82 protein-coding genes and 1 riboswitch (1 of these 83 cut by a window edge) are annotated in these 102,630 nt (G+C 57.1%); of the genes, 47 read left to right on the forward strand and 35 right to left on the reverse strand.

Translation table 11 applies throughout. The features are described 5' to 3' along the window. Both yidC and J4D97_RS14800 read left to right on the forward strand, forming a co-directional pair. Positions 1-712 carry the end of a membrane protein insertase YidC gene (yidC, locus tag J4D97_RS14795; protein ID WP_208308215.1) on the forward strand. It extends 1,115 nt beyond the left edge of the window, so the window shows 712 of its 1,827 coding nt (coding positions 1,116-1,827); the start codon falls outside the window, past its left edge; it ends in the stop codon at positions 710-712. A 124-nt stretch (positions 713-836) separates the two neighbouring features. Further along, on the forward strand, positions 837-1,424 hold the full coding sequence (locus tag J4D97_RS14800) for a DUF6438 domain-containing protein (RefSeq protein ID WP_208308216.1): 588 nt from the start codon (positions 837-839) through the stop codon (positions 1,422-1,424). A 29-nt stretch (positions 1,425-1,453) separates the two neighbouring features. On the opposite strand, the gene J4D97_RS14805 is transcribed toward J4D97_RS14800, so the two are convergent. The 5 genes from J4D97_RS14805 to J4D97_RS14825 form a co-directional block, all read right to left on the reverse strand. Next, positions 1,454-2,077 carry a TIGR04282 family arsenosugar biosynthesis glycosyltransferase gene (locus J4D97_RS14805; protein ID WP_208308217.1) on the reverse strand — a complete coding sequence of 208 codons (624 nt, stop codon included), beginning with the start codon at positions 2,075-2,077 and terminating at the stop codon, positions 1,454-1,456. A 22-nt stretch (positions 2,078-2,099) separates the two neighbouring features. Then, positions 2,100-2,834 (reverse strand): TIGR04283 family arsenosugar biosynthesis glycosyltransferase, encoded by a 735-nt coding sequence (locus tag J4D97_RS14810; protein WP_208308218.1) that lies wholly within the window; start codon positions 2,832-2,834, stop codon positions 2,100-2,102. 6 nt (positions 2,835-2,840) lie between these two features. Continuing rightward, positions 2,841-3,884, reverse strand: coding sequence for a methyltransferase domain-containing protein (locus tag J4D97_RS14815; protein ID WP_208308219.1), 1,044 nt, complete (start codon positions 3,882-3,884; stop codon positions 2,841-2,843). 16 nt (positions 3,885-3,900) lie between these two features. Next, positions 3,901-4,950 (reverse strand): arsenosugar biosynthesis radical SAM (seleno)protein ArsS, encoded by a 1,050-nt coding sequence (gene arsS / locus J4D97_RS14820; protein ID WP_208308220.1) that lies wholly within the window; start codon positions 4,948-4,950, stop codon positions 3,901-3,903. A 115-nt stretch (positions 4,951-5,065) separates the two neighbouring features. Beyond that, entirely contained in the window at positions 5,066-6,733 is a 1,668-nt protein-coding gene (locus tag J4D97_RS14825) for an ABC transporter substrate-binding protein (protein WP_208308221.1), read from the reverse strand. Positions 6,734-6,970: 237 nt separating this feature from the next. Between J4D97_RS14825 and J4D97_RS14830 the strand changes: the two genes are divergently transcribed. The 6 genes from J4D97_RS14830 (at position 6,971) to lepB (ending at position 12,714) form a co-directional block, all read left to right on the forward strand. Beyond that, entirely contained in the window at positions 6,971-7,651 is a 681-nt protein-coding gene (locus J4D97_RS14830) for a metal-dependent hydrolase (protein ID WP_185280857.1), read from the forward strand. 102 nt (positions 7,652-7,753) lie between these two features. Then, positions 7,754-8,578 (forward strand): ParA family protein, encoded by an 825-nt coding sequence (locus J4D97_RS14835; protein ID WP_185280858.1) that lies wholly within the window; start codon positions 7,754-7,756, stop codon positions 8,576-8,578. A 242-nt stretch (positions 8,579-8,820) separates the two neighbouring features. Beyond that, complete coding sequence (locus tag J4D97_RS14840; RefSeq protein ID WP_185280859.1) at positions 8,821-9,774, forward strand: ParB/RepB/Spo0J family partition protein; 954 nt, start codon at positions 8,821-8,823, stop codon at positions 9,772-9,774. A gap of 98 nt (positions 9,775-9,872) precedes the next feature. Further along, the gene (locus J4D97_RS14845; RefSeq protein ID WP_208308222.1) at positions 9,873-10,568 is read left to right on the forward strand and encodes a DUF5683 domain-containing protein; all 696 of its coding nucleotides are present in this window, start codon (positions 9,873-9,875) and stop codon (positions 10,566-10,568) included. Continuing rightward, positions 10,565-11,284 carry a 4-hydroxy-tetrahydrodipicolinate reductase gene (gene dapB, locus J4D97_RS14850; RefSeq protein WP_208308223.1) on the forward strand — a complete coding sequence of 240 codons (720 nt, stop codon included), beginning with the start codon at positions 10,565-10,567 and terminating at the stop codon, positions 11,282-11,284. Before J4D97_RS14845 ends, dapB begins: the two co-directional genes overlap by 4 nt. Before the next feature lie 212 nt (positions 11,285-11,496). Further along, positions 11,497-12,714 carry a signal peptidase I gene (gene lepB / locus J4D97_RS14855; RefSeq protein ID WP_208308224.1) on the forward strand — a complete coding sequence of 406 codons (1,218 nt, stop codon included), beginning with the start codon at positions 11,497-11,499 and terminating at the stop codon, positions 12,712-12,714. A 162-nt stretch (positions 12,715-12,876) separates the two neighbouring features. Here lepB and J4D97_RS14860 read toward each other — a convergent pair whose 3' ends face one another. Beyond that, a complete protein-coding gene (locus J4D97_RS14860) occupies positions 12,877-13,542 on the reverse strand; it encodes a uracil-DNA glycosylase (RefSeq protein ID WP_208308225.1) in 666 nt (221 codons plus the stop codon). 110 nt (positions 13,543-13,652) lie between these two features. Between J4D97_RS14860 and apaG the strand changes: the two genes are divergently transcribed. Beyond that, complete coding sequence (apaG, locus tag J4D97_RS14865) at positions 13,653-14,039, forward strand: Co2+/Mg2+ efflux protein ApaG (RefSeq protein WP_185280864.1); 387 nt, start codon at positions 13,653-13,655, stop codon at positions 14,037-14,039. A gap of 82 nt (positions 14,040-14,121) precedes the next feature. Beyond that, positions 14,122-14,952, forward strand: a complete 831-nt coding sequence (locus tag J4D97_RS14870) for an O-methyltransferase (protein ID WP_243900331.1) — start codon at positions 14,122-14,124, stop codon at positions 14,950-14,952. Positions 14,953-15,123: 171 nt separating this feature from the next. On the opposite strand, the gene J4D97_RS14875 is transcribed toward J4D97_RS14870, so the two are convergent. Then, complete coding sequence (locus J4D97_RS14875) at positions 15,124-16,452, reverse strand: replication-associated recombination protein A (RefSeq protein WP_208308227.1); 1,329 nt, start codon at positions 16,450-16,452, stop codon at positions 15,124-15,126. 37 nt (positions 16,453-16,489) lie between these two features. On the opposite strand from J4D97_RS14875, the gene J4D97_RS14880 reads away from it, so the two are divergent. Further along, positions 16,490-17,413 carry a DMT family transporter gene (locus J4D97_RS14880; RefSeq protein WP_208308228.1) on the forward strand — a complete coding sequence of 308 codons (924 nt, stop codon included), beginning with the start codon at positions 16,490-16,492 and terminating at the stop codon, positions 17,411-17,413. Between the two features lie 114 nt (positions 17,414-17,527). On the opposite strand, the gene J4D97_RS14885 is transcribed toward J4D97_RS14880, so the two are convergent. From J4D97_RS14885 to lpdA, 4 genes are all read right to left on the reverse strand, one after another. After that, on the reverse strand, positions 17,528-17,725 hold the full coding sequence (locus J4D97_RS14885; protein ID WP_185280868.1) for a GldL-related protein: 198 nt from the start codon (positions 17,723-17,725) through the stop codon (positions 17,528-17,530). Between the two features lie 19 nt (positions 17,726-17,744). Further along, on the reverse strand, positions 17,745-18,155 hold the full coding sequence (locus J4D97_RS14890) for a response regulator (protein ID WP_185280869.1): 411 nt from the start codon (positions 18,153-18,155) through the stop codon (positions 17,745-17,747). A 43-nt stretch (positions 18,156-18,198) separates the two neighbouring features. Next, a complete protein-coding gene (locus J4D97_RS14895; RefSeq protein ID WP_208308229.1) occupies positions 18,199-21,228 on the reverse strand; it encodes a PAS domain-containing protein in 3,030 nt (1,009 codons plus the stop codon). A 190-nt stretch (positions 21,229-21,418) separates the two neighbouring features. Next, positions 21,419-22,813: a dihydrolipoyl dehydrogenase gene (lpdA, locus tag J4D97_RS14900; protein WP_185280871.1), complete on the reverse strand. Its 1,395-nt coding sequence runs from the start codon at positions 22,811-22,813 to the stop codon at positions 21,419-21,421. A 232-nt stretch (positions 22,814-23,045) separates the two neighbouring features. Here lpdA and J4D97_RS14905 point away from each other — a divergent pair, with 232 nt between their 5' ends. Then, on the forward strand, positions 23,046-23,771 hold the full coding sequence (locus tag J4D97_RS14905; RefSeq protein WP_208308230.1) for a tetratricopeptide repeat protein: 726 nt from the start codon (positions 23,046-23,048) through the stop codon (positions 23,769-23,771). A 12-nt stretch (positions 23,772-23,783) separates the two neighbouring features. Here J4D97_RS14905 and J4D97_RS14910 read toward each other — a convergent pair whose 3' ends face one another. Both J4D97_RS14910 and J4D97_RS14915 read right to left on the reverse strand, forming a co-directional pair. Next, positions 23,784-24,773, reverse strand: a complete 990-nt coding sequence (locus tag J4D97_RS14910) for a CgeB family protein (protein WP_185280873.1) — start codon at positions 24,771-24,773, stop codon at positions 23,784-23,786. Positions 24,774-24,888: 115 nt separating this feature from the next. Next, on the reverse strand, positions 24,889-26,121 hold the full coding sequence (locus J4D97_RS14915; protein WP_208308231.1) for an NAD(P)/FAD-dependent oxidoreductase: 1,233 nt from the start codon (positions 26,119-26,121) through the stop codon (positions 24,889-24,891). Positions 26,122-26,316: 195 nt separating this feature from the next. Between J4D97_RS14915 and fabG the strand changes: the two genes are divergently transcribed. The 4 genes from fabG (at position 26,317) to J4D97_RS14935 (ending at position 31,293) form a co-directional block, all read left to right on the forward strand. Then, positions 26,317-27,066, forward strand: a complete 750-nt coding sequence (gene fabG / locus J4D97_RS14920) for a 3-oxoacyl-[acyl-carrier-protein] reductase (protein ID WP_185280875.1) — start codon at positions 26,317-26,319, stop codon at positions 27,064-27,066. Positions 27,067-27,276: 210 nt separating this feature from the next. Continuing rightward, on the forward strand, positions 27,277-29,412 hold the full coding sequence (locus J4D97_RS14925; protein WP_208308232.1) for an alpha-L-arabinofuranosidase C-terminal domain-containing protein: 2,136 nt from the start codon (positions 27,277-27,279) through the stop codon (positions 29,410-29,412). Between the two features lie 302 nt (positions 29,413-29,714). Then, on the forward strand, positions 29,715-29,957 hold the full coding sequence (locus tag J4D97_RS14930; RefSeq protein WP_279592442.1) for a winged helix-turn-helix domain-containing protein: 243 nt from the start codon (positions 29,715-29,717) through the stop codon (positions 29,955-29,957). 160 nt (positions 29,958-30,117) lie between these two features. Then, complete coding sequence (locus J4D97_RS14935; protein WP_208308234.1) at positions 30,118-31,293, forward strand: MFS transporter; 1,176 nt, start codon at positions 30,118-30,120, stop codon at positions 31,291-31,293. 58 nt (positions 31,294-31,351) lie between these two features. Here the strand turns inward: J4D97_RS14935 and J4D97_RS14940 are convergent, their stop codons facing one another. Then, entirely contained in the window at positions 31,352-32,608 is a 1,257-nt protein-coding gene (locus J4D97_RS14940; RefSeq protein WP_208308235.1) for an energy transducer TonB, read from the reverse strand. A gap of 179 nt (positions 32,609-32,787) precedes the next feature. Between J4D97_RS14940 and J4D97_RS14945 the strand changes: the two genes are divergently transcribed. From J4D97_RS14945 to dnaK, 6 genes are all read left to right on the forward strand, one after another. Beyond that, on the forward strand, positions 32,788-34,866 hold the full coding sequence (locus tag J4D97_RS14945; RefSeq protein ID WP_243900332.1) for a VWA domain-containing protein: 2,079 nt from the start codon (positions 32,788-32,790) through the stop codon (positions 34,864-34,866). 89 nt (positions 34,867-34,955) lie between these two features. After that, positions 34,956-35,390: a hypothetical protein gene (locus J4D97_RS14950; protein ID WP_208308236.1), complete on the forward strand. Its 435-nt coding sequence runs from the start codon at positions 34,956-34,958 to the stop codon at positions 35,388-35,390. Positions 35,391-35,447: 57 nt separating this feature from the next. Beyond that, positions 35,448-36,272 (forward strand): pseudouridine synthase, encoded by an 825-nt coding sequence (locus J4D97_RS14955; RefSeq protein ID WP_208308237.1) that lies wholly within the window; start codon positions 35,448-35,450, stop codon positions 36,270-36,272. A gap of 47 nt (positions 36,273-36,319) precedes the next feature. Next, positions 36,320-37,213, forward strand: coding sequence for an alpha/beta hydrolase (locus tag J4D97_RS14960; RefSeq protein WP_208308238.1), 894 nt, complete (start codon positions 36,320-36,322; stop codon positions 37,211-37,213). Positions 37,214-37,450: 237 nt separating this feature from the next. Further along, on the forward strand, positions 37,451-39,721 hold the full coding sequence (locus J4D97_RS14965; protein ID WP_208308239.1) for a GH92 family glycosyl hydrolase: 2,271 nt from the start codon (positions 37,451-37,453) through the stop codon (positions 39,719-39,721). A 248-nt stretch (positions 39,722-39,969) separates the two neighbouring features. Further along, positions 39,970-41,907, forward strand: a complete 1,938-nt coding sequence (gene dnaK / locus J4D97_RS14970) for a molecular chaperone DnaK (RefSeq protein ID WP_208308240.1) — start codon at positions 39,970-39,972, stop codon at positions 41,905-41,907. Between the two features lie 221 nt (positions 41,908-42,128). Here dnaK and J4D97_RS14975 read toward each other — a convergent pair whose 3' ends face one another. Further along, complete coding sequence (locus tag J4D97_RS14975) at positions 42,129-42,284, reverse strand: hypothetical protein (protein ID WP_185280887.1); 156 nt, start codon at positions 42,282-42,284, stop codon at positions 42,129-42,131. A 372-nt stretch (positions 42,285-42,656) separates the two neighbouring features. Here J4D97_RS14975 and J4D97_RS14980 point away from each other — a divergent pair, with 372 nt between their 5' ends. The 5 genes from J4D97_RS14980 to J4D97_RS15000 all read left to right on the forward strand — a co-directional run bounded on the left by J4D97_RS14980 (position 42,657) and on the right by J4D97_RS15000 (position 47,559). Further along, positions 42,657-43,343 (forward strand): 3-keto-disaccharide hydrolase, encoded by a 687-nt coding sequence (locus J4D97_RS14980; protein WP_185280888.1) that lies wholly within the window; start codon positions 42,657-42,659, stop codon positions 43,341-43,343. A gap of 78 nt (positions 43,344-43,421) precedes the next feature. After that, positions 43,422-45,164 (forward strand): GMC family oxidoreductase, encoded by a 1,743-nt coding sequence (locus J4D97_RS14985; protein WP_185280890.1) that lies wholly within the window; start codon positions 43,422-43,424, stop codon positions 45,162-45,164. A 24-nt stretch (positions 45,165-45,188) separates the two neighbouring features. Next, positions 45,189-45,827 carry a gluconate 2-dehydrogenase subunit 3 family protein gene (locus J4D97_RS14990; protein WP_185280891.1) on the forward strand — a complete coding sequence of 213 codons (639 nt, stop codon included), beginning with the start codon at positions 45,189-45,191 and terminating at the stop codon, positions 45,825-45,827. A 175-nt stretch (positions 45,828-46,002) separates the two neighbouring features. Then, positions 46,003-46,230: a hypothetical protein gene (locus J4D97_RS14995; protein WP_208308241.1), complete on the forward strand. Its 228-nt coding sequence runs from the start codon at positions 46,003-46,005 to the stop codon at positions 46,228-46,230. A 180-nt stretch (positions 46,231-46,410) separates the two neighbouring features. Next, positions 46,411-47,559, forward strand: coding sequence for an FAD-dependent monooxygenase (locus tag J4D97_RS15000; RefSeq protein ID WP_208308242.1), 1,149 nt, complete (start codon positions 46,411-46,413; stop codon positions 47,557-47,559). Positions 47,560-47,729: 170 nt separating this feature from the next. Here the strand turns inward: J4D97_RS15000 and J4D97_RS15005 are convergent, their stop codons facing one another. Further along, positions 47,730-48,875, reverse strand: coding sequence for an endonuclease/exonuclease/phosphatase family protein (locus tag J4D97_RS15005; protein WP_208308243.1), 1,146 nt, complete (start codon positions 48,873-48,875; stop codon positions 47,730-47,732). Between the two features lie 150 nt (positions 48,876-49,025). On the opposite strand from J4D97_RS15005, the gene J4D97_RS15010 reads away from it, so the two are divergent. Next, a complete protein-coding gene (locus J4D97_RS15010; protein WP_243900333.1) occupies positions 49,026-49,652 on the forward strand; it encodes a MarC family protein in 627 nt (208 codons plus the stop codon). A 170-nt stretch (positions 49,653-49,822) separates the two neighbouring features. After that, positions 49,823-50,857 carry a uroporphyrinogen decarboxylase gene (gene hemE / locus J4D97_RS15015; RefSeq protein ID WP_185280894.1) on the forward strand — a complete coding sequence of 345 codons (1,035 nt, stop codon included), beginning with the start codon at positions 49,823-49,825 and terminating at the stop codon, positions 50,855-50,857. Positions 50,858-50,929: 72 nt separating this feature from the next. On the opposite strand, the gene J4D97_RS23870 is transcribed toward hemE, so the two are convergent. The 10 genes from J4D97_RS23870 to J4D97_RS15065 form a co-directional block, all read right to left on the reverse strand. Next, the gene (locus tag J4D97_RS23870) at positions 50,930-52,174 is read right to left on the reverse strand and encodes an OmpA family protein (protein ID WP_208308244.1); all 1,245 of its coding nucleotides are present in this window, start codon (positions 52,172-52,174) and stop codon (positions 50,930-50,932) included. 290 nt (positions 52,175-52,464) lie between these two features. Further along, positions 52,465-53,484, reverse strand: coding sequence for a bifunctional heptose 7-phosphate kinase/heptose 1-phosphate adenyltransferase (locus J4D97_RS15025; RefSeq protein ID WP_208308245.1), 1,020 nt, complete (start codon positions 53,482-53,484; stop codon positions 52,465-52,467). A gap of 227 nt (positions 53,485-53,711) precedes the next feature. Then, positions 53,712-54,932: a pyridoxal phosphate-dependent aminotransferase gene (locus J4D97_RS15030; protein WP_208308246.1), complete on the reverse strand. Its 1,221-nt coding sequence runs from the start codon at positions 54,930-54,932 to the stop codon at positions 53,712-53,714. A 94-nt stretch (positions 54,933-55,026) separates the two neighbouring features. Continuing rightward, the gene (locus J4D97_RS15035) at positions 55,027-56,724 is read right to left on the reverse strand and encodes a glycosyltransferase (protein WP_208308247.1); all 1,698 of its coding nucleotides are present in this window, start codon (positions 56,722-56,724) and stop codon (positions 55,027-55,029) included. 72 nt (positions 56,725-56,796) lie between these two features. Next, positions 56,797-58,185 carry an aspartate kinase gene (locus J4D97_RS15040; protein WP_185280898.1) on the reverse strand — a complete coding sequence of 463 codons (1,389 nt, stop codon included), beginning with the start codon at positions 58,183-58,185 and terminating at the stop codon, positions 56,797-56,799. A 125-nt stretch (positions 58,186-58,310) separates the two neighbouring features. Next, complete coding sequence (gene recR / locus J4D97_RS15045; RefSeq protein ID WP_185280899.1) at positions 58,311-58,925, reverse strand: recombination mediator RecR; 615 nt, start codon at positions 58,923-58,925, stop codon at positions 58,311-58,313. A gap of 145 nt (positions 58,926-59,070) precedes the next feature. Beyond that, positions 59,071-59,352 (reverse strand): ATP-dependent Clp protease adaptor ClpS, encoded by a 282-nt coding sequence (locus J4D97_RS15050; RefSeq protein WP_185280900.1) that lies wholly within the window; start codon positions 59,350-59,352, stop codon positions 59,071-59,073. An 88-nt stretch (positions 59,353-59,440) separates the two neighbouring features. Then, positions 59,441-61,168 carry a DUF4132 domain-containing protein gene (locus tag J4D97_RS15055; protein ID WP_208308248.1) on the reverse strand — a complete coding sequence of 576 codons (1,728 nt, stop codon included), beginning with the start codon at positions 61,166-61,168 and terminating at the stop codon, positions 59,441-59,443. Positions 61,169-61,204: 36 nt separating this feature from the next. Next, a complete protein-coding gene (locus J4D97_RS15060) occupies positions 61,205-61,987 on the reverse strand; it encodes a hypothetical protein (RefSeq protein WP_208308249.1) in 783 nt (260 codons plus the stop codon). 87 nt (positions 61,988-62,074) lie between these two features. After that, a complete protein-coding gene (locus J4D97_RS15065; protein WP_208308250.1) occupies positions 62,075-62,467 on the reverse strand; it encodes a hypothetical protein in 393 nt (130 codons plus the stop codon). Positions 62,468-62,600: 133 nt separating this feature from the next. Between J4D97_RS15065 and J4D97_RS15070 the strand changes: the two genes are divergently transcribed. Then, positions 62,601-63,158 carry a hypothetical protein gene (locus tag J4D97_RS15070; protein WP_208308251.1) on the forward strand — a complete coding sequence of 186 codons (558 nt, stop codon included), beginning with the start codon at positions 62,601-62,603 and terminating at the stop codon, positions 63,156-63,158. A gap of 127 nt (positions 63,159-63,285) precedes the next feature. Continuing rightward, complete coding sequence (locus J4D97_RS15075; protein ID WP_208308252.1) at positions 63,286-64,065, forward strand: hypothetical protein; 780 nt, start codon at positions 63,286-63,288, stop codon at positions 64,063-64,065. A 79-nt stretch (positions 64,066-64,144) separates the two neighbouring features. Here J4D97_RS15075 and J4D97_RS15080 read toward each other — a convergent pair whose 3' ends face one another. Together J4D97_RS15080 and J4D97_RS15085 are read right to left on the reverse strand one after the other, a co-directional pair. Next, a complete protein-coding gene (locus J4D97_RS15080; RefSeq protein ID WP_208308253.1) occupies positions 64,145-64,792 on the reverse strand; it encodes a YceI family protein in 648 nt (215 codons plus the stop codon). A 33-nt stretch (positions 64,793-64,825) separates the two neighbouring features. Continuing rightward, the gene (locus J4D97_RS15085; protein WP_347879350.1) at positions 64,826-65,284 is read right to left on the reverse strand and encodes a MarR family winged helix-turn-helix transcriptional regulator; all 459 of its coding nucleotides are present in this window, start codon (positions 65,282-65,284) and stop codon (positions 64,826-64,828) included. Positions 65,285-65,427: 143 nt separating this feature from the next. Here J4D97_RS15085 and J4D97_RS15090 point away from each other — a divergent pair, with 143 nt between their 5' ends. Beyond that, positions 65,428-66,021 carry a DUF6799 domain-containing protein gene (locus J4D97_RS15090; RefSeq protein WP_208308254.1) on the forward strand — a complete coding sequence of 198 codons (594 nt, stop codon included), beginning with the start codon at positions 65,428-65,430 and terminating at the stop codon, positions 66,019-66,021. 154 nt (positions 66,022-66,175) lie between these two features. Here the strand turns inward: J4D97_RS15090 and J4D97_RS15095 are convergent, their stop codons facing one another. Then, positions 66,176-67,192: an enolase C-terminal domain-like protein gene (locus J4D97_RS15095; protein ID WP_208308255.1), complete on the reverse strand. Its 1,017-nt coding sequence runs from the start codon at positions 67,190-67,192 to the stop codon at positions 66,176-66,178. A gap of 386 nt (positions 67,193-67,578) precedes the next feature. Between J4D97_RS15095 and J4D97_RS15100 the strand changes: the two genes are divergently transcribed. The 5 genes from J4D97_RS15100 (at position 67,579) to J4D97_RS15120 (ending at position 74,276) form a co-directional block, all read left to right on the forward strand. Continuing rightward, positions 67,579-68,661 (forward strand): PA14 domain-containing protein, encoded by a 1,083-nt coding sequence (locus tag J4D97_RS15100; RefSeq protein WP_185280909.1) that lies wholly within the window; start codon positions 67,579-67,581, stop codon positions 68,659-68,661. Positions 68,662-68,739: 78 nt separating this feature from the next. Next, positions 68,740-70,161, forward strand: coding sequence for a dicarboxylate/amino acid:cation symporter (locus tag J4D97_RS15105; RefSeq protein WP_208308256.1), 1,422 nt, complete (start codon positions 68,740-68,742; stop codon positions 70,159-70,161). 287 nt (positions 70,162-70,448) lie between these two features. After that, positions 70,449-71,090: a hypothetical protein gene (locus J4D97_RS15110; RefSeq protein ID WP_208308257.1), complete on the forward strand. Its 642-nt coding sequence runs from the start codon at positions 70,449-70,451 to the stop codon at positions 71,088-71,090. A gap of 189 nt (positions 71,091-71,279) precedes the next feature. After that, positions 71,280-71,849 (forward strand): hypothetical protein, encoded by a 570-nt coding sequence (locus J4D97_RS15115; RefSeq protein WP_208308258.1) that lies wholly within the window; start codon positions 71,280-71,282, stop codon positions 71,847-71,849. A 78-nt stretch (positions 71,850-71,927) separates the two neighbouring features. Next, positions 71,928-74,276 (forward strand): GAF domain-containing protein, encoded by a 2,349-nt coding sequence (locus J4D97_RS15120; RefSeq protein ID WP_208308259.1) that lies wholly within the window; start codon positions 71,928-71,930, stop codon positions 74,274-74,276. Between the two features lie 138 nt (positions 74,277-74,414). Here J4D97_RS15120 and J4D97_RS15125 read toward each other — a convergent pair whose 3' ends face one another. Continuing rightward, positions 74,415-75,650, reverse strand: a complete 1,236-nt coding sequence (locus J4D97_RS15125) for a carboxypeptidase-like regulatory domain-containing protein (RefSeq protein WP_208308260.1) — start codon at positions 75,648-75,650, stop codon at positions 74,415-74,417. A gap of 268 nt (positions 75,651-75,918) precedes the next feature. Beyond that, complete coding sequence (gene metE, locus J4D97_RS15130; RefSeq protein ID WP_208308261.1) at positions 75,919-78,222, reverse strand: 5-methyltetrahydropteroyltriglutamate--homocysteine S-methyltransferase; 2,304 nt, start codon at positions 78,220-78,222, stop codon at positions 75,919-75,921. A gap of 197 nt (positions 78,223-78,419) precedes the next feature. Then, positions 78,420-78,614, reverse strand: a riboswitch (cobalamin riboswitch). A gap of 257 nt (positions 78,615-78,871) precedes the next feature. Between metE and J4D97_RS15135 the strand changes: the two genes are divergently transcribed. The 3 genes from J4D97_RS15135 (at position 78,872) to J4D97_RS15145 (ending at position 83,334) form a co-directional block, all read left to right on the forward strand. After that, positions 78,872-79,588, forward strand: coding sequence for a 3-ketoacyl-ACP reductase (locus tag J4D97_RS15135; RefSeq protein ID WP_185280915.1), 717 nt, complete (start codon positions 78,872-78,874; stop codon positions 79,586-79,588). Between the two features lie 312 nt (positions 79,589-79,900). Further along, positions 79,901-83,005, forward strand: coding sequence for a glycoside hydrolase family 3 N-terminal domain-containing protein (locus tag J4D97_RS15140; protein ID WP_243900334.1), 3,105 nt, complete (start codon positions 79,901-79,903; stop codon positions 83,003-83,005). A gap of 101 nt (positions 83,006-83,106) precedes the next feature. Beyond that, positions 83,107-83,334, forward strand: a complete 228-nt coding sequence (locus J4D97_RS15145) for a DUF2905 family protein (RefSeq protein WP_208308263.1) — start codon at positions 83,107-83,109, stop codon at positions 83,332-83,334. Positions 83,335-83,345: 11 nt separating this feature from the next. On the opposite strand, the gene J4D97_RS15150 is transcribed toward J4D97_RS15145, so the two are convergent. Further along, entirely contained in the window at positions 83,346-83,798 is a 453-nt protein-coding gene (locus J4D97_RS15150) for an OsmC family peroxiredoxin (RefSeq protein WP_208308264.1), read from the reverse strand. Between the two features lie 121 nt (positions 83,799-83,919). After that, entirely contained in the window at positions 83,920-85,101 is a 1,182-nt protein-coding gene (locus J4D97_RS15155) for an acyltransferase family protein (RefSeq protein WP_208308265.1), read from the reverse strand. A 345-nt stretch (positions 85,102-85,446) separates the two neighbouring features. Between J4D97_RS15155 and J4D97_RS15160 the strand changes: the two genes are divergently transcribed. The 3 genes from J4D97_RS15160 to J4D97_RS15170 all read left to right on the forward strand — a co-directional run bounded on the left by J4D97_RS15160 (position 85,447) and on the right by J4D97_RS15170 (position 91,618). After that, complete coding sequence (locus tag J4D97_RS15160) at positions 85,447-88,560, forward strand: SusC/RagA family TonB-linked outer membrane protein (protein ID WP_208308266.1); 3,114 nt, start codon at positions 85,447-85,449, stop codon at positions 88,558-88,560. Between the two features lie 129 nt (positions 88,561-88,689). Further along, positions 88,690-90,240 (forward strand): SusD/RagB family nutrient-binding outer membrane lipoprotein, encoded by a 1,551-nt coding sequence (locus J4D97_RS15165; RefSeq protein ID WP_208308267.1) that lies wholly within the window; start codon positions 88,690-88,692, stop codon positions 90,238-90,240. A gap of 145 nt (positions 90,241-90,385) precedes the next feature. Next, on the forward strand, positions 90,386-91,618 hold the full coding sequence (locus J4D97_RS15170) for a hypothetical protein (RefSeq protein ID WP_208308268.1): 1,233 nt from the start codon (positions 90,386-90,388) through the stop codon (positions 91,616-91,618). A gap of 202 nt (positions 91,619-91,820) precedes the next feature. Here the strand turns inward: J4D97_RS15170 and J4D97_RS15175 are convergent, their stop codons facing one another. Both J4D97_RS15175 and J4D97_RS15180 read right to left on the reverse strand, forming a co-directional pair. After that, complete coding sequence (locus J4D97_RS15175; protein ID WP_208308269.1) at positions 91,821-93,572, reverse strand: glycoside hydrolase family 10 protein; 1,752 nt, start codon at positions 93,570-93,572, stop codon at positions 91,821-91,823. A gap of 162 nt (positions 93,573-93,734) precedes the next feature. Further along, entirely contained in the window at positions 93,735-95,633 is a 1,899-nt protein-coding gene (locus J4D97_RS15180) for a right-handed parallel beta-helix repeat-containing protein (protein ID WP_208308270.1), read from the reverse strand. 420 nt (positions 95,634-96,053) lie between these two features. Between J4D97_RS15180 and J4D97_RS15185 the strand changes: the two genes are divergently transcribed. The 4 genes from J4D97_RS15185 to J4D97_RS15200 all read left to right on the forward strand — a co-directional run bounded on the left by J4D97_RS15185 (position 96,054) and on the right by J4D97_RS15200 (position 102,475). Then, on the forward strand, positions 96,054-97,676 hold the full coding sequence (locus J4D97_RS15185) for a S8 family peptidase (protein WP_208308271.1): 1,623 nt from the start codon (positions 96,054-96,056) through the stop codon (positions 97,674-97,676). A 478-nt stretch (positions 97,677-98,154) separates the two neighbouring features. Next, the gene (locus tag J4D97_RS15190) at positions 98,155-100,455 is read left to right on the forward strand and encodes a T9SS type A sorting domain-containing protein (protein WP_208308272.1); all 2,301 of its coding nucleotides are present in this window, start codon (positions 98,155-98,157) and stop codon (positions 100,453-100,455) included. A 204-nt stretch (positions 100,456-100,659) separates the two neighbouring features. Further along, a complete protein-coding gene (locus J4D97_RS15195; protein ID WP_208308273.1) occupies positions 100,660-101,496 on the forward strand; it encodes an MOSC domain-containing protein in 837 nt (278 codons plus the stop codon). A 313-nt stretch (positions 101,497-101,809) separates the two neighbouring features. Beyond that, positions 101,810-102,475, forward strand: a complete 666-nt coding sequence (locus tag J4D97_RS15200; RefSeq protein ID WP_208308274.1) for a DUF2461 domain-containing protein — start codon at positions 101,810-101,812, stop codon at positions 102,473-102,475. Positions 102,476-102,630 lie beyond the last annotated feature (155 nt).

The raw sequence follows: 102,630 nt of genomic DNA on the forward strand, positions 1-102,630 counted from the left end.
CAAGCTAGTAACGTGGCCGCTGACGTACAAAACCTACGAGTCGCAGGCGCGCATGAAGGTGCTAAAACCCGAAATCGACGAGATTAAGGAGAAGTACCCCGACGACCAGGTGAAGCAGCAGCAGGAGACGATGAAGCTGTACCAGACCTTCGGGGTGAGCCCGTTGAGTGGCTGCGTGCCTACCCTGCTCACCATCCCGATTCTGTTTGCCATGTTCCAGTTCTTTCCCAACGCCATTGAGCTACGGCAACAGAGCTTCCTGTGGGCCAAGGACTTGAGTAGCTACGATGTATTCATCAAGCTGCCTTTCTATGTGAAGTGGTACGGCGACCACGTGAGCCTGTTCACGCTGCTCATGACGGCCTCTACCCTACTCATGACCTGGCAGAGCCAACAGATGAACACGGCCATGCAGGGCCCTATGAAGTTCTACAGCTACCTGATGCCGCTGGTGTTCATGTTCGTGCTGAACAGCTTTGCGGCGGGCCTTACGTGGTACTACTTCGTGTCGAACATGGTTACTTTTGCCCAGCAGGCCATCACGCGTAGCTTCGTGGATGACACGAAGATTCGGGCGAAGCTGGAGGCTAATCAAGTGAAAAACAAGGACAAGAAGCCAAGCGGCTTCCAGGCTCGTTTGGCCGAGGCTATGAAGGCCACCCAGGAGCGCGAGGCCGCCGCCAAGCGCCAAGGAGGTAAAAAACAAGGCTGATTTTCTGTCTGTTTGAAAAGACCTGCGCCTACCCGGCGTGGGTCTTTTTTATGCGTGACACGTTAGGGCACTATACTTGGGCCTGGTTTTTGGCCTACTATTTCTGCACATTCTCCTACTTCCTATGCGTCTTTCCCTGTTGCCTATACTTATTGTATGTGGTAGTATGGCGGCCTGTTCCACCAGTGCTCAGCAGCCTACCACCTCGCAAATGCCTGCCCCTATCCAGGGAAACATGCCTGTGCAGTATGACCCCGCAAAGGACCCAGCCATGAATCAGCAACAGGCCCCGCAAAGAGACCAGCCCGTAATAAAACCAGCCGCGCAAGACACTCCCGTTATGGTGTTTCGCAAGACGCGCTGCTTTGGCACTTGCCCCGCCTACACCGCCACCGTGTACGCCGACGGCCGCGTAGCCTACGAGGGCCTTGATTTTGTGACCCTCAAGGGCAAGCACGAGCTGCGCCTACCCACTGCGGTTATCAATCAGACTATACAGCAGGCCAACGCCTTGCATTTCAGCCAGCTACAAAGCCACTATTTGTCTGGCGTCAGCGACTTACCCTCTACCTACCTCACCCTTACCCTAGCCGATGGCACGCAAAAAACCGTGCAGGCTGAGCTTACCGACAACACGCCCGCCGAGTTGAAAGACCTGCTTACCTATGTTACAGAGCAAATGGAGAAGATAACGGCCGGTCTGGATAAGTAGACAAGAGCCGTCCTTTCAGCCTGTAGCCCCTACCCTGCCCGCCAGCGGGCGAGGTCGGCGGCAGAGTCTACGTCGTGGAGGGTAGGGAGCAGCGCCGTGCGCAAGCCCAGGCGTTGCGCGTCGGCGAGGGTATCGGCGAGGACGGTAGGCGTGCTCCAGGTTTTGTTTTCAAACAGCACCGGCTGCGGTTGGCGCAGGCCCAGCAGGTAGTAGCCACCGTCATCGGCGGGGCCAAGTACCACATCGTGGTCGGTTAAGAGTTGAAATGCCTGGGTGAGGTGCGCGGCTGTCAGGCCGGGGCAATCGGTGCCAATGATGGCGATGCGGGTAGCACCAGTGGCAAAAGCTTCGGCGAAGGCGTGTGCCATGCGTGCGCCCAACAAGTCGGCGGCGGGCTGCATCTGCCAGGGCAGGCCGGGCCACTCGGGTAATGCTTCGTTGGGAGCGAGTAGGCTGGTAGGCGCCTCAGCCAGCCACACCGTGGCGGGTAGCTGAGCCTCTATTACGGCCTGCGCTGTGTGGGCCAGTAGTTCCCGATACACGCTCAATGCTGCTTCCGCCCCGATACCAGCCGCCAGCCGAGTCTTGACGCGACCCAGCACCGGCTCGCGGGCAAAAATCAATAGGTGTATTGAGGTATCCGGTGCGGTCATATAGCAGGTTCTTCTTGTGTCTCTACAATTTGCCCTTGCGGATAAAAAATCGATAAAACCGCACCAGGTTCTCTTGCGAGACGCCTACCCAATAGAGCATTGCAATGCTGGTAAACAACCCTTGCAGACGATACACGCCGTTATCGAGGTACTTGCGGGCGGAGGTAGTGACGGTGCGCGGCACCACCCGGAACGGGCCTTGGGCTTTCAGCCGCACGATGATTTCCTGATCTTCCATCACCAATAAATCTTCCCGAAAGCCACCAATCTGCGCGAATAGCGCTCTCGACACAAACAGGCTTTGGTCGCCGAAGCGCACGACCGTCCACGGAAAGCGCGTGAACCACGCATTGGCACGCAGAAACCAGTGTGGGTGGTCGAACGCCAGGCGGTAGCAGCCGCTGCGGTATCCCTGCGCTAGTGCCTGCCGGATGTCGGCGAGGAAGCCCGCAGGCGGATAGGTATCGGCGTGCAGAAAGTACAGTATCTCGCCGGTAGCCATGTGGGCGCCATGGTTCATTTGGGCAGCACGCCCCTTGCGCGGACACACTACTACCCGCGCTCCGGCCGCTTGCGCCAGGGCCGCCGTAGCGTCTGGGCTTTGCCCATCGGCCACCAAAATTTCCACTTCATCGCCCACTGTAGCGGCGCGCAGGCAACGCACCAGTTCCGCAATGGAATCGGCTTCGTTGAAGGTAGGAATGATGATGCTGACGGATGGGGCAGCACTATTTCCTGAACTGCTAGACGACGGCATCAGAAACTAACAGCCGCAGGAAGAGTCCACTGCATCGGAATTAGCGGACGGAGACGGACCGCAGGGGAATAAGCCAAAGTGTTGGGTTTTGTCACCAGTCACGTTGAAATACGGGGCGTAGCGCGTTTGGCTGAGCATATCGGCGGTGTTGCCACACACCAGCACGGGCCGGCCGGTTTCAAAGTAATGGTGGTCGTCGAGGGTGAAGCCGTGGGGTGCATCGGGTAGGGAGCCCAGGTAGGTAGCCACTTGGCCGTAGTCCTCGCACTGGTCTTCCAGGTCAAGCTTGAAGGCCCGCACCGTGAGCGAGTAGAACTTGATATTGCCCACTTTCTGCTCGATTTCCGCATTTTCTATCGTCAGGCGGCGACGCTCGGTGAGGCGGTAGTCACTTATGCCCAACTCGTACAGCAGGCGCCGAAAATCCTGCTCATACAGCGCGCCGCTCAGGCACTCGCCATACAGTACAGGATCCTGGCGCAGGGCTTCGGGTATGCGCCGATCAGCAAAAACATCCGAGATAAACAACTCGCCCCCAGGCTTCAATACCCGAAATATTTCGCGGTAGGTAGCGGCTTTGTCGGTACTCAGGTTCAGCACGCAATTACTCACCACCACATCCACGCTGTTGTCAGCTATGTCGGCAGTGCGCAGGTCTTCAATGTAGCCCTTACGAAACTCCACATTGGGCTGGGTGTAGCCAAACCGCTCGGTGTGCGTGGCCACGTGCCGACGCGCCACGGCCAGCTGCTCGTCGGTCATATCCACGCCAATCACGTGGCCGTTTTCGCCCACCAGCTTCGAGAGTAGGAAAGCGTCGCGGCCGCTGCCGCTACCTAGGTCCAACACGGTGCAATCGGCCACGGCTGGCGGCACGCACACACCGCAGCCGTAATATTTATCTAATACTTCGGGTTCCAGCGTGGCCAGAATTCGGCGGTGCGCCGCCGGAATATCGGTGGTGCAGCAGGCGTTGGTTTTCAGGTCCTGGCTGGTTGTCAGCTGCGTGCCGTAGTAGTCGCGCACCTGGCTTTGAATAGTAGTCTCCATTGCTTTCAGTAAATAACTAGACCGTAGCGCCGCCGCAGCTGGAACCCGCACCAGCCGTGCAGCCGTAGCAGTGCTGATTTATAACCACGGTGCGGCCTTCCAACGCCATTTGGTCGAAATCCTGAATATGGCGCGGGGCCGATGCTTCTACCAGCAAATCGAGCTGTTGGTTGAAGTCGCAGTCGTAAAGCTGGCCGTCCCAGCCCACGGATAGCGTGCTGCGGCACATCACGTTGGCGGCGGCAGCCGGGTTGTAGGCTGTCACCAGCTTCTCCATATACAGCTCGTACCTGCCGCTTTCTAGCAAGAATTCCAGGAAGCGGTTGATGGGTAGATTGGTGATGGTGAGCAAGTTGTTGAACACAATGCCGTAGTCCTGCATCAGCTGGCGCTTATAGTCCACTTCTAGCGCCGCCTGCGGACCGGGTAGAGAAGCGCCGCCAGGATTGAACACCAAATCCAGCACCAGTCCTGTATCGGCCACGCCGTAGCCCACGGCATTCAGCATTTGCAAGGCCCGAATGGAACGCTCAAATACCCCGTCGCCACGCTGCTTGTCGGTGTTGGCGGCCGTGTAGCAGGGCAGCGACGACACCACGCGCACCCGGTGTCGGGCAAAGAACTCGGGCAGATCGTGGTATTTCTTGTTGGCCACAATGATGGTGAGGTTGCAGCGCACAATCACGCTGCGGCCCAGCGCCGAAATCTGCTCCACAAACCACCGGAAATCCGGGTTCATCTCCGGCGCACCGCCCGTAAGGTCTACCACCGGAATATCGGTCTGCGCCAGCGCATCGAGGCACTGCTGCATGGTAGCGCGGGTCATGATTTCCGTGCGGTCGGGGCCGGCGTCTACGTGGCAATGGTGGCAGGTCTGGTTGCACATTTTACCCACGTTAATCTGCATCACCGTGAGGCCCGTGGGACGCAGAGGCAGCAATCCGGTTTCGCGCAGCTTAGCAGCAAACGGCGGCAAGTGACTACCGGCAGCCTCCGCGTGGGTGAGCACGTTCAGCTGGTAGCGGAGGTCGGCGAGCGGATGTTGCTGGGTGTGGAGGGATTTCATACGGGGTAGGGATACGGATAAGGTAAGCAATACGACGTGTCATTTCGAACGCAGTGAGGAATCTGAGTATGGAAGCTTTAAACTCAGATTCCTCGCTGCGCTCGGAATGACATATTTACTCCTTCCGAACGCGCTCCAGCGTGAGCTGGTTCATGGGATTGGGCCGCAGGCCACGTACATTATTCTGCGTCAGGCGCACTACCTCGTCGTAGTAGAGGGGCACCACGGGCGCGTCAGCCATCATCAGGCGGTCCATCTGGCGATAGAGGTCGTAGCGCTTAGCGGTGTTCTGCTCGCCGTTAGCCTGCTGATAGAGACGGTCGTAGGTCGTGTTTTTATAGTGCGTTTTGTTGGGACCAGCGGGCGAGAAGTTGGGACTGTAGAATAAGGCCAGGTAGTTCTCGGCGTCAGGGTAGTCGCCCAGCCAGCTTTTGGTGAAGAAGGCGGCACGACCATTGTCGACCAGCTCCTGGTGGGCAGCGGCCTGGTTCACATCAATCTGAACCTGCGCGCCTACCTCAGCCCATTTTTTCTGCATGTACTCGCAGATTTCCTTGCGTTCCTGCACCGTGCTTAGCCGCAGCCGCAGCGGCCGTGCCGGTCCGAAACCAGCTTCCCGCAGCAGCGCCCGCGCCTTTTGCGGCTGGTAATCGTAGCCCGGTACCAGGGTAGCGCTGTACGAGGGCAGCGACGACGGCACGAAGCCCGATACGCCCGGCACGCCCACATTATTCAGAAAATACGCCACCATTTCGGGCTTGTTGAGGGCGTAGCTCAGGGCCTGACGCACGCGCCGGTCGCGCAGAGCGGGCGTGTCGTCGTCGGTAGGTAGGTTTTTGGGGTCGAGCTGAAAGCCCAGGTACTCCGTGTTGAGGTAGGGCACTTTCTCTACCCTGAATTTATTGCGAAATTCCTCGCGCACGGTGCCATCGGGGTGCATAATCAGGTCGCGCGAGCCTTCCCGAATACCCGACAGAAAATCCAGCTTACCCTGCTGAAACGTCAGAAACTCCGTCTTACGGTCCGTGATGAAGCTGATCTGCACCGCGTCAAGGTAGGGAAGCGCGTGGCCCTGGGCATCGCGGCGCCAGTAGGTAGGGTTGCGGTGGTAGATGATGGCGTTGCTCTCGTCCCACACCTTGAACCGAAACGGCCCCGTACCCACCGGATGCTCCCGGAAGTCCTTGCCGTAGCGTTGCACCGCTTCGCGCGGCACCACGTAGGCGTAGGGCATCGTCAGAATGCCCAGAAACGGGATAAACGGCTCCTTTAAATAAATGCGCAGGGTAGAGTCGTTGGCGGCCACAAAGGCCGTGTCGCTAATTTCGCCCTGACTGTTTTCCAGCACCTTCCCCCGAAAAATCCAGCCGCCGGGACTGGCCGTGGCGGGGTCGAACAGGCGCCGGAAGCTGTATACAAAGTCCTGCGCCGTGACGGCCCTACCCTTACCGCTGGCAAACACCTCCGAGTCGTGGAAGCGCACGCCGGAGCGTAGGGTGAAGGTGTACGTCTTACCATCGGGCGAGATTTGGTATCGGCGCGCAATGGCCGGGCCGGGCTTTAGGCTGTCGTCCAACTCTAGCAGGCCGTTGTAGAGCTGGGTCACTGCCCAGATATTCGCCTGCTTGTTGGCAAAGGCCGGGTCCAGCGAGGTCAGGGCCTCAGGCTGGTTGTAGCGAAACACGCGCCGGTCGTCGGTGGGCTGCGCCGGGCCGCCGCAGCCGCTCAGCAGCCCCGTGCAGACAAAGGAAAAACCGGCCAAACGACGCAAAAACGAACTCATGAGAAAGGCGAAACAGTGTATCTTTGTGCTAAACTAAGCTGTTCGCGGTTATTAGTTGTCAGTTGTCAATCAAATAAGACTGTCATCCTGAGCACAGCGAAGGACCTTTTCACGCCGGAACGAGTCGTTGTTAACGCTTGTCGTTCAATTGGCATGAGGTCGTTCGCAAGCTCGGGATAACCATCCTACACAACGGCAACTTGATAACCCGCAACTGACACACCTGCATTACTCTATATGAAACTGACCTACTTCGGCCACGCGTGCTTCCTTCTTGAAACCGGTGGGCAGAAAGTGCTTTTTGATCCGTTCATTCGCCCCAACCCTTTAGCTAAAGACGTGGAGGTAGAGAAGATTGAGGCGAACTACATTCTGCTCACGCACGGCCACGGCGACCATGTGGCTGATGTAGAAGAAATTGGCAACCGCACCGGCGCCGAGCTGGTGGCCATTGCCGAAATAGCTGGCTGGTTTGGGCAGAAAGGCCTGAAAGCCGCTTACCCCATGAACATTGGCGGCAAGGTAACCCTACCCTTCGGCACCGTAAAAATGGTAGCCGCCACGCATTCCAGCTCTCTCCCCGACGGCACCTACGGTGGCTTGGCGGCTGGGTTTATCGTGGAAGCGGAAGGCAAAACGTTCTACTTCGCCGGCGACACAGCCCTCACCTACGACATGAAAATCATTGGTGAGCAATACAAGCTGGACTTCGCTATCCTGCCGATTGGCGACAACTACACCATGGGCATTGATGATGCGCTGGTAGCGGCCAACTGGGTAGGCGCCACCAAGCTCATCGGCATGCACTACGACACGTTCCCGGCTATCAAAATCGACCAGGAAGCCGCCAAAAACAAAGCGCAGCAAGCCGGCAAAGAGCTGACGCTGTTGCAAATAGGCGAAACGATTGATCTGTAACAGAAGCTGCTGGCTGCTAGCCACATTCTTCTCTACAGCGCGAGTATACTTTATTAAGAAAAGCTAACAGCTAACAGCTAACAGCCAACAGCTTTAAAACACATGGGCAAAATCATTGCGGTAGCCAACCAGAAGGGCGGCGTAGGCAAAACCACCTCGGCCATTAACCTGGCAGCCAGCCTGGCGGCGCTGGAATATCGGACGCTGCTGGTCGATGCCGACCCGCAGGCCAATGCCACGTCGGGGGTAGGGTTCGACCCCAAGGATATCGAAAATAGCGTGTATGAGTGCATGGTGGACGGCGTGAGTGCCGAGGACACCATCCTGCAAACCAACATCCTTCCTCACCTCGACCTGATGCCTTCCCATATTGACCTGGTAGGCGCTGAGGTAGAGATGATTAACCTCCCCAACCGGGAGGAGAAGATGAAAGATGCGCTCCGCCCTTTGGCCGATCAGTACGACTTCATCATCATCGACTGCTCGCCTTCGCTAGGCCTGATTACGGTGAATGCCCTTACGGCGGCACACTCGGTTATCATTCCGGTGCAGTGCGAGTATTTTGCGCTGGAAGGCTTGGGCAAGCTGCTGAACACGGTGAAAATCATTCAGGGCCGCCTAAACGAGACGCTGGAAATCGAGGGCATTCTGCTTACGATGTACGACGTGCGCCTGCGCCTCTCCAACCAGGTAGTAGAGGAAGTGAAGCTGCACTTCCAGCAGTTGGTATTCGATACCATTATTCCGCGCAACGTGAAGCTATCGGAGTCGCCAAGCTTTGGTATTCCCGTGATTCTGCATGATGCTGAGAGCAAAGGCAGCATTAGCTACCTGAACTTGGCCCGCGAGATTGTGGAGAAGAACGTGGTAGCCGCTACCCCAGAAGCTGAAGCAGAGCAAGAAGAAGCCAGCGACGAGGCCGCATAACTATTAATCAAAAGCTTTGTCATCCTGAGCAGAGCGAAGTACCTTCTCGCCTAAGAACGATGCTCGTACCAACGACTCGTTTTTAGGTGAGAAGGTACTTCGCTCTGCTCAGGATGACAAAGCTTTTTAGTCGGAAGCAGTCCCCGGCTTCCCTACCCAACGAAATTTCCCTAACCTTCCCGGCGGTTTGTGTATTTTTGAATCCGGCTTTATCCGCTGATGAATAACAGCCGCTCGCAGGTATGTCAGAGAAAAACGAAGAGAAAAATATTCCGTCGCTCCCCAAGCGCAAAGTAGGCGGCCTGGGCCGTGGCCTGAACGCGCTGATTGAGGGTAGCTACGAAAAGAAAAGCGACCGGGTAGGCTCCACGGGCCTGGTGCCCCACCCCGTCAATTCCGTGGGGTTGATTCCGGTGGGTCACATTGAGGCCAACCCCTACCAGCCCCGCACGCACTTCGACCAGACTGCGTTGCAGGAACTGGCCGAATCGATCAAGATTCAGGGCATCATCCAGCCCGTAACGGTGCGCCAGATGGGCACCAACTCCTACCAGCTGATTTCGGGGGAGCGGCGTTTGCAAGCTTCGCGGCTGGCGGGTCTGGAGACTATTCCGGCCTACATCCGCAAGGCCGACGACCAGCAGATGCTGGAAATGGCGCTCATTGAGAACATCCAGCGCGAGAACCTCAACGCCATCGAAATTGCCCTCAGCTACCAGCGCTTGGTGAGCGAGTGCAACCTGAAGCAAGAAGAGCTAGGCGACCGGGTAGGCAAAAACCGCTCGACAGTCACCAACTACCTGCGCTTGCTCAAACTGCCGCCCGATATTCAGATCGGCCTGCGCGACAACGTGATTTCGATGGGCCACGCACGTGCGCTGGTCAATATCGACAGCGTAGAGCAGCAGTTGGCGTTGTTTCACCGCATCGTGGATGAGGAGCTATCAGTACGCAAGGTGGAGCAGTTGGTGCGCAACGGCCTCACGCCGCCCGCCAAAGCCGATGCTGCTACCTCGGAGCCTACCGAGCCACAGGTACCCGTAGCCGAGCTGCGCCGCACCGAGCGCCACCTCTCCGACCGTTTCGGCAGCCGCGTGCAGGTGAAGCCAGGCCCACAAGGCCGGGGCGAAATCAAGATTGCCTTTGATTCGGTGGAGGACATGCAGCGCATCCTGCATATTCTACAACCGGCATAGAGTAGAGTTAATAGGCCAACATACTACCGGCCAGCCGGATATCGTTGAGGCGCTATACAGCGCCCCAACGTGTGGCGGCATTTTTTTCTACCCTCTCTATGTCTACCTTGTTTCGTTACTGGTCGCTATCCTTATTATTGCTGACGTTCCTCGTCACTGCTCATCAAGCCCAAGCGCAAATAGCCGTTACGGCCGGGCCGGACTCGTCGCAGGTAGCAGAACCCCGGCAGGAAACCGTTGCCGACTCACTCCGCAAAACAGAAATGCTATTTGGCCGTCGCGTGACGCGCCCGACCAAAGCAGCAGTATGGGCGATTATTCCGGGTGGTGGACAGGCTTATAATCGGAAATACTGGAAGATTCCGCTGGCAGTAGGATTGATTGGGGGGGTAGTAGCTATGGAAGTCTATTCCCAAACCCAATTTCACCGTTATGTGGAGCAAAGAAAATATTTAGATAAAATAGGTGCGACTGGTAGCACGAAGATTACAGTAGCCCAGTTAAATGCTTCTCCTTATCCTAAACTAGTAAATGGTGCGACCTTCTACGGTACAGAGCGAAGCATTATCCGCTTTCGTCGCTACCGCGACCAATTTATTGCCTACTCAGCTGTTGCCTACGGCCTCACCGTGCTTGATGCTCTAGTAGACGCCCACCTCAAAGACTTTGATATCAGCGACGACCTCAGTCTGAATGTGGAACCCGCTATGCTGCGCACACCAATGGTAGCTGCGGCGCCGGGCGTATCGCTTACTTTTTCGCTTACCTCTACCCGCTCTTTTCCTCGAAAATGAAGTTGCTTCTTATTGGCTACGGCAAAATGGGCCAGGCCATTGCGGCCCAAGCCACGGCCCGCGGCCACCAGATTGCCGGCATTGTAGACCCTACCCATCCAGGCGTGCAAATCACTGATTTCACCCCCGAAACCGCCGATGTTGCTATCGAATTCACCCACCCCGACGCGGCTTTTGGCAACGTGCGGGCGTGCTTGCAGCAGGGCATTCCGGTGGTGTGCGGCTCTACGGGCTGGCTACATCATTTCCAGGAGGCGCAGGCGCTGAGTCAGGAAACCGGCACGCCGCTGTTCTATGCATCCAACTACAGCGTGGGGGTGAACTTGTTCTTCCACTTCAATGAGTACATCGCTGCCAAAATGCACCAGTTTGGCGGCTACGATGTGCAGGTACGCGAGATTCATCACACCCAGAAGGTAGACCAGCCCAGCGGTACGGCCCTTACGGCCGCCGAGGGTATCCTACGTCACTTTCCGGCCAAAACCACCTGGCGTAACGAAGCCACCGATGCGGCGAATGAGCTAGCGGTACTGTCGGAGCGCACGGGCGCGGTAGTGGGCACGCACATCGTCACGTATCATTCCACCGCCGATACCATTGAGTTGAAACACGAAGCCCACACCCGCGACGGGTTTGTGCAGGGCGCCCTACTGGCCGCAGAGTGGCTGCCCGGCCGCCAGGGGGTGTTTGGAATGAAAGATTTGTTGGGTTTGTAAGAGCCAGTCTATTCGGAAAAGGTCGTCATTTCGACCAGCGGGAGAAATCTCGCGTGCTCCGCTAATCCCTGACCATTGGATTAGCGTGGCACGCAAGATTTCTCCTGCTGGTCGAAACGATGGTACTAGCCTAGTAATCAAAATTTACCCGTTCTTTGGGTAGTGAGCCGGACGTTACTCCGGCGTTATTCTGCATCTCCGCCTTTCGTATCATGGCCGTACAATCCTGGGAAGACCGCCTTAAGGCGCAACAAGCCAAACCGAAACCGCCCCAACACAAAAAAGCCAAGAGCGTATGGCGGGAGTGGGGCGACGCGATTTTGTTTGCCGTGGTGGCCGCCACACTTATTCGCTGGGCCACGTTTGAGGCCTATACCATCCCTACCCCTTCTATGGAGCACTCCTTGCTGGTAGGCGACTATCTGTTTGTGAGTAAGCTGCACTACGGCCCGCGCACGCCGCAAACGCCCTTGCAGGTGCCACTCACGCACCAGACTATCTGGGGCACAAATCTGCCGAGCTATTCCGATGCCATTCAGCTGCCATCGTATCGCCTACCCGGCTTTTCGGAGGTGAAGCGCAACGACGTGGTGGTGTTTAATGTGCCGTTTGAAAGCCAGTTTCCGGCCGATTTGCGCACCAACTACATCAAGCGCTGCATCGGCACGCCCGGCGACGTACTAGAAATCAAGGATACGCAGGTGTACATTAACGGAAAGCCCATCCAGACGCCCGTGGAGTCGCAAAGCACCTACGACTTGGTGACCACCGCACCCGTACGCGACAAGTTTTTCCAGGAGCAGAGCGTACTTGATTATCAGATTGATGGCAGCGGCATGGCTGGTGGCAACGGCCTACCTTACCCCAGCGCCCAGACGCAAACCGGCGATTATGTGTACCAGAACCTGCACATGACCAACGCGGCCGTCAGCTACTTCCGCCAGCAGCCCTACGTGAAGAACCTGGTGCCAACCAAGGCCGCGCCCGGCGTGGCCAACCCCACCTTGTTCCCCAACCGCGTCGACTATCCCTCCCTGACCATGACCAGCGCCACCGAGCGCCCCTGGAACGTGGACAACTACGGTCCCCTACCCGTCCCAAAGGCAGGCCAGACCGTTACCCTGACGCCCGAAAACGCCGGTATCTACTACAAAATAGTGGCCCGCTACGAGCACAACGAGGGCATCACGTGGCAGAACGGCATGATTTACCAAAACGGTAAACCGCTCACCAGCTACACTATCAAGCAGAACTACTACTTCATGATGGGCGATAACCGCCACAACTCCGAAGACTCACGCTTCTGGGGTTTCGTGCCCGAAGACCACATTGTGGGCAAGGCCGTGCTCATCTGGATGTCGGTAGATCCTTATGCTGATTTCTTCCATAAAATCCGCTGGAGCCGTCTTTTCAACCTGATTAAGGATTAATGTCTGAACCACGGATTCGCTCGGATGTTGAGGATTTCGTGGATGATTTTCATAAGGCCGTAAAACCAAAAGAGCTTGCCGTTTGGCAAGCTCTTTTGGTTTGAATCAATTACGAAATCCGTTTAATCCTTAATATCCGAGCGAATCCGTGGTTCAGATAAGCTACCAGCTAATCGGCTGCTCGCCGTGCTGTTCTAGGTAGGCGTTAGTTTTGCTGAACGGGCGCGAGCCGAAAAAGCCGCGGTCGGCGGCGTAGGGCGAAGGATGCGCGGCCTTTAGCACCAAGTGCTTCTTCGCGTCGATGATTTCGCCTTTTTTCTGAGCGTAGGCGCCCCAGAGGATGAATACAACGTGTTCCTTTTGCTCCGATATTTTTTGGATAACGGCATCCGTGAACTGCTCCCAGCCCTTTTTTTGGTGCGAGCCGGGCGTGCTGGCTCGCACGGTTAGGGTAGCATTTAAGAGCAGCACGCCTTGCTCGGCCCAGCGGTCGAGGTTGCCATCGGGGGCGGGAGCGGTACCGGGAATATCGTCATACAGCTCCTTAAAAATATTTTGCAGCGAAGGGGGCGTGCGTACCCCGTGCGCCACCGAAAACGACAGGCCGTGCGCCTGACCTTTGCCGTGGTAGGGGTCTTGGCCCAGAATCACGACCTTCAGCTGATCGAACGGGCAGGCCTGAAACGCATGAAAAATCTGCGGGCCGGGCGGGTAAACGGCCGTGGTGGCGTACTCGCCACGCAAAAAGGTGGTCAGGTGCTGGAAGTAGGGTTTCTCGAATTCTTCGTGCAACACCTTGCGCCAACTCTCATCTATCTTTACATTCATGCGGAAATAGTTTATTTTGCGAAGTGGGTAAGCTCTAGATGATGCCAACTGCGTAGATAAACCAAATTCCGCAGACTAGCGTTAGTCCTATTCTACACAGCACAGCAGCCATGAATACTACCACTACGCAGGGAGTAACGGTGAGTGTTACGACCAACTACCTACCCGATTACTCAAGCCCCGGCCAAGAGCACTATGTGTTTGCCTATAAAATCGATATTCGGAACAACAGCGAGTACACGGTGAAGCTGTTGCGCCGCCACTGGCACATCTACGACGCCAACGGTGTAGTGCGCGAAGTGGAAGGCGACGGCGTGGTAGGCCAGCAACCTGTGCTGGAGCCTGGTGAGGCTCACCAGTACGTATCGGGCTGCAACCTGAAAACGGGTCTGGGCAAGATGCGCGGCACCTACCAGATGGAGCGCCTCGCCGATGGCCGCGAGTTCACTGTCGAAATTCCCGAATTCACCCTCATCGTGCCGTTCCGGCTGAATTAAAGCTCAGTTGCGAGCTATGAGTTACAGGTTGCCAGTATGCACTCACAACTCACAACTCACAACTCACAACTCACAATTTCTTTTGCTTCACCAAGCACTTAGTTACTTACGGTTTTTGGCCCGCTCGGGGAATGCACATGGGCTGCATTCCCCGTTTGTTTTTGGGTTGTATAATGATGTCATTCAACATACGGGTGCCTACCAGGCATTTGCCCCGATAGAAGAACGACGGCAGTTCTTGCGCGACAGCGAAGACCGTATCACGGTCACGGATTTTGGGGCTGGCTCGCATACGGGTGCGGGCCGGCAGCGCCGCCTGCGCGATGTGGCCCGCACGGCTGCCAAGCCGCCCGCGCTGGCGCAGTTGCTATTTCGGTTGGCGAACTGGCAGCAGCCGCGCACAGTGCTGGAACTGGGCACGTCGCTGGGGCTGACTACCGCCTACTTGGCCGCGGCCGATTCGCGTGCCCGCATTATCACGTTTGAGGGCTGCCCCGAAACCTCCCGCGTGGCCCGCGAAACCTTCGCGGCCTTGCACCTGCACAACGTGGAGCTGGTATCGGGCAACCTCGATGCGACCCTCACCCCTACCCTCCAACACCTGCAAGCCCCCCTCGACTTCGCCTTTTTCGACGGCAACCACCGCTACGAGCCTACCCTGCGCTACTTCGAGCAGTGCCTGGCCCACCGCACCGACCACAGCCTGTTTGTGCTCGATGATATTCATTGGTCGGCGGAGATGGAGCGCGCCTGGGCAGCCGTGCAGCAGCACCCCGCCGTATCGCTCACCATCGATTTATTTTATGTGGGCCTCGTCTTTTTCCGGCCCAATCAGCCCAAGCAACACTTCACCCTCCGCTTCGACCATCCGGTGGATAGGTTGCTGGAGCGGGCAGGGCGGTTGTCTGCGTGAGGAGATGTTGCGTTGTAAGTAGTGAGGGTTGAAAAAAGCGTTTGTCATCCTGAGTGGAGCGAAGGACCTTCTCACGCGTGGACGAGTCGTTGGTACGTCTTTCGTTCTGGCGTGAGAAGGTCCTTCGCTCCACTCAGGATGACAAACGCTTTTTCAACCCTCACTATTTACCTAATACCCATACTTCTCGCCCCATTGCTGGCGGAGCCGCTCGCGAATTTTGTGCTCGGCGGGGTTGTCGCCGGGGTGGTAGAAAGTGGTGCCGCTGAGTTGCTCGGGTAGGAACTCCTGGTACACGAAGTTGCCAGGGTAGTCGTGGGCGTATTGGTATTCCTGGCCGTAGCCGAGCTGCTTCATGAGCTTGGTAGGCGCGTTGCGTAGCGGAATAGGAATTGGTTGCACGCCCTGCTGGCGCACCAGTGCCCGTGCTTCGCGGATGGCCTTGTACGAGGCGTTGCTTTTGGGCGAGGTAGCAAGGTATACCACTGTCTGGCTCAGGATGATATCTGATTCGGGTAGGCCGATGACCGTGACAGCCTGGAAGCAGCTTTGGGCCAACAGCAGGGCATTGGGGTTGGCGTTTCCTACGTCTTCGGAAGCCAGGATGAGCAGGCGGCGGGCAATGAACTTCACGTCTTCGCCGCCTTCCAGCATCACGGCCAGGTAGTAGAGCGCCGCGTTGGGGTCGGAGCCACGGATGCTCTTAATGAAGGCCGAAATCACATCGTAGTGCATCTCACCGCCTTTGTCGTAGCGCGCGAGGTGCTGCTGGGCCAGCTGCTGCACCACGGCATCAGTAATGACGATTTCGCCGGTGACGGGCGCGGGCGAGGCCGCCTGTACCACAATTTCGAGCAGGTTGAGCAGCTTGCGCGCATCGCCGCCCGAGATGGTGAGCAGGGCATTGTATTCGTCTACCCGCACCTTTTTGCGTTTCAGTGCCTCATCTTCAGCCAAAGCGGTATCAACTAAACCAATGAGCACGTCTTTGTCCAAAGCCTCCAGCGTGTAGACTTGCGCCCGGCTCAGCAAGGCCGGAATCACCTCAAACGATGGATTTTCGGTGGTGGCGCCAATCAGCGTGACGGTGCCGTGCTCCACCGCGCCCAGCAACGCATCTTGCTGCGCCTTGCTAAAGCGGTGAATCTCATCAATAAACAACAGGGTGCCGGGCTGGCGCTTGGCACGCTCAATTACGTCGCGCACGTCTTTCACCCCCGCGTTGATGGCCGACAAGGCCGCAAACGGTCTACCTAGTTCCTGGGCCAGCAAGTGAGCCAGGGTAGTTTTGCCCACGCCGGGCGGCCCCCACAAAATGAGGGAGGGTAGGCGGCCGGCGTTGAGGTAGCGCCGCAGCACGCCCTCTGGCCCGATGAGGTGCTGCTGCCCGGCGTACTCGGCCAGCGTGCGCGGACGGCGGCGCTCCGGCAGGGGAGCATCGGGGCTCGTGGGGGTAGGGCGGGAAGGCGTTTCGGAATCGAAGAGGGAACCAGTAGACATGCTGCAAAGGTACGGAGGCTGCGTACCTTTGCCGGCCATGAAAAACCCCGTTTTGCTGCACGCCGCTCTGTTTCTGGTTGCGCTGATTTATGCGGCCAACTATAGCCTATCGAAAGACGTGATGCCGGTGTATGCCGGGCCGTTTGGGCTGGTAGTGTTGCGGACGCTGGGCGCGGCGCTGTTTTTTGGGGTACTGAGCCGCATAGTGAGCAAAGACCACATCACGGGCCGCGCCGATAACGTGCGCGCTATTTTAAGCGGGATTATCGGCATTGGAGCCAATCAGTTGCTGTTTTTCGGGGGCCTCAACCTGACCACGCCCATCAACGCCTCACTGGTGCAAACTGTGTCGCCGATTGTGGTGGTGCTGGCCTCGGCGGTGCTGCTGGGCGAGAAAATCCGGCCGATGCGCGTGGTGGGCATCCTGGTGGCCGGCATTGGCGCGGCGCTGATTGTGCTGGGGCGCGAGGTGCCCGGCGTGGCGCACGCCACCAATCCGGTGCTGGGCAATATTCTGATCTTGTGCAATGCCTCGGCCTTCGGCGTGTACCTGGTGATTGTGATGCCGCTCATGCGCAAGTACAACCCCTTCACGGTGCTGGCGCGCATCTTTCTGGTAGGAGCGTTGGCGGCCCTACCCTTCGGCTGGCGGCAGGCACTGGCCATCGACTTTGCCAGTCTGCCGGTGGTTATCTGGGCCGAGATTCTGTATATGGTCGTTTTCCTGACCATCGTGGCCTACTTGCTCAACAACTGGGCCTTGAAGTATGCCTCCCCTACCCTCACCGGCGTGTACCTCTATCTGCAACCCGTGCTGGCGGTACTCATTGCCGTGGCCCTAGGCAAAGACACCTTCACGGTGGAAAAAGCCCTGCAAGCCTCCCTCATTTTTGTAGGCGTATTCTTGGTGAGTAAGAAACCCAAGGCAACGCCCGTGCCCCTCACGCCCACCGCAGAGTAGAAAACGCTCTATTCTACTAATGACTCGGTTGAAAAGGTCTAGGCTGTGCTAACTACTCAAAAGCAGCCCCGGCTTTTCATAAAGGCACTACCAAAAGTAGCGTCATTATTCAGCCTACTCCTCCGGCTGCCTGCTCTTGGCAAACCGATAGACCAAGAGCATCCCGGCCACTGCCTGCACCGACAGCCCGGCGAGTATCAGCCAGCTGGCCGCTTGTGCGTGCTGTGTCTTCAGCAACGCGCCCAGCAAAACCAGGGCAATGCCCACCGCAAAAAACGAAAACAGACGGGGGTACGAAGGCAGTTGTTCCATCGCGCAGAAGTAGACGAATTTAATTGGGTAGGGTGCGCTGAAAATGCAGTTGCAGAATGGTAGCCAGCTTTTCCTGCGTGAGTGGCTTGCTGACCAGCCCGGCAATGGGCAAATCGTTGAGGCGGGCTAGGTCGCGGGCGTCCATGGTAGTCGTGAGCATGATCACCACGGTAGCGTGACGTTGCACGTCGGGCAGCCGCACGTAATTTTCCAGAAACTCGATGCCGTTCATGCCCGGCATGTTCACGTCCAGCAAAATCAGGTTGGGACCGTTCGATTCGTCGGGCTGTTGCAGCAGTTGCAGGGCCTCCGTACCGCTTTCGGCCACTAGCAGACGGTCAGTTATTTCCAGCTTCTTGAAAAGCAGCTCATTCAGAAAATTATTGGTTGCATCGTCGTCCACGAGCAAAACGCTGGCGAGCTTCTCCATTGAAAGTAGAAAGGGCGCCCCACAGGGCACAGTGAGCCGGTCGTTAGCCGGGTAAGTAAACCGTAAAGGTAGTACCTACGCCGGGCTGGCTCTCTACGGTAATCGTACCGCCAGCGTTTTCCACAATTTTCTTCACCATATAGAGCCCTACCCCCGAGCCCTCTACGTGGGAGTGCAGGCGCCGAAACATCCGGAACAGCTGCTCTTGCTGCGCTTGGGCCAGGCCCAAGCCATTGTCCCGCACAGTTAACACTATCTCCTCGTCTTTGCGTTGGCACCGAAGGTGCACCATGGCCGGCCGGTCGTAGGCGCGGTACTTTACGGCGTTGCTGAGCAGGTTGTACAGAATACTGCGCAGGTTTTTGGCCGAGAAATGCACAGTAGTGCAAGCATCCACATCGGCTGTGAATGTGGTGTTGGCGGCGGCCAGCAAGGGCTGCAAGTCGAGGTGCACGGCTTCTACCAGCGTCGGTAGGTCTACCAGCTCGGAACCAGCTTCATTGGGTTGAAGCTGCGACACATCGGTGAGGTGCACCAGCGTTTGCTGGAAGCGACTAACGGCGCCATCCATCATTTCCAGGAGCTGCGGCACCAAGTTGGCTTGCAGCGCTTCGACGGGCAGCTGCTCGCGCAGGGCTATCAGCAGGCCTTCGAGGTTGGCAATGGGGGCTTTCAAATCGTGTGAGGCCGTGTACACGAACGTATCCAGGTCGGTGTTGATGCGGGCGAGCCGCTGGTTGGTCTGGCCCAGCGTTTTGTTGGTCGTTTGCAGCTCGTTGTTCAGCTCCTGCACTTGCTGGCGGGCCAGCACCTGCTCGGTTACTTCTATCCCTACTGCTACTATCCCAGTGGTTTGCCGCTGGGCGTTGTAGAGTGGTTGAAAAACAAAATTGACGTAACTCGTTAGTACCTCTCTATTCTGCTGGCGGGGCAATTGCACGGGCGCTTCCGTAATCAAGAAAGGCTCCCCCGTTTGGAGCACGCCGGCCAGAATGTCCTCAAACCCCTGCCCGGCAGTTTCGGGCATGGCCTCAAAATAGGGCTGGCCTACCACCTCTGCCGGCGAGCGGCCCCAAATGTCGCCTACCGCAGAATTGGCCAGCTCTACCCGTAGCTCCGCACCACGCAGAATAGCAATAGCCATTGGGGCTTGTTCAAAAATACGCTGCAATTCAGCTTGTTGCGCATCACGCTGCTGACGAGCCAGCACTTGGCTGGTTACATCGTACGCAAACACGGAAATACCTACAGTCTGGCCGGCCTCGTAGTACGCTTGATAGGTGAAATTGAAATAAATCGTTTGAATTTCCTGGGTTTCCAGATCTTCAATGCTCAAGGGCACGGCATGCCCAAAGAAGGTTTCACCCGTTTGGTACACTTGGTCCAGCAACTCCACAAAACCCTGGGCTACGGCTTCGGGTTGCGTTTCGGCAATCGTACGACCGTGCATATTCCGACCTGGGAAAAGCTTTTGGTATGCTGAATTGAAGTATTCAAATCGATGCTCGGAACCGCGCAGCACGCAAATAACCGCTGGAGTTTGCTCAAAAATCTGATACAGATTTTCCCGCTCTCGCGCCCGTTGCTGGGCAGCAGCCAACATTTCAGCCTGTAGCGTATCCACCTGCTGGCGAGCCAGCACCCGGTCCGTAACGTCTAGAATAAAGGCCAGCACACCCTGCACACGATGCTGCGCGTCAAAAAGAGGCTGGTAAATAAAATCAATATACCGCTGCTCTGGCTGGCCGGTGGTAGGATCGTGGAGCGAGACAGCCGTTTCGGTGCCCGCAAAGGCCTCGCCCATAGCAAATACACCATCCAGCAGGTCGATAAAGCCTTGGTCTACCACCTCTGGCAGTACCTGGGCCACTGGCAGTCCTATCTGGGCCCTACCTGCGGAAAGTATCCGGTACTGGTCATTGAAGAAGGAATAACGGTGCTCCGGTCCGTTGAGCGTGGCAATGGCGGCGGGCACCTGACCCATAATCTGTTGCAGCAGACTTTGCTGCACTTGCAGCTGCTCGCGCTGGTGTTCGGCTTCGCGCAGTGCGACCTGCGCTTCCTGCGTGCGCCGGGTTACGCGGGCCTCCAGCTCTTCATTCAACAGCTGTAGTGCCTGTTGCGTGTGGTCCAGCGCGGCATTGGCGTTCAGGTATTCCTCGTTGGTGGCCCGCAACTCTTCGTTAATGGACGCCAGTTCCTCATTCAACTCCTGCACCCTCTGCCTAGCCAACACCTGCTCCGTGACATCAATGACAATGTCGATGATACCTAGTACTGTGCCGTCCGCGTTATATAGCGGCTGGTAAACGAAGTTGAAGTAACGCGTTTCAACCTGCCCGTTCTGCAATACATCAGCTGCTACCTCTGTGCCTACGAAGGGCGTGCGCGTGTCGGCTACCTGCCGAATTAGCTCCGCGAAGCCTTGGCCACGTAGTTCCGGCACGCCTTCTAGCAACGGGCGGCCCACCACCTCCGCCGGCGCATAGCCCCACATAGCGCATAGTTGGTCGTTGGCGGCTGCCACTGTACAGTCGTCGCCCTGAAACAAGCCGATAGCCACCGGCGACTGGGTTAAGATGGCGTGCAACAAGTTGCGCTCTGTTTTCAGAGACTCATACATTTTCTGTTCGTGCGCCTGGCTTACGCGCAGTGCCTCTTCCACGGCCGTGCGCGGGTGTTCGTTGGTGTCTGTGAAGCTGACCACCAGCAGCTCGCTGTGGCGCTGCGCCACCAACTGGAAGTAGCCATCAAGCCCATCGTGCTGGTACAACATCTGGTGCCGCTCTACCCTACCCGAGCGAAAAGCCGCGCAGTAAAAGGCAAATACCCCTGTGGGCTGCGCGTTGGGATATAGCGTTAAAAACGTTTCGGTTGGCTGCTCTGGCTGTTGGAGCAATTGCTGAGCGGCAGAATTGAGGCGCACGTACGCCAGATCCCGTATGGTTTCGCCATCGGCCGCCAACAGGGGGCGGAACAGGATAACACCCGTTAGCGAAATGTTCAACAGAACGTCTAACAGGCCTTCCGGCTCAGCAATAGGTAGAGGCAGCGAAACCGGGGGGGCGGGCATATCAAATTTATCAAGCAAACGAAAACTATCCCAAGATACAGCATTATAGTTCTGGGCAGGACACCTGCTAACGAGGAGCTTTTACCCCAACCAGCACGTACGATGGCTAGGGTACCTAAACATCAAAAGCCCCGGCGCGCACAACGGCGACCGGGGCTTTCTTTTGCTTGCAGAAGCGCGTTGGCGCAGCTTACAGGTGAATCACCTCGTCGTAAGCAGCAGCCGAAGCCTCCATAATGGCCTCGCTCATGGTGGGGTGCGGGTGCACCGACTTAATGATTTCGTGGCCCGTAGTTTCCAGCTTGCGGGCTACCACTACCTCGGCAATCATCTCGGTTACGTTGGCGCCAATCATGTGCGCGCCCAGCCACTCGCCGTACTTAGCATCGAAAATCACCTTCACAAACCCGTCTTTCACACCACCTGCCGAGGCTTTGCCGGAGGCCGAGAAGGGGAACTTGCCTACCTTGATGTCGAGGCCACGCTTGCGGGCTTCGGCTTCGGTAAGACCTACGGAGGCAATTTCGGGCTGGGCGTAGGTGCAGCCAGGAATGTTCTGGTAGTTGAGTGGCTCGGGGTGGTGCCCAGCAATCTTCTCCACGCAGATGATACCCTCAGCCGAGGCCACGTGCGCCAGCGCCGGACCGGGAATGATATCGCCAATGGCGTAGATACCGTCCACGTTGGTCTTGTAGTAGTCGTCCACGATGACGCGGCCGCGGTCGGTTTTGATACCCAACTCTTCTAAGCCGATGTTTTCGATGTTGGTGGCAATGCCTACTGCCGAGAGCACCACGTCGCAGTCAATTTGCTGCTCACCTTTGGCGGTTTTCACCGTCACTTTGCAGCCTTGTCCGCTGGTGTCTACCTTGGTTACTTCGGCTTCGGTGAGGACGTTGACGCCGATTTTCTTGAAGGATTTCTCCATCTGCTTCGACACTTCCTCGTCCTCTACCGGCACAATGCGAGGTAGGTACTCCACAATGGTCACCTCCGAGCCCATGGTGCGGTAGAAGTACGCAAACTCGACGCCGATGGCGCCCGAGCCTACCACTACCAGCTTCTTGGGCATCTGCTCCAGCGACATGGCTTTGCGGTAACCAATGATTTTCTTGTCGTCGATGGGCAGGTTGGGCAGTTGGCGTGAGCGGGCACCGGTGGCCAGAATGATGCTCTTGGCTTCTACCGTTTCCTTGCCGCCATCGGCTTTGGTTACCTCAATCTTACCGGGTGCCAGCAGCTTGCCGGTGCCCATAATCGTTTCGATTTTATTCTTTTTGAACAGGAAGTTGATGCCCTTGCTCATGCCATCGGCCACGCCGCGGCTACGCTTCACCACGGCCGTAAAATCCTGGCTCACCCCGGTAGCGCTCAAACCATAGTCGCTGGCGTGGTTGAGGTATTCAAATACCTGGGCGCTTTTCAGCAAGGCTTTGGTAGGGATACAGCCCCAGTTGAGGCAGATGCCGCCCAGCGACTCGCGCTCTACCACGCCTACTTTCAGTCCGAGCTGCGAGGCCCGAATGGCGGCTACGTAGCCCCCGGGGCCGCTGCCGATAACGACCAGGTCGTATTGCAATGCCATACTGTTGTGTTGCTAGATAAAATAGAAAGGAAAAGACCACCCGGCAACGATGCCGCCGGACAGGACAAAGATAGGCAGCCGGGCGCACTCGCCCCAACCGCCCTGGCACGGCCGACTACGGTGGCGTTGCGGGCATTTTTTTCGGCGAAGCGCAGCCGGTTGCCACGCCCGTCCGTACAAAAGCGCCGTACCTGCCGGTCATTGTAGCCGGTTTGTTTGCCCTTTGCTTATCATGAGAACAACGATACCAGCCTTTTTGATTTGTGGTGCTACGCTGCTGCTCACCACGCAGTGCGCCCGCACCACTGAGCCCGAAAACCCTACCTATACGCAGTCGGATGCTGCCCGCCGGGCCGTAGCCATGGAGGCTGCCACCCCAGACCTGGACACCATAGGCGCCGCTGCCACGGCTCCCGATGCCAGCCTGTCGGCAGCCGCTACGGCTCCCGTACCGGCCGCCCCAGACCTTAACGTTACCCCCGCCGATTACCGCACGGCCATCCACACGGCCGACGCGGGCCTGAAGCTTCACCCGCGCAACTTCGACCTGCTGTTGACCCGCGCCAAGGCCCAAACAAAGCTCGGTAACTACGCCGAAGCTCTACCCGACTATACTGCCGCCCTGCGCCTGAAGTCCGACGATGCCAATGCCTACCGCGGCCGGGGTATGGCCTACGCCGCGTTACAACAGTATTCCGCCGCTATTTCCGATTACTCCAAAGCGCTGAAATACAACCCCAACGACAAGGAGGCTTTCTTCAACAGGGGCAAAACGCGCATGCAGACCCTCAACTTCAAAGCCGCTATCAGCGACTTCACCCAGGCCATTGCCCTCGACTCTACCTACGCCGCCGCCTACGAAGCACGCGGTACCAGCTATTCATCCCTCAATCAACCCACTGAAGCCCGCGCCGACTTGGAAAAAGCGGCCACGTTGGCACCTCACGCTCGGCGCTAACTGTTAGGGTTTCTACCCTTCCAGCCCGCAGACTCGCAACATCTCCTGCATACGGTGCTGGTAGGTATGCTCGCGTAAAGTGCGGGCGTAGGCCTGTGTCGCAATCCGGGCGCGTTCTTCTGGCCGCGCCAGGTAGTGCGTGCATAGCTCAGGTAGCTCGGAGGCGTCATTATAGAGTATAATTTCTTCATCTGGCACGTATAAATCCCGGATTTCCTCTTTGGTATCACAGAGTTGAAACGCGCGGCAGCCGCTGGCTTCGAACAGGCGCGGGTTGACACCATACGACCAGCGCTGGTACCAAGTGTGCAGATTAAGCACGATGCGGGCTTGGTTGAAGAGCAACGCCATTTCCGTTGGCGTGAAGTAGCCGTGCCGCAAGAAATGTGGGCGAAGGGGTGAGTTCTTGGAAATTTTGCGCTTCCACGGCCCAATAATAGCTACCCGATGATGTTGAATTAGCTCCAGCACCACTTTCTCCCGGATGGGGTGGTGGTCTCCGGCAAAAACAATATCATACTGCTGCTCCGTGCCCTCCATGGGATGGTGTATAGCCGGATCAATACCCACGGGCAGGAAATGAGGTTCGCGAACATGGTAGTGGCGGTACACCGGCGCAGTGCCCCGACTGTTGGAGAAGAAAAAGTCGTAGAGGGATAAGGGTAGGTACTGCTGGGCCAGGTCGAAGGGGTCGTTTAACCACCAGCAGATTGTAAGCAGGCCCCGGCGCTTCAACTCACGTAGCGTGGCCGCGTCGTGAGTCTTGCCATAGATGGTAAAAAATACGTCAGGCTTGGTAGCTTCTACTACCTCCAGCAGTTGACGGTTTTTATAATCTAGAAACCCCTGAAACCGAATTTTCTCGCGCAGCCGCTCCACCTGATTGTCGCGCTCATGATTGAACACCACTACTTCATGTCCTAGCGCCAATAAGGCTTTTTCTACAAAACGCCCCATCGGGATAGTGCGCGTATGGCCAGGAATGGAAAGGAGAAATTTCATGGTTTACTCTTAAAGTTGTTTGTTACAGGAGTACGGAGGGGCATTCAGCAATAGGAAGTATTACTCACGCTGCGCACAAAATACGTGTAATCCGGTCGAATTGCAGTTCGGAAAGTTAGCGGCCAAACATCATCTTTAGATAAAAACCGGGCCGCCGGAGTTGCTCGCGCAGGTCCAGGTCCAGGAACATGTTGGTGAGGGTTTGGGCTAGGGTAGGGTTGCGCACGGCACGGTTGGCCACAAAGTTGAACAGCCAGGGGTAAGCCAGCAGCCGCTGCATGGCACGGCTCAAACGTAGCTCCTGCCACAGGCGATTGTACACAGCGGCATCGTAGCCTTTCAGAAAATCGGCGGTGAAGTTCTGGGTCTGCACGGCACGGGCAGCCCAGTCGGCCGCGTGCCTACCCGACACCATGGCGTGGCTGATGCCCTCGCCCGTGAACGGGTCGATGAGGGAGCCCGCGTCGCCGAGCAGCAGGTAGCCAGCTCCCGACAAGGAGCGCCGTTTGGAGCCCAGTGGCAGGCCCATGCCGCGCACCGGACCCAGCCGTTGGGCCTGGGCAAAGCGGTTTTTGAAGCTGGGGTGGGTAGTCAGGATTTCGTCGAGGCGGGCGCGCAGATTGATTTTCTTGGCCGAAACTTTATCGGTGCGCATCCCTACCCCCACGTTGGCCTGGCCGTTGGGTAGGGGAAAAATCCAGAGGTAGCCGGGTAAGAATTCTTTCAGAAAGTGCAGTTCGATGAAGCCGTGCGGGTGCATACCCGTCACCCCTTCATAATAGGTGCGCAGCCCCGCCGAGTGATGCGCGGGCTCCAGCACGTGTCCGCCAATTTGCCGGGCCTGCGCCGACTGCGCGCCGTTGGCAATCAGCAGCAGCCGCGGGGTAGCCACCAGTGTGCCATCGGCCGCGAAAAGCTGCCATCGGCCATCGGGTAGGCGCTCGTGGCGAGCTACGTCTACGCCCTCCCGAAAGTCAATTTCGGGTCTTTGGCGCACTTGCTCTATCAGCAGGTTATCGAAGTCGAGGCGTTTGGCCACGTGGCCGGGCGCAGGCTCAGCGGTGGGGTTGTAGTTCGCCCGGAAGGGCACTTCCACGGGCCGGCCATTGGGCGCAAAAAAGCTGATGCCCCAGCAGGGCACCTGCTCAGCCGAGGCAGCCAGCCGTGCGGGTAGGTTGGCATCAATCCGGCGCAACTCGTTGATGACCTTGCCGCTGAGCGCGTCGCCGCAGGTTTTGTCGCGCGGGAAGGTGGCGCGGTCGAGTAGCAGGCAGGGCTGGCCGGCGTTGGCGAGATGCAGGGCGGCTGTGGCCCCGCCCGGACCAGCGCCGAGGATGCAAATGTCCATTTTTTATTAGCTGTTAGCCATTAGCTGCTAGCCGATAGCTTCTCCATTTAAACCGCAAGCTACGAGATGCAAGCTATACGCATCGTTCAGATGGTTTACAGCTTCAATTTTGCACCCTATTCGTCAAAGCTCGTAGCTTGCAGCTTAAACATAAAAGCTATCGGCTAGCAGCTAATGGCTAACAGCTCAAACTAAATGACAAAACTGCTCGACGGAAAAGTGGCCCTCATCACGGGCGCTTCCAAAGGAATAGGCCGTGCGTTGGCCGTATATTTTGCCCAGCAGGGCGCGCAAGTGGCCTTCACCTACCTTTCTAGCGTAGAAAAAGGCCAGCAGCTGGAACAAGAACTGGCCGAGTTCGGCACCAAAGTGAAAGGCTTCCGCTCCGACGCTTCCATCTTCGCCGAGGCTGAAAAGCTGGTAGACGATGTGGTAGCGGAGTTCGGCAAGCTGGATATTCTGGTGAACAACGCCGGCATCACGCAGGACGGCCTACTCATGCGCATGAGCGAGCAACAGTGGGACCAGGTGCTGGCCGTGAACCTAAAATCGGTGTTCAACCTCACCAAAGCCGCCACCAAACCCATGATGCGCGCCAAGGCCGGCAGCATTATTAATATGTCGTCGGTGGTGGGCGTGAAGGGTAACGCGGGCCAAGCCAACTACGCGGCCTCTAAGGCTGGTATTATTGGCTTCACGAAGTCGGTGGCGTTGGAGTTGGGCTCGCGCAATATTCGCTGCAACGCCATTGCACCTGGCTTTATCGAAACCGAAATGACCGGTGCGTTGGACCAAAAGCAGGTAGACGAGTGGCGTAAAGCCATTCCGCTGCGCCGCGGCGGCACGCCCGAGGATGTGGCTAAAGCCACGGCTTTCCTGGCGTCGGACGATTCTTCGTACATCACCGGCCAAGTGCTGCAAGTGGATGGCGGCATGCTGACCTAACGTTACTTACTGCACTGAATAGCGCCAGCCCGCTCCGCCAAGATACGCTTGGTGAAGCGGGCTGGCTTCGTTTTAACTTGTTTTCTGAGCAAGTGAACACTTGAGCAAGAAGCATCCACGCGGAAGTATAAACGCAGAAAATGAGGCAACTACAAAAGGAAATACGCATCTTTTTGACGTCATTATTCTCGTCTTACTCACTTCCTGCCCATGAAAAACCCCACTACCCAGACTACACTTGTGCAAGCAAGTTTTGGTGCGCTGCTGCTCACTGGACTGCTGTTCTCTCCCGCGCAGGCTCAAAAGCCTACCCTCACGCTGGACTTATCGAAGTCGGGCGCCGCGGTCAGCCCTATGCTGTATGGCCTGATGACAGAGGAAATCAACCACTCTTATGACGGCGGCCTGTATGCCGAGTTGATTCGCAACCGCACGTTCAAAGACGACCCTACCACCCCCGAGGGGTGGAGCTTAGTGCATGATAAGGCTGGTTCCAAGGCCAGCATCAAGCTGATAGCCGCCACCCAGGACAACGTACCGTACGACGAGCGGCGCCACGCCATCAACGATGCTCTGACCACCTGCCTGCGCCTGACCGTGGAGAAGGCCGACGGCCGGGTAGGCGTGGCTAATGAGGGCTACTGGGGCATTCCCGTGAAACCTACTACCACCTATCAAGCATCATTTTACTTGAAAGGCACGGGTAGCATTCCGCCGCCGCGGCAGCGCCCTGGTCAGCCCGCGTCACCTGCCGGGCCCGTTATTGAAGACAATACGGCTGGCCCCATGCGGGTCACCATTGAGAGCAACGACGGCAAAACGGTATACGCCACAGGCACCGTGAACCTGGAAAAAAGCATCTATTGGAAGAAGTACAACGTCGCCCTGACCACCGGCGCCAACGTGAAGCCCACGAAAGATGCCCGGTTCGTCATTTCCACCGACCGCCCCGGCCTGTACTATTTCAATCTGGTGTCGCTGTTTCCGCCTACCTTCAATAACCGCCCCAACGGCAACCGGCCTGATCTAACGCAGATGATGCTGGATATGAAGCCTGCCTTTCTGCGCTTCCCCGGCGGCAACTACCTAGAAGGGCCGCTGCTAACGGATGCGTTTCCCTGGAAAACCACGCTGGGGCCGCTGGAAAGTCGGCCCGGCCACCGGGGCTCTTGGGGCTACCGTGCCTCCGATGGCATGGGGCTGATGGAGTTCCTGCTGTGGTGCGAGGAAATTAAGGCCGAGCCCTTGCTGGGCGTGTATGCGGGCTACTCGCTGCAAGGCGACCATGTGGATGCCGGGCCGCTCTTGAAACCATACGTAGAGGATGCGCTAGATGAGATTGAGTACGTAATGGGCGACGTGACTACCTACTGGGGCGCCAAGCGCGCCGCCGACGGCCACCCCGCCCCATTTAAGCTGCGCTACGTGGAAATCGGCAACGAGGACTGGTTTGACCGGAGCAACAGCTACGACGGTCGTTTCAACCAGTTTCGCACCGCCATTGAGCAGAAATATCCGCAGCTGCACTGCATTTCCACTATTGCTGACGCGCAATTTCCCAGTCAGAAAGTGACCACCGGCAAAGCACCGGAGCTGCTGGATGAGCACTACTACCGCAATGCCTGGGACATGTGGCAGAACGCCGCCCAGTACGATGCCTATGACCGCAACGGCCCCAAAATCTTTGTTGGAGAATGGGCCACGCGCGAGGGCGTGCCCACCACCAACCTAAACGCCGCTCTGGGCGACGCCGCTTGGATGACCGGCATGGAGCGCAACGCCGACCTGGTAGTAATGTCGTGCTACGCGCCGCTGTTTGTGAATGTGAATACGGCCACCGCCACCGCCAAAAAAGCCTGGCAGTGGGATTCGGACCTCATTGGCTATGATGCGCTGAACAGCTACGGGTCGCCTTCCTACTATGTGCAGAAGATGTTCAGCGAGTATTTAGGCAATCAGATTGTGCCGACCACTGCCGCCAACATCCCTATGCGCCCCCGCCCCATGACTCGCCGCGACAGCACCGAGGGTAGGACCCCGAAGCCCGTACCCAGCCTGTTCTACGCCGCTACCAAGGACGATAAAACCGGCGCCGTTTATCTGAAGCTCGTCAACACGCTGGGCACCAAGCAGCCTATCGACATCAACCTGCAAGGCGTTACGAAGCTGGAGCCCAGCGCCACCATGGTGGTGCTGAAAGGCAACAAACCAGAGGATACGAACAGCATCACGGAGCCCAAAAAAATTGTTCCCGCTACGGCCAAAATCAAACGGGTAGCTCCCCGGTTCACCCGTACCCTCGACCCGTATTCGGTGACGGTATTAGAATTGCAGCCGAGACAGTAGGCATTATCGAAGCAGAAGAATAGCATCGAGCCGCAGTGGCGGGCGTAACCGCCGGCTACTGCGGCTCGATCTGTACATAATACACCACAAAATGCGGGATGTGAAACCGCGAGTACCACTCCCCTACTGGCACCCGGCTTTGTGCCAGGATGCAATACAGAAGCCACCCGTCTGACTACTGCGGGTGCGCGAGTTGCTGCGCCGCACTGCGCCGGCTACCACAACCACGCCGGAGGTGATGCCGCTGGGCCGCTACCAGTTTCGGCCGCTACCAGTTTCAGCCGCTACGGCAGGAACTGTGGCTGGACGGCGCTTGTACGGCTCGCCTTTCCGCCCGCGAAAACGGGTTGCTTTTGCTCTTGGTCCAGCATCGCAACGGCGTGGTGGACCGCCGCACCTGCCTCCGCCGCCTCTGGGGCGACGACAACTTCTTCACTGCCCGCACCATGGACGTGTACGTGTCGCGCCTGCGCAAGCATCTGCGGCAGGATGCGTCGTTGCATATTCTGAATATCCGGGGGGTAGGGTTTAAGCTGATTGAGTAGCCACCCGCTACCCAAGGTGCGGAGGCTATATCTTGCATGTTCGTTGACACGTTGATGCCCGGCTGCACCCCTACCTTTCCAAACAAGTAGATCCAAGCCGGGTTGTACAAGCTTCAACCGGGCGCCGCTCGTCATTTCTTATTGCGCCCCTACTTTCCCTATGACTTCCAAATGTACCCTGATTCCCCTCACACTGGGTGGGTTTGCCATTGGCATGACCGAATTCGTGATGATGGGCATTTTGCCGGATATTGCCCAGGCCATGCACCTGTCCATTCCTACGGCCGGACACTTTATTTCAGCCTACGCGCTGGGCGTGGTAGTAGGGGCGCCGCTGCTGGTGGCCCTTACCGGCAAGCTCCCGCCCCGGCAGATTCTGGCGCTCCTCATGGGCCTATTTGCTTTCGGCAACGCCCTGTCGGTGCTGGTGCCCAACTACGAGCTGATGCTGCTGACCCGCTTTATTTCGGGCCTGCCACACGGAGCGTTTTTCGGGGTAGGCGCGGTGGTAGCGGGGCGCCTGGCCGCACCGGGCAAAGAGGCGCAGGCCGTTTCCATCATGTTTGCGGGCCTGACGGTGGCCAATATTATCGGGGTGCCGATTGGCACGTACCTGGGCCACACCTTCAGCTGGCGTATTCCATTCGTGCTCATTGTGGTGGTAGCCCTGCTCACGGTGCTGAGCGTGCGGCGCTGGATTCCCGACCTACCCGCCAAGGAAACCAACCTACGCCAGGAGTTCCGCGCTTTCACCCGGCTGGAACCATGGTTGATTATCGGCATTACCATTCTGGGCAATGGGGGCTTTTTCGCGTGGTTCAGCTACATTGTGCCGCTGTTCACCGAGGTGGCCGGCTTCAGCCCTAATGCTGTCACGTTTCTGATGGTGCTGGCGGGCGTGGGCATGTCGCTGGGCAACCTGCTGGGCGGCTGGCTCACCGACCGTATCTCACCGCTGCGGGCCACTACCTGGCTGCTGGCCGCCATGACGGGCGCCCTGCTCATCACACCCTTCGCTGCCCACCACCAACTCCCGACCATCCTGATGACCATGCTGACGGGCGCTCTGGCCTTTTCCACAGCGGCCCCCATCCAGATGCTTATGATTCGGGCGGCGAAGGGCTCCGAGATGCTGGCCTCGTCCCTGAGCCAGTCGGGCTTCAATACCGGCAATGCGCTAGGCGCCTACCTGGGCGGCCTACCCATTGCGGCTGGTCTGGGCTACACCTCGCCCGAGTGGGTAGGCGCGGCGCTGGTAGTAGGCGGCATCCTGTGTTGCGTGGCCCTGGTGGTGAGCAGACGGAAGAATGTGCAGGTAGAGTTGGCCGTGCGGTAGGGTTTTCTGCTGTAGCGCAGCATAGGCCGGCCAATTCCAGCCCACACGACGGCGTATTTCACTTTCTGGCCGGCTCGTACGGAAACGGCAGTTCCATCCGTATCTCGTGGTCTTCGCCGGCAGCATTGATGAATCGGGCGGCCCGCATGGCGCGCAGAGCTTCTTCGTCGCAGCCGTGACCCAGGCCGTTCACCACGGCCAAGTCTTTCGGCACGCCATCTTTATCAATGGTAAGCTGCACGGTGACGTGGCCGCTTACGTTTTGCTGCCGGGCCGCTTCGGGGTAGCGCAGGCCGGCGTATAGAGTTTCGTAGCCGCCGACGAGTTCTACACTGGGCCTCTCTTCAGCTTCTTGCCCTTCCTTGAAGTCAACATATAGCTCTGGCGGATTAAGATTACCCGCCGCAGTAGGCGCTTGGTACACAAGACCATGCTGGTGCAAATATTCCTCTAACGGCTCTAAACCAACTTTTGCCCGCCGTTCATTCACCCTTACCTCGTCTTCGATAGGGTAGAGTTTCCCATGTCCTTTCCGGTCGAAGAGTGATTGTGAGCCATACACCTGTTTTTCTCCTTGCTCAGTTTTTAAGCGGTCGATGAGGAGGGCCAGCGCTGACCATGAGAACTCGCCTTGATCAGCGGCAGCAGTGAGCAACGGTAGATACTTCGCGTCGGGATTATGCTGGATCACAAAAAACGCCACGTCCTTTTGATACTCGCCTACCAGTAACTTGCCAGGATAACCGTGTCGGGCAATCAGGCTGTCTACTTGACGGATAGTAAGCAAGTCGAAATAATCTTGCTGACGCATAGCGGCCTCTACCTGCGTGGCATTTGGGCCGAAGTCTCTTTCGGCTTTCTTAGCCAACTTTCTAAGGTTCTGATCCTGAAGCTCTATCTTTTTGAGCAACATCACCAACTGTGGATCAAACGGCGTCTCGTGGCGTTGCTGCTTGGTACGGGCGCGGGCCAAGAGGCGCAGCCAGGCAGCTTGTGTGGTCAACGAAGCGAAGTTTTCTTCGTCCGCAATTGCTTCGGCGGAGAAATAGCCTTTGTCGACAGCTTGTTTCAGCAGTTGCAGCGCCGCTTTGGGTTCCTGGTTGCGGGCGGCGGCTTCGGCGGCGCGGTAGTAGTCGCCGGCCGTGCCGGGCTGGCGCTTTAGGACCTGCTGGTAGGTGGCGCTGGCAGCGGCGTAGTCTTGTTGCGACAGGGCGCGGCGGGCAATAGACAGGGCGTCAGTAGTGGTCTGGGCCTGAATTTCTTGACCACCCAGCACGGCAGCCACGACCAGCACGGCCGCGTAATAGTGTCGCATCGAAAATAGAATAGAAGAGCCCGCTAGCCCGTTAGAGAATACTGCTGTGGCTAAGCTATTGATTTTTCAATGGCTTACCTTCTCCCCGCGCAACTTCCTACCTTCGCCCTACCTCTCACCCCGCGCAACTATCCCCGCTGCTCCGGGGTTCTTAGCATTCCATCTGATATCGTCGCCTTTTGCTGACTACCGCTTATTCTCCCTGGTTTATCCTGCTGTGCCTGGCCGTAGGCGCCGGCTATGCGGCCTTGCTTTACTCGGCGCGGGCGCCGTGGAGCAAGCCCGTCAACTATCTGTTGGCCGCGTTGCGCTTTGTGGTTGTAAGCTTTTTGTGCTTTCTGCTGCTGGGGCCGTTTGTGCGCGCCACCACCAATACCACCGAAGCGCCTACCCTTGTGCTGGCCGTAGATAACTCGCAGTCGGTGGAGCTGTTCACGCCCCCGCCGGTGTTGCAGCAGGCGCGCACGGGCCTCACGCAGTTGGCCGCTACCCTGCGCGGCCGCGGTTTCAACGTGGAAACCCGCATCCTACCCCCCGTCCCGCGCTTACCCCCTACCCCCGATTCGGTGCGCTTCACGGCGGCGGCTACCGACCTAGATGCGCTGCTTGGCGGCGTGCAGGAGGGCTACGAGGGGCGCAACCTGGCCGGTGTGGTGCTACTTTCCGATGGCATCGTGAACCAGGGTAGGGCGCCAGCATACACCACCTACAAATTCCCGATTTACGGCGTGGCTGTAGGAGATACGGTACCCAAAAAAGACCTCAGCCTACCCGCGCTCAACTACAACCGCGTGGCCTTCAGCGGCAACAAATTTCCAATTGAAGCGGAAGTGGCCTACGATGGTTTCGCGGGCGGCACGGCTACTGTGCAGTTGCGCGAGGGCGGCCGCGTGCTGGCGACCAACACCGTACGGCTGCCAGCGAATCAGCGCCGCACCAAAACCACGTTCCTGCTGACGGCGCCCGCCCCCGGCAAGCGTCGCTACGAGGTTGTTATTCAGAAACAAGCCGGTGAGTTTACCTTGCTCAACAACAGCAAGTTTGCTTACGTGGATGTGGTGCGCGGCAAGCTGCGCGTGCTGTTGGCCGCCGCCGCCCCCCACCCCGATCTGAAAGCCCTGCGCGCCGCCATTAGCAGCAACGACAACTACGAGCTGGTGGCCTACCTGCCCGGCATTACGCCCCTGAAATCGCAGGATTACGACGTGGCCATCCTGCACCAACTGCCCAGTCGTCTGGGCGTGGGGCAGGAAGTGCTGAACCTGGTGCGTCAGCAGCGCCTACCCGCCTTGTATATCCTGGGGGCGCAGTCTGATTTCACGGCGTTCAACAACGCCGGCGCGGGCCTGACGGTGCAGCCCCGCGGCCAGCAAACCGACGACGTGACACCCGCGCCCAATCCGGCTTTTGCCCGCTTCACGTTTTCGCAGGATGACTTGCAGCGCTTCGCCGCTTACCCACCCGCACCAGTGCCCTTTGGGGAGGTCCAGTTGAGTGGCGGTGCCGAAGCCGCTTTGTTGCAACAGGTAGGACGCCTGCGCACCACCAAGCCCCTGCTGGTATTTGGCGGCGGCACGCAGACCAAAACGGCTACCCTGCTTACGGAAGGAAGCTGGCAGTGGCGCTTGCAGGAAGCCGTGGAGCACGACGACCGCCCCGAAGCTTACGACCGCCTGGTGGTGCGCACGCTTCAGCTGCTCACCCAAAACGCCAACAAGAAGCGCCTCGACGTGTATCCTACCCAGGACGATTTCACGACCCGCGACGACGTGACGTTTGGCGTAGAGACGTACAACGCCATCTTCGAACGCATTTATAATCAGAAGATTACCCTCACGCTCACCAACGAACAGAACCAGCCGCGTACGTTCACCTTCAGCAACAGCGAGGACGGTTCGCCGCTCCACCTGGGGCCGCTGCCTGGCGGGCTCTACCGCTACCAGGCCCGCGCTACCCTGGGCGGTCAGCCTCAGCAGGCCAGCGGCGAGCTACTGGTGCAAGAGCAGCAGTTGGAAGCCCTTCAGTCGCGCGCCGACCACAACCTGCTCTACCAGCTCAGCCGTCAGAGTGGGCAGCGCTTGTACTACCCTAATCAGTTTGCGCAGCTCGCCCAGGATATTGAGAAGGCTAATTACAAGCCGGTTATTTATTCGCAGGAAGATTTAAAGGAATTGATTGACCAGAAATGGTTGTTTTTTCTGCTGCTGGCGTTCGTGACGGCCGAATGGGCCATTCGGAAATATTCGGGCGCTATCTAATCTTTTTCGCATCTGCGAGTGGCGCAGCCAAACCAGTCGTTTTTGTCGGCCAGCCGTTCTGTCTTGCTTTTGCCCTACCTACTCTTCCTATGAAATCCCTTTTTCCTGCTCTGCTCCTGATTTCCTGCCTGTCTGCTTGCCAACAAACCCCCGAGGAGCAAGCTCAAGCTCAAGTGAAAGAAGCCGTGCACGCCCACTTCACGCATAAAGAGGACTACCAGCCGGGTGAGTTCCGCTCGCGCCCCTACACGCGCCACGATTCCCTTACGTATCAGGCGCGTATGGCGGTGCTGAATGCGGCGGCTTTGCCCGGTGGCACCGTTCCGCCCCTGGCCCTACCCCCACGCCGCCCCGCCGATACGGTACGCATCGGCACACTGATAGCGCACGCCTACAATACGTCGGGAGGCCACGGCATTGCCCGCCACGATAGCGCCACGTACGTAGTGTACCGCTCGGGCAACATGCACGAGGTAATACCCGAGGGTGTAGTGCAAAGCCGGCTGCGCAAGCTGGGGCGTTAGGCGTAGCGGTGGAGCCTGAAATTTGTCGACCTTTGCAGCGTAATTTATCTTGCTCCCATGCGCTACCTGCTGCTCAACAAGCCCTACGAAGTCCTCACTCAGTTCACCGACGAAAGCGGCCGGGCCACGCTCAAAGACTTTGTGGCCGTACCCAACATCTACCCCGTAGGTCGGCTGGACTATGACTCCGAAGGTTTGGTGCTGCTCACCGATGATAAGCAGTTGCAACACCGCCTGTCGGAGCCGCGCTTTAAGATTCCGAAGACGTATTGGGTGCAGGTAGAGGGCGAGCCGACGGAGGAAGCCCTGGAGCAACTGCGCCGCGGCGTGGACATCAAATCTGGTTTTACGACCCCCGCCGAGGCGGCGCTACTACCTGAGCCGCCCGCGCTGTGGGAACGGAGCAAGCCGGTGCGCTTTCGAGCCAATATTCCCACTAGCTGGCTGCAAATCACGATTTCGCAGGGCATGAACCGGCAGGTGCGTAAGATGACGGCCGCCGTAGGTTTCCCTACCCTGCGCCTAGTACGCGCCCGGCTGGCTGGCATCGACTTGCTGGACCTGGCGCCTGGCCAGTGGCGTGAGCTGACCACCGCCGAAATACAGACGCTCAAGGACCTCACCGACGCCCAAACCGCCGAGGCCGGCACTTCCCGCGCCACCGACAGCCGCAAAAAGGGCGAGTTTTGGCCCGGCGGCATACGCCCCAGCACCAAGCCCAAAAACACAGCCGGCGGCTACAACCGCGGCGGTTTCGGTGGCAAACCGGATGCCCGCTCCAACGACAAAGGCAAACCCTCCGACAAGGGCAGCCGCGGCGCCAGCCGGAAACCCGGCACAAGCCGCCCTACCAGCGGCGGCCGCAATGCTGGCCGGAAATAATGCGCCGGCGGTGGTGGCTGTGGGCATTGCTGCTTGCGCTGCTGGGAATGAACGTCATAGCGTTTTTTCACGCGTGGCGCTTCACGCATTTCGTGGCGCCTACCGGGCCGCGCACGCAAAGCCCGGAACGGGTTTCCACTGCGCAGAAGCTGACGCTGTTGCTTACCGGTGTGCGTAACCCCAAGCCGGTGAACGAGGGCGTGCCGTCTTTCCCCTACCGATCTGTTTTCATTCAGAGCCCCAATGGACGGTTGGCCATGTGGTATAGTCCGGTGGCCGGGCGGCGCGGCACGGTGGCGCTGTTTCATGGCTACACTAGCCACAAATCGAAGCTGGTGACGGAGGCGGCCTACTTTCGTCGGTTGGGCTATGCGGTGTTGCTGGTCGATTTTGCTGGTAATGGCGGCTCTGAGGGTTACCGTACTACCGTTGGCTACCGCGAGGCGTACGATGTGGCGGCTGTGGTGAAGTGGCTGCAACGGCAACCTGCTACCGGCCCGCTTGTGCTGTATGGTCCCAGCATGGGTGCCGTGGCCATTTTGCGGGCTGAAAGTGAGCTGGGCGTTCGGCCGGCGGCCAATATTGTGGAATGCCCGTACGGCAGTATGTTGCAAACCGCCCAAAACCGCTTTGCGGCTATGCATGTACCCAGCTTTCCGATGGCACATTTGCTGGTATTTTGGGGCGGCGTGCAGAATGGTTTCTGGGCCTATGGGCTGAAGGCCACCGACTACGCTCCCCACATCACTACCCCTACCCTTCTGCTATGGGGCGAGCAGGATGCCCGCGTAACACGCGCCGAAACAGACGCCGTTTTCCGTGGGTTGCGCGGGCCGAAGCAGCGGCAGGATTTTGCGCTGGCCGGCCACGAGCCCTACTGGCGGAAACAGCCCGCACTGTGGCAACAAACCGTGGTAGGTTTTCTGGCTACTATTCCGTAAGACTGATTGACTATCTGGAGGGTAGAGACACAACATCGTGTGTCTCCTCGTTGCCGATGTGATTTACTCAGACGGTACTACTCATGGGTCGTTCAACGACGAGCCACAAAATGTTGTGGCTCTACCCCATCAGATTATAAAGCAGCTATCGTGTTCTAACTGTGTCGATTGAAGGACATACCCCACACTGTCAAAGCAGAGTAGGGTAGAAAATCCTGCACCCACCAAGGACACGCTATGCAAAAGAATGCTTTACGCCTCTTCCTGTTTCTACAAATTGGCGCATTTGCCGCGAAAGCGCAGCAGCGAGATTTGGTTGCTTATGTGAATACGTTGCAGGGCACGAATTCCGACTTCCACCTGACCCGCGGCAACACCTACCCTACCACGGCCCTACCCTTCGGAATGCACACCTGGACGCCGCAAACCGGCAAGAACGGCGACGGCTGGAAATACCAATACGCTAAAAAAACCATCCGGGGCTTTCAGCAGGCGCACCAGTGCAGCTCCTGGACCGAGGACTACTGCGTGTTTTCGCTAATGCCGGTGAGCGGCCAGCTAGTGGTAGGGGAAAACGAGCGAGCCACCGGCTTCTCCCACACCGACGAAATTGCGAAGCCACACTATTATAAAGTCACGCTTGCCAACCACGTCACCACCGAAATAGCACCCACCGAGCGCGGTGCTCACCTACGGTTTCGGTTTCCCAGGGCGGCCAGCTACGTGGTGCTCGATGGCTACACGGGCATCAGTGAGCTGAAAATCTGGCCGAAGGAGCGGAAGATAACCGGGTACGTCAGCAACAACAAAAGCAATAAAGACCACTCGTTAAAGAGCTACCTGGAAGTGGTCTTCGACCAACCCTTCACGGCCTACGGCACTTGGGAGAACCGTAAGAACACGGTGCAGGCTGGCCAGCAACAGAGCGCCGGCGAAGGGGTAGGCGTGTATCTGCGCTTCAAGGACGGCGCTACGGTACAGGCCAAGACTGCCTCTTCCTACATCAGCCCCGAGCAGGCCAGCGTGACGCTGCGGGCAGAGTTGGGCAAGTTCAAAAAGCTGGAAGAAACCAAAGCCGCTGCTGCTACTACTTGGAACCGACACTTAGGCCGGATCAAAATGGAGGGCGGCAGTGAAGAAGACAAAGCCACGTTCTACTCCTGCTTTTTCCGGGCCAGCCTGTTTTCGCGGCAGTTTTACGAGTATGACAAAACGGGCAAGCCCTACTATTTCAGCCCCTACGACAGCAAGGTGCACGATGGCTACATGTTCACTGACACGGGCTTTTGGGACACTTTCCGGGCGCAGTTTCCGCTGAATGCCTTGCTCTACCCTACCATGCACGGCCGCTATATGCAGGCCTTGCTGGCGGCACAAGAGCAATGCGGCTGGCTGCCTTCTTGGTCGTTTCCCGGCGAAGCGGGTAGCATGATCGGCAACCACGCCATTTCTTTGCTCACCGATGCCTGGATGAAGGGCATCCGCACCTTTGACCCCGAACAAGCCCTGCGCGCCTACCTGCACGAAGCCACCAACAAAGGCCCCTGGGGACCCGCCAACGGCCGCCACGGCTTCGCGGAGTACTACCAGCTTGGCTACGTGCCCTACCCCAAGTATCGCGAGGCCACGGCCAAAACCCTGGAATACGCCTACGACGATTTCTGCGCGTATCAGCTGGCCAGCGCTATCGGCAACAACTTCTACAAGGATATTTTTGCTCGCCAGATGTACAACTACCGCAACGTATACGACCCGCAAACGGGCTTCATGCGGGGTAGGCAGGCCAACGGCGAGTGGGTAGCGAATTTCAACCCCGTGGAGTGGGGCGGCCCCTTCACCGAGGGCAACGCCTGGCACTGGGAGTGGTCGGTATTTCACGACGTGCAGGGGCTTATCAACCTGCTGGGCGGCAAGCAGAACTTCATTAGCAAGCTCGATTCGGTATTCACGGAGCCCAATACAGTGGCAGTAGGTACCTACGGCGGCATGATTCACGAGATGACGGAAATGGTGATGGCCGACATGGGCCAGTACGCCCACGGCAACCAGCCTATTCAGCACATGCCCTACCTCTACACCTACGGCGGGCAGCCCTGGAAAACCCAGCAACACGTGCGTGAGGTAATGCGCAAGCTCTACAACGCCACCGAAAACGGCTACCCCGGCGACGAGGACCAGGGTCAGACTTCCTCCTGGTACGTGCTCAGCGCCCTAGGCCTCTACAGCGTGTGCCCCGGCACCGACCAGTACGTGGTGGGCAGTCCGGCCTTCCCCAAGGCTACCCTCACGCTGGAAAACGGCCGGCAGTTCGTCATGGAGGCTCAAAACAATACGCAACGCAACGTCTACATCCAATCGGCCACACTCAATGGTCAGCCTTACACGCACCACTGGCTCACGTACGGCGACCTGACCAAAGGCGGCAAGCTGACGTTTCAGATGGCCAACACGCCGGCTCTGACTAGAGGAACGGCCTTGGAGGATGCGCCCTTCTCGTTGTCGAAATAGGGTCACGCGCTAAAGACTGAGCTTCGCATGTACTATAAACGCGTAGCTCCTCTAGCTGCCTACCTGTCACCTAATCCCTACCCCTCAGATTTCGTTAAAGTCAGTCCGTCGGATATCGGCGGCGCGGAATATTGAAAAATGACAATCTGTCACAAAAAAAGGGCTGGTACGCTGCTTGTATCTACCCTTGCGTGCCTGAGTTGCACACTATTCCAAGACACTTCAACTACACACTATAACCCTCCAACATGGGAAAGATAATCGGTATTGACCTCGGTACGACCAACTCCTGCGTCGCCGTAATGGAAGGCAACGAGCCGGTCGTAATTCCGAACAGCGAAGGCCGCCGCACGACGCCGTCGATTGTGGCGTTCCTTGATAACGGTAAAGGTGAGCGCAAAGTAGGTGACCCCGCCAAGCGCCAAGCCATTACCAACCCAACCAACACTATTGCGTCGATCAAGCGTTTCATGGGCCGTAGCTTCTCCGAAGTACGCGGCGAAACCGACCACGTAGCCTACGATGTGCAAGGTGGTTCGAACAACACGGTCGGCGTGAAAATCGGCGACCGGCAGTACACGCCGCAGGAGATTTCTGCGATGGTACTGCAAAAGATGAAGCAGACCGCCGAAGACTACCTCGGCACTACGGTAACCGAAGCCGTTATCACGGTTCCCGCTTACTTCAACGACGCCCAGCGCCAGGCTACCAAAGAAGCTGGTGCTATTGCAGGCCTCGACGTGAAGCGTATCATCAACGAGCCTACCGCCGCTGCCCTGGCTTACGGCCTCGACAAGCAGCACAAAGACGAGAAAATCGCCGTGTACGACCTAGGTGGTGGTACCTTCGATATCTCGATTCTGGAGCTAGGCGACGGCGTGTTCGAAGTACTGAGCACCAACGGTGACACCCACCTCGGTGGCGACGACTTCGACCAGGTAATCATCAACTTCCTAGCCGACCAGTTCAAAGCTGAGAACGACAACCTCGACCTGCGCAACGACCCCTTGGCCCTCCAGCGTTTGAAAGAAGCTGCCGAGAAAGCCAAAATCGAGCTGTCGTCGTCGAATGAAACGGAAATCAACCTGCCTTACATCACGGCTACGGCTACCGGTCCTAAGCACTTGGTAGTGAAACTAAGCCGTGCCAAGTTCGAGCAGCTCGCCGACGACCTCGTGCGTCGTTCGATGGAGCCCTGCAAAAAGGCGCTGCAAGATGCTGGCCTGTCGGCTTCGGATATCGACGAGGTTATCCTCGTGGGTGGTTCTACCCGCATTCCGCGCATTCAGGAAGAGGTAGAGAAGTTCTTCGGCAAGAAGCCCAACAAAGGTGTAAACCCCGACGAGGTAGTAGCCATTGGGGCTGCCATCCAGGGTGGTGTACTGACCGGCGACGTGAAAGACGTGCTGCTGCTCGACGTAACTCCGCTTTCGTTGGGTATCGAAACCATGGGCGGCGTAATGACCAAGCTCATCGAGTCGAACACCACGATTCCTACCAAGAAGTCGGAGACGTTCTCCACGGCTTCGGACAACCAGCCTTCGGTGGAAATCCACGTGTTGCAGGGCGAGCGTCCGATGGCTTCGCAGAACCGCACCATCGGCAAGTTCCACCTGTCGGACATTCCGCCAGCACCCCGCGGTGTTCCGCAGATCGAAGTGACCTTCGACATCGACGCCAACGGTATCCTGAACGTATCGGCCAAAGACAAAGGCACCGGCAAGGAGCAGAAGATTCGCATCGAAGCTTCGTCGGGTCTGTCGGATGCTGATATCGAGCGGATGAAGAACGAGGCGAAGGCCAACGAGGCAAACGACCGCGCCGAGGCTGACCGCATCAAGAAGGTGAACGAAGCTGACTCGATGATTTTCCAGACCGAGAAGCAGCTGAAAGAGTACGGCGATAAGCTGAGCGGCGGCAACAAAACGACCGTTGAAAATGCCCTTGCTGACCTCAAGAAGGCTCACGAGAGCAAAGACCTCGCGCAGATCGACTCGGCCATGGAAGCCATCAATGCAGCTTGGCAGAATGCTTCGCAGGAGATGTACGCCCAGGGCGGTCCGCAAGGTCAGCCCGGTGCCGAAGACTTCGGCGGGCAACCCGGCGGCAACGGCCAGCAAGGCCAGCCCCAAGGCGCCGACAACGTAACCGACGTGGACTACGAAGAAGTGGACGGCAGCAAGTAATTGCTGACACGCTCTAAATAAAAAGGCCCGGAAGAGATTCTTCCGGGCCTTTTTGCGTTATTTTTTCTCTGTCATTCTAATACTTCTGTCATCCTGAGCTTGCGAAGGAACTTATCACGTAAGAACGACTGACGTACCAACGACTCGTTCAACTGGCATAAAGTCCTTCGCAAGCTCAGGGTGACAGGAGCCTTAAAATGGTAGGAAGCTTAGGATGACAATTATTGCTTCTCCTCTTCCGCCTCTACCTTTTCGGCGTCGGGGCAGTGGGTGGGGGTGCTGCGTACGTGGGCAGGTACGGTGATGGTCTTGCCGTGATAGGTACGCGTGTAGGCCGGCACCCGAATAAACTTTTGTCCTTTTTCTGTCTGAGCCATGTTGCTGTTGATTAAGGCCAAGTGGCCTGTGCAGCCACGGAGCTATTGGCGTTCGGTATAAGTAGACCTACGACACAAATTCGTCCGCTGTTTCACCTTCTTGCTCAGGTATTTATTTAACTTGTGGCTGCAAAATCGTTTTAGCAGCAATTGGTGGTTGTCGGGCTGAGCCTTTAATAAGTTAGGCAACCCTTCTATACTGGTGCTAGGAAAAGCAACTAATAACCTGTATGTTGAGTCATTTGGCACCTAGTGTTCGTGCGTGGTTACCGGCTTTTGGCACTCTTCTACGATCTACCTGCTTGTGTAGGCACCAGTTATTGTCTTGTTCTTCGTTTCTCACTTCCTACCCTACCCATTAACCAGACCCTCATGAAAATTTTCGTTGTCGGTATTGCGACCCTGATAGCCTGTAGCCCGCTTGCGTCGGCAAACAAGCAGACAGCCGGGAAGAAGCCCCAGGTATTGTTTGATGGCAAGACCACCAACGGCTGGCACACCTATCTGAAACCAGATGCCACACCCGCCTGGAAAGCCGTGAATGGCACCCTGCAACTAGACCCGAAAGCGGAGGGCCGCGGCGACTTGGTGACGGATAAAGAATACGAAAACTTCGAGTTGGCGCTGGACTGGAATATCACTGAGGCCGGCAACAGCGGCATCATCTTCGGCATACAAGAAGATCCAAAATTTCATGCTACCTACGAAACGGGCATAGAGATGCAGGTGTTGGACAACATCAAGGCATCGGACAACAAAAAAGCAAACCACTTGGCCGGCTCCTTATACGATATGAAAGCCCCAGCTAAGGACGTAGCAAAGCCTGCCGGCGAATGGAACAAGGTGAAGCTGCGCAAGCAGGACGGCCACCTAACGTTCTGGCTGAACGGCAGCAAGATCGTGGAGACGCAGATGGGTAGCCCAGAGTGGAACGAGCTGATCAACAATAGTAAATTTAAAACCTGGAAGAACTTTGCCGCCTATCCTAAGGGCCACATCGCCTTGCAAGACCACGGCCACGAGGTATCCTTCCGCAACATTACCATCACCGAGCTATAAAGTAGTGATGAGCTTCGGGTTGCCAGCCCGTTTTTGGATTTGGCAGCTTGTACTCACCATCGACAACTAACCTAAACGATGAGCACATTCGAGATTAAGAAATCGGGGACGGTATATGATGCCGTGATTGTAGGATCGGGGGCCGGTGGCGGCATGGCGGCCTACGTACTGGCCCATGCCGGCCTAAAGGTGCTGATGCTGGAGGCCGGCGCCTACTTCGACCCGGCTAAGGACGCGCAACAACTGAAGTTTTCGTACGAGTCGCCGCGGCGTGGGGCTTCCACGGTGCGGCCTTTCGGCGACTTTGATGCGGCCTACGGGGGCTGGGAGCTGGATGGCGAGCCGTATACTACCAAAGACGGCACGCAGTTCGATTGGTTTCGGGCGCGCATGCTGGGCGGACGTACCAACCACTGGGGCCGTATTTCGCTGCGCATGGGGCCACTCGATTTCAAGAGCCACCAGATAGACGGCCTCACCGACGACTGGCCCATCACCTATGATGAGGTGAAGCCTTTTTACGACAAGGTGGACCGCATGATTGGCGTGTATGGCACCGTAGAAAATCTGGAAAACGAGCCCGATGGCATTTTCCTACCTCCACCCAAGCCCCGCCTCAACGAGCTGTTTATCAAGCAGGGCGCCGAGAAGGCCGGCGTGAAGGTTATTACGGGCCGCGGCTCGGTGCTCACCGAAGCCCTACCCAACAACAAAGACCGGGGCGCCTGCTTTTTCTGCGGGCAGTGCGGCCGCAGCTGCAAGGTGTACGGCGACTTCTCCGCATCGTCGTGCCTGGTGATTCCGGCCCTGAAAACCGGTAACCTGAAGCTGATTACCAACGCCATGGTGCGCGAGGTGCTGACCGATGCCGACGGCCTGGCTACGGGCGTATCGTACGTAGACAAGGAGACGTTGCAGGAATACCAGGTGCTAGGCAAAACAGTCATTCTGGGCGCCAGCGCTGGCGAATCGGCCCGCTTGCTGCTCAACTCTGTTTCGGCGCATCACCCTAATGGGCTGGCTAATAGCAGCGGCGTGGTAGGCAAGTACATCCACGACTCGACTGGGGCTAGCCTGGGCGGTTTCCTACCCCAGCTCATGGACCGCAAGCGCTACAACGAGGATGGCGTGGGCAGCGTGCACATCTATACCCCGTGGTGGCTCGACAACAAGAAGTTGAACTTCCCACGCGGCTACCACATCGAGTACGGCGGCGGCATGCACATGCCCTCCTACGGCTTCGGCATGGGCATGCACAAGCTCAACGGCCTGGTGCCCGACCGCGACGGCAACAAGCGGGAAGCTGGCGGCTTTGGAGCATCACTGAAAGACGATTACCGTCGTTTCTACGGCACGCAGGTGGGCATGGCGGGCCGCGGCACTGCCATTGCCCGCATCGATAACTACTGCGAAATCGACAAGGACGTGGTGGATAAATACGGAATTCCGGTCCTGAAATTCCACTATAAGTGGACCGATGCCGAGGTGCAGCAGGCCAAGCACATGCAAGAGACTTTCCAGGAAATCATGCACGGCATGGGCGCCGTTATCACTTCCAAAATACCCGGCCCCGAAACCAACTACGGGCTGGAAGCACCGGGCCGCATTATTCATGAGGTAGGCACCGTGCGCATGGGCGACGACCCCAAGAAATCGGCGCTCAACAAGTGGTGCCAGGCGCACGACTGCCGCAACCTGTTTGTGGTAGACGCGGCTCCCTTTGTGCAGCAAGGCGACAAAAACGCGACCTGGACCATCCTTGCCCTGTCGATGCGGACGAGCGAGTACATCCTGGAGCAGCGCAAAAAACTGAATGTATAATCAGACGCTTGATTTTTTATTCCGATGAAAAGACGGGAATCGTTAAAAGCTATCGGCCTCACGGCCCTTTCCACCGGGTTGCTGCTGGACTCCTGCAAAAGCGACACGGAGAACAAACAGGTCCCTACCTCCAAGCAGGCCACTCCCGAAGACACCGCCGGAAGGGAAGCCTTCGAAATAGAACGCGATAAGAAGCTGCACGCCGAAACGTTCTTCACCAAGCACGAAATGGCGACCATCACAGTGCTGGGCGACATCATCATACCAAAAGATGAAAAGTCGGGTAGTGCTTCTGATGCGGGTGTGCCCGAGTTCATTGAGTTCATTGTGAAGGACATTCCGACGCACCAAGTGCCTATGCGCGGCGGGTTGCGGTGGCTGGATATACAGTGCTCCAACCGCTACGGCAAGCCCTTTGTGGAGTGCAGCCAGCAGCAGCAGCTGGAGATGGTGACGGCCATTGCCTACCCCCTCAAGGCCAAGCCAGAGATGGCACCCGGCGTCACGTTCTTCAACCGCATGCGCGACCTCACGGCTACAGGGTTCTTTACCAGCAAAATCGGCATTGCCGATATTGGCTACGCCGGCAATGCGCCCAACCGCTGGACTGGCGTGCCCGAAGACGTGCTGAAACAGTACGGCATGGAAAACGTGAAGGTGTAGGGCATTTGCCTACCCAAGTAAGCCCGTCATGCTGAGCATGCTTGTCCTTACCCAAAACTTAAACGCCCTTCCGGTCATGTGGCCGGAAGGGCGTTTGAGTTTTGGGTAAGGACAAGGGCAATTACTGACAGGGGCTTTTTCGTAGCTTGGCAGTTCACCTTTTCATAGACTACCAATGGCGCAACGAGTAATTACCGAAGTAATCAGCCTGGCTTCTACAAAACTGGCTTCTGCAGCAGCATATACGGTCTCTTTGGAGATGAAACCAGAAGGCGACACGGCCAAAGCCATTAAAGATGGATGGGTAATCAAGCAGGTCTCTACTTGTATTGAAAGTGGCTATCATTGCTCAACCTTTATTTTGGAAAAGCCAGATGTAACCCAATCAGAATTTTACTCTTAACTAATATAAAGCCTTGCCTCTTGGCTTGTCCTTACCCAAAACTCAAAAAGCGCCGACCTACTGGCCGGCGCTTTTTGAGTTTTGGGTAAGGACAAGCATGCTCAGCATGACGGGCTTTTTTTCTACATTTCTTATTATCTTATTCATAACCCGTTCATCGTACTATTGCTATACTGCCGTATGCATTTTCTCATTATCGGGGCGGGGATTGGTGGTTTAACGGCGGCTCTGGCCCTGCGGCGGCAGGGCCATACGGTGCAGGTATACGAGGCAGCACCTATGTTGTGTGAGGTAGGCGCGGGCGTGGTGCTGGGTCTGAACGCCATGCGTGCGCTCCACGATTTGGGCTTGCACGAGGTAGTGCGAGCCGCGGGCAGCCCCATCACGGAACTGCACTTAGTAGACCAGCAGGGTAGGCAACTGAACCACACTGATACGCGCCCGTTCAGCCACCGGCTGGGCTTTGAGAACCTGGGGATTCATCGGGCGGCGCTACAGCAGGCGCTGCTGCACCAGTTACCCAGCCATTGCCTGACGCTGGCCTGCCCCTTCGAGCGGTTTGAGGTGCTGGCTACCGGCGAGGTGCGCGCCTACTTTGCTAATGGCAGCCAGGCGGTAGGCAATGCCCTTCTGGGCGCCGATGGCATCCGGTCCAGAACGCGGCGGCAGTTGCTGCCGGGTACCGAGCCGCGCTACGCAGGCTACACCTGCTGGCGGGCTGTAGTCGATGCGTCGGCCCTTGGCCTACCAACCGGCCACGCCTACGAGACATGGGGTCGCACCGGCCGCTTTGGCTACGTGCCGCTGGCTCATGGGCAAACGTATTGGTTTGCGTGCATCAATAGCGCCCAGCCGCGCAATCCGCAGTTTCAGCGCTTCCGGGCGGCCGATTTGCGGCGGCATTTTGCTGATTTTCACGCGCCCATCCCGCAGCTGCTGGCCCTCACCCGCGACGACCAGCTCCTCTGGAACGACATCACCGACCTGAAGCCCATCACACATTTTGCTCACGGCCCGGTGCTGCTACTCGGCGACGCCGCCCACGCCACTACCCCCAACCTGGGCCAGGGTGCGGGGCAAGCCGTGGAAGATGCCGCCATTCTGGCCAATTGCTTGGCCAACCAATCTGATATACGAGAAGCTTTCCAAACGTTTGAAGCCCGGCGCCATGCCCGCACCACCCGTATTGTGCGGCTGTCGTGGCACTTGGGCAGGGTAGCCCAGCTGGAAAACCCTACCCTCGTTCGCCTGCGCAACACCATCATGCGGTACGTGCCCGCCAGCATCAATCGACAACAAATGGCTTTTCTATTTGAAGAAGGGTATTGAGTTATGAAGGGCGGCTTGTAAGTAGCTTCTAGCAAAAAACCATCTACCATCCTGAGCTTGCAAAGGACCTTCTCAGCTAAAACGACCATCGTACTAACGACTCGTTCTGACGTGAGAAGGTCCTTCGCAGGCTCAGAATAACAGATGGTTTCTAGTTTAGTACCTCACATTTACTGCTTACCCTCCGCTTCCTCGCGTTCCTCTTCGGCTTCTTCGGCAAAGCCAGCGGCTATTTTTTCCTCGGCTTCCTCGTGGTCCTCGGCGTCGGGCTTGGCGGCTTCTGCTTCCTGCTCGTCTTCGTCTTCGGGCTCGTAGCTCAGAGTGATACAGATAGGAAAATGGTCGGAGCCGATGTATTCCAGGCGATGCATCTGCACTACCTTGAAGTGGGGTGAGTGGAAGATGTGGTCCAACGGCCAGCGTAGCAGCGAGTAGTCAGCGTGGAAGGTCGGCATCATGCCCCGCCCGAGACGTGGATCGAGCAGGCCGCTAATGCGTCGAAACAGCTCGGATGTATGGGACCATGCTACATCGTTCAGGTCACCGGCTACAATGGTGGGCTGATCCTTGTTCTCGATTTCCCGCCCAATCAACAGCAGCTCCGCGTCGCGGCGAGTACTGGTTTTAGCCTCGGCAGGTGCCGGCGGCTTGGGGTGCAGGCAATGCAGGCACACTTCCTCCCCCGATTTCAACACTACCTGCGCATGAAATGAAGGCACTTCGTCGTCGATGAGGTAGCGAATGTGGGCATCGCGCAGCTCCAACCGCGAAAACAGGAGGAGCCCATACGTATTGGGCAGCGGCTCGTAGGCCGTATAGGGGTAGTCCTCTTCCAACACACGCAACTGATCCAGCCACCATTGGTCCGTCTCGACGGCCAGCAAAATATCCGGCCCGCAGTCGCGGATGGCTCGCAGGCAACTGGGCGCGTCGCGGTTGGTCATCAGCACGTTGGTCACCATAATGGTGATCTGGCGGTCTTTGTTTGCAATGCCTTCCGGGTCGCTGTCGGCCACTTGTTTGGGGCGCAGGGACGTATAGGGCAAAATGCGAAATATCTGATACACACCGCATACGCCTAGGACCACGGCAAGCACAATACCACTAGGCTCAGTCGTCATACGTAGGGCAAATAGTGCTGCTTCGCTCAACAAAGCTCCTGCAACGATTTGCAGACGAGGGAAATCAAACACCCGGATCCACCATGCCTGTGCCTTCACCAAGGGCACCACGGTGGCCACAATGGCCACACTTGTAAGCAACAGGGTTAAAGATTGGCTGAGGAGTAGCCACAAAGGGCCGTCTAGAGTCAACAAGGTGGTAGCAGTTTAGGTCGGAGGGACGAGAGTTAGGGCGAAAAGATACCTATACGCAAGTCAACAGTAAAACAAACATACACTTTTGCATTTTTGCGGTGGCGCGGCAGCGTGTACCTTTACCCGACAGGGCCTTCAACCCGCTGCCTTATGGACATAAATATTCTGATTGCCACGTTCACCACGTTGTTTTCCGTGGTGAATCCGTTTGGGGCCATGCCAGTTTTCCTGACCCTAACCGAAAATGACACTGCTCCCGAGCGCAGCCGCACGGCCCTGCGCGCGTGCATCTATATGGTGTGCATCATGTCCGTGTCGTTTTTTGCCGGTCAATACGTGCTCAATTTCTTTGGCATCAACATTTACCACTTGCGCATTGCGGGCGGTATTCTGCTGATGCGCTCGGCCTTCGACCTGCTCACGCCGGGCGCCAACAAATCGAAAGTATCGGATGCTACAGTAGAGGACAGCAAGCAAAAAGATGATATTTCCTTTACGCCGCTGGCCATGCCCATGCTCTCGGGGCCGGGCTCTATTGCTGTGTGCATTGGCTTGTTTACCAGTCGATTGTCGTATTCCGGAGTGGCGCTTACCCTGGTGGGGTTTGTGCTGGTAGCCGCCGCTAGTTTCTTAATCCTCGTCAGCAGCCTGCGCCTTACCCGCGTGATGGGCCGCGCCGGCATGACGGCCATGGCCCGCGTGATGGGTTTTCTCACGCTCAGCATTGGCGTCAGCTTCATTGCCACAGCTATTCGGGCGTTGTTTATGGCGAGGTAAAACCTGTGTCATCCTGAGCTTGCGAAGGACCTTCTCATGCGAGAACGACAAGCGTACTAACGACTCGTTCTGGCGTGAGAAGGTCCTTCGCAGGCTCAGGATGACAGACGCTTTCTTACTCACCATTTCACAACCTCACAAATTCACTATTTCCCCTCTACCTTTGCGGCATGCTCAAGAATGATCTGCTGTTACGTGCCGCCCGCGGCGAAGAAACCGAACGCACTCCGGTCTGGCTTATGCGCCAGGCAGGCCGTATTCTCCCCCAATACCGCGAGCTGCGGGGCCGCCTCAGCGGCTTCAAGGAGCTGGTAGAAACTCCTGAGCTGGCAGCCGAAGTCACCATTCAGCCCGTAGATGCGCTGGACGTAGACGCGGCCATCATTTTCTCTGATATTCTGGTGGTGCCCGAAGCCATGGGCCTACCCTACGAGATGGTAGAGGCCCGCGGGCCGCTGTTCCCCAATACCGTGAAGTCGGCGCAGGATATAGCTCGCCTGCGCGTGGCCGACCCCGAGGAGCACCTGGGCTACGTGCTGGAAGCCATTCGCGTCACCAAAACGGCCCTGAACGGTCGCGTGCCGCTAATTGGGTTTGCTGGGGCTCCCTGGACCATTCTGGCCTACATGGTGGAAGGCCACGGCTCCAAGACGTTCTCCAAGGCCCGTCGCCTACTCTACGCCGAGCCCGAGCTGGCGCACGAGCTGCTACGCAAAATCACGGCGACTACCATTGCCTACCTCCAGGCACAGGTAGCAGCCGGTGCCAATCTGATTCAGGTGTTTGACTCATGGGCCGGCATCCTACCCCCCGACCACTACCGGGAGTTCAGCACACGCTACATTCGCGAAATCTGCCAGGCCATTCCCGATGTACCCGTGACGGTGTTCGCCAAAGGTGCCTACTTCGCCACCGCCGATTTTGCCGAGCTACCCTGCCGCACCATTGGCCTCGACTGGAACGAGGACCCGCGCAATGTGCGCCCACTCGTAGGCGACAAAACCCTGCAAGGTAACCTCGACCCCTGTGCCCTCTACGGCTCGCCGGAGCAGGTGCGCCAAGCCACTATTGAAATGCTGCGCCGCTTCGGGCCGCACCGTCACATTGCCAATCTGGGCCACGGCGTCTACCCCGATACCAACCCCGACAACGTGCGCGTATTCATCGAAACGGTGAAGGAGTTTAGCACCACGCTGCGGGCGTAACCCCTACCCTACCTACGCACAAAAGCCCGCCGGAAGAGTGTTCCGGCGGGCTTTTGTATTCGTATGCTATTCTTATTTCTCTAAAACTCGAATACTAACCCGACGATTGAGCGAGCGGCCATCGGGGGTGTCGTTGCTGGCGATGTTGTCTAGGGAGCCGTAGCCGATGGCTTCTACGTTGTTCGGATCGACGCCCATGCTGATGAGGGTAGCGCGGGCGGCTTGCGCTCGGTCGCGGCTCAGGCGCAGATTGAGCAGCGGGTCGCCGGAGCTGTCGGTGTAGCCGCCAATCCGCACTTCGGCTTTGGGAAAGGTCTTTAGAATGCTGGCTACGTTGGAGAGCTGCCACATCGATTCATTGGTGAGCGTGGCTTTGCTCGACTCAAAATAAATGCGGTCGAAGCCAATCCAGCCTTTCAACGGGTTCAAGGTATCCACTGCCATCAAGGGGTCGGCCAGGAACTGGTACAGGCGACTTTCGGTGGAGTTGGAACCGATAATCTGCTGTAAGCCACCGCTTAGCTTTAGTACCACCGGCACCCCGGCGTTGCCATACACGTAGCCACCGCCACTGTTGGGGGTAGTGTTGGTCGCAATGACCTCGGGGTAGCCGCCAGCGGCCTGAAAATTTTCGTTGGTCACTACGTTGATGGGGTTAGCGGCGTCCCAGGTGCTTCGATTATCGGCGGCGGCAGTGGGTAGAGAGAACCGGTCACTGGCCGATAGCGCATTGCTGGCCAGGGTGTTGTCGGGCAGTTGGTAGTTGATGGTAGGAGCCGTTTGCCGGCCCAGCACGAAGCTCGCAATGGCAATGGCGACCATCAGTGCAATCCAGCCCCAGCGGCCGCTACTCCCACCACGGGCAGGCACCGGCTCGCGTGGTGCGGCGGTGAATGCGGGCAACGGCGGCAAGGCCGGGCGGACGCGTGGGGCTTGCACTTGCCCGTTGCCCTGTGCTTGCAACCACTGGCTAAGGGCCTCGGCATCCCATTGGTTGGCAGCGGCTTTCTGGCCCAAGAGCGCAACTGCCGCAAGGGCTGCCTGACCAACCAACTGGTTTACCTCGCCGGCATCAGCGCCTGTATCAGTTACTATATTGTGCATTGTGCCGTGGTAGCGGTCCTCCAGCAACGATTTCATCAAATCGTTGCCTTGGTTGCTAGCCGCTGGGTCGCGCAAGGTGGCGGGCTGCTTAAGCACTTGCGAAGCAGTTGTTTGGTGAGCCGCGTTCCAGATTACCTCTTGCCCACCTGCCTGCCGGGCTACTTCAGTCAGCTTGGCTACCACCAGCTCGGTAACACGGTCAACTGCTGCCACAGAATCAGTTGAAGCGGCAGTTGTACTCGGCAACAGCGCATGGCTTTCAAGGAAATGCCTGATTTCATCCGAAAAGTTCTGCCTGTCAACCATAAAAGAACCACTTTAGTATTCACGTATCATATATTAAATCCAATTTTTTAATGGATTATCACTAATTTATATACGTAAATAGCAAGCAGGCAGATTGATGGCTCCGTTAAAATCTTTGCTTGTCAAACATAAACTGAGTCTTCGTGAAAGAACAACTAATGCTTGCTGACTTATGCACTACAACCGTTTCGCTTAAGCTAGCCCAAGCTCAGGCCTACGGTCTGGGCTTCTGTCAATAGCTGCTGCTTGGCGATTGGCACCACCCCTACCTGCTCACATACTAGGCCGCCACCCAGGTTGGCCAACGCGGCGGTAGCCGGAGCACCTACCCCCAACGCCACGCACAGGGCTGCAATGCTAATCACTGTATCGCCGGCCCCGGAAACGTCGGAAATAGCGCGTATATGGGCTGGGATGTAGGTTTGCTTCTGTTGCGCATCTTCGATAAACACCCCACGCTCCGAGAGCGTCACGAGCACGTTGGCCGGTTGCAGTTCCTGCCGCAGCCGCGCTACGGCCGCTTCAAAGTAGGGGCGGTCGGCGTCGGTATCACCGAATTCCAGCTTCAGCCCCTCGCGCAGCTCTTTCAAGTTGGGCTTGAACAGCGTGCAGTATTGGTAGGCTAGGAAGTTTTTCTTCTTGGGGTCGACCACCGTAGGCACCTGCCGCGCACGCGCCAGCTGGATGAAACGTTGAATGGTCGCTTCATTCAGCACGCCTTTGTCGTAATCCTCAAATACGACCACATCGGCGCGGGCCAATAGCTGTTCGTAGCGAGCGTGCAGGCTGGTGTTTTCGGTTTCGTTGAGGTCGTGCTCTACTTCTGCATCTAGGCGGAGTAATTGCTGCCCGCCGGCCAGCACGCGCTGCTTCACGGTGGTAGGGCGGTGGGCACTACGCACAATGCCCTCGGCCGACAGTTTCCGCTCCTGCAACAACGTCAGCAGCTGGTCGCCGCCCTGGTCCTCGCCTACCACGGCACATAGCAAGGGGGTAGCACCCAAGGCCTGCACGTTCAGGGCCACGTTGGCGGCACCACCCAGGCGTTGCTCGGTACGCACCACATTCACCACCGGCACCGGCGCTTCCGGCGACAGGCGGCTGGCTTTCCCCCACACGTAGGCATCCACCATTACATCGCCCACAATCAGCACCTTGAGTTGGTTGAACGCGGAAAACAGATCGGATAACGTGGTGGGTGTAGCAAGCTGAAGCATTACGCAAAGATTAGTAAGGCCGCAAAGGTAGGAAATGGTGAAATTGTGGGTTTGTGAAGTTGTGAGTAAAAAAAATCGCCTGTCATCCTGAGCTTGCGAAGGACCTTCTCACATGTAAACGACGAACGTAACAACGACTCGTTCTGCGGGTACAAGGTCCTTCGCAAGCTCAGGATGACAGACGCTTTCTTAATCATTCACAACTTCACAAACTCACAACCTCACCATTACCCTAGCTTCTCAATGCTAGTCTTGATGCGGTTGAAAGCTTCTTGCAGCTTCTCATCGGCGGCGGCGGTGCTGAAGCGGATACAGTTGGGCGCCCCGAAAGCGTCGCCGCTGACGGCTACCACGTGTGCATCGCTGAGCAGGTAGAACGCTACGTCGGCTGAAGTTTCCAGCACTTTGCCCTCGGGTGTGGTCTTGCCGAAGCAGCCGCTCACGTCGGGGAAGATGTAGAACGCGCCCTCAGGCACCGGCGTGCGGAAGCCGGGGATGTCCTGCACTAGGTTCAGCACTAGGTCGCGGCGACGACGGTAGGCGGCTACCATCTCGTCGGCGGAGGCGCGGCCACCTTGCAGGGCAGCTAGGCCAGCGCGCTGGGCAATGGAGCAGGTGCCAGACGTGATTTGACTTTGGAGCTTGTCGCAGGCCGAGGCAATTTCTTTGCTAGCGGCCAAGTAACCCACGCGCCAGCCCGTCATGGCATAGCCTTTCGAGAAGCCATTCACGGTAATTACGCGGTCCTTTATCTCCTCGAACTGCGCGATGCTCACGTGCTCGCCTACGAAGTTGATGTACTCATAAATTTCGTCGGCCATTACCAGCACCTGCGGGTGCCGGGCCACTACCTCGGCAATAGCCGCTAGCTCATCGCGCGAGAATACAGCGCCTGTAGGGTTGCAAGGCGAGGAATACATAATGAGCTTGGTGCGCGGCGTAATAGCAGCTTCCAGCTCCTGGGCCGTCACTTTATAGTCGTTTTCGATGGTGCCCATCAGCGGTACGGGCACGCCTTCGGCCAGCTTCACCATTTCCTCGTAGCTCACCCAGTAGGGCGCAAACACGATTACCTCGTCGCCGGGGTTTATCACGCTTAGCACCACGTTGGCCAGCGACTGCTTGGCGCCGGTGCTCACCACAATCTGGTCGGGCTGATAGTCGAGGTTGTTGTCGCGCTTGAACTTGGCGGAAATTTCCTGGCGCAGGTCCAGGTAGCCGGGCACGGGCGTATAGAACGTGTAGCCCTCGTCAATGGCCGTTTTGGCGGCGTCTTTTATGTACTGCGGCGTTTGAAAATCCGGCTCACCGAAGCTCAGGCTGATAACGTCGACGCCTTGGGCGGCCAGTTCGCGGCCTTTTTTGGCCATGGCAATCGTTTGGGATTCCTGCAAAGCGTTGATGCGGTCGGACAACACGGAGGCAACGGAGGTAGCGGAGCTGGACATGCGAAAAGGATGAAACAGGTCAGAAGTTCGGCCAATGTACGGATTTGAGTTGAAGCCGCGCCGCTTTACCTGCTCTTTTTACGCTGCCGACTACTCAGTCGCGGGGCGCATTATTGGCCTCGGGCACCCAACCCAGCCACCGGAAGCAGCGCACCAGCACGCTCATATCCGGAGCGGGTGTGTAAGTAGAGGCCGCCTGTTCCGGCGCGTAGTAGTCGCCGGGCGATACGCGGCTGGAGCTACCCACAATATACTCGCTTCCTTGGGCCAGTATGCGATACGCAACTTCCAGCCGTTGGGGCAATTGCGTCATCAAGGTCATAATTTGCTGCGACGTTAGGTCCTGGCCACAGAATACCAATTCGTCTACCCGGTGATGACGAATAAGGGCTTGCAGCTCGCTCACGGTACCCAACTGCTCCTGACTTGCTTGGGTAGAGCTTGGGCTCACGTGCCCCATCACATACACAGGCGCGCCAGCTTGCCGCAGCAATTTGCGCACCCGGCTGCTTTCACCCTCCGAACCCACAATGGCCACGCGCCGGGTGCGGAACTGGTGCAGGTGCACGCTGCCGTGACGCACGGCATGCACCGCCATTCGCCAGCCCGCCATTACAGCCGCAGCCCAGCTACCGCCCAGCAGCAGGGTTTTGGCCGCGTAGCCTGCTTCCGCAAAACCATCGACAGCTAGTAGTGCTACCGTGCCCAACAAGATGCCCCGCACAATGGGCCAAAGGCGCGGGGGCTGGTCGTAGGTACCGCTGAGGTAGGCGGCCGTCAGCCAGGTAGCCACCCACGCCGGCACGGCGGCTGGACCAGCCAGCGCTGCTTCGGGCCAAACGGACCGCAACGCAATCAGCCCGGCGCCTACCCCTATAGCATCCAGCAGCACGGGGGCACAACCGGCCACTACACGGTGGGCCACGGCGGCCCCGGCACGCAACCAAATAGCCAGGTTCAGCAACAAGCTAAACACCCCGGCCTTTCCCGGCGCGAAGTGTTTGCCAGCAAAAATGACCATGGCCCGATAAAACATGAACACGTAGTTGATGCTGGTGCGCCGGGTGCTTTCGCCTTTGTAATGAATGATGCGGGTGCCGGGGTAGTAGTAGTTTTTCCAGCCGCCCTGCGTGAGTCGGTACGACAGGTCAATGTCTTCCCCGTACATGAAATAGTCCTCGTCGAGCAGCCCTACCTCGTCCAGCGCTTGTCGGCGCATCAGCATGAAGGCGCCGCTGAGCACTTCTATTTCGTGGGTTTGGTCCTTGCTGAGGTAGCCCAGGTGGTAGCGCCCAAAGGTGCGCGACTTGGGTAGCAGCCACGCCAAACCGAATATTTTGTAGAACGCCACCCAGGGCGTGGGCAGGCCGCGCTTGCTCTCGGGCAAAAAACGGCCTTGGCCATCCAGCATGTGTACACCCATGCCGCCGCCCTCGGGGTGCTCGTCCATAAACTGGCAGCACTTCCGGAAGGTGTCTTCCTCCACTACCGTATCGGGATTGAGCAGCAGCATGTACTGGCCGCGGGCGCGGCGCAGGGCCTGGTTGTTGGCAGTGCTGAAACCGGGGTTGGTCTTGTTTTCAATAAGTACTACCTCGGGGAAGCGCGTCCGCACCATCGCTACCGAGCTGTCCGCTGAGTGGTTGTCTACCACAAACACCTCTACTGGCTCGCCCAGATGCGCCGCCGCCTTCCGCACCGACAACAGGGCCTGCTCCAGGAAGTGGCAAACATTGTAGCTGACAATGACGACGGAGAGCTTCACGCGGCGGGTAGGTAGGGGGGAGTGCAAGGTGGGTAAATTACGGTGAACTACCTAAAAAGCCCTACCCTACCCTTGCATAATCCTATAGCAACATAGTTTCTATCCTTCCGTGGCATATAAGGCCGCGTTCAATGCTACTACGGCGGGGTTGAAATCTTCCCTAGCCACTAGAAATTGAATGTTCACCTTGCGCAGAGCAAAACCGGCGCTCTTAATGTTGATACCCGCTCCGGCCAGCGCGCCCGCCGCCCGCGCCAATAGCCCCGGCTCATCGATGTTGGAGCCGATGATACAGACCATAGCGGCCTTTTCTACGGTCACCTTCTCAAATTTGGCTTGCAGCTCTTCTACCAATTGCGACTTGAAATCTTTCTCCCAGATAACCAGCGAGATGCTATTGGCACTAGTGGCCTTAAAGGAGTAGCTGATGCCTAAGCGGGCAAAGGCTTCCATGATGTGCAGGTCGAAGCCTACCCCGCCTACCATCAGCGGGTCGTACACATCCACGATCAGCACGCGGTCGGTGCCGGTGACTACCTCCACGCGCTTGGTGGGGCTCACGTAGTCTTCGGTGATGAGCGTGCCGGGGTGCTCGGGCTCAAAAGTATTCTTGATGCGCAGGTTAATCTTGTTGATTTCCAGCGGCTTGGAAGCTTTTGGGTGAATGGCCTCCATGCCTACGTCGGCGAGTTGGTCGGCCACGTCGTAGTTGGTGAAGCCTACCGGGGCACAGTTGGCCAGCCCTACCACACCAGGGTCGGCGGTGCACAGGTGATACTCTTTGTGAATGATGGCCTCCTGCGGCCGAACGGCCACGGCTATCTTGCTGAATGTCACCTCCGAATAGCCTCGGTCAAACTCGCGCATAATGCCTTCCGTGCCTTTGGTGTAGCCGGTGGCAATGCAGATGGTAGAGGCAAAATCGATGCTGCCAAACGCCTTTTGAATGCGCTGGTCGATGGTGTAGGGCGTGGCGTCGTGGAAACCGCTTAGATCTACCAGCGTGGCGTTGATGCCGCGGTTTTGCAGGATATTCACGGAGTTGAAGGCCGAGTGCGACTCACCGATGGACGCCAGAATCTCGCGGGCGGCCTGCAAGATGTTTTCGCTGCTCACGTAGCCCGAGGCCAGGATACTGGCCAGATTATCGAGGTAGCCTTGGGCGTCCTGAATGCGCTGCGCGATGAAGGCATTGGCTACGGCGAGGTCCAGCCCTAGCGGCTCATACTGTTTGTTCAGCTCCTGGAGCTGTTCGCTCACCTGGCTCAGGGCCTCCCGGAACTGCTCGTGCTTGGCAAAACGGTGGTAGACGCCCGGCGCACCGGTTTTCTTGTTCTCCAGCAGCCAGTTGGTGACACCAGCATAAGCCGACACAACGAAGATGCGATTGTAAAGCGCCGCGCCCTCGCGGCCGTACAGGATGATGTTATCAAGCACATCCCCAAAAGCACTCATAGAAGTGCCACCTATTTTTTCTACCGTAAGCATACTGGCAAAAATAGCCCGGAAATATTGAGTGTTACGTATTGAATTAGCAGACTCTCTGTCTCTACCACAAAAAAAGCCGCCGGAAGTAAACTCCGGCGGCTTCACTCATGTAGCAATAATATACCTTACCGCGCCTGGCGCTGACGCTCCACAATGCTGCGGCCTAGCGTAATTTCGTCAGCATACTCCAACTCGCCCCCTACTGGGATGCCCCGGGCAATGGTGCTGATGTTGACGCCTTCTTGGTCGCGGAGCTTGCGCGAGAGGTAGAAGGCCGTGGTGTCGCCCTCCATGGTAGGGCTGATGGCCAGAATCACTTCCTGCACCTCCGAACCGGGCGCCGTTACGCGCTCCAGCAGCGTATCGATGTGCAAGTCGCCGGGGCCGATGCCCTCAATGGGCGAAATGACGCCGCCCAGCACGTGGTAGGTACCCTGGTACTGTCCGGTATTTTCAATGGCAATCACGTCGCGGATGTCTGATACCACGCAAATGGTAGCGTGGTCGCGCAGCTTATTGGCGCAGATGCTACACTGCTCCGTGTCAGAAATATTATGGCAGGTCTGGCAGTAGGTGATGTCGAAGCGCATTTTGGCCAGTGCCTCCGCCAGGTTGCTGGTGGTTTCAGTTTCGGCTTTAAGGAGGTGCAGGGCCAAACGCAGAGCGGTTTTTTTGCCAATACCCGGCAGCTTGGCCAACTCACCCACGGCATTTTCTATCAGCTTGGAGGGAAATTCCATTCAAAAGAGGGAAGGAGTAAAATAGACTGTCATCCTGAGGCCGGCAAGATACCATATCCCGCCGGCCCGTTTCTTAACAACGAACAGGGGGCGATAAGGTCCTTCGCCGGGCGCAGGATGACAGAATTTTTCGGGAGGAAAGCTGCTACAGAATGTCAGCCGAAATGCCCCGGTCGTGGATGGCGGTGCACATGCCCGTTAGCTCATCGTAGGCGCCGTGCTTTACCGTGCACTTGCCTTTGTGATGAATGAGCAGCGTGCACTGTTCTGCCTGCTCGGGCTCGTGCTGGCACACGTCGATCAGGGTTTTGATAACGTGCTCAAACGTATTCACATCATCGTTGTACACGACCAAGTCGCGCACGTCGATGGTTTCTTCCAGGAGCAGTACGTCCTCGTTGTAGTCGATTTGCGGGTTGCTATGCATAGTGCAAATTTACGAAAAAACCGGGTAAAAGGTCAACCTCAACCGCACCTTTCTGGCTAGATAACCCCTTGATAAGCTGCATACTTGCTCAGTGGCGTCGGATCTGCCGCACAATTGTCTGGTCGGTAATCTGGTCGTCGGCCATGAGCAGCATGGCTTTGCTGAGGATAATTGACAGAATGGCATCTCCCTCGAAGGGCAGGAAGACACCGGTGGCGGTGACTGTTTTGGCCGAGCGGTCGGGCACAATGCACAGGTACTGGTCATTGGGCGTCATCAGAATATTGCCGCTGCCCAAGTGAATTTTGTAGGTCCGCAGCTTGCCTTTCACTTCCAGAAAATTGCCGTTGATCTGGCTCACTTTTCCTAGCTGCATGCGGGGCACCAGTCGCTCCAGGGCCGCCTTACGGGTTTTCGCTACTTCGCCTAGCTCCCCAAACGAGTAGTTTTGCCAGTAGTCCCGGTACTGCACCAAGCCGCCGTTGTCGCGCCAAAGCGGGTCGTTTCCTACCGAGGCTACCCCCACAAACAGGTCTACATCGCGCATCACCTCCGAAAATACCAGCGGCGGCACTTCCGGCAGCGGTACGGGGCCATGGTCGTTCACGAAACGCACCTGATCGGTACTCACGTAGTTCCAGATACCGGCTTCGTTCCAGGCACCATCGGCGTTGACTTCACTCACCCAAAACTGCGCTTCCAAGCTGTGCGCGGGCAGCTCCAGGGTAGTCGAGTCCGATTCGTAGCCCTTATCATAATTGCCCATGAGGCGGTAGTTCCAGCCGCGGCCACGCGCCAGAGCGCTGAACTGATGCTGACGTAGCACGTGCGCAGCCATGCGATTGGAGTACGTGCGCGTGCGTTCTTCGGGCGGTGTAAGCAGATACACCTCGCGGTAGGCTTGCTTGAATGGCTGGCGCAACTGTATGCTGTCAAGCAGATTACGCCAGGCCAGCACTTCATTGGTGGTGCTCAGTACTGGGTGCCAGAGCTGCACGGTGTCGGCCTCATTGGGTTCGGGTAGGGTCTCCTTCTGCGCGGTGCGCCAGGCATCGTCAAGCCACAGCGCGTCGTGGTGGGTGCCATCGGGGCGGTGAAAACGCCAGATAAGCGGCCGTGTCAGTTCACCCATCAGCCCGTGCTCCAGGTAGTAGCGCCGAAACCGGGGCCACGTGATGCGCCGATCAACAATATAGCCCCGGTCGAGCCGCTCGCGCTGCGCAGTATATGTGTGCTGGGCCTGCGCTTGGGCGAGCTTGAGCGTACGCAATTCCTCGGCGTGGGTGCGTTTGAGCGCCGCCGGCACCGATTTCATGATTTTATCTCCTTTGCTCCACTGCACCTCCACTTTGCCGGCGCGTAGTTGCAGCACGGCGCGGTAGTCGCCCAATTCATGCAGTGCACGACCGTTGGCTAAGCCACAGTCCGGTACGGCCATATCTTCCAGTTCGGCGGGCGTCATACCCAGCGCCAGAGACGCGGTTTCGAGGTAGCGCCCAATAAGGTTTTTCGTGTTGCTTTGCTTCACGATGCTGTGCAGGCGCGAGAGGTGCGTCACACCTGCTAGGCCACGCTGGGCCAGTGCCCACAGGCAGGCATTGCCGAGGCCTGGCGCCAAGGGCCCTTTGCCTGGGATTTTGCGGTAGCACTTCGCCGCCAGCTCGGCTATAGAGTGCGGCAACGCAGCACTGGGCAGCAACCCGCTCGTCCAGAGCAAACCTTTTGCTGCCTCCTGGTTTGGAGTGCTTAGAAAGTGCCACTCGGTGTGGGTGTAGGTATAGCTACCATACTGCTGCGTGCGGTTCAGCTCCTGCACCGGTAGTTTCGTCAGGCCATTCAGCCAGACTTCATACTAAGCCGCCACGTTTTCTGCCCCCACCGCGGCTACAGCCGCTGCCGCTGCTTTCTGAAACTTGCCCGTGGGTTGCGCTCCACTCACATTCTGGCACAATTGCAATAGCCGCAACCAGGATCCAGCCGCATCGCTACCGTGCAGCCCCTGCACAAACTCATTCAAGGTTACGCCAAACAGGTCATCGGCAGGAAAAATGACCACGGGCAGCTCTGCTACCCCGCTGGCCCTCAAGATATCCTGAATTTTAGCGCGCAAATTTCCCAGCCTGTTATCGGAGCTAGAGACGCCATGTAGCCGGAGTTGCTTTAGGTAGGCAATCAGCGCTTCCGATATACCTTCTTTCGCTGCCAGTTTTTCCACTTGGCTTAGCGTGAGCAGCACCGGAAACTTGTTCAACGCCGTTTCCACGTCCCGCTCATTTGCCTGCTCGCTTATTCCGTACAGCTTCAGCAGTTGCAGGAATCCTTCACTATCAATGCTTAGCGTCAGGCGTAGCAATTGCTTCAGCAATGCTTCCAGCTGATAAAGCGTCTCATTATTATTAGATAGACTACGCAGCGCCTCTACTGTAGCTAGCACCAACCGACCTTTGTAGGCGGCATCTTGCTGCTTGAGTAGTTGATAGGCAGACAGTTTTGGCAGCCTCAAATCCCAGTAATAGGACAGATTCAGCTCTTGAATTTCCGTTAGGTATTGCAGAAGGAAAGACTGCATTTCAACGGCTTCGGGGCGGGGGCTGCTCAACAGCTTCGTAAAGGATTTCTTTTCTTTGGTAACCATAGTGAATAGAGATGAAAGCACGGCAGGCGTTTTGGCTTTAGCAAAGCCGAGGTGCTGCAATAGAGTGGTCCAGAGGGAAATCATCTATCATCCGCCTACCAGCGGCGTCAGCTTAATGAAGCTAGCCGTAGCACCCACGCCCAACCACACCTCCTCGTCGAGCGACTCTACCTGCCGATCATTCACGAGCACGAAGTAGCCGTTTTGCTGAAAACCTTCTAGCGCCTTGTACAGCTGTTCTTCAGCATCAATGGGTTTGGGCTGCCGCAGCCGAAACCCATTAAGCACCCGCTCCGACATGGTGGGTTGCACCAAGCCGCTAAACACCCCTACCCGTCGAGCGTTGTAGGTGGCTACTTCCTGTTGCACACGCCGCGAAATCAACTCGCGTACGGTGAGCATCTCCTGCCCTATTTCCAACTCCAGCCGGTTGAGGATGCTGCCCAGGGCAGTTTCGTCCTGAATAGTGAGTAGCGCCATGGCTTACTTTGCTAAAAATTTGAACAACTAATATTTTTAGCAATATAGAAAAAAGACTACGAATCCCAAGGTGCTGTTGCCCTATCTATCGTACAAAACTTTCAATTCTGCCTTTTTAGTCCGTATTTCCCTCATGCCCGTTCCGTCTGCTGAGTTTAAAAAGGCCCTAAAACGCCTTACCGATAAGGAAAAAGAAGCCCTACTGCTACGTGCGGCCCGCCGCGACGCCGAGCTATACGACACCCTCAGCTTTGAACTGCTACCCGACGTGACGGTGGAAACGGTGTATGAACAGGCCTCCGACCGGATTCATGAGCTGTTTGCGGTAGGTGCTACCGGGCGGCTGCTCAACCGCAGCCTTACCAAAGCCCTCAGCAAAGCCACTAAGGAAGTGACCCGCGCCCGCCGCATCACCAAAGACAAGCGCCTGGAGGTAGACCTGAATCTGTACATGCTGCGGCATATTTTTGCCAACTACACAGGGCAGTTTGAAAGTCCGTTTGCGGGATTCTATACCGCCACGGCCCGCCTGGCCGCCCGCACCACCACGCTGGTACAGGCCAACCTGCACGAAGATTTGTGGCTGGAATACAAGGCCGACCTCGACTCGTTTTTGCAGCAGCTACGTGCCCGCAGCAAAAGCCACAGTCTGCGGTTTGAGCTACCGCACGGGCTAGCCCTGCCAGAGTAGGCGCCGGGGCTGGCACAGGCTTTAAGCCGCCCAATACATCCCTACCCCACCTGCTACCGTACTAGCTATTGCCGGGTTTCGTTAGTAGGCAACCCAGCTTCCGTTTACCTTTTGCGCAACCCTTTTCATGCCCGTTACCCGTTCTACGCTGTTTACCTGTCTGTTATTTGGCGGTTTGGCTACCGCCTGCTCTCCCGATCAGCAAAAGAAACCGGCAGCTACCTCGGCTTCTCAGACACCGCCTATTCCCGATTCGCTCACCATCCGACAGGCTGCCCAAACGTACCGGGTACAATATGCTGCGCCCGTACCGTTGGACAGTGGCCGGTATGTGTACCAACCCATTATGGCGGTGAAAACGGGTAAGCAAGAACGGCCGCTGATTGATATTAAGGGTGATGCGCCGACTTCCTACGCCAGCACCAACTACGACTCGGCCCGCGGCCCGGTCTTCAACCTGTTGTTTCACCATTTGCCTACTGGCCGCACCCACCTACTATTAGATAATGGTGGCTACCGCATCGAGAAGGTGATTACAACTACCTACCCGTACATCTTTTACCAGATGATTACGGCCGACCGTAACGGGGACGGCGAGCTGACCAGTGCCGATGGGCGCATTCTGTTTATCTCCAACCGCGCTGGCGAGCAGCTGCATCAGCTTACACCCGACAGCACCCGCCTCGAAAGCTGGCAGCTGATTCCGAACACGAAAATGTTGCTAGCGGAGCTACGATACGATTCTGACCGCGACGGCCAGTTCGACGATACTGACAAAACGTACTGGCTCCGCTACCCCCTCAACGCCCAGCAGCCCCCTACCGACCCGGTCTTCGTGCCCGACTCGCTGGTTCAGGTAGTGAGGCAGCAGATGCTGTACCGCCAAAGCCGCTTACGCGGTAAATAGCCATCTGCATAACGCGCACAAAAAATCCCCGCTACCATCTGGTAGCGGGGATTTTTTTTATAGGCTGATTAGGTACCTACTACTTGGCAATCACGTTGAAGCTCAGCGTAAAGTCGTCGTAGATGGCTTTGTCGCCGATGCCTTCGAAGAAGGACTTCGAGCCGTATTTGATATCGTACTTGGTGCGGTCAACAGTGGCCGTGCCGCTGGCGGCAGCTACGCCGTTCTTCACGCCTACCTTGGCAGGGAAAGTGATGCTGTTGGTTTTGCCTTTGATAGTCAGGTCGCCGGTGATGTTGGCGTTGTTGGCAGTAGCAGCGGCACCTTTGATATAGGCTACTTTCGTGATTTTGAAGGTAGCAGTGGGGAACTTCGCGGTGCTGAAGAAGTCGTCCGAGTTGAGGTGACCCATGAACTTGGTGTTGCTTTCGGCATCTTTGATGTCGGTCGTCTTCACCGTGGTCATGTCCACCGTCACGGTACCGCCTACCAGCTGATTGCCGTTTACCATCAACTCACCGCCCGTAAACTGGGCCGTGCCGTTGTGGCCGTGCGTTACGGCTTTGCCTTCCCAACCCAAAGTGCTGAGTTGCGGCTGTACTTTGTAGGTCTTGGCGGCGGCTTTCTCCACACGGGTAGCGTTGGCGCTGGTACCAGGAGCAGCAACAAAAGCAGAAGTGCCGAGGAAAGTGGCGGCTACGAGAGCCGACAAAACGATTTTTTTCATGATTGAAAAAAGAGTAAATGTGACTGAAAGCCGTCAGTCCCGGAGTTTATCGAGTAAGTTGCTGAGCTGTTCGGCTTCCGCCACGCTCAAGTTTTTCAAAACCGTATTCTGTTCTTCCAACACGGGCTGCATGCTTTCCAGCAGCGCCAGGCCGGCATCGGTGATGCAGATGTCCACAGCGCGGCGGTTGCTGGGACATACCGTGCGCGTCACGAGTTGCTTGGCCTCTAGCTTGTCTACAATGCGCGAGGCGTTGCTGGTTTTGTCCAGCATGCGCTCAATCAGCAGGTTAACGGTAGCGGGCTTTGGGTGCTGCCCCCGCAAAATGCGCAGTACATTGTATTGAGGCCCGGTTACGCCGTATTCGCGAAAGGCTGAAGCCTGCCGCAATTCCAACCAGCCAGCCGTATACAATAGGTTGATCATCACCTTCTGATAAGGGTCCTTAAAAACCGGTTGCTTGATGGCATCCTCTATTTTCATTGCTGACATAATTGATGCGGCTGATTGATGACACAAATGTATGTACATACATTTAATGTTGCAACATATTTGACGGAAAAATTTACAGCTGCTTGCCTACCATCCGTTGTGCCGATGCGTAGAGGAACAATTTTCTCTCTCACCAGCAACTCATGCGTACTTTCTTCATCCTCTTGCTAACGGGCAGCTTACTAACGGCGGTATCACCTGCCAGCGCCCAGGAAAAAACGGCTGTTCGCGTCCGGCCCATAGGTGCGGTAGATTACGGTACCGGGGCGCAGTTTCTGTTTCGCAATGGAGAGGTAGTGCTCCATCAAGATAACAATTACCAGCCGCTCACAAAAAATATCCGGTTGGCCAGTGGCACGAAGATCAACTACAAAAGTGGCATCGTGGAGCTACCCAGCGGCAAACTAACGACTCTGCACGAGGGCGACTATGTGAATAGCGCGGGCAGTATTGTGTTTGCCACACCTAGCAGCGCCGCCGCGGCCCGCCACGATACTATTGGCGCCAACGCAGCCCGCTTCGAGCAGTACGTAGAGCGCGGCAAAGTAGTCCCTCTATCCGATTTGCAGGCCCAGCTAAACCGGCAAAGCCAGCAGCTGAAGCTGATGGAGCAAAAAGTACGGCTGCTCAACCAAAAAATCGACCTGCTCTCCCGGCAGTCTACCCCACCCGACACCCGCCAACTCGACCAACAGCTCCGCGAACTGGACCAGCAACTTCAACAGTTGACGAAGTAGGGAGTGGTGAAGAGAAAGCGTCTGTCCTCCTTTATCTGGCGTCCGCTTGCGAAGGACCTTTTCACGCTAGAACGACTATCGTATCAACGACTCGTTCTCTTGTGAGAAGGTCCTTCGCTCCGCTCAGGATGACAGACGTTTTCTCTTCACTACCTCATAACTCCACTATCTCCAACTCCCCATCCTGCTCACGCACCAGCCCAAACGGCTCGTCGCGCAGAATCAAAAATCCATCTAGGTCGCATACATCGGCCAGGGCACTCACTTGCAGAGCCGACCAGATGCCCAGTGAGGTTTCGACCATGCAGCCCAACATGGTTTGCAGGCCGTGGGCGCGGGTTTGCGCAAACAGGCGCAGGCCGTTATGGTAGCCGCCGGCTTTCATTAGCTTCATATTCACGCCGTGAAACTGACGGGCAATGGCCGCGAAATCGGCTGTGTCGGTTACCGATTCATCGGCGAACAAGGGATAGGGCGTGCGGGGGCGCAGGTATTCGTAGTCGGTGGTGCAGGCGGCGGGTAGGGGCTGCTCCAGCAGGCGCACGCGCAGGCCAGGTAGCTGCCCAATTTTTTCCAGAAAATGCAGCAACGCATCGGCATCCGTCCAGGATTCGTTGCCGTCGATCAGTAGCGGGTGCCCCGGCGCGGCGCGCACTACCTCACGCAACAGCTCGTAGCCGCTCTCCTGGTTCACTTTGATTTTCAGCAGCGGAAAGCGCCGCATGTCCTGCTCCTGCATAAAGCCAGCCACAGCGCCGGGATCCATAATGGGTAGGGAAAACGCGGTGGGCGTACGTGCGGCCGGCGCGGATACCCGCAGCAGTGCGGGCACGGTCAGCCCGCGCTGCGCTGCCTCCCGATGCAAGTAGGCCGACTCTAGCGCAAAGCGCAACGCGTGCGCAGGTGGGTAGGCAGCCAGCAAAGCTTCCAACTCTGCCAGGCTACCCACGCGGCTCAAACCCGCAGCCAGCAGCTGCTCAAACTCCTGCATCAGCCGTTCCGGCGATTCTCCGTAGCGCACATTGGGCGCCGCCTCGCCCCTACCCTGGTACTCCCCCTTCGCATCGGTCAGCTGGACCAGCAGGTTGGTTTTGCTGTCAGAGGCATTGCGGGCAATTTTCCAGGTATAGCGCAGGGGCAGCAGCAGCGGCGTGAGGGTCCAGATCAGCATAGAGATGAGAGAAGAAAGAAAAACGCCAGCACAGTATCTGGGGCTGCACAAAGGATAGTAGCCTTTTCAGAATGCCACATTCTATGCTTTTTAATGGCATTTACCCGTTATTTTTATTTCTTTTTCCGTGCAATGTCATAATTTTAAACCTCTGAATTGAGTGTCCGTATATGGCTACATGTGCAGTTGGAATATTACAATTATAAGATAATATAGTTGGATTCCGGGCTGTCTTTCGCTTTGCTTTTTCCTACTTAGAAGTAACACGCCTCCTGCCCTTTTTTATCTTTCCCACCCACGTTATGAGAACTAATTTTTACGCATTTTCCAATTGGCTACAGTTGGCAAGACGCACTGCTTTTTTTGCGTTGTTCTGTGCAGGAATAGTGTTGCCTACCCTCGTACTGGGCCAGAATGCACCAGCCAACGCCTGCGAGGCCGGTTTGCTGGCTACGTATTACCGTGGCTATTTCTACGACGACATATCGTTTTTCACCCGTGCAAAACCAGGGATTGTCAACCGCCACATAAGTGAGTTGAATTTCTCCTTCAATCAGACCGATATCTTTAATGTGGGTGATGTGGCTGTTTATAACTCTCCCGGTAATCCCGACGAGTTTAGCGCCACCTATACTGGCAAATTTTACGCTCTTACGGGCGGTACCTATACCTTCTACCTTGGCTCCGACGATGCTGCTTCCGTGTGGTTTGATCAGGATACGCAACCCACGGTCATCAACGCCGGCGACGCACACGGCTACCGCGAAGCAACGGCTACCAAGAAACTCAGCGCAGGCTTTCATACCCTGCGGGTGTACTACGGTGAGCACGGGGGTAGCCAAGGGCTAGTACTGCGCTACGATGGTCCTGGTTTGGTACAGCAAATAGTGCCTAATGGCGTGTTGTACACCAATAAAAATGGTAATCCTTCTCCTGTACTCACCGAATTCGAGCTAAACAGCGTAGGACAGCAGGTGCAGCTCAACTGGACTACCGCCACGGAGCACCACAGCGAATCGTTTGTGGTAGAGCGCTCTACTGATGGCGTTGCATTTGAGGAGATTGGCAGCCTAGCTGGTGCCGGTACTTCCACGCAGGCCCACACCTATGACCTAATTGATCAGCATGCTCCGCTGGGCACTACGTACTACCGGTTGCGCCAGCTTTGCGGCACGCAGGCCGTGTACTCTCCCATCAAAGCGGTGGAGGTGAAAGAAGTGCCGCTGCAGGTGAGCATGTATCCTGTGCCCAACAACGGCACGTTCTATTTGCGGGTGCAACCGGCTCTGCCGCAAACAGCTACGCTGGAATTGTGGGATGCCAGCGGCCTACGGGCCTATAGTGCACCCGTACTCATCAGCGGTCAGCCCGACATCCAGGTTTCGCCCAATGTGCCCATTGGCCTGTATACACTACGCCTCCAGATGGCCAACAAAACCATTGTACGGCGGATTGTGATTGGGTACTAGCTGAACGCTGGGGTGCCACGCGCAAAGGAGTATATTTGCTGACTTTCCGTCGTCAAGTATACTCCTTTTTTGCTGCTGATGAAGTTTTCTCCGCTGGTTCTGCTCACACTCGTTTTATTTCTACTGGCCGGGCTGCTCACGGCCGGGCAAGCCTACGGCTGGCTCACGCTGGCTCCGGTTGTGCCCCTGGTAGTGCGCTGGTTGGCTCTGGTAGCGCTAGGCGTACTGGCGGCCCGTCGTCGCTCGCTCACGTTCTGGATTGTGGTCAGCATGCTTGTGGGCGCCGAGTTTGGGCACGACTTCCCGGCCGCTGCCGTCAACATGAAGGTGCTCAGCGACGCCTTCCTGCGGTTGGTCAAAACCATTATTGCCCCGCTGGTTTTTGCCACATTGGTCGTAGGCATTGCCGGCCACGCCGACCTCAAGCAGGTAGGGCGTATGGGGGTGAAGGCGCTGGTGTACTTTGAAGTCGTCACCACTTTCGCGCTATTTATCGGGCTGGCCGCCATCAACCTCACGCGAGCTGGTGCGGGCATCAACCGCGGTGCCATTGCCGCCGATACCGAGCAGCTAGCTGCTGTCAACCAGACCACCAGCGACATCATCCTGCATATTTTCCCCGAAAACATTGCCAAGTCGGTGGCTGAAGGGCAGGTATTGCAGGTCGTAATTTTTGCTATCATTTTCGCCATTGGCTTGGCCATGGTGCACCCTAAGCACCGCCAGCCCATGCTTAGCTGGACGGAAAGCCTGTCGGAGGTGATGTTCAAGTTCACCAACGTGGTTATGTTTTTTGCGCCCTTTGGGGTAGGCGGCGCCTTGGCTTATACGGTGGGTAAAATGGGCTTTGGGCCGCTGGTGAATGCCTTTCAATTGCTGCTCACGCTCTACGGAGCCCTGATAGCCTTCCTGTTATTGGTGCTACTGCCCGTGGCACTTATTGCGCGCCTACCCGTGAAGCGCATTGTGGCCGCCATTGCCGAGCCGGTGAGTATTGCCTTTGCCACTACCTCCTCCGAGGCCGCCCTACCCCGTGCCATGGAGGCCATGGAGAGCGTAGGCGTACCGCGCCGCATTGTGGCCTTTGTGATGCCTACGGGCTACTCGTTCAACCTCGATGGCACCACACTCTACCTGTCGCTAGCCGCCATTTTTGTAGCCCAGGCCGCGGGGATTGAGCTGTCGTTTGGGCAGCAACTGGTGATGGTATTCACCTTGATGCTCACCAGCAAAGGCGTAGCCGGCGTGCCCCGCGCCTCACTCGTTATTCTGTTGGCTACGGTTTCCTCGTTCAACCTACCCTCCTGGCCGGTGTTTATCATCCTGGGCATTGATGCCTTGATGGATATGGCCCGCACTGCCGTCAATGTGATGGGCAATTGCTTGGCCTCGGCCGTGGTGGCCCGCTGGGAAGGCGAGTTCATCGACAATTACGTGGCCCCAGAACCCGTAACGGAACTGGCCGAAGCCGATAGCACACTTGCTCACTCCGGCCACTAAAAGTATTCTGCACTAGAGCTCAACGCTCCTTCGGTCAACTGGACTCCTCCACCGGCCGAAGGGGCGTTTTGCTTTGTTGTTGATAGGTAAATGAATAGGCATTACTCTTGAATTTCGGCACTATGAAGTGAAAAATGCTAATCCTACCTTACACCCAAAAAGTTACATTTTATTTTGCACTTATTTAATATTAACTTTTAAGTATTAAACAATATAACGGTTGCGTAACGTCCTGGCATATAAGGTGTGTAGAGAGTTTCTATCTTAGATCTTTCGCCCGCCTGACTATGCATTCAACCCTGGTTTCCCGCTCTTTTCATTTGATCCTGCCGCTCACGCTGCTGCTCATCGGTTGCCGCTCAGCCAGCCAGATTATGGCTAAAAGTGAGGTTGATATCATCGAAAACCGGCTGCCCGCCCTGGAGCTGGCCGTGGACCCAGGCCCGCTGATGGCGACCGAAGGCGCCTACCCCGACGACCCCGAGAAGTTGTTCGATACGGAGATGAAGCGCAATGTGCTGGAGCCGACTGACAGCACGGTATTCGGCTACGCAAAATTGCAAGTAACCAAGGCCGATGTCACGCGCAAAGGCAAGGGTTTTCAGGCCTTCCAGATGCTGACGCTGCTGACGCCCAGCCTGCTGGGCCTGCCGCTAGAAAACTACTGCACCGATATTCAGGCCGAAGTACAGATTATGGATGCCCAGGGTCACGTGCTGGGCACCTACACCGGCTCGGGAAAATCGAACGTACGGGTGGCTATGTACCACGGCTACTCCCAGAGCAAGGCGCCGCGTCTGGCCGATGTGGAAGCCCTGCGGCAGGCGCTCAGCCAGATTCGCCCGCAACTAGCCGAAGATGCCGACACGCTACGCCAGCAATTGCTGCACACAGGTCCGGTAGAAACCATCGTTGGTGCGACGTACTAAAGCCGAGTGCTATACAATCAGGAAGAAAAGTATTTCAAGTGCCACCACGACAATCGTCGTGGTGGCACTTGGCTTTGTTGGCTACCCTGTTTCGCAGCGAAGCGCAAAGCCGCCAGGTAGCAAAACAATAATCCCTACCCCCGTAACGTACATAGGCTTCCGGCACTGGCTGCTTATCTTTGTCCTGTTATGCTACGCACTTCCTTCTCCTGGCTGCTTCTTCCCCTCCTTGCTTTCGTTGTGGCCGCGTGCTGCGGTAGCGTCGCCTGCGACGACCGGGAAAGAAACGCGGATACGTTGTTTTTCAAGTTTGCGCCTTCGGTAACGCCACAGGAAATTTCCACTGTGTACATCGTCCGCACCTTTACGCCCGACCCTAACACTGTCCCTGCACCTACTTCGCTAATACCAGTACGCGATACGGCTCGCTTAATTAGCAACCCTATTAGCCCATCCACCAATGACACGCTCTCTATTGGTAATAATACTCCCTTTGTAGCCACGGCTAACCGTAAGCTCAATGCCTACACCTACGAGATTTACACGCTAAAGTCTCCTTCAATGGATACTACTAAGGCGTTGCGCTTTACTGTCAGTAACATTCTATTAGAAGGTGGATTTGATGATGAGGATGGCTGCTGCACATATTATAAAAACACGAAGAAAATTATACGGCTCAGCAATGGAAACATTCCTATAACAGGCCTTGATTTAACTTCTAAAGGTAAGGAAAGACGATACGCCATCTTGCAACCATAACCAAGGATAAGCGAACTGCGCAGTTTTTACGTATATAGTATGGCCGGGTAGCCCATGGCCTGCCCCCGGACACTCTATATGCTGAAAGAACTCGTTTCCCCCATTGAAAGCACCATTTTCCCCTTCCGTACTACGCTCAGCCTGGAGCCGCTGATTGCGTACTGGAAAAGCCGGGAAAACGACTCAAACGCTGGTCTGGCGCAGCTAGCACGCAGTATTGGTGAGCAAGTGGCTCAGGAGCCCTGGGCGCATGGCCCCATCACGGACCTCAACGCTGCGGAATGCGGCTGCGACCTGATAGAAACGCTGATGATGGCCGTATTTCCGCCAGCTTCCTTTTCTACCGATATCAGTGGGGCAATTCCGCCTTTTCAGCGCCGTAGTTTTTACTACACCCCTTTGTTTGGGGAGGTGCTGCTAAATGCTAACGATATCATCAAGCAGCCGCTCAACATTGACAGCCGCCATATGGAGGTGTATATGGCGCGCATGGCCTATCATCTCATTCTGAGCAAAATATACGATGTAGAGTTACCCAAGAATGATACGTTGGTATTTACGGTGCCCGATTACAGCATCGGCCTGTACCGGCACTACGGCGTCGATTTCAACTCTACTTTCCTGAATGTGAAAATGGTAGGCGAGCGGCCGGAGTTGACGGAGGAGCAGATTGACCTGCTGCTGCACAACATGCACCGGCAGGATTTGTGGCGGGAGCTTCTGCCGCCCGAGCGCTTTGAGTTGGAAGGCTTCAACATCTTGCACCTAGTAGACGTCACGGACCAAGAGATACTATCCGAACTGAAGTATGACTTGCTGGAGCGCGACGTGCTACAGGCGTCTGACCGGCTGGAGCAGATTCAGGAGAAGCTGCGGGTGCTGTTTAAGCGGCCCTTTTTGCAGCTAGGCATTGCCGCATACGATGAGAACAAGCAGGCTTTCGTGGATTTTGGTCGCAAAATCAACCACAGCTTCCTGACCAAGCAGCTCAACAACCAGCAGGCCAGCACGGGCTTCCGGCAAATCTACTCCCAGCTGTTGCAGGACCGCCAGCCGTTGATTCTGGAAAATGTGGAAACGGCTGATATTCCCGAAGATTTGCGCGAGCAGATTCGCAGCATCGGTATCAAAAGCGCAATCCTGGCCCTCCTACCCTACGGCGACGACACGGTGGGTTTGCTGGAATTAGGTTCTCCCAACGTGGGTGATTTGGATGAGTTCAGCCTGGAAAAGGTGAACCAGTTTGTGCCGCTGTTTGCGGTGGCTGTGAAGCGCAACGCGGAGGATATGCAAAACCGTGTGCAAGCCATTGTGAAAGAGAAATTCACGGCGCTGCACCCTACCATGGAATGGCGCTTCAACGACGCCGCCTTGAACCTGCTGGAGAAGATAGAAGCTGGCAATAAAAACGCTGAGATGGAGGATATTGTCTTCCAAGAAGTGTATCCCTTACACGGCTCCAGCGACATCCGCGGTAGCAGCACGGCCCGCAACGAAGCCGTACAGGGCGACCTGATTGAACATCTTTCGTTGGCCAACAAGGTTCTCAAAAAAGCTTCCGAGTTTCAGCAGTTGCCTATTCTGGATGAGCTGAAGTTCTACGTGGAGAAGAACTTGAAGCGGCTGCAACAGGGCATTATCTCGGGCGATGAGGTGAGCATTTTCGATTCGTTGAAGTCAGAGGTGGAGCCGTTGTTCGAGTACTTTGCGCAGAATACCATTGAGCTACGCCCTGTTATTGCCGACTACTGGAACAACATCGACCCCGTGCTGGGTATTCTATACAAGCGCCGCAAAGCCTTCGAGCGAAGCGTTACGCTGCTCAACGATACCGTGAGCGACTACCTCGACGAGGAAGAGCAGAAGGCCCAGCAAATGTTTCCACACTACTTCCAGCGCTTCAAAACCGATGGCGTAGAATACAATATTTACGTGGGCGCATCGCTGGTTGAAAACAAGCCCTTCGACTTGGTATTCTTGAAAAACCTGCGCTTGTGGCAGTTGCTGGTGATGGTGGAAATTACGCGCCGCACTGCCTCCCTCAAAGAGCACCTACCCGTTCCCCTCGATACCACGCAGCTTATTCTTATTCATAGCCAGCCGCTGGCCATTCGGTTCCGGCAGGATGAGCGCCAGTTTGACGTGGACGGCGCCTACAACATCCGCTACGAAATCATCAAGAAGCGCATTGATAAGGCCACTGTGCTGGGCACTGGCGAACGACTCACCCAACCCGGCTGCATTGCCTTGGTTTATGCCCAGCAACGCGAAGCCGACGAGTACCTGGAGTACCTCGACTACCTCCAAGACCGCGGCATGCTGGAACCCGAAATTGAGGAACTGGAGTTGGAAGAGCTACAAGGAGTGAAAGGTTTGCTGGCGCTGCGGGTGCGGGTGCGGGTGAAGCTGGAAGAACAGAATAATTAAAAAACCGCCTGTCATCCTGAGCTTGCGAAGGACCTTCTCACGCGTGAACGACTGACGTAACAACGACTCGTTCAAACGTGAAGGTCCTTCGCTGTGCTCAGGATGACAGGCGGTTTTGTAGTCCGTCCTATAGTTTTACTACTTCCGCTTAGGCTTAATGGTAGTGCCGAACGCGCCTTTTTGCTCGAAAGACTTAATTACTTCGTCCTCTACCGGCGTGCGCTGCACTACGGGGTTGTTGGCCCAAAACTCAGGGTCGTACTTGGCCTGACGGATAGTTTCGCGGTCTTTCTCGTCCAGGGTGCCGCGCTCGTAGGCAATGCCGGTGGGCTTGCGGTTGGTATCGTAAAAGAAGGTGAACGACGACACATCGAGCTTGGTGATGGGCGTGCCGGGGCGCAGCACGTCGGCGGTCAGCTTCACCTTCATGTAGTCGAGCGGCGACACGGGGTCGGGCGTATTCTGGAAGCTCAGATCAAACGTCAGCAGCGTGTTTTTCAGCTTGTACGTCGGGTTTTGCGAGGCGGAGGTGTAGTTGGGCGACGTGATGGTGAAACGCACTACCTTGTAGGTATCGGTATCAATCCAGACGGTGCCGTTGGCCTGGTAGCCTTCCACCTCAGGGCGGGTTTCAAAGGTAATTTCGGCTATGTTGGCATCACCTTTTTCCAAGATACCCTGTAGCTCTACGTAGTAGTTTTTCACCGCATTCGGGCTCAGCAAGGCCAGCGACACGGTGCTGTCGGCGTTGGGGTTATAGAGGCCGTAGCCTTTGGTGTTGAAGGAAAAGTTGGTGAAGTTGAGTAGGGCTTGCTTGGCGGCAAAGCGTCCCTGGGTCGTGGTGGTTCCTTCAATACGAGCGTTGTTGGACTTCACGTTCCAGATCATTTCCTGCAACTCGGTGGGCTCTGCGCCAATGCGCGTCACCTGCCGGTAGTAGGCCTTGCCGTAGAATTTCTTATCGTAGTTGTCGGCCATGTGGCGGTAGGCGCGGTCTACCAGCTGAAAAGCGTAGCTGCCTACCTTCACTTCGGGCAGGGTAATAGTGGCCGAGCCCAAAAGCACCTCAAAAGGCTTTTGCGTACTGGTAACAACCAGTGTATCACGCAAGTGACCAATCTCGGAGAAGACAACGCGCTGCGGCAATGAGGGTAGGTTCAGGAAAAACTGACCATCGGCGTTGCTAGCCGTTCCCAACGATGTGCCCGGAATACCGATACTCACGAAGGGAATCGGTTCCTTGGTTTCTTTATCGAGGACAGAGCCGCGCAATTGGTATTGCGCCTGCGCGCTGCTACCCAGCACTAGCAGGAAAAAGCCTAACAGCGCCGACAGGCGCGCAACGGCAGCAGAAAAGTTTTTTGAACTAGCCAAAATAGAAAGGATTGGATGAACGGCGGCTTGCTACAACGCCAATACAGCGCGCAACCGTACGCCGCCCCGCAAAATACGGGCCGCACCCTTGGGGAAGAGGTGAAATGGTGAGATAGTGAAATGGTGAGTTTGTCTGTCATCCTGAGCGCAATGGAGCGAAAGTGAAGGAACTTGTCACGCTGATTATCAACGACTCGTTCTGCGGGCATAAGGTCCTTCGCTGCGCTCAGGATGACAGACAAACTCACCATTTCACCATCTCACCATTTCACCTCTTCCCAGCGCGCACCTGGCGGGCAGCTTGCACCATGTTGCGCAGGGCAGCTTCCGTTTCGGGCCATTTGCGGGTTTTGAGGCCGCAGTCGGGATTCACCCACAGATTTTCGGCGGGTAGGAGCGCCTGGGCTTTTTCCAGTAGGCCTACCATTTCCTCCGTGCTAGGCACGCGGGGCGAGTGGATATCATAGACGCCCGGCCCAATTTGGTTGGGGTACTGAAAATCGGCGAAGGCAGCCAGGAGCTCCATCTGCGAGCGGGAGGTTTCCATGGTAATCACATCGGCGTCCAGCTCGGCAATGGCGGGTAGGATTTCGTTGAACTCCGAGTAGCACATGTGCGTGTGAATCTGGGTTTCGTCGCGCACGCCGGACGCGGCCACCCGGAACGCCCGCACGGCCCAGGCCAGGTAGGCGGGCCAGTCGGAATGACGGAGTGGCAAGCCCTCCCGAATGGCCGGCTCATCAATCTGAATCAGCTGAATGCCGGCCTTTTCCAGTGCCTGTACTTCTTCGCGGATAGCCAGCGCAATCTGCAACGCGGTGGTGGCCCGCGGCTGGTCGTCGCGCACAAACGACCATTGCAGAATGGTCACGGGGCCGGTCAGCATGCCTTTCACGTACCGCCGGGTTAGGGCCTGGGCGAAGGTGCTCCAGGCCACGGTCATGTCGGCGGGGCGGTGGATGTCGCCGTACAAAATGGGCGGCTTCACGCAGCGCGAGCCGTAGCTCTGCACCCAGCCGTTTTTGGTGAATGCAAAGCCGTCGAGCAGCTCGCCGAAGTACTCTACCATGTCGTTGCGCTCAAACTCGCCGTGTACCAGCACGTCTAGCCCTACCTCCTCCTGCCACCGAATCACGTCGACAGTGGCATTTTGCAGAGCTTCGTTGTACTGCTCGGCAGTCAACTCCCCTTTCTTGAAGCGGGCGCGCAGTTGCCGTATATCCTCCGTCTGCGGAAACGAGCCGATGGTAGTTGTTGGGAAGAGCGGCAACCGCAACTGCGCTTGTTGAAGGGCCTGCCGCACCGCAAACGAGCTCCGGCGGCGGGCATCGGCCTCCGTCACGGCAGCGGTGCGTTCCTTGATGTGCGGGCGGTGAATGCGGTCCGATTTGCGGCGGCTTTCCAGCGCCTGCTGGTTCTGGTGCAATAGGTTCTGATCGCCGTGGTCGGCAATCTGGCGCAACTCCCCTACCTCGCGCAGCTTCTGTTTGGCAAAGGCCAGCCAGTTTTTGATTTCCGGCGTCAGAGTGGCGTCGTTGGTTTCCAGGTCCAGGTCGCAGGGGCTGTGCAGCAACGAGCAGCTAGGCGCCAGCAGCACCCGCTCGGTGCCCAGCGCCGCTACGGCTTTTTCAATCAGCACCAACGACGCCTGATAGTCGTTTTTCCAGATGTTGCGGCCGTCTACCACACCCAGCGACAGGCTCAGCCACTGCGGTACCAGTGGCAGCACGGCCGCTAGTTGTTCCGGCGCCCGCACCAAGTCCACGTGCAGGGCGCTGATGGGTAGGCTCACGGCCAGCGCGGCGTTGTCGCGCAACCCTTCGAAATAAGTCGCTACGAGCAGCTTAAGGCCAGGGCAGCTTCGCGCCAGTTTGGCATAGGCAAACAGATAAGCCTCTTTTTCGGCCGCTGTCAGGTCGAGAGCCAGGTAAGGCTCGTCGAGCTGCACCCAGGTGGCGCCGTACTGGTGCAGCCGGGTCAGCACCTCCACGTACACGGGCAGCAACTGCTTCAGCAGCTCGATGCGGTGGAAGCCTTCTCCCTTTTCCTTGCCCAGCAGCAGGTAGGAAACCGGCCCCAGCAGCACCGGCTTGGGCGTGGTATTGAGCGTGTTGCGGGCGTGAATAAACTGCTCGAAAATGTGCTCGGAGAACAGCCGAAACTCCTGGTCGGCTGTGAACTCGGGCACGAGGTAGTGGTAGTTGGTGTCGAACCACTTTGTCATCTCCATCGCCGTGACATCGAGGCCGTTGCGCTGGTAGCCGCGGGCCATAGCAAAGTACAGATCCAGCGCCGTGTTCTGCGGATTTTCGCTGAGCACGGGCGTGTAGCGCCGCGGAATGGCCCCTACCATCAGGCTAGTGTCCAGCACCTGGTCGTAGTAGCTGAAGTCGTTGCAGGGAATCAGGTCGAGGCCGGCTTCTTGCTGCAACTGCCAGTTGTGCTGGGCAATGCGGCGGGCAGTGGCCTGCAATTCGGCTAGCGTCAGTTGGCCCGACCAGTATTTCTCACTGGCTTTTTTTAGTTCGCGCTGGCTACCAATGCGCGGGTAGCCGAGGTTGTGCGTAAGCATAGTGCTTGGGTTGAAGGGAACAATAAATTGATTATTGTTCTCGCAACGAGTACGTTACGTGCCCAACACAGCGTATGGCCTACCCTGCACCCTACCATCCGGCGCGCATACGCACGCGCCAGCCTCCACCCCGCGGAGGCCCTGAAAAGACAGCAGTATGCAATTGACCAGACTACTGCTTCAGAGCGCGGAAGCATACGTCAAGGCGTAGAAAGGCAAGTCTCCTGGCTTGTACCATTACGATCATCCTTCTCATTCTGCCTGGCAGAACAATGGACGTGCTACGGATCGTAACTTGCTTGGGTACTTACAGTTGCGCGACAGCCCGTGATTCACACACGGTTCCTTATTAATTCCGGTATTACCCGAAAACCCCTCTACGGCAATTGATATTGCAAAGAACTAGGGGCAATGATACGCGAAATTTCCGGCGCAACAACTCGGCGGCTGGCTGGTTAAGGCTACTCATCACCGTTCAAAGTTCGTACGGTGTAGAGACGCATACTTGCGTCTCGTCGTTGAGCGACACCTGTTCATCATTAAATAACAGCCAATACAAACAACATCAGCAACGACGAGACGCAAGTATGCGTCTCTACACCGCGCAGAGGCTACCACTCAACTCTTTTTATTTATCCCCCCTACTCACATGGAAAACCTCACCGGAAAAATTGCCCTCGTAACGGGCGCTGGCAAAGGCATTGGCCGCGCCGTAGCCGTGGCTCTGGCGCAAGAAGGTGTACACGTGGGCCTGCTGGCCCGCTCTGAAAACGACCTGCGCGAAGTAGCCGCCGAACTAGAAAAACTGGGCGTGAAAACGGCCGTTGTCACGGCAGATGTGGCCGATCGTGCCGCCGTAGAAGCTGCCGCGGCACAGGTGCAACAGCAGCTTGGCACCATTGATATTCTCATCAACAACGCCGGTACGGCCGCGTTCGGCAAGTTTCTGGAGCAGGAGCCGGAAGCCTGGGAAAACATTATCCGGGTGAACCTCATGGGCGTGTACTATGCCACCCGCGCCGTACTACCCGGCATGATTGAGCGCCAGACCGGCGACATCATCAACATTTCGTCTACGGCTGGGCAGCGCGGGGCGGCGGCTACCAGCGCCTACTCGGCTTCCAAGTTTGCCGTGCTCGGCCTCACCGAGTCGCTAATGCAGGAGGTGCGCAAGCACAACATTCGCGTGTCGGCCCTCACGCCCAGCACCGTGGCTACCCCGCTTGCGCAGGAGCTGAAGCTTACGGATGGCAACCCGGAGAAAGTGATGCAGCCGGAAGATTTGGCCGAGTTCATCATTGCCCAACTGAAGCTGAACCGCCGGGTGTTTGTGAAGGAAGCCGGTTTGTGGAGCACCAATCCGTAGCTCTCAGGTAGGCTCTGACAAGAACGTCCTTTCGACCAGCGGGAGAAATCGCGCGTGCCGCTAATAGATAGTAAATGTCATGCTGAGCTTGTCGAAGCATCTCTACCACAACGGTAATCTCAATTGTCAGGAATTACTCACGGTAGAGATGCTTCGACTCCGCTCAGCATGACGTTCTTATTATCAGCATGCGCGATTTCTCCCGCTGGTCGAAAGGACGGTCTGCGTTTACAAAAGGGCATTCTGTGCAACTATTTCCTTCTCTATTCCTCTATTTTCGCAACTTACGTGTCTCAACCGTTGCGAAATACCTTGCCTACCTCTCGTTTTCCACTGCTCCTGTTGCTGCTGCTGACGCTGCTGCACACCCCGGACGTCTCTGCTCAGCGGCGGCGCAAGCAAGCCAAAACTCCTCCCACAGCCGCTTCGCTGCATGCGCCGGTGCCGTTTGCGCCCCAGCTTAGTTCGCGTTGGGTTGATTCGGTGATGGCGACGCTGACGCCTGACCAACGCGTGGCGCAGCTGTTTATGGTGGCTGCCTACTCCAACCGCAACCGCGTGTTCGAAGACTCGGTGTCGGCGCTCATTCAGCAGTATGGGATTGGGGGGCTTATCTTCTTTCAGGGCGGCCCGGTGCGGCAGGCTAAGCTGCTAAACCGCTACCAAAGCCAGAGCAAAGTACCGCTGCTGGTGGCGCTGGATGGCGAGTGGGGCCTGGGCATGCGCCTGGATAGCACCATCCGGTTTCCCTACCAGATGAGCATGGGCGGCATTCGCGACAACCAGCTCCTCTACGACATGGGCCAGGAAATTGCCCGCGAGTTCAAGCGCATTGGCATGCACGTGAACTTTGCGCCGGTGGTAGACGTGAACAACAACGCCGCCAACCCCGTGATTGGCTACCGCTCGTGGGGCGAAAACCGCGAGGACGTCACCGAGAAAAGCTACCAGTACATGCGCGGTATGCAGGACGCCGGTGTGCTAGCTGTGGCCAAGCACTTCCCCGGCCACGGCGACACCGACACCGACTCGCACCTAGCCCTACCCCTCATTCGGGTAGACCAGCGCCGCATTGATACGCTGGAGCTATTTCCTTTCAAGAGCCTCATTAAGCGCGGCTTGGGTGGCATGATGGTGGCCCACCTCAACATTCCGGCCCTCGATAGCACCGGCCTACCCTCCACCCTCAGCAAGCCTATTGTGACGGGTTTGCTTCAGGAGAAGCTGGGTTTCGATGGTATGATCTTCACCGACGCCATGAACATGAAGGGCGTTATCAGCAAGTACCCGCCCGGCGAGGCCGACGTGCGCGCCTTGCTGGCTGGTAACGACATTCTGGAGTTCTCGAAGAACATTCCGCTGGCCCTGCGCATGGTGCGCGAGGCCATCAACCGTGGCGAGCTGACGCAGCAGGAAATAGACCGACGCTGCCGCAAGGTACTGGCCCTCAAGCAGTGGTCCGGCCTCGACCACTACCGCCCTGTGGAGCTGAAAAATCTGTACGAAGACCTAAACACGCCCCACGCCGAGTACCTCACGCGCCGCCTCTCGGAGCTAAGCGTAACGGTGCTGCGCAATCAGCAGCAAGCCCTACCCCTGCAACGCCTCGACACGTTGCGGATAGCGACCCTCACCATCGGCACCACCGACACCACCTACTTTCAGAAGAGAGTGGCCGACTATGCTACCACCAAGCACTTCTGGCTGCCCGCCACTGCCAGCCTCGACGAGCTGTTGCGCATGCGTGAGACGCTGAAGCCTTACAACACCATTCTAGTGGGTGTGAACAACCTGGGCCGCCTACCTGCCACCAACTTTGGTGTGACGCCCGAAACCAATGTGCTACTGCGCGACCTGACCACTGGGAAACAGCGGGTAGTGGTCAGCGTGTTTGGCAATGCGTATGCGGTAGACAAGCTGCGCGATTTGAACCGCGCCACTGCCGTGGTCCTGGCCTACCAGGAAAGCCAGAATGCGCAGGAGGTAGCCGCCGAAATTATCTTCGGGGGCGTGGGCGCCACCGGGCACCTACCCGTCACCATCAACCACCAGTTCCCGTACGGTGCCGGCCTCACCACGCAGGGCGGACAGCGTTTGGCCTACTCCTACCCCGAGGCCGTGGGCATGAGCAACAACCTCGAAACCCGCATCGACTCGCTGATTACCAATGCTATTGCTGCGCAGGCATTTCCTGGCGCAGAGGTGGTTATTGCCCGGCGCGGCACGGTGGTGTTGCGCAAAAGCTATGGCACGCACACCTACCCTACGGCTGGCCAAAAGGCGCGTCCCGTCACCAACACCGACTTGTACGACATGGCTTCCGTCACGAAAATCACGGCGGCCCTACCCGCTTTGATGAAGCTACAGGACGAGGGCAAGTTTTCGCCGGAGATGACCCTGGGCCAGGTTTTCCCGGAATTCAAAGGCACCAATAAAGAGAATATCAAGCTGCGCGACGTACTCGCGCACCAAGCCCGCCTGAAGGCCTGGATTCCGTTTTGGAAAGAGTATACCGCGCCGCAAGGCTTCTTCAACCAACTGTTCAACAAGCGCCCCGACGCCGTTACGGTATCAGACAAGAAGCCGAGCGAGATGAGCCGGCGCTACTTCCGGGCCGATTCGTCGGCGCGGTTCCCGATTCAGGCGGCCCCGCACGTGTGGGTGCGCAAGGATATGCCCGACCGCATTCATAAGGAAATTGGTACTTCGCCGCTGAACGCGAAGCCAGGCTACGTCTACTCCGACCTGTCGTTTATCATGTACCCCGAGTTTGTGAAGCGCGTGTCGGGCAAGCCGCTGGACCAGTTTTTGACCCAGGAAATCTACCGGCCGTTGGGCGCTACCACGCTTACCTTCAACCCCACGCGCCGCTTCCCGCTCAGCCGCATTGCGCCCACAGAATACGACTCGCTGTATAGGCACCAACTGCTACACGGCGTCGTGCACGACGAAGGCGCTTCCCTACTTGGCGGCCTTTCGGGCCACGCTGGGCTGTTCGGCAACGCCAACGACCTGGCTAAAGTGGTGCAGATGTACGCCTGGAATGGCCGCTACGGTGGTCAGCAGGTGTTGAAAAAGGAAACGCTACAAGAGTATACCCGCTGCCAGTTCTGCCCCGACAATCGCCGCGCCCTGGGCTTCGACCGCCCCACGGCCGACCCGACCATCAACTCTGCCAAAAGTGCCTCCCAACAGAGCTACGGTCACACCGGCTACACGGGCACCTACTTCTGGGTGGAGCCCACCGAAGATCTGGTGTGCATTCTATTGACCAACCGCGTGTATCCTACCCGCAACAACAACAAGCTAGGGGAGCTGAGTGTACGCAGCAAGTTCCTGCAAATTGCCATTGAGGCGGCGCAAGCAGGCAAAACGGCGCGCCTACCCATCGAGTCAACGGTGCCGAAAGAAGAATAGCATCGTGCGCTTTCATTTGTAATGCCCGTCGGTGCAGCGGTTTTGCTGCTTCGACGGGCATTGTGTTTATATTGAGCAGACCATCTTTCATTACTGCTTATATGAGTCCGCAGCTTGGTAAAATGCTGGTTTTTCTCGGCCTAGGGCTGGCTTTGTTGGGCGCTTTTATCTGGTGGGGCGGCGGTAGCCTGCTTGGTTGGTTTGGCCGCCTGCCCGGCGACCTTCGCGTGGAGCGGCCCGGCTTTCGGTTGTATGTGCCGTTTGTTTCTATGCTGGTTGTCAGCCTGCTACTCAGCTTGGTGCTGTGGGTTGTCCGGCGCCTGAGCTAGCGGGCTTTTCCCTACCTCGGCAGTCCGGCTTCCGTTATGTCCGCTTCGTCTATCAGCTTGGCTTCGCTGGAAAGGTTGAGGTTGAGCATCTTGGAGATAAGGCAGTTTTGCCGTGCGCTCTCCACTACTTCCTCGAACTGACTGGGCGTGATGCCCGGCACCGACGCATATACCCGCAAGTGCGAACTCACAATTTCTCCCTCCTCGCTGCTCAGCTCGCAGGTGGTGTTAAGGGCAGTAGCCGTGAGGCCCAATGCTTGCAGATCGAAGGCCAGCTTCATGGAGAAACAGCCCGCGTGCGCGGCGGCTATTAGCTCCTCGGGGTTGGTCCCTACCCCATCGGCAAACCGAGTCAGGTAGGAGTAGCGGGTCTGATGCAAGACGGTGCTTGGGGTGGTCAGGTGCCCCTCGCCTTTGGTCCCGGTGCCCGACCAGTGGGCTATAGCAGAACGGGTGGTTATCATAGTGGTAAGTAAAAGTTAAAGACTATACCTCTGAAAGTCAGTGTAATGTCTAAATAAGCATACCATCCTACACTAGCAGGAGCCTGGCATACAGCAATGCATCCGAATAGCAGCGAGCTGGTTATACTTTAATGATAATCTGACGCTTATACATCAACCATAGTACGCCGTACCAGATGAGCACGCATGCAATGGCCGCGGCCAGAGAAGCATTAAAGGGGCTGAGGTAGGGCACGAAGAAGTGCTGATACAGCCACTGGTGCGCCGAGGTGGTGCCGCCTGCTCCATCGGGCACTTGCCACATACCCAGCCACCGCGCTACCACCCCCGACAGGAAAAACACGGTAATGGCATTGACGCCGTACACCACCGCAAAGCGCGACCACCACCCCCGGTAGCCCTGCACATCGCAGAGCCAGTATAGAGCCGCCAGGGTAGCGCCGCCCAGCCCGCCCACGTAGAGCACAAAGGAGCTGGTCCACAGGCTTTTGTTGATGGGAAACCATCCGTTCCAGATGAGGCCCAGCACTATGGCGGCGGCGCTTATCACAAACAGCCAGGCGATGCGCTCGGCTACAGGCACTGCTTTGCGGCGCAACCACTGCCCGGCCAGCAGCCCCAGCAGCCCGGTACCCACGGCGGGTAGGGTACCCAGCAGGCCCTCGGGGTCCCAGGTTTTGCTCTGGCTCCAAAGATGCGCCTCGCCCAGCACCGTGCGGTCGAGCCAGGCGCCGAGGTTGGTCTCCGGCGCTAGGTTGGCGGCTCCTACGCCCGGCACCGGCACCAGCTGCATCAGGATGTTATAACCAACCAAAGCTGCTACCAGCAGCCCTACCTGGATGCGCCAATTGGTTTTTATGAACACTACTCCGCATACCAGAAACACCAGCGCAATGCGCTGCAACACGCCCAGCACACGCACATGGGCAAAATCGAAGCGGGGCTCCAGGGCCATGAGCAGGCCCAGCCCGAACAGGATGGCCGCTCGCTTCAGCACGCGCAGGAGCAGCTGCGGGTGGCGGCTGGCATCTTGCCGGGCGGTGCCGAGCGCGTAGGCAATGCTCACGCCCACAATGAACAGAAAAAACGGGAAGATCAGGTCAGTGGGGGTGCAGCCGTTCCAGTGCGCGTGCTCTAGCGGGGCGTAGATGTGGCCCCAGTCGCCGGGGTTGTTGACGAGCAGCATGGCGGCCACCGTGAAGCCCCGGAACACATCCAAGGAAAGCAGGCGGCCGGGCTGCGAGGCTTCGGCGAGGGGTAGGGCGCCGGTGGTAGCGGTGGCAGCCTGGGTAGTGGTTTGCATAGGTAGGGGCGTTTTGCTAAATGTAGATATTTCAGCAAGACCTACCAGCAAGCATCCCGGCCATGCAACCGATAAAGCCAAGTTTACGCCCTACAGAGCCATAAGATACCTCGACAAATGCGCCGCCACGTTTGCGCTATTGTCAGTGAAAATGTAGATTGGAAATCCGTTCCTCCTCACAGCTAAGGGCTTGCTTGTATTTTAAATAGCAACCCCCTACCCTGATTTGTATACTGGCGGCAGTAGTATCATTATTTTCAGTACTACCCTCCTACACGTCCTCGCATTTGTACGGGTTTTCACCCAACCAACTGGCCTTTCTTCTTCCTTTCCCTTTCCACACCTATGCACAAACTCCTACTATTTCTCCTCTTACTAGGCTTTGTGGTGCCCAGCACATACGCCCAAACGGGGGCAGCCCGCGCCGTAACGGGCGTCGTCACGGCCGCTTCCGACAACTCTCCCCTACCCGGCGTGACGGTGGTGGTGAAAAACACGACCAACGGCGCCACCACCAACGGCGACGGCCGCTTCACGCTACAGGCTGCACCGGGTACTGTATTGGTTTTCAGCTTTATCGGCTATACCAGCCAGGAGCGCACCGTGGAAGCCAGCGGCGAAATCAGCGTGAGTTTGCGCGAGTCGGCGCAGCAGTTGCAAGAGGCCGTAGTGACGGGCTACGGCATCAAGGAAGAGCAGGCCAAGATCAACTACGCCGTGCAGGTGGTGAAGGCCAAGGACATCATTGAGTCGCGGCAGCCGAACGTGGTGAATGCTTTGCAGGGCAAGGTAGCCGGCGTGCAGGTAACCAGTTCGGGCGGCGCGCCCGGCGAGGGGGCGTCTATCGTGATTCGCGGCGGGGCCTCGCTGGATTCGGACAACCAGCCGCTGTTCGTAATTGACGGCATCATCATGGACAACTCCTCGTTTGTGGAGTCGACGGCGCCGGGTGGGGGCTCGGGCTTCAACGGTATTCTGGGCCGCACGGCCGCCAGCACCAACCGCGCCGGCGACCTGAACCCAGAGAATATCGAGAGCATGACGGTGCTGAAAGGCCCGGCCGCTTCGGCCATCTACGGCCTGCGCGCCGCCAACGGTGCCGTGGTAATTACCACCAAGAAAGGCACCAAGGGCGTGACGACGCTCAACTACCGCACGCAGTTTTCGGTGGATGAGGTGAACCGCCTACCCAAGCTTCAGGACCAGTACAAGCAAGGCTCACAGGGACTATTTGACCAGGGCGTGCGCGGCTCCTGGGGGCCACGCTTCCAAGAGGGCGAGCCAGTGTACGACAACCTGGGCAACTTCTTCCAGACCGGCAAAACCTGGCAGCACTACCTCACCATGTCGGGCGGCAGCGACAAGGGCACGTTCTTCGTGTCGGCCTCGCGGCTGGACCAAACCGGCGTAGCGCCTACCAGTGCCTACGACAAGACCACGGCGCGCCTATCGGGCACGTTTCAGCTTTCGCCCAAGCTTAGCGCCTCGGGCTCGGTGGAATACCTGAACTCGGGTGCCCGCACGCCCCTGCAAGGCCAGGGTTTGTACCAAGGCGCCGGGGGCTACCTGCTTAGTATCCTGAACTGGCCCCGCAACGACGACGCCCGCAACTACCTGAACCCCGATGGCTCGGTGCGCCGCCTATTGGGCGCCGCCCAGGCCGCTACGGATGCCGACAACCCCTACTTTCAGGTGTACCGCAACCCCCAAACCACCCGCACTAATCGCATGCTGGGCAACGTGCAATTGGGCTTTAAGGCGACGGACTGGCTGAATTTCAGCTACAACATAGGCAACGACTTCTACTTCCAGAAAGACCGCTCGGTGCGGGCCGTGGGCACCACCCAGCCCAACAACCAGAACGGCGGCATCTCGGAGTCGGATATCTTCAACCAGCTCATTACCAGCAACCTGCTGGGCACACTTACGCATAGCTTCAGCGACAACTTCAGCGGCTCGCTGGTGCTGGGCAACACTGTGGAGTATCAGCACCGCGAAACCACCGACAATCTGGGCCTGATTTTTCAAAACCCGAGCTTCACCAGCATCAACAACACGGTGAACCGCAACGTGTTAATTACTACGCAGGACCGTCGCCTGATTGGCAACTTTGCCCGTCTGAGCCTGGACATGCTGCAACAGGTGACGCTGGAAGTGAACGGCCGCATCGACCAATCCTCCACCCTACCCCGCCCCGACGAAAACAAGAACTTTGGCAAGCTGTTCGGCTACGGTTCGGTGGCGGCGGGCTGGCAGTTTACGCACCTGCTGGGCCTCGACCAGAACCGCTACCTGAACTTTGGTAAGATTAGGGCGGCGGTGGCCGATGTGGGCAAGGACACCCAACCTTACCGCGTGTTTTCGCCGCTGGCGCAGGCCAGCTACATTGGCGGCGGCTTCCGCAACGGCTTCTTTGGCTCCAACGCCAACTTGGTGCCCGAGCGCACCCGCGCCATTGAGGGCGGCGTGGACCTGCAATTTTTACAGAATCGCCTGGGCCTGAACGTGACGTACTACAACCAGTTGACCCGCGACCAAATTATCGGGCCGCGCGTGAGCCAGGCCACGGGCTTCATTTTGCAGTACATCAACGCGGGCAACGTGCGCAACCAAGGCTGGGAAGTATCCTTGACGGGTACGCCCGTGCGGGCTGCCAGCGGCTTTACGTGGGACGTGCTGGCCAACTACACCCGCAACCGCAACAAGGTGGAGTCGCTGCCGAGCTTCCTGACGGAGGTGTATCAGTCGGATGCGTTCCTAAATGGTGCCCGCGGAGGCGCGTTTCCTGGCCGCCCGATTTCGTCCATCAGCGCCACCGATTTCCGGCGCTCCCCCGATGGACAGGTGCTCATTAACCCGACCACGGGCTATCCCCTCGTCAACACCGGCACCTACGTGTATGCCGGCAACCGCGCCCCCGACTTCACCGTGCAGATCACCAACTCGTTCAGCTACAAGGGCCTGGGCTTGTCGTTCCTGGCCGATTTCAGAAAGGGCGGCAAGGTGTTCAACGGCAACGAGCAGTATATGACCATTACCGGTCTGGCCGAGCGAACCACAGACCGTTATAAGCAAGTGGTGTTTGATGGGGTAATAGCCAACGCAGACGGCACCTACACGGCTAACACGCGCCCCGTGGAGCTGACGCAAGCATACTACACGAGCATTTTGGGAGCCATTGGTACGCCGTTTATTGAAGACGGCTCCTGGGTGCGTCTGCGCTACGTGAACCTTACCTATGCCCTACCCGCTGCCTTGCTGGAACGCTCTAAGTTCATTAAGGGCATCGAGTTGAACGTGACTGGTCGCAACTTGGTATTGCTCACCAAATACTCGGGGGTGGACCCCGAAACGGCCGCTTCGGGCGCCGGCGTGCGCGGCGGCGGTTCTGGCGGCTTCGACTATGGAGCCGTACCCGCCACCCGTGGCGTAGACATGGGCCTGCGGGTGAATTTCTAATTGCTACCCCACCCCAACCCCTCCCCTCCGGGAGAGGGGCTTTAATTCTAGGTTATAGTATTCTGGAAGCTAAAGCCCCTCTCCCGGAGGGGAGGGGTTGGGGTGGGGTCCATTACACACATCAATTCAATGAAACAACGATATCTTCTCTTCCTGGGCCTTTTGCTGGGTAGCGGCACCTTCACGGCGTGCGAAAGCTACCTTGATGTGAACACCGACCCCAACAATCCGGTGACGACGACCCCGAACTTCCTGCTGCCCGGCATTATTTCGCAGGGCATTCAGACGCAGATGTTTACCTCGCTCACCACTACCTACCTCACGCAATACACGGTGCGCAAAACCCCGGCTACCAGCACCGACCAGTACTACCTTTCCAACGGCAATAGCACCAATACCTTCAACTACACCTACTACTACTCAGCCGGCAACGTGCCGACCATGACGGCCGCCGCGGAGGCCGAGGGCTCGCCGTATTACGTGGGCGCGGGCAAGATTATGACCGCCATGGTGCTGGCCCACGCCACCGATATGCTGGGCGACATTCCCTACACCGAGGCATTCAAAGGCGCGGCCAACTACACGCCCGCCTACGACTCGCAGCAGCAGATTTACGCTACCATCAATACGCTGCTGGATGAGGGCATTGCCCTAATGGAGCGGCCCGCCAGCGAGGAATTCCGGCCACTGTATGTGACCTCGCCCAGCGAAAGCGGCGACATACTGTACAAAGGCGACGTGCAGAAGTGGATTCGCTTTGCCAACACCCTGAAGGCACGTCAGCTCAACCACCTCACCAAAAAGAGCTCCTACAACCCGCAGCAGGTATTGGCGCTGCTCGACAAAGGCTTCACCAGTAACGCCGACGACGCGCAGATTCAGTTTATTCCGGCCGTGGCGCCGCAGGTGAATACCACCAACATCTTCGGCACCACCCGCAACAACTATGCGACGGCCACTTTCTCGGCTAACATTATCAAGTACCTGAACGGCAACGCGGGTGGGGCGGCCTACCCCGGCATTGTGGACCCACGCTATACCATTATGGCTACCCCCATCAGCCTGGGTACCGACCCTGGTGTAAGTGTGCCTTCCACCAGCTTCGTGCTGAATGGTTACGCTGATTTTTATTCCAGCTGGTATGCCCGCGACCTAGGCATTTTTCAGGTGATGACGTATGCGGAGGCCAAGTTTATTGAGGCCGAAGCGGCGTTTCGGGCTGGCAATTTGTCGCGGGCCTTTACGGCCTACCGGGCCGGTATTCGGGCACACATGGAGAAAGTGGGTTCTGGGGGCTCCAATGCTTTGCCACCCGTTACGTTCCCGCTCATCTCCACAGCCCAGATTGAGGATTACCTGAGTAGTGCCGCCGTGGCCCAGAATGAGAGCCAGCTCACGCTGAAGCGCATTATGGAGCAGAAATACATTGCCATGTTCCTGAATCCGGAGTCGTGGTCAGACCTGCGTCGCTTTGATTTCTCGGCCACTACCTACCCCAATTTCCGCTTCCCGGTGAATGCCAACCCCGAAGTAGATGGCAAGTTTCCGCGCCGGATGCTGCCCGGGGCCACCGAGGTGCTCTACAATCCCGACGCCGTGTCCAAGCTGTTCAGCGACGTGGGCGCCACCTCCAACGGCGACTACATCACGAAGCCCCTGTGGTGGGACCAGGCCAATTAAAAAGACCGTTACCTGTCATTCTGGGCATCCTGCGCATTAAGCAGAACGCTTGGAATGACAGGCAACGCTAACAAGCGGACTAACGCCCTACCCTTTCATTTTCAAAACGCATATCGTCGTCATGATATATTCTCGATTTTTCACCTTGCGCCGTACGCTACCGGTAGTAGCGGGCCTGGTCGTGACCCTACTCGCGGGCTGCGAGAAGGAGCCGTATGATGAGTTGTACGACACCCAGGAGGAAGCAGGCTTCGGGGTGATAGGTGGGCCGGTTTTCGGCTCCACCAAGTTTGCGCCCGGCGAAACCGTACCTGTAGCTGTAGGCTATAATCAGCAGGACAACCTTCGCGACATCACCGTATTTCAAGTTATAAACCGGCAAGACTCGGCCGTGGTGGGCACCTACCCGGCCAATGGCGCGCTGGATGCTACCAGTCAGGTTTTTGCCCAACTGGTGCCCTATACTGTGCCTGCCACGCTAGCGAACAAAACGCCCGTGCGCGTAGATGTGACGCTGAATTTTGCCAATGGCTCCAAACGGCTGCGGCGCTTCTCTTACACCGTTGCCGCGTCCCCTACCCTCAAGTTTGGCGCTACCCCCGCCACCTATCGCAACGGCCTAGCCGCCAGCGCCCAGAGCCCCGGCGACTTGATTGGCTACTCGATTGTGATGAACGAGGGCGGTATCTCGACGGTGCCTGCCGCTGGTAGCACCGCTACCCTGTTCAAGAACATCGACAGCCTGGTGTACTACGCCCGCGTAGGCACACAAGCGCCCGTGCGCCAGGGGGTATTGCGTACGCCAACGGCTGGCGTAGCCACCACGCGCACCGTGGATGTAACGGTTCCCACGGGGGCGCAGGGGCAGCCCGTCACGTTCCTGTTCTCGGCTTTTGCCCAAACCCAGCGCGTCAATCTGGCATCTGCTACGCTCGATATTGTGGCGCCTACCGCCTTGGCTACCACCCAGCGCGGCTCGGTAAGCTTCGGCACCGGTGCTTCTCCCGACTCGCTGGCTTACAACCTGAAGCTGGCCCGCAACGAACCCGCAACCAGCGCCGCAGACACGAAGGATTTGTTTGTGAGTGGCGCCACTAACGGCAGCGTCACGCTTACGGCCGGCAATAACACGCGCTTCTACAAAGTGCCTGCCACCCAGGTAGCCGCTGGCTTTTATACGCAGGCAACCGCCAACGCCGTAGGTAATCTATTATACCGCAATACAAACACCGCTGAATTGGGCGCCGCCACCCCTGGTGATGTATACGCCGTACGTGTGCGCGGCACCGGGGAGGTGATGCTCCTACGCATCCTGAGCGTGAAAGCCGGCACTACCGGCACCACGTCGCGGGTGTGGTTCGAATACCGAATGTTGTAAGGGAGTTGTGAAGTAGTAAATAGTAAAGGAAGGCATTGAAAAGCGGCTGTCATCCTGAGCTTGCGAAGGACCTTATCACGCCAGAACGACAAGTGTAACAACGACTCGTTCAACTGGCATAAGGTCCTTCCCTCCGCTCAGGATGACAGCCGCTTTTCAATGCCTTCCTTTACTATTTACTACTTCACAACTTCACCCTTTCTCATCCCCCAAACAACCGCCCGAAAAAGCCTTTGCGGCGCTTTTTCAGCTTGGTTTTCTTTTTGATGGTGCCGGCTTCGGTCTTGGTTTTCACCTTTGTGCCGGTAGCTGGTTTGGGGGTAGGCGGCGCGGGGGCAGGCGGTATGGGCAGCGCTGGCACAGTGGCTGGCTGGGGCGCTTGCGCTACCATAATAGCCCCCTTCCTAGTCACCACGTGCACGGGTGCGCTTTCGTTGTGTAGGCGGTCTACGGCCGTTACGTAGTAGGCGTATTCCACACCGGTGAGGGCCGTGGTATCAATCAGGGTAGGCGCGTAGGCGGTGCGTGGCACCAGGGCCAGAATGTGGCGGGGGTCGTCGGGCGAGGGAGTTTCGCCTTCCGCGAAGCGGTACACCACGAAGTACCAGGCATCGTCGCCATCGGCGGCGGTAGGGCCGGGCTGCCAGGTGAGCGTCACGGCCGGGGGCGTGCGAATCAATACCAACTGCTGAGCCGGGCGAGGTGGCACCGCATCCAGCCAAGGCATAATAGGCACTAGCGCCGGGTAGCGAAAGGCATTCTGCTGCAACGAATCGGTGACGTGCAGCGGATTGGCCAGCAAGGACTTCGAGCTGAAAAACACGCTACCGCCTACCTCCGTGGGGTAGCTGCGGTTGAGGCGAATCTGGCGCATCAGCTCGCGGGGGTTGCGCCACGTGGTGTCGCCGCGGGTGTTCTCCAGCATCCGGTAGGGCGCCTGCCCAATGTAGAGATGGCGCCCGAAGTGGTTGCGGCTCCACCACTCCACCAACACCGGGTAGGGCGCCAGCCGGAAATTGCTGCTCCAGTACAGCTGCGGCACGATATAATCAATCCAGCCGCGTTGCAGCCACAGGCGCGTGTCGGCGTAGAGGTTGGCGTAGGTCGGCTGGCCGGCCCGCGTATCGGAGCCTTCGGGGTGGGCCGAGCGGTTCATCCAAACCCCAAACGGCGAAATCCCAAATTTCACCCAGCGCTTAGTGGCGTGAATCTCGCGGCTCAGGCCCTCAATCAGCAGGTTTACATTTTGCCGGCGCCAATCGGCCAGCGCGAGGTGGTCAGGGTTGAATTGGGCAAATGCCGCCTCATCGTGCAGCGTCTGACCCGCTTCGGGGTAGGGATAGAAATAGTCATCGAAGTGCACGCCGTCGATATCGTAGCGGCGCACTACGTCCAGAATCACTTCTGTGATGCGCTGGCGCACTTCCGGCAACCCAGGGTTGAACAGCAGCTTGCCGCCATAGCGCAAAAACCATTCGGGGTGCTGGCGGTAGGCATGGGTAGCGGCGAGGCGCCGCGTTAGGGTATCCTGCGAAGCCCGGTAGGGATTAAACCACGCATGAAACTCCATGCCGCGCTTGTGTGCTTCGTCAATCAGGAACGGGAGCGGGTCGTAGCCGGGGTCTTTGCCCTGCTGGCCCATCAGCCACTTGCTCCAGGGCTCCAGGCCACTCCGGTAAAAGGCATCGGCAGCGGGCCGCACCTGCACAAACACCGCATTGATGCCCGTGCGCTGTTGCCGGTCCAGCATGCGGCGGTACTCGTTGCGCTGCTGGTCGGCGGTGAGGCCGGAGCGGCTGGGCCAGTCGATGTTGGCCACCGAGGCAATCCAAACGCCCCGTAGCTCCCGCTTAGGCGGCGCGTCCTGGGCCTGCACGGCACCACTCAGCAACAGCCACACCAGCATGATCATGCCCGTGCCCCATCGGCAGCGGGTAGTTACTACCTGCATCATTTGCACGCTTCTAAAATCGAATAAGCGCGCAAGTTACGAGTTGTGGGGTGGTCAGTAAAAACCGTCTGTCATCCGGAACGCAGTGAAGAACCTTCTCACGTGAGAAGGTCCTTCGCTGCGTTCCGGATGACAGACGGTTTTCTTACTAGCTGATGCGTATTTCTATTCCACCACAATACGCTGCTGATAGTGCTGGGCATTGGCTTCCACGCGCAGCACGTACACGCCGCTGGCCAGGCCAGCTACGGGCACTTCTGTTTCGCGGCCGTGCAGCGTGCGCGTCAGGCAGGTGCGGCCCTGCATATCGTAGAGGCGAATGGCTACATCAGCAGTGGGTGTGTTGGTCAGCACCACGCGTACCAACTCGTGGGTGCGCGTGGGGTAGGCCGCGCACCACGCGCCCGAAACGACAGCGGGTGTAGCCGTAGGCAGCGTCACGGCTGGGCTTTCTGATGCCCCAATGCTACCCCGTACGCCCGCTGCGGGTGTTGCCACCCCAAAGTAGTCGCGCGGTCCTGCTTCCTGCCGGAACTCATCCCACAGGTTCAGCCCCGCCGCTACCAACGCTGAGGTAGGCGCCAGTCGGTAGTCGCTGCTGGCGGCCGTAGCGGCGGCGGTTGGAGTAGCCGTAGCTGCATCGCTCTGCTTGGCAGTGCGCAGTTGAGGATTGATGCTGAGGCCGCAGGGTCGGTCGCCTAGTTGCTCTTGCGTGGTAGCCTGGCGCCAAGTGGGTAGCGCGGTATAGGTAGCGTTGTCCCAGCGCAATGCAAAAGTTCCGCCGCTACTCCAGTAGCAGTTGCCTTCCAGGCGTACGCCGGTGGTCAGGCTAGCGTCTACCAGCATCAGGCCGTCGGTGGTCTGCAATAGGTTGTTGCGCAGGGTTATTCCGCTGGCCGCACCGCCTCCGAGCTGGACAGCCACGGGTGCCGAATTGTTGGCAGGTTTCGTTACCAGTACGGTGTTGTTGTGCAGGCTGATGCGCTGCATTTGTTCGGCCGTTGCAGGTGCCAGCACCGCCAGGGCGCCCTGGTCGGCGCGGCGGGCATCGTTGTCGCTGATGTTGTAGCGCACCGTCAGGTTGGCACTAGGCACCGATAGCGTATCGGGTTGGCTGATGGCGTAACCAGGGCCTTCGTTGTCGTGGGCGTAGTTGTACTGAACTACAGCGTTAGCGCAGCCGCCTTCCAGCGCATAGCCTCCACCCCGTACCGTACCCGAGCGGTTATTGTACGAACGGCACTGCTGCACCGTCAGGTTGGTGCAGCGCCAGGCTCCGATACCGGCAGGGCCAGCCGCAGGGTAGGCGTTTAGGCGGCCGTTGTTGTAGGCCTCACACTGCTCTACTACGGCACCCGTTACGTGAGCCAGCAACAGGCCGTAGCCAGTGCGGGTTTGCTTCAGATCGAGCCGGCCGGTGTTGTTATACAGCTGGCAACGCGCTATGTGCCAGTTGCGGTGAGTGGACGCAGCCGGACCATACGAACTGATGCCCGCCTCGCCGTTGTCGTGCACGCGGCTGTTGGTGATATGTACGCTGGTGTAGCCGCTACCGGCTCGCTGGCTGCTGATCGTAACGCCTGCCTGCTGGTAGCCACTTACGTCGAGGCTGTCGAGCACCAGGTGCGGGAGTTGCGTAGCCGCCGAGTCTAGCACGAATACCACACCAGCGCTCTTGTTGTTCAACCGGCCCGAGCCGGCGAAATACAGGCGATGCAGTTCAATACCGCCCGCGTTACGGGCCAGCAAGCCGTAGGTACCGCCGCTGCTGATGGTAGCCCAGCCCCGACCATACGAGCCGAATACAATGGGCTGCGCAACCGTGCCTTGCGTAGTGCCCTTCAGCTGCAAGCCACCTACAAAGGTCTGCTCTCCCTCAAACAATATCTGGTCGCCGGGTTGCAGCGTGGCGGCGTTTACCCGCGCAATGCTGCGCCAGGCAGTAGCAGGGGTAGTACCAGCCTGCGCATCATTACCCGCAATGCGCACATAATATGTGGTAGCAGCTGCTTGTTTGCTGGTCAGCAACAGCGCAAATAAGAAAAATAGTAAACGTATTTGCATTCCTTAAGTGATTAGGCTTCAGGAACACCAGCATAAAGAATAATGCCACACCAGAATAAATCTATTTACGTGGTTTTTCAATAGCAATTATCAAGCTATAACACTTTATATACACAATTTGAATTTGCGTAGTGCAACACCCCTTATCTATAATTGTATACTTACTAAATACAATTTCTCTAGCGTTTCCTATTCTACTTTTTTATAGAATAATGACATATAAAAAATTATGTTCACCTAGTAATCTGCTTCAATTCGCTAGGCTCATTCACTACACTTGACCCAGAACGGTGTAACTAAGCGAGATTTTTCTGAATCTTGTACTGAAAGCAAGAACCAGCTTGCCGTTTCGTTGTGTTAGGCACAGCATCCCACGGCAACTGTGTAGCAGCTGCCTCTTTGTCTCCTTATTTTTCTCTAATGCGCTTTTCCCCTCTCTCCTGCCAGGCTGGCCTGGTAGCGCTGCTGTTGCCTTTGGCTGCCGCTGCGCAAACCACCCCCTCCCCCTCTGCTGCCCAGCCCCAATGGCATCTGCTCGACCCACAACAAAACAATGGCGTGATGGGCCTGAGCGCTGAGCGCACCTACCAGGAGCTTCTGAAAGGCCGCACCGCTACCCCCGTTACCGTGGCCGTGATTGACGGTGGCGTGGATACCGCCCATGTAGATTTGCGCGGCGTGATGTGGCACAACCCAAAGGAAATTGCCGGCAATGGCAAAGACGACGACGGCAATGGCTACATTGACGATGTATATGGCTGGAACTTCCTTGGAGGCCAGGATGGCCGCAACATCGACGTGGAAGCCTACGAGGACACGCGCATGCTGGCCCGTCTGGAACCGCTCTACCAAGGCAAAACTCGCAACCAAGTGCCCGCCGCCAAGCGCGAGGAATTCGACCTATATCAGCAGGTGAAAAAGTCCTACCAGACGCACTACAAGGAAGACAACGAGCATTACGACCAGTACAAGGACGAGTATCCGCAGACCCAGGCCGTGGCCGATCAGATGAAGCAGGCATTGGGCGTGTCGCGCTTGGATACGGCTACCCTGCGCAACCCACCCACCGACAATGCCGACCTGCGCCGCATCAGCCAGCTGTTTTATCAAAACCTGAAGGCTGGCGGCTACGCCGATATGGAATCGGTGCTGGACGATATGAAGCACGCTTATGAACAGACCAAAAACTTAGTAGAATATTCCCTAGACCTCAAGTTCAACCCGCGCAGCATTGTGGGCGACGACCCCGACAACCTAAAGCAGCGCTTCTATGGCAATGCCGACGTGACCGGCCCCGACCCTACCCACGGCACTCACGTGGCGGGCATTATTGCCGGCGACCGAACCAATAACGTGGGCATTATGGGCGTGGCGGGCTTACCCGTGCGCATTATGGCCGTGCGGGCCGTGCCCAATGGCGACGAGCGCGACAAGGACGTGGCCAACGCCATCCGCTACGCCGTGGACAACGGCGCGCAGGTGATTAACATGAGCTTCGGCAAGTACTTCTCGCCCCACCGCGAGGCCGTGGAAGAAGCCATCCGCTACGCCGATACCAAGGGGGTACTGCTCGTACACTCCGCCGGCAACGAGTCCATTGACATCGACACCAAGAAGCAATACCCCTCGCCGGTGTTCCTGAACACCAAGACCATCCCGAACCTAATTACGGTAGGCGCCTCCTCCCGCACCAACGACCAAGAATTGGTAGCTGACTTTTCCAACTACGGCAAGAAAAATGTGGACGTGTTTGCACCCGGCGTGCAGATCAACTCTACCCTCCCCAACAACACCTACGGCAACGAAAGCGGCACCAGTATGGCCGGCCCTATGGTAGCCGGTATGGCGGCTGTATTGAAATCCTACTTCCCTAAGCTCAGCCCCGAAGACCTGAAACGCATCATCCGCGAGTCGGCTACTCCCTTGCATACTAAAGTGCTCAAGCCCGGGGGCAAAACCACTATCGACTTTGCGGAGCTGTCGAATACGGGCGGTCTGGTGAACCTATATAAGGCCGTGCAAATGGCCCAGCAGGTGCAGTAGATCTTTTTGTAGCAAACAGCGCATACGGCGCGGCAGTTACCGGTTTTCGGGGCTGCTGCGCCGTTTATTTTTATACACTTATCACTTTATATGTCAAATACTTATATACTTTTATCACAATCCTTACTAGAAGAATTCCAAATGGTTGCACGCCCTTTTTGCTACTCGAATAATTCAATTATAATTTTTGAAGGGAATATTTCTAAAACTCAGTTTATCCTTCTCCCTGATAAGATCAGTGCTTGTCTATTATAATAGACTTTTTCATTCACTTTTTAGCGCAGAGCTTTTCTATAAAGATTCCCAGCAGGATTAATCCTAGATGCACCTTTTCTCTTATCAGGAAATATATAGGCTGGCACGTATTCCTTATTATATAACTAAAGTAAGTTTTTGTTAAATGTAAAATTTATTTAACACAATTTTTTCATCTATACGTTAAATTTGTGACTGAATTCTTCTATTCCACCTTCTCAGAATGAAACACTTATATCTAACTCGAAAAGTCCTTAGTACTCTTTTCTTACTCGTGCTGGCGGTAGGGAGCGTGAAGGCACAATACGGTACTCCTAAGATTGATGGAGTTATAAATGATGAGGATAGTTACGATGGAAGTATCTATAGTGGTAACATCTATAACAGTGGAAGCGCTGTTTGGCGCATGACTTGGGATGCAAAAAATGTATACTTTGCTATCAGTAATGCTAATACCACTGCTGCTGCAGTTGTATATATAGATTCTGATCCTTTGCCGATAGTAAATGGAGGCAACAATAATGATGGAAGTTTATCAGGGGTTAACTATGATGGGGTAACAGGATTGTTACCTTTCCGTGCTGATAGAGCCATTTATTTTAAGGATGGGTATCAAGAACGTCAGGTGTCAGACGGCTCTGGTAGTTGGACTAAAGCGGAAAACGGCAATCCTGACCAGGGTCTTTTTGTTGGACCTTATGCAAAAAGCTTTGATGTTCGTGAAATAGCTATTCCTTGGTCAAAAATTAATAAAGACCAAAGTGAAAATCCTAAACCATTTAATTGGTTTGGCTTCATAACTAATCCTAGTAGTGGCAATGCTAATTCGTCAGAATACGGCGAAGCCTTTGCATCTATCCCTTTCGGAAACCCAGCATTCGGTAATAAGGTAGCAGGCGCCAAGTATTACTCTCCTGAATTTATCCGCTACTTCACTGTTAACAACGTATCAGATGGTAATGTGAATGATTCAGGAGATAACACTGCTGCTGCCTTCTCTAGACAGAGTTATACACACATCGGCGGAAATATTACTGATTTCGGAGCTATTGAGGTATATGATTTCACAATAAATAAGACACCATTCACTTCAAGTTCGATTCAGCCAACAATCACCCGTGCAAGTAATAGTGGTCCTTGGCAGATCAACGGTTCGTTAGTTGTGGGTACTAATAGTACTTTAAATGCAGGGGGATCTAATAGTACTATTGCTGTAACGGAAAATTTCCTTGTTGCAGATGGTGGCACCTTTTCGCAAGGTGATAGTAGATTAACAGTAGCAGGGAATTTTAGCACACCTGGTACTTTTAATGCAGGATCTCAGACGCTTGTATTGGATGGTACTACCCCACAAGACATTGTTTCAGTAGCTAGTTTTAATAATGTTAGCTTTACTAATGTTGGACAGAAAAACTTAACCAATAATTTATCTATTAACGGTAATATTTCTGTAGGTGCCGGTGCTATTCTAAATACAACGAATTATACACTGGAACTTCAGCCTGGTTCAAGATTGAATGAGGCAAATAGCGGTGGCGGCGGTTACGTATTAGGTTATGTGCGAGCCCAAGGCAACCTATCAACACCTAATGCACAAGTAATCTTCAATAACATCGGTCTAAGAATCAGCCCTTCTGGTACCTCCTTCGAAACATTGCCAGGCTCAACTACTGTTTTGCGGCGTACTGGTTTTGCAGAAGCTGGACCGAACAATAGCAAGAGCATAACCCGTCAGTATAAGATAACTCCTACTAACAATAAGGTGTTGGCTTCGACACTCATCTTTGGCTACCGTGATTCATATCCTAATCAGCCAGCTACTACTAATGGAGAGCTAAATGGTATTCCTGAGAGTCAGTTACGCGTATTCCGTTCAGAACAGGAGAATACTCCTCCGTATGAGCGACTAGGCGGAACCGTTAATGCATCAGATAATACAGTTACTATAACAGGTGAGTTCTCCCTTAACGGATACTTCACCCTCGGTGACGGCAACGCTCCCCTACCCGTCGAACTCGTTGCTTTCACTGGCCAGCTGGAAGGCTCAGCCGTTCGTCTAAACTGGGCTACGGCTTCGGAGAAGAACAACAAAGGCTTCGAGGTGCAGCGCAGCACAGGCGGCGACCAGTGGTTTACGTTGGGTTTTGTGGCCGGTAACGGCAGCACCAGCCAGCGCAATGCCTACGCCTACCGTGATGCCAACGCTCCCGAAGGCAAAGCCTACTACCGCCTGCGCCAGCTCGACAACGATGGCACTGAGAGCTTCTCGCCTGTGGTAACCATTGCAGTACCAGCCGGTAACGCGCCTGCTCTGGTATTGAGCCCCGTGCCTACCCCCGATGTACTGAACATTAGCGGCCTGGGCAGCGGTGCACACGTAGCCGAAGTGTACGATATGATGGGTAAGCGTGTGCTGACCCACTCTTTCACCGATCAGACCACTTCGGTGTCGGTAGCCAACCTACCCAGCGGCTTGTACGTGGTGCAAGTGCAGGGCAAGAAGAGCAAGTTTGTCAAGCAATAGTCCTCGCGGATAGTTGCTCAAAGCCAAACCGGCGCGGGACTTATCTCCCGCGCCGGTTTTTTTGTGTTTGTCTGGTTTGTTTTAGGACGTCATGCTGAACGCGTACGCGGGACAGCCTGCAAGAGCACGCGAGATTTCTCCCGCTGGTCGAAATGACCTTCTTTTACAGATCGCCTCTACCCGTTGCCTCCTTACCTTTGCCCAATGGCTACCCCCCTCACCCTTTCTGATATCTACATCTACCCCGTGAAGTCGCTGGGCGGCATCCGACTCACCGAGGCAGCTGTGGGCATGCGCGGCTTGCAATACGACCGGCGCTGGCTGATTGTGGATGCGCGCAACCAGTTTATGACCCAGCGGCAGATTGCTACTATGGCCCTTCTGGACGTAGCTCCTGCCTTCAACGGCTTTCTGCTCACGCACCGCCAGCACCCCGACCTCCTACCGCTCTACATTCCCTTCGAGGCAGATCGGGAAAAGACCCTGTTCGTGACCATCTGGGACGATATGGTCTTTGCCTGGCGCGGCACCCCGGCCGCCGACGAATGGCTGACCGAAGCCCTGGGTCAGGAGTGCCGGCTGGTGTATATGTCGGAAATGGTGCGGCGCGAGGTAGAGCCCGACAAGCCCGAGCTGAACCCGGCGGGCACGCTCGTCAGCTTTGCTGACGGCTACCCCTACCTCCTCATCGGGCAGGCTGCGCTGGATGATCTGAACGAACGCCTCACCACGCCGGTCCTGATGGACCGCTTCCGGCCCAACCTAGTCTTCACAGGCGGCGCACCCTTCGATGAGGATACCTGGGCCGATTTCCGGGTAGGCGACATAGCCTTTCGGGCCGTACGGGCCTGCGGGCGCTGCGTCGTCACTACCATCGACCAACAAACTGCCCAGAAAAACCCCGAAACCCTGAGCACTCTGGCCTCCTACCGTACGGTAGGCCGCAAGGTGATGTTCGGCCAGAACGTCACCGCCAGCGGCCAGGGCACCATCCGGGTAGGCGACCCGCTCACAGTGCTGGGGTATAAAGAACAGAGCTAGATCCAAACTAAGCTAGAACCACTCCTTTTCTAAGGAGGGTGCCCGTAGGGCGGGGTGGTAAACGTCGTTGAACGATGTCGAAAGCTCGACGTCATCTGTCATCCTGAGCGGAGCGAAGGACCTTCTCACGTCTGAACGAGTCGTTGTTACGCTTGTCATTCTAATGTGAGAAGGTCCTTCGCTCCACTTAGGATGACAGATGGCCAGAATACCCTAATAGAATGGCGCAGGATGCCCTAATAAAGAACGGCTTACTCACCTCCTAGCTCCTACCCTACCCAACTCCCGCCTACCCTGGCCCGTATGCCCAGCCATGAATCGTGCTTCAATACTGGATTTTCTACGCGGCCTAGCCGCTAACAACAATAAGCCCTGGATGGACGAGCACCGCGCCGAATACCACCAGGCCCGGGCCGTGTTCAAGAAGCTGGTAGCGGAAGTACTCCAGGGAGTACAGGGCTTCGAGCCGGCGCTACAAACCCTCACAGCCGGCGAAACGATGTACCGCATCAACAAAAACGACCGGTTTCAACAGGGCCAGGACCCCTACAAGCGCCACATGGGTGCGGGCCTCAAGGCCGAGGGCAGGCACTCGCGCTGGGCGGGTTATTTCCTGACACTGGAGCCCGGCAACTCCTGGTTGGGTGCCGGCAAGTGGCTGCCCGATACGGCCAGCCTGCAACGCATCCGCCAGGAAATTCACTACTCCCCCGATACCTTCCACGCCCTGCGCCAGCACCCCGAGTTCGTGCGCCACTTCCCCGACGGCCTGGAGGGCGACCGGCTCCAGCGTCCGCCCAAAGGCTACGACAAAAACGACCCTGACATTGAATGGCTCAAGATGAAAAGCTACTTAGTGAGTCGCCCCATCTCCGACGCCGAACTACTCCAACCCGATTTTGTGGCTCGTGCTGTAGAAAGCCTGCACGTAGCGCAGCCCCTGGTGCAGTTTCTTAATCAGGCGATTGGAGAGGAGTAACGGAGCGGTGAAGCGCAGAGCAATGCAATAGTGAGGTAGGGAAATAAAAAGCCGGCTGTCATCCTGAGCTTGCGGAGGACCTTATCACACTGAACGACTGACGTAACAACGACTCGTTCAGTGTGATAAGGTCCTCCGCAAGCTCAGGATGACAG

The organism is Hymenobacter defluvii, from assembly GCF_017589435.1.
Classification (GTDB): domain Bacteria; phylum Bacteroidota; class Bacteroidia; order Cytophagales; family Hymenobacteraceae; genus Hymenobacter; species Hymenobacter profundi.

What these genes read in the sequence shown, in the direction of transcription:
- J4D97_RS14925 (WP_208308232.1), top strand. Translation starts at nt 27,277, where the DNA reads ATGAAAAACCCCACTACCCAGACTACACTTGTGCAAGCAAGTTTTGGT.
- lpdA (WP_185280871.1), bottom strand. Translation starts at nt 22,813, where the DNA reads ATGGCATTGCAATACGACCTGGTCGTTATCGGCAGCGGCCCCGGGGGC.
- J4D97_RS15115 (WP_208308258.1), top strand. Translation starts at nt 71,280, where the DNA reads ATGCTACGCACTTCCTTCTCCTGGCTGCTTCTTCCCCTCCTTGCTTTC.
- J4D97_RS15195 (WP_208308273.1), top strand. Translation starts at nt 100,660, where the DNA reads ATGGCTACCCCCCTCACCCTTTCTGATATCTACATCTACCCCGTGAAG.
- J4D97_RS15165 (WP_208308267.1), top strand. Translation starts at nt 88,690, where the DNA reads ATGAAACAACGATATCTTCTCTTCCTGGGCCTTTTGCTGGGTAGCGGC.
- J4D97_RS14950 (WP_208308236.1), top strand. Translation starts at nt 34,956, where the DNA reads ATGAAATCCCTTTTTCCTGCTCTGCTCCTGATTTCCTGCCTGTCTGCT.
- J4D97_RS15075 (WP_208308252.1), top strand. Translation starts at nt 63,286, where the DNA reads ATGCCCGTTACCCGTTCTACGCTGTTTACCTGTCTGTTATTTGGCGGT.
- J4D97_RS14975 (WP_185280887.1), bottom strand. Translation starts at nt 42,284, where the DNA reads ATGGCTCAGACAGAAAAAGGACAAAAGTTTATTCGGGTGCCGGCCTAC.
- J4D97_RS14905 (WP_208308230.1), top strand. Translation starts at nt 23,046, where the DNA reads ATGAGAACAACGATACCAGCCTTTTTGATTTGTGGTGCTACGCTGCTG.
- J4D97_RS14800 (WP_208308216.1), top strand. Translation starts at nt 837, where the DNA reads ATGCGTCTTTCCCTGTTGCCTATACTTATTGTATGTGGTAGTATGGCG.
- J4D97_RS15040 (WP_185280898.1), bottom strand. Translation starts at nt 58,185, where the DNA reads ATGCTTACGGTAGAAAAAATAGGTGGCACTTCTATGAGTGCTTTTGGG.
- dnaK (WP_208308240.1), top strand. Translation starts at nt 39,970, where the DNA reads ATGGGAAAGATAATCGGTATTGACCTCGGTACGACCAACTCCTGCGTC.
- J4D97_RS15060 (WP_208308249.1), bottom strand. Translation starts at nt 61,987, where the DNA reads ATGGTTACCAAAGAAAAGAAATCCTTTACGAAGCTGTTGAGCAGCCCC.
- J4D97_RS14935 (WP_208308234.1), top strand. Translation starts at nt 30,118, where the DNA reads ATGACTTCCAAATGTACCCTGATTCCCCTCACACTGGGTGGGTTTGCC.
- recR (WP_185280899.1), bottom strand. Translation starts at nt 58,925, where the DNA reads ATGGAATTTCCCTCCAAGCTGATAGAAAATGCCGTGGGTGAGTTGGCC.
- J4D97_RS15185 (WP_208308271.1), top strand. Translation starts at nt 96,054, where the DNA reads ATGCGCTTTTCCCCTCTCTCCTGCCAGGCTGGCCTGGTAGCGCTGCTG.
- J4D97_RS14995 (WP_208308241.1), top strand. Translation starts at nt 46,003, where the DNA reads ATGGCGCAACGAGTAATTACCGAAGTAATCAGCCTGGCTTCTACAAAA.
- J4D97_RS15025 (WP_208308245.1), bottom strand. Translation starts at nt 53,484, where the DNA reads ATGCTTCAGCTTGCTACACCCACCACGTTATCCGATCTGTTTTCCGCG.
- lepB (WP_208308224.1), top strand. Translation starts at nt 11,497, where the DNA reads ATGGCCGTACAATCCTGGGAAGACCGCCTTAAGGCGCAACAAGCCAAA.
- J4D97_RS14805 (WP_208308217.1), bottom strand. Translation starts at nt 2,077, where the DNA reads ATGACCGCACCGGATACCTCAATACACCTATTGATTTTTGCCCGCGAG.
- dapB (WP_208308223.1), top strand. Translation starts at nt 10,565, where the DNA reads ATGAAGTTGCTTCTTATTGGCTACGGCAAAATGGGCCAGGCCATTGCG.
- J4D97_RS15105 (WP_208308256.1), top strand. Translation starts at nt 68,740, where the DNA reads ATGAAGTTTTCTCCGCTGGTTCTGCTCACACTCGTTTTATTTCTACTG.
- J4D97_RS14890 (WP_185280869.1), bottom strand. Translation starts at nt 18,155, where the DNA reads ATGGAGAAGCTCGCCAGCGTTTTGCTCGTGGACGACGATGCAACCAAT.
- J4D97_RS14885 (WP_185280868.1), bottom strand. Translation starts at nt 17,725, where the DNA reads ATGGAACAACTGCCTTCGTACCCCCGTCTGTTTTCGTTTTTTGCGGTG.
- J4D97_RS15180 (WP_208308270.1), bottom strand. Translation starts at nt 95,633, where the DNA reads ATGCAAATACGTTTACTATTTTTCTTATTTGCGCTGTTGCTGACCAGC.
- J4D97_RS15175 (WP_208308269.1), bottom strand. Translation starts at nt 93,572, where the DNA reads ATGATGCAGGTAGTAACTACCCGCTGCCGATGGGGCACGGGCATGATC.
- apaG (WP_185280864.1), top strand. Translation starts at nt 13,653, where the DNA reads ATGAATACTACCACTACGCAGGGAGTAACGGTGAGTGTTACGACCAAC.
- J4D97_RS15150 (WP_208308264.1), bottom strand. Translation starts at nt 83,798, where the DNA reads ATGATAACCACCCGTTCTGCTATAGCCCACTGGTCGGGCACCGGGACC.
- J4D97_RS14965 (WP_208308239.1), top strand. Translation starts at nt 37,451, where the DNA reads ATGCAAAAGAATGCTTTACGCCTCTTCCTGTTTCTACAAATTGGCGCA.
- J4D97_RS15135 (WP_185280915.1), top strand. Translation starts at nt 78,872, where the DNA reads ATGGAAAACCTCACCGGAAAAATTGCCCTCGTAACGGGCGCTGGCAAA.
- J4D97_RS15200 (WP_208308274.1), top strand. Translation starts at nt 101,810, where the DNA reads ATGAATCGTGCTTCAATACTGGATTTTCTACGCGGCCTAGCCGCTAAC.
- J4D97_RS14860 (WP_208308225.1), bottom strand. Translation starts at nt 13,542, where the DNA reads ATGAATGTAAAGATAGATGAGAGTTGGCGCAAGGTGTTGCACGAAGAA.
- J4D97_RS14830 (WP_185280857.1), top strand. Translation starts at nt 6,971, where the DNA reads ATGAAACTGACCTACTTCGGCCACGCGTGCTTCCTTCTTGAAACCGGT.
- J4D97_RS15050 (WP_185280900.1), bottom strand. Translation starts at nt 59,352, where the DNA reads ATGCATAGCAACCCGCAAATCGACTACAACGAGGACGTACTGCTCCTG.
- fabG (WP_185280875.1), top strand. Translation starts at nt 26,317, where the DNA reads ATGACAAAACTGCTCGACGGAAAAGTGGCCCTCATCACGGGCGCTTCC.
- J4D97_RS15085 (WP_347879350.1), bottom strand. Translation starts at nt 65,284, where the DNA reads ATGTCAGCAATGAAAATAGAGGATGCCATCAAGCAACCGGTTTTTAAG.
- J4D97_RS14980 (WP_185280888.1), top strand. Translation starts at nt 42,657, where the DNA reads ATGAAAATTTTCGTTGTCGGTATTGCGACCCTGATAGCCTGTAGCCCG.
- hemE (WP_185280894.1), top strand. Translation starts at nt 49,823, where the DNA reads ATGCTCAAGAATGATCTGCTGTTACGTGCCGCCCGCGGCGAAGAAACC.
- J4D97_RS15095 (WP_208308255.1), bottom strand. Translation starts at nt 67,192, where the DNA reads ATGCTGATCTGGACCCTCACGCCGCTGCTGCTGCCCCTGCGCTATACC.
- J4D97_RS15190 (WP_208308272.1), top strand. Translation starts at nt 98,155, where the DNA reads ATGAAACACTTATATCTAACTCGAAAAGTCCTTAGTACTCTTTTCTTA.
- J4D97_RS14880 (WP_208308228.1), top strand. Translation starts at nt 16,490, where the DNA reads ATGAAAAACCCCGTTTTGCTGCACGCCGCTCTGTTTCTGGTTGCGCTG.
- J4D97_RS15000 (WP_208308242.1), top strand. Translation starts at nt 46,411, where the DNA reads ATGCATTTTCTCATTATCGGGGCGGGGATTGGTGGTTTAACGGCGGCT.
- J4D97_RS15160 (WP_208308266.1), top strand. Translation starts at nt 85,447, where the DNA reads ATGCACAAACTCCTACTATTTCTCCTCTTACTAGGCTTTGTGGTGCCC.
- J4D97_RS14985 (WP_185280890.1), top strand. Translation starts at nt 43,422, where the DNA reads ATGAGCACATTCGAGATTAAGAAATCGGGGACGGTATATGATGCCGTG.
- J4D97_RS15120 (WP_208308259.1), top strand. Translation starts at nt 71,928, where the DNA reads ATGCTGAAAGAACTCGTTTCCCCCATTGAAAGCACCATTTTCCCCTTC.
- J4D97_RS14825 (WP_208308221.1), bottom strand. Translation starts at nt 6,733, where the DNA reads ATGAGTTCGTTTTTGCGTCGTTTGGCCGGTTTTTCCTTTGTCTGCACG.
- J4D97_RS14960 (WP_208308238.1), top strand. Translation starts at nt 36,320, where the DNA reads ATGAACGTCATAGCGTTTTTTCACGCGTGGCGCTTCACGCATTTCGTG.
- J4D97_RS14840 (WP_185280859.1), top strand. Translation starts at nt 8,821, where the DNA reads ATGTCAGAGAAAAACGAAGAGAAAAATATTCCGTCGCTCCCCAAGCGC.
- J4D97_RS14875 (WP_208308227.1), bottom strand. Translation starts at nt 16,452, where the DNA reads ATGTCTACTGGTTCCCTCTTCGATTCCGAAACGCCTTCCCGCCCTACC.
- J4D97_RS14940 (WP_208308235.1), bottom strand. Translation starts at nt 32,608, where the DNA reads ATGCGACACTATTACGCGGCCGTGCTGGTCGTGGCTGCCGTGCTGGGT.
- J4D97_RS15070 (WP_208308251.1), top strand. Translation starts at nt 62,601, where the DNA reads ATGCCCGTTCCGTCTGCTGAGTTTAAAAAGGCCCTAAAACGCCTTACC.
- J4D97_RS14835 (WP_185280858.1), top strand. Translation starts at nt 7,754, where the DNA reads ATGGGCAAAATCATTGCGGTAGCCAACCAGAAGGGCGGCGTAGGCAAA.
- J4D97_RS14845 (WP_208308222.1), top strand. Translation starts at nt 9,873, where the DNA reads ATGTCTACCTTGTTTCGTTACTGGTCGCTATCCTTATTATTGCTGACG.
- J4D97_RS14990 (WP_185280891.1), top strand. Translation starts at nt 45,189, where the DNA reads ATGAAAAGACGGGAATCGTTAAAAGCTATCGGCCTCACGGCCCTTTCC.
- J4D97_RS14815 (WP_208308219.1), bottom strand. Translation starts at nt 3,884, where the DNA reads ATGGAGACTACTATTCAAAGCCAGGTGCGCGACTACTACGGCACGCAG.
- J4D97_RS14895 (WP_208308229.1), bottom strand. Translation starts at nt 21,228, where the DNA reads ATGCCCGCCCCCCCGGTTTCGCTGCCTCTACCTATTGCTGAGCCGGAA.
- J4D97_RS15110 (WP_208308257.1), top strand. Translation starts at nt 70,449, where the DNA reads ATGCATTCAACCCTGGTTTCCCGCTCTTTTCATTTGATCCTGCCGCTC.
- J4D97_RS15080 (WP_208308253.1), bottom strand. Translation starts at nt 64,792, where the DNA reads ATGAAAAAAATCGTTTTGTCGGCTCTCGTAGCCGCCACTTTCCTCGGC.
- J4D97_RS15010 (WP_243900333.1), top strand. Translation starts at nt 49,026, where the DNA reads ATGGACATAAATATTCTGATTGCCACGTTCACCACGTTGTTTTCCGTG.
- J4D97_RS15145 (WP_208308263.1), top strand. Translation starts at nt 83,107, where the DNA reads ATGAGTCCGCAGCTTGGTAAAATGCTGGTTTTTCTCGGCCTAGGGCTG.
- J4D97_RS14910 (WP_185280873.1), bottom strand. Translation starts at nt 24,773, where the DNA reads ATGAAATTTCTCCTTTCCATTCCTGGCCATACGCGCACTATCCCGATG.
- J4D97_RS15090 (WP_208308254.1), top strand. Translation starts at nt 65,428, where the DNA reads ATGCGTACTTTCTTCATCCTCTTGCTAACGGGCAGCTTACTAACGGCG.
- J4D97_RS14810 (WP_208308218.1), bottom strand. Translation starts at nt 2,834, where the DNA reads ATGCCGTCGTCTAGCAGTTCAGGAAATAGTGCTGCCCCATCCGTCAGC.
- J4D97_RS14955 (WP_208308237.1), top strand. Translation starts at nt 35,448, where the DNA reads ATGCGCTACCTGCTGCTCAACAAGCCCTACGAAGTCCTCACTCAGTTC.
- J4D97_RS15030 (WP_208308246.1), bottom strand. Translation starts at nt 54,932, where the DNA reads ATGTCCAGCTCCGCTACCTCCGTTGCCTCCGTGTTGTCCGACCGCATC.
- metE (WP_208308261.1), bottom strand. Translation starts at nt 78,222, where the DNA reads ATGCTTACGCACAACCTCGGCTACCCGCGCATTGGTAGCCAGCGCGAA.
- J4D97_RS15155 (WP_208308265.1), bottom strand. Translation starts at nt 85,101, where the DNA reads ATGCAAACCACTACCCAGGCTGCCACCGCTACCACCGGCGCCCTACCC.
- J4D97_RS14915 (WP_208308231.1), bottom strand. Translation starts at nt 26,121, where the DNA reads ATGGACATTTGCATCCTCGGCGCTGGTCCGGGCGGGGCCACAGCCGCC.
- J4D97_RS15065 (WP_208308250.1), bottom strand. Translation starts at nt 62,467, where the DNA reads ATGGCGCTACTCACTATTCAGGACGAAACTGCCCTGGGCAGCATCCTC.
- arsS (WP_208308220.1), bottom strand. Translation starts at nt 4,950, where the DNA reads ATGAAATCCCTCCACACCCAGCAACATCCGCTCGCCGACCTCCGCTAC.